Annotated in this window: 104 protein-coding genes and 3 pseudogenes (2 of these 107 cut by a window edge); 47 read left to right on the top strand and 60 right to left on the bottom strand. The window is 63.5% G+C overall.

Features of this window, described 5'->3' with window-relative positions:
• Positions 1–349, bottom strand: the 5' portion of a protein-coding gene (gene hrpB, locus ABE093_RS06435) for an ATP-dependent helicase HrpB (protein ID WP_430760000.1). It extends 2,141 nt beyond the left edge of the window; 349 of the gene's 2,490 nt are visible here — the first part of the coding sequence; the start codon lies at positions 347–349; the stop codon falls past the left edge of the window.
• Positions 350–396: 47 nt separating this feature from the next.
• On the opposite strand from hrpB, the gene ABE093_RS06430 reads away from it, so the two are divergent.
• From ABE093_RS06430 to ABE093_RS06420, 3 genes are read left to right on the top strand one after another with little or no spacing between them, the layout of a single operon-like run.
• Positions 397–1,200 (top strand): TatD family hydrolase, encoded by an 804-nt coding sequence (locus tag ABE093_RS06430; RefSeq protein ID WP_430759999.1) that lies wholly within the window; start codon positions 397–399, stop codon positions 1,198–1,200.
• A gap of 47 nt (positions 1,201–1,247) precedes the next feature.
• The gene (locus ABE093_RS06425) at positions 1,248–2,372 is read left to right on the top strand and encodes an efflux RND transporter periplasmic adaptor subunit (RefSeq protein ID WP_430759998.1); all 1,125 of its coding nucleotides are present in this window, start codon (positions 1,248–1,250) and stop codon (positions 2,370–2,372) included.
• Positions 2,369–5,464, top strand: coding sequence for an efflux RND transporter permease subunit (locus ABE093_RS06420; protein WP_430759997.1), 3,096 nt, complete (start codon positions 2,369–2,371; stop codon positions 5,462–5,464). Before ABE093_RS06425 ends, ABE093_RS06420 begins: the two co-directional genes overlap by 4 nt.
• A gap of 64 nt (positions 5,465–5,528) precedes the next feature.
• Here ABE093_RS06420 and ABE093_RS06415 read toward each other — a convergent pair whose 3' ends face one another.
• The 4 genes from ABE093_RS06415 to glyQ all read right to left on the bottom strand — a co-directional run bounded on the left by ABE093_RS06415 (position 5,529) and on the right by glyQ (position 9,634).
• Complete coding sequence (locus ABE093_RS06415) at positions 5,529–5,924, bottom strand: hypothetical protein (RefSeq protein ID WP_430759996.1); 396 nt, start codon at positions 5,922–5,924, stop codon at positions 5,529–5,531.
• Between the two features lie 65 nt (positions 5,925–5,989).
• Positions 5,990–8,056: a glycine--tRNA ligase subunit beta gene (gene glyS, locus ABE093_RS06410; protein WP_430759995.1), complete on the bottom strand. Its 2,067-nt coding sequence runs from the start codon at positions 8,054–8,056 to the stop codon at positions 5,990–5,992.
• A 25-nt stretch (positions 8,057–8,081) separates the two neighbouring features.
• The gene (locus ABE093_RS06405) at positions 8,082–8,717 is read right to left on the bottom strand and encodes a glutathione S-transferase family protein (RefSeq protein ID WP_430759994.1); all 636 of its coding nucleotides are present in this window, start codon (positions 8,715–8,717) and stop codon (positions 8,082–8,084) included.
• On the bottom strand, positions 8,714–9,634 hold the full coding sequence (gene glyQ / locus ABE093_RS06400) for a glycine--tRNA ligase subunit alpha (RefSeq protein ID WP_430759993.1): 921 nt from the start codon (positions 9,632–9,634) through the stop codon (positions 8,714–8,716). The genes ABE093_RS06405 and glyQ overlap by 4 nt, the downstream gene beginning before the upstream one ends.
• 68 nt (positions 9,635–9,702) lie before the next feature.
• Here glyQ and ABE093_RS06395 point away from each other — a divergent pair, with 68 nt between their 5' ends.
• A complete protein-coding gene (locus ABE093_RS06395; RefSeq protein ID WP_430759992.1) occupies positions 9,703–10,425 on the top strand; it encodes a glutamine amidotransferase in 723 nt (240 codons plus the stop codon).
• A gap of 2 nt (positions 10,426–10,427) precedes the next feature.
• The gene (locus ABE093_RS06390; protein WP_430759991.1) at positions 10,428–11,309 is read left to right on the top strand and encodes a BPSS1780 family membrane protein; all 882 of its coding nucleotides are present in this window, start codon (positions 10,428–10,430) and stop codon (positions 11,307–11,309) included.
• Positions 11,310–11,330: 21 nt separating this feature from the next.
• On the opposite strand, the gene ABE093_RS06385 is transcribed toward ABE093_RS06390, so the two are convergent.
• Positions 11,331–13,076, bottom strand: coding sequence for a potassium/proton antiporter (locus tag ABE093_RS06385; RefSeq protein WP_430759990.1), 1,746 nt, complete (start codon positions 13,074–13,076; stop codon positions 11,331–11,333).
• A gap of 64 nt (positions 13,077–13,140) precedes the next feature.
• Positions 13,141–13,731, bottom strand: a pseudogene (locus ABE093_RS06380) (ATP-binding protein); the annotation flags it as partial.
• Between the two features lie 342 nt (positions 13,732–14,073).
• Here ABE093_RS06380 and ABE093_RS06375 point away from each other — a divergent pair.
• Both ABE093_RS06375 and ABE093_RS06370 read left to right on the top strand, forming a co-directional pair.
• Positions 14,074–18,873 carry an RHS repeat-associated core domain-containing protein gene (locus ABE093_RS06375; protein WP_430759989.1) on the top strand — a complete coding sequence of 1,600 codons (4,800 nt, stop codon included), beginning with the start codon at positions 14,074–14,076 and terminating at the stop codon, positions 18,871–18,873.
• Complete coding sequence (locus ABE093_RS06370; protein WP_430759988.1) at positions 18,867–19,214, top strand: hypothetical protein; 348 nt, start codon at positions 18,867–18,869, stop codon at positions 19,212–19,214. Before ABE093_RS06375 ends, ABE093_RS06370 begins: the two co-directional genes overlap by 7 nt.
• A gap of 60 nt (positions 19,215–19,274) precedes the next feature.
• Here the strand turns inward: ABE093_RS06370 and ABE093_RS06365 are convergent, their stop codons facing one another.
• From ABE093_RS06365 to ABE093_RS06355, 3 genes are all read right to left on the bottom strand, one after another.
• A complete protein-coding gene (locus ABE093_RS06365; RefSeq protein ID WP_430759987.1) occupies positions 19,275–21,296 on the bottom strand; it encodes a BbrUII/HgiDII family restriction enzyme in 2,022 nt (673 codons plus the stop codon).
• A gap of 132 nt (positions 21,297–21,428) precedes the next feature.
• The gene (locus tag ABE093_RS06360; RefSeq protein ID WP_430759986.1) at positions 21,429–23,522 is read right to left on the bottom strand and encodes a BbrUII/HgiDII family restriction enzyme; all 2,094 of its coding nucleotides are present in this window, start codon (positions 23,520–23,522) and stop codon (positions 21,429–21,431) included.
• On the bottom strand, positions 23,519–24,565 hold the full coding sequence (locus ABE093_RS06355; RefSeq protein ID WP_430759985.1) for a DNA cytosine methyltransferase: 1,047 nt from the start codon (positions 24,563–24,565) through the stop codon (positions 23,519–23,521). Before ABE093_RS06355 ends, ABE093_RS06360 begins: the two co-directional genes overlap by 4 nt.
• Positions 24,566–24,800: 235 nt before the next feature.
• Between ABE093_RS06355 and ABE093_RS06350 the strand changes: the two genes are divergently transcribed.
• Together ABE093_RS06350 and ABE093_RS06345 are read left to right on the top strand one after the other, a co-directional pair.
• Positions 24,801–25,271, top strand: a complete 471-nt coding sequence (locus tag ABE093_RS06350) for a hypothetical protein (protein WP_430759984.1) — start codon at positions 24,801–24,803, stop codon at positions 25,269–25,271.
• Between the two features lie 295 nt (positions 25,272–25,566).
• Complete coding sequence (locus ABE093_RS06345) at positions 25,567–25,848, top strand: BPSL0761 family protein (RefSeq protein ID WP_430759983.1); 282 nt, start codon at positions 25,567–25,569, stop codon at positions 25,846–25,848.
• Between the two features lie 62 nt (positions 25,849–25,910).
• Here ABE093_RS06345 and ABE093_RS06340 read toward each other — a convergent pair whose 3' ends face one another.
• The 7 genes and pseudogenes from ABE093_RS06340 to ubiK all read right to left on the bottom strand — a co-directional run bounded on the left by ABE093_RS06340 (position 25,911) and on the right by ubiK (position 32,097).
• Positions 25,911–26,342 carry a hypothetical protein gene (locus tag ABE093_RS06340; protein ID WP_430759982.1) on the bottom strand — a complete coding sequence of 144 codons (432 nt, stop codon included), beginning with the start codon at positions 26,340–26,342 and terminating at the stop codon, positions 25,911–25,913.
• Between the two features lie 31 nt (positions 26,343–26,373).
• Complete coding sequence (locus ABE093_RS06335) at positions 26,374–26,916, bottom strand: GIY-YIG nuclease family protein (protein WP_430759981.1); 543 nt, start codon at positions 26,914–26,916, stop codon at positions 26,374–26,376.
• Entirely contained in the window at positions 26,903–28,726 is a 1,824-nt protein-coding gene (locus ABE093_RS06330; protein ID WP_430759980.1) for a hypothetical protein, read from the bottom strand. Before ABE093_RS06330 ends, ABE093_RS06335 begins: the two co-directional genes overlap by 14 nt.
• A complete protein-coding gene (locus ABE093_RS06325) occupies positions 28,723–29,175 on the bottom strand; it encodes a helix-turn-helix domain-containing protein (protein WP_430759979.1) in 453 nt (150 codons plus the stop codon). Before ABE093_RS06325 ends, ABE093_RS06330 begins: the two co-directional genes overlap by 4 nt.
• A gap of 235 nt (positions 29,176–29,410) precedes the next feature.
• Positions 29,411–30,622: a tyrosine-type recombinase/integrase gene (locus ABE093_RS06320; RefSeq protein ID WP_430759978.1), complete on the bottom strand. Its 1,212-nt coding sequence runs from the start codon at positions 30,620–30,622 to the stop codon at positions 29,411–29,413.
• A gap of 267 nt (positions 30,623–30,889) precedes the next feature.
• A pseudogene (locus ABE093_RS06315) lies at positions 30,890–31,813 on the bottom strand (YifB family Mg chelatase-like AAA ATPase); the annotation flags it as partial.
• A gap of 17 nt (positions 31,814–31,830) precedes the next feature.
• A complete protein-coding gene (gene ubiK / locus ABE093_RS06310) occupies positions 31,831–32,097 on the bottom strand; it encodes a ubiquinone biosynthesis accessory factor UbiK (protein ID WP_430759977.1) in 267 nt (88 codons plus the stop codon).
• Positions 32,098–32,232: 135 nt separating this feature from the next.
• Between ubiK and ABE093_RS06305 the strand changes: the two genes are divergently transcribed.
• Positions 32,233–32,571 (top strand): P-II family nitrogen regulator, encoded by a 339-nt coding sequence (locus ABE093_RS06305; RefSeq protein WP_430759976.1) that lies wholly within the window; start codon positions 32,233–32,235, stop codon positions 32,569–32,571.
• A gap of 18 nt (positions 32,572–32,589) precedes the next feature.
• Here the strand turns inward: ABE093_RS06305 and ABE093_RS06300 are convergent, their stop codons facing one another.
• The 3 genes from ABE093_RS06300 to ABE093_RS06290 all read right to left on the bottom strand — a co-directional run bounded on the left by ABE093_RS06300 (position 32,590) and on the right by ABE093_RS06290 (position 34,837).
• Positions 32,590–32,838 carry a putative hemolysin gene (locus ABE093_RS06300; protein WP_430759975.1) on the bottom strand — a complete coding sequence of 83 codons (249 nt, stop codon included), beginning with the start codon at positions 32,836–32,838 and terminating at the stop codon, positions 32,590–32,592.
• Positions 32,839–32,858: 20 nt separating this feature from the next.
• Entirely contained in the window at positions 32,859–33,707 is an 849-nt protein-coding gene (speE, locus tag ABE093_RS06295) for a polyamine aminopropyltransferase (protein WP_430759974.1), read from the bottom strand.
• A gap of 83 nt (positions 33,708–33,790) precedes the next feature.
• Positions 33,791–34,837: an MBL fold metallo-hydrolase gene (locus ABE093_RS06290; RefSeq protein ID WP_430759973.1), complete on the bottom strand. Its 1,047-nt coding sequence runs from the start codon at positions 34,835–34,837 to the stop codon at positions 33,791–33,793.
• A 129-nt stretch (positions 34,838–34,966) separates the two neighbouring features.
• On the opposite strand from ABE093_RS06290, the gene speA reads away from it, so the two are divergent.
• The 6 genes from speA (at position 34,967) to ABE093_RS06260 (ending at position 42,773) form a co-directional block, all read left to right on the top strand.
• A complete protein-coding gene (gene speA / locus ABE093_RS06285) occupies positions 34,967–36,853 on the top strand; it encodes an arginine decarboxylase (protein ID WP_430759972.1) in 1,887 nt (628 codons plus the stop codon).
• A gap of 111 nt (positions 36,854–36,964) precedes the next feature.
• Positions 36,965–37,492 (top strand): nuclear transport factor 2 family protein, encoded by a 528-nt coding sequence (locus tag ABE093_RS06280; protein WP_430759971.1) that lies wholly within the window; start codon positions 36,965–36,967, stop codon positions 37,490–37,492.
• The gene (locus ABE093_RS06275) at positions 37,492–38,571 is read left to right on the top strand and encodes a sensor histidine kinase (RefSeq protein ID WP_430759970.1); all 1,080 of its coding nucleotides are present in this window, start codon (positions 37,492–37,494) and stop codon (positions 38,569–38,571) included. Before ABE093_RS06280 ends, ABE093_RS06275 begins: the two co-directional genes overlap by 1 nt.
• The gene (locus ABE093_RS06270; protein ID WP_430760102.1) at positions 38,571–39,308 is read left to right on the top strand and encodes a LytR/AlgR family response regulator transcription factor; all 738 of its coding nucleotides are present in this window, start codon (positions 38,571–38,573) and stop codon (positions 39,306–39,308) included. The genes ABE093_RS06275 and ABE093_RS06270 overlap by 1 nt, the downstream gene beginning before the upstream one ends.
• Positions 39,309–39,314: 6 nt before the next feature.
• Complete coding sequence (locus ABE093_RS06265; RefSeq protein ID WP_430759969.1) at positions 39,315–40,472, top strand: acyltransferase family protein; 1,158 nt, start codon at positions 39,315–39,317, stop codon at positions 40,470–40,472.
• A gap of 360 nt (positions 40,473–40,832) precedes the next feature.
• A complete protein-coding gene (locus ABE093_RS06260; RefSeq protein WP_430759968.1) occupies positions 40,833–42,773 on the top strand; it encodes a hypothetical protein in 1,941 nt (646 codons plus the stop codon).
• Here ABE093_RS06260 and ABE093_RS06255 read toward each other — a convergent pair whose 3' ends face one another.
• The 7 genes from ABE093_RS06255 to radC form a co-directional block, all read right to left on the bottom strand.
• Positions 42,774–43,232, bottom strand: coding sequence for a DMT family transporter (locus ABE093_RS06255; RefSeq protein ID WP_430759967.1), 459 nt, complete (start codon positions 43,230–43,232; stop codon positions 42,774–42,776).
• The gene (locus ABE093_RS06250) at positions 43,229–43,987 is read right to left on the bottom strand and encodes an SDR family NAD(P)-dependent oxidoreductase (protein ID WP_430759966.1); all 759 of its coding nucleotides are present in this window, start codon (positions 43,985–43,987) and stop codon (positions 43,229–43,231) included. Before ABE093_RS06250 ends, ABE093_RS06255 begins: the two co-directional genes overlap by 4 nt.
• 51 nt (positions 43,988–44,038) lie before the next feature.
• Positions 44,039–44,623 carry a methyltransferase family protein gene (locus ABE093_RS06245; protein ID WP_430759965.1) on the bottom strand — a complete coding sequence of 195 codons (585 nt, stop codon included), beginning with the start codon at positions 44,621–44,623 and terminating at the stop codon, positions 44,039–44,041.
• Complete coding sequence (locus ABE093_RS06240) at positions 44,620–44,994, bottom strand: hypothetical protein (RefSeq protein WP_430759964.1); 375 nt, start codon at positions 44,992–44,994, stop codon at positions 44,620–44,622. The genes ABE093_RS06245 and ABE093_RS06240 overlap by 4 nt, the downstream gene beginning before the upstream one ends.
• Before the next feature lie 75 nt (positions 44,995–45,069).
• Entirely contained in the window at positions 45,070–45,963 is an 894-nt protein-coding gene (locus ABE093_RS06235; protein WP_430759963.1) for an SPOR domain-containing protein, read from the bottom strand.
• A complete protein-coding gene (gene argS / locus ABE093_RS06230; RefSeq protein ID WP_430759962.1) occupies positions 45,964–47,652 on the bottom strand; it encodes an arginine--tRNA ligase in 1,689 nt (562 codons plus the stop codon).
• Between the two features lie 63 nt (positions 47,653–47,715).
• Positions 47,716–48,390 (bottom strand): RadC family protein, encoded by a 675-nt coding sequence (gene radC, locus ABE093_RS06225; protein ID WP_430759961.1) that lies wholly within the window; start codon positions 48,388–48,390, stop codon positions 47,716–47,718.
• Positions 48,391–48,506: 116 nt separating this feature from the next.
• Between radC and coaBC the strand changes: the two are divergent.
• The 3 genes and pseudogenes from coaBC (at position 48,507) to ABE093_RS06210 (ending at position 52,501) form a co-directional block, all read left to right on the top strand.
• Positions 48,507–49,708, top strand: a pseudogene (gene coaBC / locus ABE093_RS06220) (bifunctional phosphopantothenoylcysteine decarboxylase/phosphopantothenate--cysteine ligase CoaBC).
• Complete coding sequence (gene dut, locus ABE093_RS06215) at positions 49,705–50,163, top strand: dUTP diphosphatase (protein WP_430759960.1); 459 nt, start codon at positions 49,705–49,707, stop codon at positions 50,161–50,163. Before coaBC ends, dut begins: the two are co-directional and overlap by 4 nt.
• Positions 50,164–50,191: 28 nt before the next feature.
• Positions 50,192–52,501 (top strand): phosphomannomutase/phosphoglucomutase, encoded by a 2,310-nt coding sequence (locus ABE093_RS06210; RefSeq protein ID WP_430759959.1) that lies wholly within the window; start codon positions 50,192–50,194, stop codon positions 52,499–52,501.
• A gap of 7 nt (positions 52,502–52,508) precedes the next feature.
• Here ABE093_RS06210 and ABE093_RS06205 read toward each other — a convergent pair whose 3' ends face one another.
• On the bottom strand, positions 52,509–53,201 hold the full coding sequence (locus ABE093_RS06205; protein WP_430759958.1) for a hypothetical protein: 693 nt from the start codon (positions 53,199–53,201) through the stop codon (positions 52,509–52,511).
• Positions 53,176–53,829: an orotate phosphoribosyltransferase gene (pyrE, locus tag ABE093_RS06200; protein WP_430759957.1), complete on the bottom strand. Its 654-nt coding sequence runs from the start codon at positions 53,827–53,829 to the stop codon at positions 53,176–53,178. Before pyrE ends, ABE093_RS06205 begins: the two co-directional genes overlap by 26 nt.
• 110 nt (positions 53,830–53,939) lie before the next feature.
• Between pyrE and ABE093_RS06195 the strand changes: the two genes are divergently transcribed.
• Both ABE093_RS06195 and ABE093_RS06190 read left to right on the top strand, forming a co-directional pair.
• Positions 53,940–54,758: an exodeoxyribonuclease III gene (locus ABE093_RS06195; protein ID WP_430759956.1), complete on the top strand. Its 819-nt coding sequence runs from the start codon at positions 53,940–53,942 to the stop codon at positions 54,756–54,758.
• An 8-nt stretch (positions 54,759–54,766) separates the two neighbouring features.
• Complete coding sequence (locus ABE093_RS06190) at positions 54,767–56,134, top strand: AmpG family muropeptide MFS transporter (RefSeq protein ID WP_430759955.1); 1,368 nt, start codon at positions 54,767–54,769, stop codon at positions 56,132–56,134.
• Positions 56,135–56,137: 3 nt separating this feature from the next.
• Here the strand turns inward: ABE093_RS06190 and ABE093_RS06185 are convergent, their stop codons facing one another.
• From ABE093_RS06185 to ABE093_RS06175, 3 genes are read right to left on the bottom strand one after another with little or no spacing between them, the layout of a single operon-like run.
• The gene (locus tag ABE093_RS06185) at positions 56,138–57,298 is read right to left on the bottom strand and encodes an acyltransferase family protein (RefSeq protein ID WP_430759954.1); all 1,161 of its coding nucleotides are present in this window, start codon (positions 57,296–57,298) and stop codon (positions 56,138–56,140) included.
• On the bottom strand, positions 57,295–58,419 hold the full coding sequence (locus ABE093_RS06180) for an anhydro-N-acetylmuramic acid kinase (protein ID WP_430759953.1): 1,125 nt from the start codon (positions 58,417–58,419) through the stop codon (positions 57,295–57,297). The genes ABE093_RS06185 and ABE093_RS06180 overlap by 4 nt, the downstream gene beginning before the upstream one ends.
• Before the next feature lie 2 nt (positions 58,420–58,421).
• Entirely contained in the window at positions 58,422–59,849 is a 1,428-nt protein-coding gene (locus ABE093_RS06175) for a peptidoglycan DD-metalloendopeptidase family protein (RefSeq protein WP_430759952.1), read from the bottom strand.
• Positions 59,850–60,011: 162 nt separating this feature from the next.
• Between ABE093_RS06175 and tyrS the strand changes: the two genes are divergently transcribed.
• Complete coding sequence (gene tyrS / locus ABE093_RS06170) at positions 60,012–61,223, top strand: tyrosine--tRNA ligase (RefSeq protein ID WP_430759951.1); 1,212 nt, start codon at positions 60,012–60,014, stop codon at positions 61,221–61,223.
• Between the two features lie 24 nt (positions 61,224–61,247).
• Positions 61,248–61,922: a toprim domain-containing protein gene (locus tag ABE093_RS06165; RefSeq protein ID WP_430759950.1), complete on the top strand. Its 675-nt coding sequence runs from the start codon at positions 61,248–61,250 to the stop codon at positions 61,920–61,922.
• On the opposite strand, the gene ABE093_RS06160 is transcribed toward ABE093_RS06165, so the two are convergent.
• A complete protein-coding gene (locus tag ABE093_RS06160; protein WP_430759949.1) occupies positions 61,919–62,308 on the bottom strand; it encodes an MAPEG family protein in 390 nt (129 codons plus the stop codon). The two genes, ABE093_RS06165 and ABE093_RS06160, sit on opposite strands and share 4 nt — an antisense overlap.
• Before the next feature lie 58 nt (positions 62,309–62,366).
• The gene (locus tag ABE093_RS06155; protein ID WP_430759948.1) at positions 62,367–63,041 is read right to left on the bottom strand and encodes a hypothetical protein; all 675 of its coding nucleotides are present in this window, start codon (positions 63,039–63,041) and stop codon (positions 62,367–62,369) included.
• Between the two features lie 89 nt (positions 63,042–63,130).
• Here ABE093_RS06155 and gpmI point away from each other — a divergent pair, with 89 nt between their 5' ends.
• Genes gpmI through ABE093_RS06140 form a run of 3 tightly spaced genes read left to right on the top strand, consistent with a single transcriptional unit; the run spans position 63,131 to position 67,388 of the window.
• The gene (gpmI, locus tag ABE093_RS06150) at positions 63,131–64,699 is read left to right on the top strand and encodes a 2,3-bisphosphoglycerate-independent phosphoglycerate mutase (RefSeq protein WP_430759947.1); all 1,569 of its coding nucleotides are present in this window, start codon (positions 63,131–63,133) and stop codon (positions 64,697–64,699) included.
• Complete coding sequence (locus tag ABE093_RS06145) at positions 64,696–65,979, top strand: murein hydrolase activator EnvC family protein (protein ID WP_430759946.1); 1,284 nt, start codon at positions 64,696–64,698, stop codon at positions 65,977–65,979. The genes gpmI and ABE093_RS06145 overlap by 4 nt, the downstream gene beginning before the upstream one ends.
• Before the next feature lie 47 nt (positions 65,980–66,026).
• Entirely contained in the window at positions 66,027–67,388 is a 1,362-nt protein-coding gene (locus tag ABE093_RS06140) for a S41 family peptidase (protein ID WP_430759945.1), read from the top strand.
• Here the strand turns inward: ABE093_RS06140 and ABE093_RS06135 are convergent.
• A complete protein-coding gene (locus ABE093_RS06135; protein WP_430759944.1) occupies positions 67,382–68,074 on the bottom strand; it encodes a rhomboid family intramembrane serine protease in 693 nt (230 codons plus the stop codon). The genes ABE093_RS06140 and ABE093_RS06135 overlap by 7 nt on opposite strands.
• A gap of 161 nt (positions 68,075–68,235) precedes the next feature.
• Between ABE093_RS06135 and ABE093_RS06130 the strand changes: the two genes are divergently transcribed.
• Positions 68,236–69,630 (top strand): OmpP1/FadL family transporter, encoded by a 1,395-nt coding sequence (locus tag ABE093_RS06130; protein WP_430759943.1) that lies wholly within the window; start codon positions 68,236–68,238, stop codon positions 69,628–69,630.
• Positions 69,631–69,705: 75 nt separating this feature from the next.
• Here ABE093_RS06130 and putA read toward each other — a convergent pair whose 3' ends face one another.
• Positions 69,706–72,864 (bottom strand): bifunctional proline dehydrogenase/L-glutamate gamma-semialdehyde dehydrogenase PutA, encoded by a 3,159-nt coding sequence (gene putA / locus ABE093_RS06125; protein WP_430759942.1) that lies wholly within the window; start codon positions 72,862–72,864, stop codon positions 69,706–69,708.
• 162 nt (positions 72,865–73,026) lie between these two features.
• Between putA and coxB the strand changes: the two genes are divergently transcribed.
• The 5 genes from coxB to ABE093_RS06100 are packed head-to-tail and all read left to right on the top strand — an operon-like array spanning position 73,027 to position 77,194.
• Positions 73,027–73,884 (top strand): cytochrome c oxidase subunit II, encoded by an 858-nt coding sequence (coxB, locus tag ABE093_RS06120; protein WP_430759941.1) that lies wholly within the window; start codon positions 73,027–73,029, stop codon positions 73,882–73,884.
• Positions 73,885–73,931: 47 nt separating this feature from the next.
• Positions 73,932–75,566 (top strand): cytochrome c oxidase subunit I, encoded by a 1,635-nt coding sequence (gene ctaD / locus ABE093_RS06115; protein ID WP_430759940.1) that lies wholly within the window; start codon positions 73,932–73,934, stop codon positions 75,564–75,566.
• On the top strand, positions 75,566–75,709 hold the full coding sequence (locus tag ABE093_RS06110) for a hypothetical protein (RefSeq protein WP_430759939.1): 144 nt from the start codon (positions 75,566–75,568) through the stop codon (positions 75,707–75,709). The genes ctaD and ABE093_RS06110 overlap by 1 nt, the downstream gene beginning before the upstream one ends.
• On the top strand, positions 75,699–76,298 hold the full coding sequence (locus tag ABE093_RS06105) for a cytochrome c oxidase assembly protein (RefSeq protein ID WP_430759938.1): 600 nt from the start codon (positions 75,699–75,701) through the stop codon (positions 76,296–76,298). The genes ABE093_RS06110 and ABE093_RS06105 overlap by 11 nt, the downstream gene beginning before the upstream one ends.
• A 14-nt stretch (positions 76,299–76,312) precedes the next feature.
• Complete coding sequence (locus tag ABE093_RS06100; RefSeq protein ID WP_430759937.1) at positions 76,313–77,194, top strand: cytochrome c oxidase subunit 3; 882 nt, start codon at positions 76,313–76,315, stop codon at positions 77,192–77,194.
• 73 nt (positions 77,195–77,267) lie between these two features.
• Here the strand turns inward: ABE093_RS06100 and ABE093_RS06095 are convergent, their stop codons facing one another.
• The gene (locus ABE093_RS06095; protein ID WP_430759936.1) at positions 77,268–77,495 is read right to left on the bottom strand and encodes a twin transmembrane helix small protein; all 228 of its coding nucleotides are present in this window, start codon (positions 77,493–77,495) and stop codon (positions 77,268–77,270) included.
• 57 nt (positions 77,496–77,552) lie between these two features.
• Here ABE093_RS06095 and ABE093_RS06090 point away from each other — a divergent pair, with 57 nt between their 5' ends.
• Genes ABE093_RS06090 through ABE093_RS06075 form a run of 4 tightly spaced genes read left to right on the top strand, consistent with a single transcriptional unit; the run spans position 77,553 to position 80,929 of the window.
• Positions 77,553–78,269 (top strand): SURF1 family protein, encoded by a 717-nt coding sequence (locus ABE093_RS06090; RefSeq protein ID WP_430759935.1) that lies wholly within the window; start codon positions 77,553–77,555, stop codon positions 78,267–78,269.
• Positions 78,256–78,831, top strand: a complete 576-nt coding sequence (locus ABE093_RS06085; protein WP_430759934.1) for a hypothetical protein — start codon at positions 78,256–78,258, stop codon at positions 78,829–78,831. The genes ABE093_RS06090 and ABE093_RS06085 overlap by 14 nt, the downstream gene beginning before the upstream one ends.
• The gene (locus ABE093_RS06080; protein WP_430759933.1) at positions 78,828–80,009 is read left to right on the top strand and encodes a COX15/CtaA family protein; all 1,182 of its coding nucleotides are present in this window, start codon (positions 78,828–78,830) and stop codon (positions 80,007–80,009) included. Before ABE093_RS06085 ends, ABE093_RS06080 begins: the two co-directional genes overlap by 4 nt.
• A complete protein-coding gene (locus tag ABE093_RS06075) occupies positions 80,006–80,929 on the top strand; it encodes a heme o synthase (protein ID WP_430759932.1) in 924 nt (307 codons plus the stop codon). The genes ABE093_RS06080 and ABE093_RS06075 overlap by 4 nt, the downstream gene beginning before the upstream one ends.
• Before the next feature lie 15 nt (positions 80,930–80,944).
• Here ABE093_RS06075 and ABE093_RS06070 read toward each other — a convergent pair whose 3' ends face one another.
• From ABE093_RS06070 to rpsU, 5 genes are all read right to left on the bottom strand, one after another.
• Entirely contained in the window at positions 80,945–81,982 is a 1,038-nt protein-coding gene (locus ABE093_RS06070) for a YeiH family protein (protein WP_430759931.1), read from the bottom strand.
• Positions 81,983–82,019: 37 nt separating this feature from the next.
• Positions 82,020–83,732, bottom strand: a complete 1,713-nt coding sequence (gene dnaG / locus ABE093_RS06065) for a DNA primase (RefSeq protein ID WP_430759930.1) — start codon at positions 83,730–83,732, stop codon at positions 82,020–82,022.
• Between the two features lie 13 nt (positions 83,733–83,745).
• The gene (locus ABE093_RS06060) at positions 83,746–84,243 is read right to left on the bottom strand and encodes a GNAT family N-acetyltransferase (protein ID WP_430759929.1); all 498 of its coding nucleotides are present in this window, start codon (positions 84,241–84,243) and stop codon (positions 83,746–83,748) included.
• 5 nt (positions 84,244–84,248) lie between these two features.
• Complete coding sequence (locus ABE093_RS06055; RefSeq protein ID WP_430759928.1) at positions 84,249–84,695, bottom strand: GatB/YqeY domain-containing protein; 447 nt, start codon at positions 84,693–84,695, stop codon at positions 84,249–84,251.
• A gap of 107 nt (positions 84,696–84,802) precedes the next feature.
• Positions 84,803–85,018 (bottom strand): 30S ribosomal protein S21, encoded by a 216-nt coding sequence (gene rpsU / locus ABE093_RS06050; RefSeq protein ID WP_166294057.1) that lies wholly within the window; start codon positions 85,016–85,018, stop codon positions 84,803–84,805.
• A gap of 94 nt (positions 85,019–85,112) precedes the next feature.
• Here rpsU and tsaD point away from each other — a divergent pair, with 94 nt between their 5' ends.
• Genes tsaD through folK form a run of 3 tightly spaced genes read left to right on the top strand, consistent with a single transcriptional unit; the run spans position 85,113 to position 87,001 of the window.
• Positions 85,113–86,141, top strand: a complete 1,029-nt coding sequence (gene tsaD / locus ABE093_RS06045) for a tRNA (adenosine(37)-N6)-threonylcarbamoyltransferase complex transferase subunit TsaD (protein WP_430759927.1) — start codon at positions 85,113–85,115, stop codon at positions 86,139–86,141.
• Between the two features lie 13 nt (positions 86,142–86,154).
• On the top strand, positions 86,155–86,511 hold the full coding sequence (gene folB / locus ABE093_RS06040; protein WP_430759926.1) for a dihydroneopterin aldolase: 357 nt from the start codon (positions 86,155–86,157) through the stop codon (positions 86,509–86,511).
• A gap of 1 nt (position 86,512) precedes the next feature.
• Positions 86,513–87,001 (top strand): 2-amino-4-hydroxy-6-hydroxymethyldihydropteridine diphosphokinase, encoded by a 489-nt coding sequence (gene folK / locus ABE093_RS06035; protein ID WP_430759925.1) that lies wholly within the window; start codon positions 86,513–86,515, stop codon positions 86,999–87,001.
• A 5-nt stretch (positions 87,002–87,006) separates the two neighbouring features.
• Here folK and ABE093_RS06030 read toward each other — a convergent pair whose 3' ends face one another.
• Positions 87,007–87,762 (bottom strand): pteridine reductase, encoded by a 756-nt coding sequence (locus ABE093_RS06030; RefSeq protein WP_430759924.1) that lies wholly within the window; start codon positions 87,760–87,762, stop codon positions 87,007–87,009.
• 76 nt (positions 87,763–87,838) lie between these two features.
• Between ABE093_RS06030 and ABE093_RS06025 the strand changes: the two genes are divergently transcribed.
• A complete protein-coding gene (locus ABE093_RS06025) occupies positions 87,839–89,020 on the top strand; it encodes a class I SAM-dependent methyltransferase (protein WP_430759923.1) in 1,182 nt (393 codons plus the stop codon).
• Between the two features lies 1 nt (position 89,021).
• Here ABE093_RS06025 and ABE093_RS06020 read toward each other — a convergent pair whose 3' ends face one another.
• The 7 genes from ABE093_RS06020 to ABE093_RS05990 all read right to left on the bottom strand — a co-directional run bounded on the left by ABE093_RS06020 (position 89,022) and on the right by ABE093_RS05990 (position 96,240).
• Complete coding sequence (locus ABE093_RS06020) at positions 89,022–90,239, bottom strand: multifunctional CCA addition/repair protein (RefSeq protein ID WP_430759922.1); 1,218 nt, start codon at positions 90,237–90,239, stop codon at positions 89,022–89,024.
• Between the two features lie 5 nt (positions 90,240–90,244).
• Entirely contained in the window at positions 90,245–92,203 is a 1,959-nt protein-coding gene (locus ABE093_RS06015; protein WP_430759921.1) for a transglycosylase SLT domain-containing protein, read from the bottom strand.
• Positions 92,204–92,282: 79 nt separating this feature from the next.
• Positions 92,283–93,053 (bottom strand): endonuclease/exonuclease/phosphatase family protein, encoded by a 771-nt coding sequence (locus ABE093_RS06010; protein ID WP_430759920.1) that lies wholly within the window; start codon positions 93,051–93,053, stop codon positions 92,283–92,285.
• Positions 93,054–93,057: 4 nt separating this feature from the next.
• The gene (locus ABE093_RS06005; protein WP_430759919.1) at positions 93,058–93,837 is read right to left on the bottom strand and encodes a thiol:disulfide interchange protein DsbA/DsbL; all 780 of its coding nucleotides are present in this window, start codon (positions 93,835–93,837) and stop codon (positions 93,058–93,060) included.
• On the bottom strand, positions 93,834–94,634 hold the full coding sequence (locus ABE093_RS06000) for a thiol:disulfide interchange protein DsbA/DsbL (protein ID WP_430760101.1): 801 nt from the start codon (positions 94,632–94,634) through the stop codon (positions 93,834–93,836). The genes ABE093_RS06005 and ABE093_RS06000 overlap by 4 nt, the downstream gene beginning before the upstream one ends.
• A complete protein-coding gene (locus tag ABE093_RS05995) occupies positions 94,634–95,275 on the bottom strand; it encodes a thiol:disulfide interchange protein DsbA/DsbL (protein ID WP_430759918.1) in 642 nt (213 codons plus the stop codon). The genes ABE093_RS06000 and ABE093_RS05995 overlap by 1 nt, the downstream gene beginning before the upstream one ends.
• Positions 95,276–95,370: 95 nt before the next feature.
• Positions 95,371–96,240 carry a c-type cytochrome gene (locus tag ABE093_RS05990; RefSeq protein WP_430759917.1) on the bottom strand — a complete coding sequence of 290 codons (870 nt, stop codon included), beginning with the start codon at positions 96,238–96,240 and terminating at the stop codon, positions 95,371–95,373.
• A gap of 108 nt (positions 96,241–96,348) precedes the next feature.
• Between ABE093_RS05990 and yihA the strand changes: the two genes are divergently transcribed.
• Positions 96,349–96,981, top strand: coding sequence for a ribosome biogenesis GTP-binding protein YihA/YsxC (gene yihA, locus ABE093_RS05985; protein WP_430759916.1), 633 nt, complete (start codon positions 96,349–96,351; stop codon positions 96,979–96,981).
• Positions 96,982–96,991: 10 nt separating this feature from the next.
• Here the strand turns inward: yihA and ABE093_RS05980 are convergent, their stop codons facing one another.
• From ABE093_RS05980 to ABE093_RS05970, 3 genes are all read right to left on the bottom strand, one after another.
• Positions 96,992–97,978 (bottom strand): MBL fold metallo-hydrolase, encoded by a 987-nt coding sequence (locus tag ABE093_RS05980; RefSeq protein WP_430759915.1) that lies wholly within the window; start codon positions 97,976–97,978, stop codon positions 96,992–96,994.
• A 96-nt stretch (positions 97,979–98,074) separates the two neighbouring features.
• Entirely contained in the window at positions 98,075–98,920 is an 846-nt protein-coding gene (locus ABE093_RS05975) for a helix-turn-helix domain-containing protein (RefSeq protein ID WP_430759914.1), read from the bottom strand.
• 36 nt (positions 98,921–98,956) lie between these two features.
• Entirely contained in the window at positions 98,957–100,834 is a 1,878-nt protein-coding gene (locus ABE093_RS05970) for a glycoside hydrolase family 13 protein (RefSeq protein WP_430759913.1), read from the bottom strand.
• A 133-nt stretch (positions 100,835–100,967) separates the two neighbouring features.
• On the opposite strand from ABE093_RS05970, the gene ABE093_RS05965 reads away from it, so the two are divergent.
• Positions 100,968–102,347: a glutamate--cysteine ligase gene (locus tag ABE093_RS05965; protein WP_430759912.1), complete on the top strand. Its 1,380-nt coding sequence runs from the start codon at positions 100,968–100,970 to the stop codon at positions 102,345–102,347.
• Between the two features lie 24 nt (positions 102,348–102,371).
• On the opposite strand, the gene ABE093_RS05960 is transcribed toward ABE093_RS05965, so the two are convergent.
• Positions 102,372–103,331 (bottom strand): hypothetical protein, encoded by a 960-nt coding sequence (locus ABE093_RS05960; protein WP_430759911.1) that lies wholly within the window; start codon positions 103,329–103,331, stop codon positions 102,372–102,374.
• A gap of 100 nt (positions 103,332–103,431) precedes the next feature.
• Between ABE093_RS05960 and frmR the strand changes: the two genes are divergently transcribed.
• The 3 genes from frmR to fghA are packed head-to-tail and all read left to right on the top strand — an operon-like array spanning position 103,432 to position 105,682.
• Complete coding sequence (frmR, locus tag ABE093_RS05955; protein ID WP_430759910.1) at positions 103,432–103,707, top strand: formaldehyde-responsive transcriptional repressor FrmR; 276 nt, start codon at positions 103,432–103,434, stop codon at positions 103,705–103,707.
• 14 nt (positions 103,708–103,721) lie between these two features.
• On the top strand, positions 103,722–104,840 hold the full coding sequence (locus ABE093_RS05950; protein ID WP_430759909.1) for an S-(hydroxymethyl)glutathione dehydrogenase/class III alcohol dehydrogenase: 1,119 nt from the start codon (positions 103,722–103,724) through the stop codon (positions 104,838–104,840).
• Positions 104,837–105,682, top strand: coding sequence for an S-formylglutathione hydrolase (gene fghA, locus ABE093_RS05945; RefSeq protein WP_430759908.1), 846 nt, complete (start codon positions 104,837–104,839; stop codon positions 105,680–105,682). Before ABE093_RS05950 ends, fghA begins: the two co-directional genes overlap by 4 nt.
• Before the next feature lie 14 nt (positions 105,683–105,696).
• On the opposite strand, the gene ABE093_RS05940 is transcribed toward fghA, so the two are convergent.
• The gene (locus ABE093_RS05940; RefSeq protein ID WP_430759907.1) at positions 105,697–105,942 is read right to left on the bottom strand and encodes a DUF6582 domain-containing protein; all 246 of its coding nucleotides are present in this window, start codon (positions 105,940–105,942) and stop codon (positions 105,697–105,699) included.
• A 127-nt stretch (positions 105,943–106,069) separates the two neighbouring features.
• Between ABE093_RS05940 and ABE093_RS05935 the strand changes: the two genes are divergently transcribed.
• Positions 106,070–108,703 (top strand): phosphoenolpyruvate carboxylase, encoded by a 2,634-nt coding sequence (locus tag ABE093_RS05935; protein WP_430759906.1) that lies wholly within the window; start codon positions 106,070–106,072, stop codon positions 108,701–108,703.
• A gap of 3 nt (positions 108,704–108,706) precedes the next feature.
• On the opposite strand, the gene ABE093_RS05930 is transcribed toward ABE093_RS05935, so the two are convergent.
• The 5 genes from ABE093_RS05930 to ABE093_RS05910 form a co-directional block, all read right to left on the bottom strand.
• Positions 108,707–109,369, bottom strand: coding sequence for an ATP-binding protein (locus ABE093_RS05930; RefSeq protein ID WP_430759905.1), 663 nt, complete (start codon positions 109,367–109,369; stop codon positions 108,707–108,709).
• Between the two features lie 29 nt (positions 109,370–109,398).
• On the bottom strand, positions 109,399–109,740 hold the full coding sequence (locus ABE093_RS05925; protein ID WP_430759904.1) for a hypothetical protein: 342 nt from the start codon (positions 109,738–109,740) through the stop codon (positions 109,399–109,401).
• Positions 109,741–109,803: 63 nt separating this feature from the next.
• Entirely contained in the window at positions 109,804–110,748 is a 945-nt protein-coding gene (locus tag ABE093_RS05920) for a DegV family protein (protein WP_430759903.1), read from the bottom strand.
• 125 nt (positions 110,749–110,873) lie between these two features.
• Positions 110,874–112,142, bottom strand: a complete 1,269-nt coding sequence (locus tag ABE093_RS05915; RefSeq protein ID WP_430759902.1) for an amidohydrolase family protein — start codon at positions 112,140–112,142, stop codon at positions 110,874–110,876.
• Entirely contained in the window at positions 112,139–113,548 is a 1,410-nt protein-coding gene (locus ABE093_RS05910) for an amidohydrolase (RefSeq protein WP_430759901.1), read from the bottom strand. Before ABE093_RS05910 ends, ABE093_RS05915 begins: the two co-directional genes overlap by 4 nt.
• A gap of 109 nt (positions 113,549–113,657) precedes the next feature.
• On the opposite strand from ABE093_RS05910, the gene ABE093_RS05905 reads away from it, so the two are divergent.
• Positions 113,658–113,981, top strand: partial view of an AMP nucleosidase gene (locus tag ABE093_RS05905; protein ID WP_430759900.1) — the beginning only. The gene runs 453 nt beyond the window's last position; 324 of the gene's 777 nt are visible here — the first part of the coding sequence; its start codon is at positions 113,658–113,660; its stop codon lies beyond the right edge, outside the window.

The raw sequence follows: 113,981 nt of genomic DNA, 5'->3' as shown, positions 1-113,981 counted from the left end.
CGCCGTCGAGCAGCGGATCGTCCTGGAGCATGCGGGTGAGGATGCCTTCGGTGACGACTTCGATCCGCGTGCGCGCGGAGACCTTGTTCTCGAAGCGAATCCGATAGCCGACCGTCTCGCCGACGCGCTCGCCCAATTGCGCGGCCATGAAGCCGGCGGCCGCGCGCGCGGCGACGCGGCGTGGTTCCAGCATCAGGAGTTTGCTGCCGGCGAGCCATGCTTCATCCAGCAACGCCAGAGGCAGCTGGGTGGTCTTGCCGGCGCCGGGCGGCGCTTCCAGCACCAGGCGCGTCTGCGTCGCGAGGGTGGCGCGCAGTTCGGGCAGGATGGCGGCGATCGGGAATTGCATCGGCACATTGTAGAAGCGCGCGACCGCTGTCCCGGTAAAATCGCCACATGCAGCTCATCGATATCGGCGCCAACCTCACCCACGACAGCTTCGATCGCGACCGCGATGCCGTGCTCGCGCGCGCTCGCGCCGCGGGCGTGGGGCAACTGGTCGTCACCGGTGCCAGCCGTGAACATTCGCCCAAGGCGCTGCAACTAGCACAGGCACATCCGGGCTTCCTGTTCGCGACCGCCGGCGTCCATCCGCACCATGCAACCGAGTACACCGACGAATGCGATGCCGAGATGCGCGCGCTGCATGCGCATCGCGAAGTGGTCGCGGTCGGCGAATGCGGCCTCGACTACTTCCGTGATTTCTCGCCGCGACCGTCGCAGCGCAACGCGTTCGAGCGCCAGTTGCAGATCGCCGTCGATACCGGAAAGCCCTTGTTCCTGCACCAGCGCGATGCCCACGACGACTTCATGGCGATGATGAAGAACTTCGACGGCAAGCTCGGGCCGGCGGTGGTGCATTGCTTCACCGGCACCCGCGAGGAGTTGTTCGACTATCTGGATCGCGACTGGTACATCGGCATCACCGGCTGGCTGTGCGACGAACGCCGTGGCGCCCATCTGCGCGAACTGGTGAAGCACATCCCGGCCAATCGCCTGATGATCGAAACCGACGCGCCCTATCTGTTGCCGCGCACGCTGCAGCCGATGCCCAAGGATCGTCGCAACGAACCGGCCTTTCTCGCCCATATCGTCGAGGAACTGGCGCGCGATCGCGGCGTCACGGTGCAGGAAGCGGCGAGCGCGAGCACTGAAGCGGCACGCGCGTTTTTCCGTCTGCCGGACGCCATGCAGGGTTAATGTTAACAGGTTAAACTTTGCGGAAGATCCTATTCCGGAAGCGTTCCATGTCATCGTCGATCCGCGGGCTCGCATGTGCAGCCTGCCTGCTCGTCCTCGTGTTGCCCGGTTGCAAGAAGAAGGACGATGCCGCGGCGAAAGCTGCGGCCGAACCCGCACTCACCGTCAGCGTCGTGCCGGTGCTGCAGAAGCAGGTCGCCAACGGACTCACGGTGTCCGGGCCGGTGTCGCCGGTGGAGGAAATGCAGCTGGGCGTGGAAGTCAGCGGACAACGCGTCACCGCGCTCAAGGTCGATGTCGGCCAATGGGTGAAGGCGGGGCAGGTGCTGCTCACGCTCGATCACCGCACGCTCGATGCCGGACTCGCGCAGGCGAATGCCAATCTCAAGCAGGCGCGGGCCGGCGCCGATCTCGCCAGGGCGAACCTGGTGCGCGGCGAAGGCCTGGCCAAGGACCACTACATCAGCGCGTCGCAGCTCGACCAGTTGCGTGCGGCGAAGCAGCAGGCTGACGCCCAGCTCGCCACCGCGCAGGCCGCGCATGACACTTCGGCCCTGCAACGCAGCTTCGCCGAATTGCGCGCACCGGCGAACGGACAGATTTCCAAGCGCCTGGTGCAGCCGGGCCAGATCGTCGCTGGCGGCACCGAACTGATGCGCCTGATCCGCGACGGGAAGCTGGAATGGCGCGCGGAACTGCCGTCGTCGCAGTTGTCGCTGGTCAAGCCCGGGGACCGCATCGCCCTGCATGGCCGTGACGGCGAAACGGTGAAAGGCCGCGTGCGCGCGGTGAGCCCGGGCGTCGATGCCAGCACGCGCACCGGCACCATCTACGCCGACCTGCCGAATCCCGAGGGCCTGCATCCGGGCAGCTACCTCGAAGGCCGCATCGATACCGGCCTCGCCGACTCGCCGGTGGTGCCGGCGGCCGCCATCGTGTTGCGCGACGGCTTCCAGACCGTGTTCGTGGTCGACGCGCAGAACAAGGTGCATGCAACGCGCATCGAAACCGGCAACAAGGACGCTGGCCAGGTCCAGGTGCTGCGCGGCCTCAAGACCGGCGATCGCGTGGTGGTCGAAGGCACCGGCTTCCTCGCCGATGGCGACGTGGTAAAGGTCGTTGCTGCGAGCACGAGCAAAGCCGCCAATGCGAATGCGGGCACCGCTCCATGAGTGGCGGCGGCAGCGTTTCGTCGTGGGCGATCAAGCGGCCGTTGCCGGCGCTGATGGTGTTCTTCGTGCTGTGCGTCGCCGGTTTGTGGGGTTACCACAAGCTGCCGGTGGCGCGCTTCCCCGACATCGCCTTCCCGATGACGGTGGTGACGGTGATCCAGCCGGGCGCGTCGCCATCGCAGCTTGAAACCGAAGTCACCCGCAAGATCGAGGACTCGGTCGCCACCATCAACGGCATCAAGCGCGTCACATCGACGGTGGTCGAGGGCACGTCGACCACCGCGATCGAGTTCAACCTCGATACCGACCTGCTGGTGGCGTTGAATGACACCAAGGATGCGGTGACGCGCGTCCGCACCAACCTGCCGCAGGACATCCAGGAGCCGATCGTCTCCAAGGTGAACATCGGCGGATCGCTGCTGACGTTCTCGGTGTCGGCACCGAACATGACCGCCGACGAGTTGTCGTGGTTCGTCGATCGCGATGTCGCCCGCGCCGTCTACGGCGTCGAAGGCGTGGCCGCGGTCAATCGCATCGGCGGCATCGATCGCCAGGTGCGCGTCGATCTCGATCCGCAGGCGCTGGAAGCCTTCGGCGTCACTGCCGGTGAAGTGAGCCAGCAATTGCTGGCGATGCAGGTCGAGCGTCCGGGCGGCAAGGCCGAGCTCGGCGGCTCCGAACAGACCATCCGCACCATCGGCACGGTGAAGGATGCGCAGCAGTTGCGCGACTACAGCATCACCCTGGCCGACGGCCGCGCAGTGCGGTTGTCATCGATCGCGACGATCACCGACGCCGCAGCAGATCCGACCCAGGCCGCCTTCCTCGACGGCAAGCCGGTGGTCGGTTTCTCGATGTCGCGCACCCGCGGTTCCGACGAACTCAAGGTGAAGGCGGGCGTCGAGGCGGCGTTGGCGGATTTGCACAAGGTGCATCCGGAGGTCGCTTTCAACCTCGTCACCGACAATACCGTCGAAACCAAGACCAGCTACACGTCCTCGATGGAAATGTTGTTCGAGGGCGCGCTGCTTGCGTTGCTGGTGGTGTGGCTGTTCCTGCGCGATTGGCGCGCGACCTGGGTGTCGGCGGTGGCGCTGCCGTTGTCGATCATTCCGACGTTCGCGGTGATCTACTGGCTCGGCTTCACCCTCAACATCATTACGCTGCTGGCGATGTCGGTGGTGGTCGGCATCCTGGTCGACGACGCCATCGTCGAGATCGAGAACATCGTGCGCCATCTCGGCAGCGGCAAGTCGCCACTCGAAGCCGCGCGCGAAGCCGCCGACGAAATCGGCACCGCGGTGATCGCCACCTCGATGACACTGGCCGCGGTGTTCGTGCCGGTCGCGTTCATGCCCGGCATCGCCGGCAAGTTCTTCCGCGAATTCGGCTGGACGGCGGCGACCGCGGTGCTGTTCTCGCTGCTGGTGGCGCGCCTGCTGACGCCGATGATGGCGGCCTACACGCTCAAGGGCGCGCACGGTCACGAACAGCCCGACGGCAAGCTGATGACGCGCTATCTCAAGCTGGTCGACTGGGTGTTGAACAATCGCTGGAAAACGCTGGCGATGGCGACCGTGCTGTTCTTTGCGTCTCTCGCGATCATTCCGCTCATACCGGCAACCTTCATTCCGCCGGGCGACAAGGGCCTGAGCAATCTCAGTGTCGAACTCGCGCCGGGCACCCGCATCGAGGACACCTCGCGCATCGCCGAGATCGCGCGCAACAAGTTGAAGGCAGCGATCCCCGAACTCAATCAGGTGTTCACGATGGTCGGCAGCGTGCCCGACGTCGGCGATCCCGCGAAGTCCGGCGTTGCCGATGTGCGCCGCGCGACGCTGGTGCTCGACTGGGGCACCAAGGACGATCGCAAGCGTTCACAGGAGCAGTTGGAGCAGGCCGCGCGCGTCGCCTTGGCCGATCTGCCCGGTGTGAAGATCAGCTACATCAGCAGCGAGCCGGGCCAGCAAATGATGCTGGTGCTGGCCGGCGACGATCCCGAGAAACTGGAAAGCGCCGCCGCTGCGGTCGAACGCGACCTGCATACCATCCAGGGCATCGGCAGCATTTCCTCGTCGGCGTCGCTGCTGCGTCCGGAATTGCAGATCGTGCCGAATTCCGCGCGCGCCGCCGATCTCGGGGTGTCGACCGCGACGATCGCAGAAGCCGCACGCATCGCCACCGCCGGCGACTACGTGCAGCGCCTGCCCAAGCTCAACCTCGCCGATCGCCAGATCCCGATTCGCGTCGGTTTCGCGCTCGACCAGTTGCAGGATCCCGCGACCATCAGCCGCATGAAGGTGCGCGGCAAGGCCGGCGCGGTGCCGCTGGATGCGGTTGCCGACATCCGCCCGGGCAGCGGGCCGTCGGTGATCTCGCGCTACAAGCGCCAGCGCAACGTCACCCTCACCGCCGAGCTCAACGGTCGTCCGCTGGGCGACGTGATGAAGGAAGTGCAGGCGTTGCCGTCGGTGAAGCGCCTGCCGGCAGGCGTGCAATTCCAGAACACCGGTGACGCCGAAATCTTCGTCGAACTGTTCACCGGGTTCCTGATGGCGATGATCGCCGGCATCGTCTGCATCTACATGGTGCTGTTGCTGCTGTTCAACCACGCCACACAACCGGTGACCATCCTCGCGGCGATCCCGTTGTGTGCGGGCGGTGCCTTCGGCGCGCTACTGATCACCCAGAACATGCTGTCGTTGCCGGCGCTGATCGGCTTGCTGATGTTGATCGGCATCGCCACCAAGAATTCGATCCTGCTGGTCGACTACGCGGTGATGGCCGAGGACGAACATGGCATGAGTCAGCACGAGGCGGTGATCGATGCCTGCCACAAGCGCGCGCGCCCGGTGCTGATGACGACGATCGCGATGGGCGCCGGCATGCTGCCGCTGGCACTCGGTTTCTCTGGCGACTCCAGCTTCCGCGCGCCAATGGCGGTGGCGGTGATCGGTGGCCTGATCACCTCGACCCTGCTCAGCTTGATCGTGATTCCGGCGACCTACACGGTGCTGGACGATTTCGGCAGCTGGATGGCACGCAAGTTCCATCGCAGGCCGCCGCACGCATCCAAGACGATTCAGGGCTGATCATCGCCCTGCATGAAAAAGCCCGGCGTTGCCGGGCTTTTTTCGTATCGATGCTGGTGATTGCTCAATGGCTGTTGTAGCCCTTCGAATCGGTGTTTTCCGCTGCGCCCTGGCCACGGCGCGACGTCCACGATCCGCTGTTGCGTGCTTGCGGGCACACCGTCATGTATTGGCTAAGCGAGTCGTAATCGGCCTGCTGCCAGTTGCGCACGCCGTAGTAGTTCTCGGGCCGGCACAGGAAGGTCGGCGTCCACGCGCCGGTATACGGCGGCAGCGGCACCCAGCACTTCGGCGACTGGATTTCGTTGTGTTCGATGGATGGCCCCTGTGTGCAGAACACGAAGGGATCGTTCTGGCGGTAGCGCAGCTGCTCGTAGAAGCCCGGGCCCTGGGCCACGGCGATGCCTGAAGCGACCAGGGCGATGCCGCCCGCGGCCAAAAGAATCCGACGCTTGTTCACGTTGCCACTCCCCCAAGTCCCGTTCGGGCGGATCGTAACATAATGTGATTGCAGTCAAGAAATCGTCAAGCGAGTGCCTCCAGCTGGACGATCCCGCCCAGCAGGCGGTCGAGCCGGCCCAGCAGGGCCAGGCGATTGCGGCGGATGGCCGGGTCGTCGGCGTTGACCATCACCTGGTCGAAGAAGCGGTCCACATGCGGGCGCAGGTGGGCCAACCGGGTCAGGGCGGCGACGTAGTCGTGGCCGCTGGCGTGGACTTCGGCTTCGGTCGCGGCCAGCGCCTCGCCCAGTTCGAGCTCGGCCGGTTCCACCAGCAGGGCGTGGTCGATGTCGGCGGGGATTTCGCCTTCGGCCTTGCGCAGGATGTTGCGGATGCGCTTGCTGGCGGCGGCCAGCGCTTCGGCTTCCGGCAGCTGGGCGAATTCCCCGATGGCGTCGATGCGGCGATCGAAGTCGTACAGCGAATGCGGGCGCTTGCCGGCCACGGCGTTGAAGTGCGTCGCCGGGACGTTCTTGTCGCCGTAATAGCCCTTCAGGCGGTCGAGGATGAAGTCGTAGAGATCGGAGGTCTCGGCCTGCACGTTCTTCGCTGCAAGACCGGCGTTGGCGGTGGCAAGCAAATGGACGAGATCGAGATCGAATCCGCTCTCGATGATCGTGCGCGCCAGGCCCAGTGCATTGCGGCGCAACGCGAACGGGTCTTTGTTGCCGGTCGGCTTGAGTCCTGCGGCGAATCCGCCGGTCAGCGTGTCGAGGCGTTCGGCGATCGCCAGCACCTTGCCCAGCGGCGACAGCGCGATGTCGTCGCCGGCGAAGCGCGGGTGGTAGGCCTCGTCGATCGCCAGCGCGATTTCGCTGGGCTCATTCGCGGCGGCTGCGTAATGACGGCCGGCGATGCCCTGCAGTTCCGGGAATTCGTTGACCATGCGCGATTGCAGGTCGTTCTTCGACAGTTCCGCGGCGCGGCGCGCCTGCGCCGGATCGGCGCCGACCTGCCTGGCGATCGTTTCCGCGAGTGCGGCGACGCGCGCCACCTTGTCGGCGACGCTGCCGAGCTTGGCCTGGTAGGTCACGGTCTTGAGGCCATCGCCCATCGCGGGGAGGCCTTGCTTCAGGTCTTCGTCGAAGAAGAACTTGGCGTCGGCGAAGCGCGGGCGGATCACACGCTCGTAGCCCTTGCGGACTTCCGCGGCGTCCTTGGAATCGATGTTGGCGATGCCGATGAAGTGCTCGCTCAATTGCTGCGCGCCATCCAGCACCGCGAAGAATTTCTGGTTGGTCTCCATCGTGGAGACCAGCGCCTCGTGCGGCACGGCGAGGAATTCGCGCTCGAACTTGCAGGCGACCGCGACCGGCCATTCCACCAGTCCGTTCACTTCTTCCAGCAGGTCGTCGGAGATGCGTGCGTGGCCACCAACAGTCTTCGCGGCCTGCTGCGCTTCGTTGCGGATGCGCGCGCGACGTTCGTCGGCATCGACCAGCACGTGGGCGTCGCGCAGTGCGGTGACGTAATCATGGGCGGCGTTGATCCACACCGGCTTGTCGTGCATGAAGCGATGGCCGCGCGACATGCGGCCTGACTTCGTGCCCATCAATTCGCAATCGACCACCTCGTTGCCGAACAGCAGCACCAGCCAGTGCGCCGGACGCGCGAAGGCGTAATCGTGATCGCCCCAGCGCATCGGCTTGGGAATCGGCATCGCCGCGATCGCCTCGCGCACGATGTCCGGCAACAGGTCGGCGGTACGTGCACCAGCGCGGCGCGAACGATGGACGAAGCGCTCACCCTTGTTGTCGGAGGTGCGTTCGAGCTGCGTCCACTCGATGCCGGCCTTCGCCGCGAAACCTTCCAGCGCCTTGGTCGGCTGGCCATTCGCATCGAGCGCGATGTTGAGATACGGTCCCAACACTTCGCTGGCCTGTTCCGGCTGTTCGTCGGCGACGGCGGACAGTAGAACGCCGAGCCGGCGCGGCGTGTACAGCGGCTTGGCATCGCCGCGATCGAAGGCAATCCCGCGCGATTCCAATCCGGACACGATGCCGTCGAAGAAGGCTTGGGCGAGACCCGGAAGCGCCTTGACCGGCAACTCGTCGGTGCCGAGTTCGATCAGGAGCGGAAGCTGTTGACTCATGGTGTGGACCTTGTTTCCTGCGCGCTCAATTGGTTTTCGGCGCGTCGAATGGAGCGTAGAACTGCTTGAATGTTGGCAGGGCTTCGTAGCCGTCGACACGCGACTGCAATGCCGGGAATGCGGCGAGATCGATTGGCACGGCATCGCGCAGATAGGTCGCGGCACAGGCGAGCATGATGTCGGCCTGCGAGATCGCGTCGCCGACCAGCCAATCGCGGTCGGCGCGTTCGCGGCAGATGCGGTCGAGTTCTCCCAGCGACGCTTCGCTCTGGGCGCGGCAGCGCTTGAGCCACGGCGCGTGATGCATCTCGACCGGGCGGAAGATGCGTTCGTAGACCAGCAGGATGCCCTTGTCGAGTGCACCGACCGCCAGTGCGGTGATCCTCAAGGCATCGCGGCGCTGCGGATCGGTCGCGGGCAGCAGCTGGTGTTCGTGGCCGGGCAGGCGATCGAGCCAGTCGACGATCAGCGCCGATTCGGTCAATGCCTCGCCATCGTCCAGGACCAGGACCGGCACGCGCCCCTGCGGGTGGAATTCGCGGATCTTCGCCGCGTCCTTGCCTACCGACCAGTTGTAGTGTTCGAACGATTGCCCGAGCAGCGACAGGCTGATGGCGACGCGCCGCACGAATGGCGAGTCGTACATTCCGATCAGGATCATGCAGCGTCCTTCTTGTGCTTGAGCCCGGGGAATCCGAGCTTCTCGCGCTGGGCGAAGTAGGCTTCGGCCACGGCCTGCGCCAGCTTGCGCACGCGCAGGATGTAGCGCTGGCGCTCAGTCACGCTGATGGCGCGGCGGGCATCGAGCAGGTTGAAGCTGTGGCTGGCCTTCATCACCTGTTCGTAGGCGGGCAACGGCAGGCCAGCTTCGACCAGCTTCATCGCTTCGGTTTCGCAGGCATCGAAACGATGGAACAGTTCGGCGACGTCGGCATATTCGAAGTTGTAGGTGCTCTGCTCGACTTCGTTCTGGTGGTAGACGTCGCGATAGGTCACGGCAGTGCCATCGGGACCGTAAGTCCAGACGAGGTCGAACACGTTGTCGACGTTCTGCAGGTACATGCACAGGCGCTCGAGGCCGTAGGTGATCTCGCCCAGCACCGGCTTGCATTCGATGCCGCCGGCCTGCTGGAACCAGGTGAACTGGGTCACCTCCATGCCGTTCAGCCACACTTCCCAGCCGAGACCCCAGGCGCCAAGCGTCGGCGATTCCCAGTTGTCCTCGACCAGCCGCAGGTCGTGCACCAGCGGATCGACGCCGAGCGCCTTCAACGATTCGAAATACAGTTCGACGATGTTGTCCGGCGACGGCTTCATCACCACCTGGTACTGGTAGTAGCGTTGCAGGCGGTTGGGATTCTCGCCGTAGCGGCCGTCGGTGGGACGACGGCAGGGCTGCACGTAGGCGGCGTTCCACGGCTCCGGGCCCAGCGCGCGCAGGAAGGTGGCGGGGTGGAAGGTGCCGGCGCCGACTTCCAGGTCGAGCGGCTGGATCAGCACGCAGCCCTGTTCGCCCCAGTAGGCATTGAGGCGCTGGATGAGTTCCTGGAAGGTGATGGAAACGCGCGCGGCAGGCATTCGGAACGGCCGGAAATTTAACTATCGTTAGTATAAATGGCATCTACTTTCGTCTCAGTATCCGATTTATGTCTCGCTTCCTCATCCTCCAGACCGGACAACCGGTGACCAGCCAGCGCCGCCACGGCGGATTCGCCCATTGGATCCGCGTCGCCGCGGGGCTGGGCCACGACCAGGCCGAAGTGGTCGATGTCGAAGCAGGCGAGGCCTTGCCGACCCATCGCGATTACGCCGGCGTGCTGGTTTCGGGGTCGCCGGCGATGGTGACCGAGCGCCACGACTGGAGCGAGCGCAGTGCCGAATGGCTGCGCGATGCCGCCCATGCCGACATGCCGATCCTCGGCATTTGCTACGGCCACCAGTTGCTGGCGCATGCGTTGGGTGGCGAAGCCGGCGACAACCCGCGCGGCCGCGAGATGGGCACGGTCGACGTGCGGCTGGAAACCGCCGCCAACACGGATCCGCTGTTCGCCGGATTGCCGCAGACATTCCGCGCGCAGGTCACCCATCGCCAGAGCGCGCTGCGCATGCCGGAAGGTGGCGTGTTGCTTGCGACCTCCGACCTCGATGCCTGCCAGGCCTTCCGCTGGGGCCGGGCGACCTGGGGCCTGCAGTTCCATCCCGAATTCAGCGCCGCGCGCATGCATGGCTACGTGCGCGCCCGCGCCGACACCTTGCGCGCGGAAGGACATGATCCCGACGCGATGTCGCGTACGATTGCGCCTGCGCCGGTGGCCCGCAAGGTGCTCCGCCGCTTCATCCAGCACGCACGCAATCACGGAACCAAATGACGATGGACGAAACGACGCCCGACAACATCCGCAAGGTCCCGGCATCCGCCGGCGCGCAATGGCTGATCGACGGCTTCGCATTGCTGAAGGCATCGCCGGGCGGATTCGGCGTGATGGGCGTGCTGTACGGCGTGTTCGCGGCGGTCATGGCCGGCATTGTGTTGTTGTTGCCGCCGGCCGGATTCGTGGTGCAGACAGTGTGGTATCTCGTCGCCCCGATCCTGACGGCGGGACTGGTCTGGGCCGCGCATGAAGTGGCTGCAGGGCGTCATGTCGGTGTGGCGACCTACTTCGAACCGTTCAGGCAGGAGAAAGTGCCTTCCTTGCTGGCCACGTTGCTGCCGCAGCTCGCCGGAGCGGTATTGATCGTCGCGCTCGCGTTCGTGCTGATCGGCGCCGACAACATGCGCACGATGGTCGCGATGTTCGAAAAGATGCGTGAACCGGGTGCGCAACCGGATCCTGCATTGCTGGCGTCGTTGCCTGCAGGCGGCGTTCTGCTGTGGATGCTGTGTTCGGTGGTGATCGGGATCGCGGTGTTTTTCATCACGTTCGTCGCCATTCCCGCGATCATGCTTGGCGGCAAGAATGTGGCTGCGGCCTTGCGCGACAGTTGGCGTGCATGCCTGAACAACCTGCTGGCGATCGTGGTTCTGATCGTACTGATCGCCATCATGTTTGTCGGCATCGCCATGCTGGCCGGCATCCTCGGCGTGATCATCGGACTGGTTGCCGGCCAGCTGGCGCAGGCATTGGTGGTCCAGTTCACGATGATGGCGGTGTTTGCGCCGGTGATGGCCGCTGCCGCAGTCAGCGCCTGGCGATCGATGCTGGGACAGGAAGCCGTTCCTCCCGCGCTGCCGACGGGGCAGTTGCAGGCTTGAGCCGGGCAGGATCGCTTTCGATCATTGCGATCCTCCCAGCAGGCGTTCGCTGAGCGGCACCAGTCGCAACCCGACCTGCGCGACGCGATCGTCGTGCAGGCGATGCACGGTGAGGATGGCATTGCCAATCGAAAGCTGGTCGCCGGGTTGCGGTTGTTCGTCGAAGCGTTCGTCGAACAATCGCGCGGCGGTGTGCTTGGCGAAGCGCTTGGGCAGGTGCAGGCCGTAGAACTCGGCGATGTCACCGAGCGGCGCATCGCCGCCGAACTGGAATTCGCCGAAGCCCGGTTGCAATGCGCTTCCCGATTCGGCGCCACGTCCGGCGAAATACCAGTCGAGTCGGCGTGCGGAGGTGGTCGGGGCCAGCATGTAGGCGTAATCGCTCGCGCGCAGTCCGTCGATTTCCTCGCCCTGCAGGATGCGGCCTTCGCGCACCACCATGGCGACGCGGACGTCGAGTGGCCAGCTCGTGGTGTCCAGCGCGCGCGCGCCGGGCGCCACGCGATAGCCGAGCAGTTCGTAATCGAGCTGGCCCGGGAGATCGAGATGGACGCGGCGGGTGTCGGGATCGTTGCGCGGCACCGCGACGCCGAAGGCATGCGCGGCGCGCTCCAGCGTCCAGCCCTGGATCACCAGCGAGGCCAGCACGACGACGAAGGCGACGTTGAAGTACAGCCATGCGTTCGGCAATTGCGCCAGCAAGGGAATCGACGCCAGGAAGATGCTGACCGCACCACGCAAACCGACCCAGGAGATGAAGCCGATCTCTCCCCAGCGATAGCGGAACGGCAGCAGGCACAACAAGGTCGCGGCGGGACGCGCAATGAACATCAGGAACGCGGCGACGCCCAGCGCCGGCCACATCACGTTCAACAGCGCATGTGGGGTGGCCAGCAGGCCGAGCAGCAGGAACATCACCAGTTGCGCGAACCAAGTCGCGGCGTCCTGCACCGATGACACTTCGCTGCGCGCGCGCACGGGGCGGTTGGCGACGATCACGCCGGCTGCGTAGACCGCGAGATAGCCGCTGCCGCCGATCAGGTTGGTGAGCGCAAACAACGTGACCGCGCCGGCCATCGCCAGCCAGGGATGGAGGCCGGACGGGAAGTCGTAGCGATTGAGCGCGGCGACGATTAGGCGACCGCCGCCGTAGCCCATCACCGCGCCGCAACCCATCGCCCATACCACCTGCAACGCGATCGCCGCGACGCTGCCGTGTCCGCTGCCGGCGATCCAGCCGCTGAGTGCGACGGTCAGGAACACCGCCATCGGGTCGTTCGCACCCGATTCGATTTCAAGCGTGCTGGCGGTGCGCCGCTCCAGGTGCAGGCCGCGTGCGCGGATCAGGAAGAACACCGCGGCGGCATCGGTCGAGGCAAGCACCGTGCCGAGCAATAACGATTGCAGCACGGGCAGTTCGAGCAACACGTGTGCAGCGACTGCGGTCAGCGATGCGGTGACCAGCACGCCGATGGTCGAGAGCACGAGTGCCGGCCGGATCGCGCCACGCACCTGCGATGCACGCGTCTGCAAACCGCCGTCGAACAGGATCAGGCAGAGCGCGAGTGCCCCGATCTGATAGGTGAAGCCGGCATCGTCGTAGCGGATGCCGCCGGGGCCATCGACGCCCAGCAACAGGCCAAGGATGAGGAAGACCAGCAACAACGGTGCACCGAAACGGCGGGCAAGCAGCGACGAGCCGATCCCGGCCAGGACCAGGACGGCATAGCCGAGCAGGCGGTTGTCGATGTGGTGCAATTGCTCCAAGCGCGCATCCGTCGACCAGGGGATGAGGCCATGCTAGCAATACCGCATTGCATGGCGCCGACAGTCAGGCGTAGGGCGTTGCCGGTCGGTAACTCAGAGCTTCCGCGAGATGCGGAGTGGCGATCCCGGCGCTGCCGTCGAGGTCGGCAATGGTGCGGGCGACACGGAGGATGCGATGCATCGCGCGCGCCGACAGTTGCAGGCGTTCGACCGCGGTTTCGAGCAGGCGCTGGTCGTCCGCCGCGAGCCGGCAATCGCGCATCACCTCGCGTGGCTGCAGGCGGCTGTTGATCGTGTCGGCGCGACGCATTTGGCGATTGCGCGCGGCAAGGACGCGTTCACGGACGACGGCGCTGGATTCTCCCGGTGGCGCATCGGGGCGCAATTCCGCGGGCGGCAGGCGCTGGACGTGGACATGCAGGTCGATGCGATCGAGGATCGGTCCGGAGATGCGCGCGCGATAGCGCTGGATCGACTCCGCGCTGCAGTTGCAGCGTCCGCTGGTATCTCCCGCCCAACCGCAGGGGCAGGGATTCATGGCCGCGACGAGCTGGAAACGAGCCGGAAATTCCGTGCGCCGTGCCGAGCGGGCGATATGCACCACGCCGGTTTCCAGCGGCTCGCGCAGCATTTCCAGCGCGCGGCGATCCCATTCGGACTGGAAGATTCCAAGGATCCCTTCGAAGAGGGTCTCTTGCGCTGCATGTTCAGTACATGCAAACAAAAGATAGCGACGCGAGTGCAAGTCTCCATAAGAGGGCGTTAGCTCATAGCTACTCCCACTTCCCAGATTGGGCAAGAGGACTTGCGCCGATTAACGAAAATCAAAGCTGCCCCATTACCTTGAAGTTACTGGCAGCTTGGGCATCGCTAGGCAAATTCGCGTTCAATAAATGAATGGGGCGACGAAATAAATACGAGCGCAGACGCAAATATTATGACTATGCAGTCACATATTTGTGCTAGGGTCGGTGGAGGGGCAATTTAGGGGAGAGCAATGAAAATCAGGCCTAGCCTTGTCTTGGGCATCGCGGCGTTGTGCGCCGTAATCGGAAGCGGCGCTGTACCCGAAAGTGCCGCGCAGCAGACACAGGGGCTGCCGCCGAGTGCGCCGCCGGTCGAGAATTACTGCTATCAATCATCTTGCTATCCCACCCTAGATCAGGCCGTTCAAGCGATCAGCAATTCCTTGCCAGATCACCCGCAGATGAAAAAGGTTGCGGAGCGTATGGAGGGAGTGAACAACGCGTATGTATACAAGACTGACGATAAAGCCCCGATAGCGTTCTATCAGACAGGCTATACGACTGGTACGCGAAGTAGTCCTGTGACAACTTGTCAGCAAGTCCCGCGGCCTGCTGGATTTCCCGCAGACTATCCGATGCGAGCTTGTGTGGATGAAAATGAAGCTGTTGCAGGAGTCACATCACTTTTGATTGATGAGCAAAGCTCTTCAGACACGCAATGTGTTGATGCTGGTGGATACTTCGAATACAACTATATTTTGCCATACGAAGAGTCGTATCCGGTGGAGGAAGGCAGTGTCTTTGGAATCGTCCGTAGTGGCATAGGATCATGGGCCAACACCGATCCGCCTCCTTACCGTAGATATCACTACAAATTGCAATGCGGTAATTCAATTTATGAAGATGCGCTACCGATAGAAAGAGACACGGTTTACCAATGTCCAACGGACTACAAGCCCATAAATGTAATCAGCCCTCAGGCATATAACTACGTGTATTACCCAGGGGTCCGCACTATTGTGTGGCCCAATTTGTGCGAATCAAAAGATTACGTCATTCTGAAAGCCATCAAGCAAGTTGCGTCCGACAAAAATAATTGCAATCCCTGTCATGCGGCGACAGGTGATAAATCTCGAGAGGAGGAGGACTTCGAATTTGCTGGCCGGAAATATACGCGTTATTACCACTCAGTAAGCGCATCGGCAGGCGCTCCTAGTTGGACGCATACTTTTGGTGATATCGCATTCGGTGGGAGTGCGGCGGACAAGTTGTTCAGAGATGATGGTTATATTTATGATCTGTCACACGATAGTTCCGCAAACACGATACTTGTGCCAAATACCGGTGGTGGGATTTTCAATTTTCAAGCCGGAAATGGCGAAAGCGAGTATTTGGAGCCGGATGGGGACATCAAGCATTTCAATTGGATCGGGTTTCTAACCTCAATTCGAAATCCTGCGGATCCATCGCGCGATGTCACGATCAATTATGTGAATCCATATTCACCACAAATACAGAGTGTGGTGGATGGCTCAGGAAGGGCTCTGACTTTCAGTTATGCCGGCCAGCAATTAAGCGGGATCTCGCTGCCAGATGGCCGCACTATTCAATACGGATACGATCAGAATTCAAATTTGGTGTCCGTTGATTACGGCAATGGGCAAATCAAAAGATATGTCTATGGAGAAGCAGGTCTTGCACCAAGTGGCGGGGTGGGCCTGCTCACCGGCATCATTTCTGAAGACGGGCAGCGTTACGGCACCTTTGGATATGACCAGTATGGCCGCGTAATTTCCAGCGTCCTTTTGGACAACGGCAATCCAGTCGACACCACGCAAATATCGTATCCGGACGGAACTCATGCGGCAGTGCAAACCGCCAACGGTCAAATTCGCACCTACCAATACAAAAACGACGCGTATCGTAAGCCGCTGTCCATTGTCGATAATTCTGGTGCTGCAGCATATGAATATGATGCCGGCTCACGTGTCACAAAGGGCACTGATCCGCGCGGGGTGGTAACGACTTACTCCTATACGCCAACTTATGAGAGCAGCCGGACTGAGGCAGTCGGTACCGTCCAACAGCGGCGTATTGAAACAGATCGCGAGCCCAGTCTAAATCTCATTACTGCCAGAAGAGTCTTTGACGTCAATAATGTTTTGAAGTCGAAAGAAACTTGGACGTATAACGCCCGCGGACAGGCGTTAACACATTCGTATATTGATCCAACAACCAACGCAGCACGGACTACGACAACAACTTATTGTGAAAATGCCACTGCGTGCGGTCGGATTGGGTTGGTGCTGTCAATCAATGGCCCGCGTACTGATGTCAATGACGTCAGTACCTATAGCTATTACCTGAGCGATGATCCTGCTTGCACTTCGGCGCCAACCACATGTGCGCATCGCAAGGGGGATCTTTGGAAAACCACTAATGCGCTTGGGCGGGTTATAGAGATATTGGCATATGACGGCGCGGGCCATGTCTTGTCGGTAAAAGATACGAATGGCGTGATTACTGACTTTGCCTATACCTCACGAGGCTGGCTATCGAGCAAAACCGTGCGAGGTGGCGGCATAGGACCCGATCGTCAAACCCGAATCGAATATTGGCCTACTGGTCTCGTCAGCTTTATATATCAGCCGGATAACAGCTTTTCCGCGTTTACATACGACAACGCGCACCGATTAACGGATGTATTCGATAGTGCCGGAAACAAAATTCATTACACGCTAGACAATGCGGGAAACAGGACAAAGGAAGACACTAGTGATCCGAATGGAGCGCTGACCCGCACCCTGTCGCGAGTCTATAACCAGATAGGCCAGTTGCAGCAATATTTAACTGCGAACAATCACGCTACGACGTATGTCTATGATCCGAATGGCAATGTCACTGAGATGAGTGACGCGCTAGGTCACAGTACGGACAAAAGCTACGATCCCTTAGGGCGTCTGGCGCAGACTCTGCAAGATACCAGTGGCGTCAATGCCGCTACACAGTATGGCTATGACGCCAATGATCATCTGACACAGGTGATTGACCCAAAAGGACTGGCTACCAGCTATAGCTACAACGGCTTCGGGGACCTTGTTCAACTCGTAAGTCCAGACACTGGAACGACTAGCTATACCTACGATTTAGTCGGAAATCGTGTAAGCCAGACCGATGCTCGTGGCATCAATGCCAACTACACTTACGACGCAATAAATCGTGTTATCGCTGTGGCATATTCGGACAGCAGTTATAACCAGAGCTACACTTATGACGCCGTTCAAAGTGTTTGTCTCGCGGGAGAGCAAACAGCAATTGGAAAACTGACCGGCATGCAGACTAGGGGGGTGACTACCCAGTATTGCTACGATCGTTGGGGTCAGATGGTGCGCAAAGTCCAGGCCGTGGCGGGTCTATCGCAAGTGACTCGATATACCTACGACGTCTATGGTCGCGTGCAAACCTTGATCTATCCCGATGGCGGCATCGTGGATTACGTGCGTAATTCACTTGGACAGATCAGTGAGGTTGGCTATACACCAGCTAGTGGTAGCCGTGCAGTAGTCGTCTCAAGTGTTGTCTATGCGCCATTCGGCCCAGCAATTGGCTGGAACTACGGAAATGGCCGCCACCTCGATAAAACGCTGACGCTCGACTATCGGCCCAACAGCATCTATGACAGCCAGTCGGGTGGGCTGAGCTATTCCTATGGCTATGATGCTGCGGGCAATCTTGGCGCGCTCAAAGACGGCACGCAGACTACCGACCTCAATAAGTTCGTGTACGACGGCCTGAACAGATTAACGCAACAGCAGAACGGGCTGGGTTCACCTTTGTACACCTGGAGCTATGACGCAACAGGAAACCGTACGCAAACGCAGAGCATAGTCAGTGGAACTCAGGCGTACACATATGATACGAGCAGCCATCATCTTTCTCAGCTCGCCGCGCTAACACGCAGCTACGACGCGGTAGGTAATACCACGGATGCTGGGGCTGGAAAAACATATGTCTATGGCCCCGATAATCGAATGGGGAGCGTGCAGCTAGGTACAACATCTGTGCAGTACGCCTACGACGGTCATGGGCAGCAGGTGTTGCGGCAGGGGGTAAGCACCAGCATCTATGCCTACGACGAAAGCGGCCACTGGATGGGAGAGTATTCATCAACTGGAGATCCAAAGCAGCAAATAATCTGGTTGGATGACCTTCCGGTGGGTATTGTTACGACCGCAAATGCGGTATCCGCGCTGGCCTATATCGAGCCTGATCATCTGGGTACACCACGAGCAGTAATTGATGCCACACGCAATGTCGCGATCTGGAGCTGGCCACTAACTGGAGAGGCATTCGGCAGCGTGCAACCGGATCAAGATCCGGACGGCGATGGCATACTGTTCTCACTCGATATGCGCTTCTCCGGACAGCGCTACGACAGCGTTTCTGGGCTTAATCAGAACTGGAATCGCGACTACGAAGCTATTACTGGTCGTTACGTGCAGAGCGATCCATTGGGGCTTCAAACGAGCAATGCGACATATAGCTACGTTGACGGCAATCCTTTCAGTGAAGCTGACCCTCAGGGTTTGGAAGGGCATGGAAGCTGGTCGACCCCCCCTGGCTCTTGTAGGTGCAAAGATATTGTGAGTCGGGCAATGGCTATGAATAACGATAGGGAATATAGTGCCGCGGGAAATAAGGGGCCTGGTCCCGGAACCAATAAGTGCAACATATTTGTCGGCGATGTACTTGAGCCCACAGGTGTTCAACCTAGGCGATGGGCTGGGTTTGGGGGGGCAATATCAGCGGGAACTTGGGGCGATCCCTCCGCAGAAATACCGAATTTTCCAGTTGTCCATGACCCACAGCCAGGAGATGTGGTGGCAATTGCGCACCAATACACTGATGCATCTGGACACGTTGCAATCGTACTCGTCCCCGGCAAAACTTCAATTGGCGCAGGCACCAGTTCGGGGTCGCATGTCACGGGATGGCCGTGGAACGGCGATAAGCCTCGGGGTGTTCCGGTTTATAGGAGATGCACATGTTAATTCGAAACAAAGTACTAGTCGTCGCGTTGGCTATCTTGGGCCTGTTGGTCGCAATAGTACGCATACAAATTGGCAACCTCCCTCAAGAGTGGGAAGGATTGACTGGAAAATCTAACTCGCAGATATATGCGCGACTTGGCCCGCCTACTGAAGATGCAACGGCGAAAGAATTTGTGGCTTGGACAAAACAGTATTGGTGGGGGACCAGAGAGTTGAAATTAATTTCAGCCGATTGCTGCCAAGCGAATAAGGTTCCAGATAATTTATTTTATAGCGTACATTTGCGTGGCTTTTATCGGCCAGTAGTGAATCAATCAATTGAAAATACACATACAAATTGAAGTGCGAATAAGAAATGGCCAGGAGCTCATGGTTAGGCTCCTAGCCATCAACTGTAGTATTTAGTTGATATTACGAATGATGTCCTCGATTTTTGTAACGTCTGGCGTCTTATCAAGATATTCCTGGTAAGCGCGACGAGCATTTGTGATCATCCCCTTGTACGTGAACGCTTGCATATCCTGCTTGCGAAGATCATCAAGTGCATCGCCAAAGGTTGTCCTAGGTAATTCCTCAGTAACGAAATAAACGTCAACTGGGGGATGGCGCCCATTAAATCCTGCAACATCTGGGTGCGTCCTCAAGTATTCGGTAACAGCAGCCTTGTACTTCTTTCCCTGCTTAATTAGGTCTTGAACATCTATAGCGCGTAATCCTGGCTTTTTCAATTCCACGATTACATGTCTGCCAGTGGAGGTACGGTAAGCAATATCTAAACGCGCTCCCGTCTCGTTGTCGGGTGAAACTGCCTTAAGTTCTTTTGTTAATGTTTGCTCCATGATCTTGCTTTCGCCGACTGGGCCCCAAGTTGGATCAAGTAACCATAGGTGTTCGAATAGATATTCTTGCGCCACCTTTTCCAAGGCGCGAGTGTCCACGATCTCTTTTTCGAACTTCTCAATGACTTGTAGACGCGAACGAGTTATTTCGTGGTAATGAGTAGCCTCAATGTCGTCGAGATGGTGGAATATTTTCTGGAATTCGACGGACATAACATCTTGTATTTGATCTAAGCGATCAAGTTCTTTTCGAATCCTGAGCTTTTCAAATCCAATGATCGCGCTGCGAATCAAATCTCGTTTGATTTGTTGGTTTTTTTGCTCGTCGTTAGAATGCTCGGCGGTCAAAATCGGCGTAACAAGCCGTTTGGCAAGTTTGACGTCACGCGGATCCTCAAGAGAGGCGTACCAAGCCTCCAAGGCTACCTTGGTTTGCTCATCGTCACTGTCAACGTTCTGCTGGCGTCGCCATGTGTCCCATTGATCGGCAATCGTACCCAATGTGGTTTTCAGCCATTCTCGGACAGCCGTGACTAGGGGATCACCTGTCTTCACTGCCTCTCTATTGGCCGTGGCCCTATCAGTTTCATCAGCGTCCAGAAAATCGGCGTGAATTTCGCCGACGAGATAGCTATTGAAGATTTTCGCGTTCCCAATGTCCTTGAGCATGTCCTCTTGAAAGACACGACCATTCGCGAATAGGGATATCTGATTAATGTTGTCGTCTGTTTTCTTCAACTGCTTCGGAAGAAAAACTGTGCCAATGAAGCCGCGAAGTTCATAGAGATGATGATCATGAACAATGATATTGTTCAACCGTTCTACGCATTGCTTTCCATCTTCGTCACTTGCTAATGCGGTCGCTAACTTCAGTTGGTCTTCACGAGTTTTGTCATCAAGATCCCACCAAAATTGTAGGTCGCCATAATACCCGCGGTCCCGGGTTGTTACTTCGGCTCCGTTGATGAACACCTTGAAGTTATAAACGTTTCCTATAACGCTAAATCTTCTTGCAATGCGAGGTCGCAGGAATGCTTCGGTCTTGTCCGTTCCGGCATTCAGTTGAGACAAAAGTATCCTCGTCCCTGTTTGGTTCCCCCAAGCATAGGTCTCGATTGCGGGCTCTAAGGCATATTTGATGTTTTTCTTGATATCTTCACGCAGCTTATTAACAAGGACAGCTCCGGAGACTTCTGGGTCGTTTTCCATTTTTGACCAAACATCAATTCTGTTTGCCAAAGAAAACATGGCCAGCTTTCCGATACCCTTTCTTCCCATAACAGGGCGATGGAACTTGGGGCTTGTGCCTCCGCCAGGCTGTTCGCGCCGCGCATAGCCAACTTTCAGGAATCGGCCTTGAAGCTCTTTGGTGCCCATGCCGTGTCCATCATCCGCGACCAATATTTCGCCGTCTTTGATAGTGATATCAACACGAGTTGCATCTGCGTCCCAAGCATTAGCGACGATTTCTGTGACTACTGCTGGCGTGCTGCTATAAAGCCCGATTCCGAGATGGTTGAGAACATTGAGATCAACCTCTAGGCTAAATTGAGTGCCTTGCTGTTCTTCTATAACTGTTGCCATTACTGTCGCCTCCCCTGAACGAGCAGTGCAAATAAATAAGATTCTCTGCCGCTGGTAGATTAACCGATTGAATTTCCTCTGCGCGACACATGAAGTTTTCGCGTGCCAGCCCCCCCCCACATTAGTTATGTTTCAAGCCATAGCGGCAGCCATGTCAATATCATCCTCCGGCTGCTTCGTTTGATTTTTTGTTGATGCCTGATCATCGAGTCGCGACAAGAAGGTCTCAATCCGGCCATGCGCTTGGGACTGACGCTCAAAATATGCTTTGTAAGCATTTCGAGCTGAGATAATTAGAGTGTTATACGTCAAGACAGTAACGCCTATTACCTCAAGCGACTTAATCTCGTCAGAATCCAGGTGCGATTTGTCAGAAACTACAAAATAAATAGCAATCTTGGACGGTGCTCCGCCACCATCCATCCAGCTTCCATGTTGAGCGACGTATTCGGTCACCGCTTTACGATATTTATTGCACTGATGTTGAATTTTGTCGTAAGCCACCTTTACGCCTGGGCGCTTTAGTTCAATTACAACATGCCTTCCGGACTGATTTCGATAGGCAATATCCAGTCGCGCACCGTTATCATCATCCTTTGGAAATTTATCCTTTAAATACTTTGTGAGCGTGATTTCGTCTTGAGCTGTCCCTGGAATTCTCTCCCAAGTAGGATCGAGTAACCACAGGTGGTCCAGTAAATATTTTTGGATGACCTTTTCCAGTTCCTTGTCCGCTACTTTCTGTTGGAATGCTTGAATAACTTCAAGCCGCTGACGGCTTATATCAAAGAAATAGCTTTCTTCAACATCATCCATTGTGGCGAATATCTGTTGAAATTCAGGGCTGAACACATCAGAAATTTCATCCAACTTATGCAGCGCACTCCGAATCCTTAATTTTTCGAAAGCGACCATGGTGCTGCGATAAAGCATCCGGCGAGCAGATCGGTTTTTTTGATCATCATTTGCAAGTTCAACTTTCCCTATTGAATTGACAAGCTTTCTCGCCAATTTCTTATCTCTCTCTTCACCTAGGGAATCAATCCATTCATCCATGACCAGGATGGCCGGATCTTCAGGGTTTGGATTGACTTCAGCTCGCCATAAATCCCATTGATCTCTTATGGTTCGGAGGCAATCCTTCAGATGTTTCTGAATTGCGATAAAGAAGGGGTCATGATGAATAATAGATTCGCGAGCAGAAGTTGCGCGATCTATGCCGTCAGCATCCAGGAAATCCGCATGGATTTCACCGACAATGTAGCTATTAAAGTAACGAGTATCTCCAATCTCGGCCAACAGGTCTTCTTGCCACATGCGCCCATTAACGAATAGAGATATTTGATTGATGCTTTCGTCTTTCTCTCCAAGCCTGCTTGGCTGGTCCGCTGTGGCAATAAATCCTCGCACTGTGACTGCCGTACCCTCAACATTGAAAGTTGAAGGCAGCTTCTGAAACGCACGCTCTTTTCCTAGTGATGGCAGGCTGACAACAGGCGCTTCGAGGGTGATTGCTTCAATGCGAGATTCATCGTCGAAGTACCAGAAAAACTGAAGGTGATCGTAGATGCCGGCGGACTTCCGGGTAACAGCCTCATTGTTAACTTCAACCACGAAGTCGTTTGCGGGGCCAATAATTCCGAAGCGACGAGCGAGGCGGGGTATCAGGAATGTTTGAGTGCGATTGATCGAACGATTTAAACCACTGAGTGTGATTTTTGTCCCCTGCCCCCCTGGAAGTTCGGGCGCGTCAATATCCTCAACGGGGAAATACTCGGCTTCGCTTAGCGAAACTTTTTCTAGCTCAGTAACGTCAATTGTGAACCGGACCGGCTTATTACCTGCAGCTTGGGTATGAATTTCAATCTTGTTCGCTATCGAAAACATTGAAAGTTTGCCAATACCCTTACGCCCCATAACTTTCCGTTTTCCGGATTGCGAGGTATTTGAATGCGTAAAGTCTCGGCGGTTGTAGCCAACATTAAGAAAACGTGCTTGGACTTCAGCACGAGTCATCCCATGGCCGTTGTCTGAAATAGTTAGCTGCGCACCATTTGGTTTGTCTATGACCTCAATCTTGACTGTTTTTGCATCAGCGTCCCATGCGTTCGCAACGAGCTCCGCCAAAATAGAGGGGCTGCTGGCGTACAGCTTCATCCCAAGGTGATGCAAGACGTTAATATGCAGCGTGAAACGCAGAGGCCCTTGAGCGGGAGGCGTATTCACCTGTGCTCCTTGACATGAGCTACAAATGTACGCCCTACGACTTCGGCCAACCTCGGGGGTACAGCATTTCCAATCAAGCGACCGATATGAGACATCTTCGGTAATTGGCGTGGTTGAGTAAAACGATATTTAGCAGGGAAGCTTTGTAGTATTGCTCCCTCCCTCAGTGTGATCGCTCGATTTTGAACGGGGTGACCAAAGCGGCCAGTGCCAAAGTTGAAGAACTGCGTTGTAATCGTTGGAGCAGGGTGGTCCCACTCCATTCGTGAATAAACGTTTTTGAATGAGCGTCCCGAAGACTTGATGTGACAAGGGCTACGGAGGCTCTTGGGCCAATCCAGCCATGTCCCCCCCGGTTTAGAGTTCTTCAGGCGCTCGAGGTTGATGTCAGAAACTTCTCTGGCAAGATGCAGTGGGTCATCTTGCAAATACTCACCCGATCTAACCTTTGGTAGGCGACCGATCGCACTGCGCACGGATGGGTATTTGCCGGCTGGGTGCGTGGGCTTCGGGGTTGTAATTGGCCCCAGCAAAGATGCCATCAATACAAGCCTGCGTCGTTCTTGAGGGATGCCAAATTTCGGGCAATACAAACTCTCCCAAGCGACGTGATATCCGAGATTTTCTAGGCTCGTTACAAATCGTTGAAAGATAGAATGGCTCTGAATGCGTGACACATTTTCCATGGTCACGAGTTCGGGCTTTATCTCGCGAACTAGACGAGAAAACTCGTCCAAAAGGGGCCATTTCGGATCTTGCGAAGTATCTTTGCCTTTTGTATGCGCACTGAATGGTTGGCAAGGCGCGCAACCAGCGAGCAACCGAATTGTGCCCGGTACGAACCAGCCGGATAGTTCCTCGGCAGTGATTTCCGCAACGTCCTTTTTTATGAACTTCGCATTGTTATTTTGTTCGTATGGATATTCGCAGTGCTTGTCAACATCAACTCCCGCAGCGACACGAATACCCGACTTCGCCAAGCCGTAGGTCAAGCCACCAGCGCCGCAAAATAGATCAACTGCGGAAATCTCATGTTTGGCCATATCATACCCCTTACGTTAGCAGGCCTAAATAATATGCTGCTAATAGGCTGCCGTCGACGGTCTTATCCCCATTCATGTTTGTGGATTTCGAACTTTCGCAAGGGCGCAACGTGCTGTCAAGCTAGGGCCATAATTGCATGTCCATCTCAAGTGTTTGACATGAAATCCAAAGGGCACAAGGCTAATAAATGAGGAAGCTCCTGGCCATCAGGCCACTTGGGATATTGACGACATAATGTCTGTCAGCGCCGCTATCGCCTATGAGCTCCTGAAGACCTGCGGTCTGTTGGAGTTTGAGCTCAAGAAGCGGTCCAGCTATTTGTCAGCAGGTCATGAGCGACGTGCTGAAATTAATTGGTCGGCAGCCTATGCTGCCATTCGGCAGTTGCCGCCTGCCGTGTTCTTCGACAAGATTTCGGCTGAATCGCGGGACAAGTTCCTCGGCGGCAGCCGAGACCGCCCCATGATTCAGTTCATTGTGAGCGATGGGGGCATCCATCAAGCTCGCTATCTGCCTAAGCCTTTGCCTGCTAATGCCTCAGAAGCATTAGTGAACGGGATGCGCCGAGTACGGAACAATCTTTTCCACGGCGGAAAAGCCGATCCCCTGGAGGAGGCGAGCCCTGGCGATGATGAAGCATGGGCTAATGCCGCGTTGGACGTAGCTAATTGCCTGCTCTTGCTGATACGCGACAACGGCCTGTAACGTTAGTAGCCAATCTTCCTAGACCGCACAAGAATTCGTGGTACTAGCATGCCAACACCAGTGGGGTTGATCATCTAAACAAATTGATCACGATCAGTGCGTCGTTGTCTTATTAATATTGCGACGTAGATCGGAATCGACCATAGCGGACGTTTAATGACTGCCGAATCCTGGCCGGTCCTATTGGTTATCAGAGAAATAATTAAAATCAGCTAGATATATAAACAGGGCAATTCGCAGCCTGTGCGACAGAAATCAGTAATGCTGTTCTCACTAGCTTTCGTGAGGATCAGTGATGACTATGCCAGACGAAAGGACCAGATCGCTTCTATGGGCCGGGGGCTTCCTGATCGAGGTGGCGCGAGACAAACGCCTTCCACTCGATGTCAGACGCAGTGCCGTCGTCATTGCACGACACTTCCCGACCATCGAGGATATGTCGCACATGGCCATGTTTGGGAACTCGCCCGGACTCGACTTCGGGCTGATCGCTCCCGGCGAGATATCTTTGTCGGCGGCGAACTGCAAATTCGGCCCTCTCCGTTACTCCACTCGACTAACGTGGCCTGAGAAATAGCGCCGGCATCCGCTTCTCGTTGATCCCAGCCACTACCCTCATTGCTGGCACTGGCAGTTCGGTCACCACAGCGTTTCAGGATCTTCCCAAAGATCAAGTCCTGCGATTTCTAGTACAACGCTTGGGTTCGATTGAATGACATCCATTGGGCGACGCCTGTCCAAGAGGGAATGGGCTGCAAGAAACCATTCTAGGATCGACCATGTATTTTCCCAGCAATGACTGTAATAGAGATCAAACGTTTCCAATATCTCCGGCATCTCTTTGATTAGGCCAGCAGGGTCAAATTGAAAGTCTGGATACAGCCATGCTTCCACTGGCGCATGCCATACGGCCAATATGTTTCTTCGTTCTCGAAGGTCCGTCAGGTGATCTCTATCAATGCCTAGACGGGCCAAAACGTCAGGTTCCGTCAGGTAAGGTTTAACCACTTCGGCTCGTCGGTTTGCGCTGGCTTCCTCGATGGTTTGTCGATTTTTAGATTCTTTTTCCATGGGGTGATTCCATTTGATGACGATGGAAGATCTAGCTGAAATCACATTTCCTGAGAAAATTTCTACTCCTCGAGTAAAACGTATCTAGGCGAAATGCTACTTGGATAAGTTCGGCAAGTCGTAAGCTCGAAATCGTCAATTTTTCGAATGAGGTAGGGTCGATTCTCAATGCTTCATAGGCATTGCTAAGGGGGATGTTTGCGTACGTGCTTATAAGGGCTATGAGACGGCAATCAATGATGATCATGTTGGTTTGCACGCTCACGATAGGGTTGACGCATATCTTTTTGATGTTGTCACGATGAAGATCAATTAGTCCGAACTGCTCAAACAACCGGAGCTTTCGTTGCGTCTTCCATGTTTTGACTTGTTTTTCAAAACGCTGCGCGTGGGTGCGTGATCCGACGGGGATAGCTCCGATGAATTCGTTGGGATGGAAGAGGCGAGTAAAGAGAGCTCCATGGCCGCTCAGGTGTTGTTTGAATCTCGCAATAACGTCACGCGAGATCCCTGTGTAAAGGCGATTCGCTTCGCACCGGAGTAAATAGGCGTACCAAAGATCACTGGTGTCCATAACGCCTCATGACGTGACCGGCAACGCGCTGTTGAGAAGCGCCGAACTGCTCGATGTACATGTTTCCGCGACTCTGACTGATCCCAAACAAGTCTTGGAGCATGCGTGGGTTCGCGATTCCGCCCATCACAAGGTTGGCCATGGCCGTCACTCGGCCACGTCGAGCGTCGTAGCCATGGAGATTGCGGTAATTTTGGAAGGCGGTGGACTGAATATGGGTCCCCGAGCGCGTGCCTGGGAACAAATAGCGGCTGGTATTTTGTTCGTCGAACGCCCCGCGTTCCCGACGTTGTGTTATCCAACGCCGCATCGATGGGACAACGGAGTCGTCGAGAGGGATGAATACTTTCGAAAACCGAATTTCAAACCCGTCCTCCGTTTCAAGGACATTGGATTTTTCGATTTGAACGAGATCGAAAATCGTCTGCGCGTAGATCAGATTGAGCTGGGAAATCAATGCCCAATGGTTCTTTCTCGGATCATCCGTGGCCCGGAATGCGGAAAGAAACAGGTTGCGCTCCTCTTCAGAGTAGACAAGATGCGAAGGAATGGGGGGTGCCGGAACCTTGACGCGACGGATCTGGTGAAACGACAGCTTCCGCTTCCGGAGAAAGCGCAGGAAGGAGCCGATTGCGAAAGCGTGCAGCTTATTGGCAAGGGCCAGTTCAAACATTTCCTGCGTAATCTCCTGAACGCTCTCGACGCCGTGATGATTCGCGCAATAGCGAAGCAGTGATATCGCAGTGCGCACCGCTGATTCCACGCTTTTCGCCATGCGGACCAGGTGCTGGGTACGGCGCTGCACATTGGCCTTCTTTCTGGTTTCCAGCAGGTATCCAATGAAGTCCTGCGTCGTGGCCTGAATCCAAGGTGCGTCGTCAGCGGACAGCGCCCGGATTCTGCTCATCGCGAGCTCCAGGCCAAAGTCGGGGTCATCGTCCAGCACGATGTAGCCCATGTAGGAGAGAAACGACATCACCCGGCGGTACTTTTTCGAGAACTGATGTCCGAGGCGCCGAATGATCAAGACGCCTGAGAGCTCATCCGCGGACGCAAAGACGGATTCGAGCGCCTGAAATGCCGCGATGTCCCTTTTCAGTGAGTTACGCCAGGGGCCCCGCAAGGTCTTGATGCGAGCCTCATAGTGATAGGACTCAAACAGGGCACGGGCCCAGTCCGATTGAAGTGCAGGCCTGAGGGTGTCAAGCAGCTTGAGATGGCTTGCTTCCCAAGCGCAATCCTCGCATTGCGTCTTGCTGAAACCGTATTTCGTTTTTCCGCATGTGATGCAGACGATGATGGGCGGATGCCCTGTCGGCAGGCAGTCTTTGCAATAGGGATTTCCATCCCGAAGCCCTGCAGTATTTCGTGGGCGCCTGCACCCGGTGCAAAGTGGCGTAGTGTTGCGCGTACTCCGACATTGTGGGCATGCGGGTTCTGTGAAACCCAGCTTGAAGTCACGGTGAACGCGATTACTTACATTCGAGCAGTAGTGGCACTGCTTGGGTGGGCAAAGTTCGTTGGCGCACGAGTGACATGCAATGGTGCCATCAGGATAATTGGTCCGCTTGCGCGGCACTGTTGCTCGGCCGCAGCGTTTGCACGTCTTTCCTTCATAGAGGGCGTCATTGATGCAGCGGCCGCACAGTTTCGGATTGGCAGTCGGCAAGATCATCGTCAATCGACCACACCTGTCGCATTCCAGATGCTCGGCCCGCTTGTAGTAACACTTGCGACACAGTTGATATCCCTTGCGGGCGCGATAAGCCCCCATCTCCTTGGCGCAGGCCGTGCATGGGAAGTGCGTCATTTCTCCCCTCCCTTGGCGGGGTCTCGACCTGCTTGATGTGGCGCCATAGCGCGCATGGAGGGGCCAACCACTTTCGCCTTCTCCTTGGGATCCAGGGGTTCGATCCCATCGGGCAAATCGCCAAGTTCCGGAACACCGCCTGCAACTGCGCGCTTGCGCGCCTCAGCGGTGAACGCCGTCATTCCCGGGTTGAGATCGACAACGTTGTCGGGCAGCGTCCATCCAAAGAGATCGTTTGGCGTGCATTTGAAAATCCTGCACAGCGAGCCGACCAGTGCGATGGGGACAGTTTCCGGCGACTGGCCGAGGAGGCGCGTCACTTGTTTACGGGTCTGAGGGCAGTCTCCATCGATTTCGATTTGCCGGACCAACTCGGCGATCGTGAACTGTGTGTTCTGCTCGAGGAGGTTGCGGAGTGACCACTGAACACTGGCGCGCGTCGGACTCATTCGTCGTCCTTCGGGTGCAGAGTTTTTCGATTCACGTCGATAGTGATCTTTCGCAGGACCTCATCTGAAAGTTGGGTGTAGTGCGCAGTCGTGGATACGTATTTGTACTCAACGGCCTGAGAGTGGAGCAGGTCATTCGTTTCAGCCTCGCTAGGTGTGGATGTCTGCCGAAGTTTGTGCTTCGGAAGAGCGGACCCGACGATTTCACCGCGATGAGTAGTTTTGCGTGCTCGAGTCATGTCTCGTCTTCCTTGTACAGATCACGGCGAATCACGTTGACAGCGACGTTCCGCAGGAATTTGTCCGAGAGATGGGTGTAGCGCGCGGTGGTGGCGCCGTGCACGTGGCCCATGCTCTTGGAGGTGAACTGCATGGGGACGTCGGCTTCAGCCTGATGGGATGCGAACATGTGTCGCAAGCCATGCGTTGAAAACAGCCGTTCGTCGAGTCCGCAGCTACGAATCACAAACTTATAGCGATTCCAGATCGAGGCGCGACACAGGCGTTTGCCAACCTCTGACAGCCACAGAGCGGATTCATGGCCAGGCAAGACCGCGAACTTCGGTCGAACCTCTTCCAGATACCAATTCAGGATGAAGGGGATCCCAGGAATGATCGGTGGGGCCATCCGAAACTTGGGTCCGCTGCCCTGACTCCCTTTGCCATACACCCCGACAAATCCATATCGTCCAAGTTCGGGGAGATCGGGATTCTTCCTGAAGCTTGTCGTGTCGAGCTTGTGTCCTTCGCTCAATCGCAGACCATAGGCGTAATACGTGCAGAACATCGCCTTGTCGCGCTGCAGGGTCTTCAGAAGCCGTTTCCGTTCGCCACATGCAATCTCGATGAGCATGTCGATCATCCGGAAGAAGGCATCCAACTCCTGGGCGTCCATGTGATACCGCTCCGTCGTCTCACCGTCGTCGGTGACATGGACGATGCGGTTTTCGACGGTTACCACCTGCTCGATGCGCGCTCCACAAAGGGCATGCACCTGGTTTTGCCAATTCCGGTTGGTGACCAGGTAGTCGTACAGCGTCGAGACGGCTGTCTGCATGCCACGCTGGGTCTTCGACTTCAACTTGCGCTCGGCGTTCAGGTGCGAGCACCACGCTTCGAAATCGTCCGACGTACAGGCCCAGATGGGTTGGCCGACATAGGCGAGGAATTCTTCCGCATGCCGGCGATCGCGCTGGATCGTTTTTGGGGTGTGCCGCCGGGCCCCGCGGTGGCCGACGAAGTAGCCATCCAGCATTTGGGTCTGGAGCTTCAATTCGGGCTCGGTCAGGTTTCGGGGCGACCGTTGGAGGGGCAGGACTGTGGGCTGCTTGGTCTGCCGGGCCCGTTTGCGACGCGCCTCGCGCTCTTCTTCTGGCGTCGCGGCCGGGACCTCGTTGGCCACCTGGGCCGGCGGGGTTTGTCCAAAGGGCAGGATGGTGGCGGTCATGGCGAACGCCTCCAAGGGGATGGAGTGGGTCTAGAAGCGACCCCGGGATGGGTTTGGGTGTGCATGACAAATGCGATAGCACACAGTCGCGATTTCCAAAGTTGGCAATGCAAACCGCCTTTAGTCCCCCAGGCGGGTGCAAGTCAACTATGTCCCCTCAAGGCGCATTCCCTAAGCCCGGAAACGAGTCCAAAAACCGCCCTAATTCCCTTTTACAACAAAGAGTTAGTGCAGGAATTGGGAGCTGAATGGGTGGGAACGGGATCCTTCGAATCTTGTGAATTCGTCGAGGAACAGCACGCCGTTGTGCGCCAGCGAAATCTCGCCGGGCCGCACGTCTGCACCACCGCCGCCGATCAGCGCGACGGCGCTTGACGAATGATGCGGTGAACGAAATGGGCGCTGGCGCCAGCGCGAGGCATCGAAGAAGCCGCGTCCGCTGATCGATGCCAGTGCCGCTGATTCCAGCGCTTCCTGTTCGCTGGCTTCGGGAAGAATGCCGGGCAGGCGTGCGGCGAGGAGGCTTTTGCCGCAACCGGGCGATCCGGTAAGCAGCAAATGATGACCCCCAGCGGCTGCAATCTCCAACGCGCGACGTGCATGTTGCTGGCCGCGGACATCGGCGAGATCGGGATGGAAAGGCGCGCTGTCGGCATCGGCGGATGCACGTGGAAGCGGCTGGTCGCCCCGCAGCATGGCGCAGACTTCCGACAACGTGCGCGCGACCTGGATATCGGCATCGCGGGCGAGCGCGGCTTCGGCGGCGTTGCCCGGCGCGACGATCAACCGTCGCCCCTGTGCCTGAGCGGCGAGCGCTGCCGGCAATACGCCATCGACCGGGCGCAGTTCGCCGGTGAGCCCGAGTTCGGCGATGCATTCGACACCGTTCAATGCTTCCTGCGGAATCTCGCCCGCTGCAGCAAGAATGCCGAGCGCAATCGGCAGATCGAAGCGACCGCCGTGCTTGGGCAGGTCGGCGGGCGCGAGATTGACCGTGATCGAACGCGAGGGGAATTCCATCTGTGCGCAGGAGATCGCCGCACGCACCCGATCCTTGGCTTCACGGACGGCAGCTTCCGGCAGACCGACCACCGACATGCGCGGCAGTCCGCCGGCGAGATGCACTTCCACGGTGACGGCGGGCGCGGACACGCCGACACGCGCACGGCTGTGCGCGAGCGCGAGTTGCATGGCTTTGCTCCGGACGCTTAGTGCTGGGTGCTGCCGGCACCGCGATGTGCGGCTTCCAGCTCGGCAACCTGGCGTTCCAGCGCTTCGAGTTTTTCGCGGGTGCGCAGCAACACCGCGCGCTGGACGTCGAATTCCTCGCGGGTCACCAGATCGAGCCGACCGAGACCGGCCTGCAGCACCGACTTGAAGTTCTGCTGCAGTTCCTCGCGGCTGTCGCGCAGGCTCTGCGGCACCAGGTTGCTGAGGCGGCGGGCGAGGTCGTCGAGTTGGCTGAGGTCGATCATGGCGTGCTCCGTGGTGTCGTGTCGCCAGCGTCGCGCGGCCTGGATGCCGCGCCCATCGGCGACCGCCGCGCCGGCACCTCGGAAAATTCCGGGGCCACGCGCTAAGCTGGCGACAAGGATACCCGGAGGCCCCGCATGAAAATGGTGATGGCGATCATCAAGCCGTTCAAACTCGACGATGTGCGCGAGGCGTTGGCCGACATCGGCGTAGCCGGCATCACCGTGACCGAGGTCAAGGGCTTCGGCCGCCAGAAAGGCCATACCGAGCTTTATCGCGGCGCCGAATACGTGGTCGATTTCCTGCCCAAGCTCAAGTTGGAAATCGCCGTGCCCGGCGACCAGGCCGAGGCCGCGATCGAGGCGATCATGAAGGCGGCCGGCACCGGCAAGATCGGCGACGGCAAGATCTTCGTCTGGGATCTCGATCGCGTGGTGCGCATCCGCACCGGCGAGCTGGACGCCGACGCGCTGTAATCCGCGTCGACGCTCGTCTTACTGCTTGTGGTCGCGGCGGAACAACTGCCATTCCTCGATCGTGGTTCCGTCGGGGAGGTGGCACATGCCAATTTCGCCGCCATCGGCCTGCTTGACGATTTCCAGCTTGCCGCCGAGTTTGACGCAGTATTGCGAGGCCGGATTGGCCATCCCGATCGATTTCGTTTCCGGTGCCGGCGATGGCGCGGCGCAGGCCGACAGCAATACCAGCGCGGACAACGGAATCATGGCGTGAAGCAGGTTCATCTTCGACTCCCGGTGACGGATCAGTCCTTCAGCGCGGCCTTCACGAACGGCGGCAGCGATGCCGCGCCGCGGTGGATGTCGGCCGTGTAGTACTTCGTCGCGAACGACTTCGCCGCCGCATCGGCTTCGCGGAAGTCGAACCCACCCGACTTGCGGGCCATCGTCACGCTCCACCAGCCGGTGGGATAGCACGGCTGCGGGAACGGCAGCGTCTGGAAGGTGGTGAAGCCGGCCTTGCGCATTTCGTCGCGCATCTGGTTGATCAAGCCGAGCAGCTTGAGCGGCGATTCCGATTGCTGCACCAGCAGGCCGTCGTCCTTCAGCGCGCGCATGCAGTCGGCGAAGAATTCGGCGTTGAACAGGCCTTCCGCCGGGCCGATCGGATCGGTGGAATCGACGATGATGATATCGACGCTGTTCTCCGCCAGGTTCTTGACGTAGGCGAGGCCGTCATCGAACAGCAGCTCGGCGCGCGGATCGTTGTTGGATTCGCACAGTTCCGGGAAATACTTCTCGGCCATGCGGGTGACCTGCTCGTCGATGTCGCACTGGGTCGCCTTCTCGACGCCGGTGTGCTTCAGTACTTCGCGCAGCGTGCCGCAATCGCCGCCACCGATGATCACCACGCGCTTGGGATCGCGATGGGTGAACAGCACCGGATGGGCGATCATCTCGTGGTAGAAGAAGTTGTCGTCGGTGGTGAGCATCATCGCGCCGTCGATCAGCATCAGGTTGCCCCAATCGGTCGACTCGAAGATCTCGATCTTCTGGAACGGCGACTGCACCTCGTCGAGCTTGCGGGTGATGCGAAAACCGATGGCCGAACCGGTGGGTTCGAAGGGTTCGTAATGCCAGTTGGTGTCGGTCATCGCTGCGGGCTCCGCCAAATCAGGTGTGTCAGGCCGGCGATTTTACCGGGCCGGCGCGGTCGGCGTGATGACAGCGGGGAGAATCACGCCGGATCGACTCCGCGCCACCATGCCTCGGCGGGCGGCGGATCGCCGATATCGATGCGCTGGCCGATCCGCGGCGTCGCCAGGCGCACGCCCTGTTGCCGCGCCAGCGCGGTGACCCGCTCGAACGGATCGAACCAGGCGTGCATCGACAGATCGAACGTGCCGTTGTGGATCGGCAGCATCACCTTGGCGCCGAGATCGACATGCGCCTGCACGCTCTGTTCCGGTGCCATGTGCACGTAAGGCCAGGCGGCGTTGTAGGCGCCGTCTTCCATCAGACTGAGGTCGAACGGCCCGTGGCGCTGGCCGATCTCGCGGAAGCCGTCGAAATAGCCGCCGTCGCCGCTGAAGAAGATCTTGCGGTCGCCATGCGCGATGACCCACGAGCACCACAGCGTCGAATTGCCGTCGCGCAGTCCGCGCCCGGAAAAATGCTGCGCCGGGGTGCAGACGAGGCGGACATCATCGACGCGCGCTTCCTGCCACCAGTCGAATTCGTGCACTTTGGCCGCCGGCACGCCCCAGCGGATCAGACGCTGGCCGACGCCGAGGGTGGTGACGAAATCCTGCACCTTCGGCGCGAGCTTGCGGATCGCGGTCTTGTCGAGGTGGTCGTAGTGATCGTGCGAGAGGATCACCGCGCGGATCGGCGGCAGGTCCTCGATCGAGATCGGCGGTGCATGGAAGCGGCGCGGACCGAACCATTGCACCGGTGAGGCGCGCTTGCTGAACACCGGATCGGTGAGGAAAAACGCGCCGCCCAGCTTCATCAATACGGTCGAGTGGCCGAGCCGCCACAGGCTGTGGTCGGGCGCGGCGTCGAGATCGGCGCGGGTGATCGCCTGCACCGGGATCGTGCCGTGCGGCACGGTGTCCTTGGGCTTGTTGAAGAAGAAGTCCCACAGGGTGGTGCGATTCTCGCGGCTCACCGTCGGCGGCGCGGCCACCTTGTTGCGGAAACGGCCGTGCACCCACTGCGGCGAGGTCAGTCGGGCATCGGTATCGGTGGGTGACGGGGGAAAACCACGGGTTGGCTGGTCCATGGGCTCAATATGGGCCCTGTCGGCGTCCATGCAATGGCGACGGAAATCCCGTTGTGGCGGCGTTTTGCCCGGGAGTCGACGGTGCACCTTTACACTATCCGCCCGTTTTCCCCGCCCGGCCCGCCTGAAATGACCTGGTCCCTCGACCTCGCCCGCAAGACCTACTCGATTCCGCACTGGTCGGACGGCTATTTCGACGTCGACGGACAGGGGCGGGTCGTGGTCCGGCCCAAGGGCGCCGGTGGTCCGGAAGTCGCGCTCTCCGACGTGGTCGATCGCGCGCTCCACAACGGCGCGCACCTCCCGCTGCTGGTCCGTTTCCCCGACGTCCTCGGTGATCGCCTCGGCAAGCTGCAGGCGGCGTTCGCGCAGGCGCAGAAGGACTGGGATTACAGCGGCGGTTACACCGCGGTCTATCCGATCAAGGTGAACCAGCATGCCGGCGTCGCCGGCACGTTGGCCTCGCACGCGGGCGAGGGCTTTGGCCTGGAAGCCGGCAGCAAGCCGGAACTGATGGCGGTGCTGGCGCTGTCGCGTCCGGGTGGCGTGATCGTCTGCAATGGTTACAAGGATCGCGAGTACATCCGTCTCGCCCTGATCGGCCGCAAGCTCGGCCTGCAGACCTTCATCGTCATCGAGAAGCCCTCCGAGCTGAAGCTCGTGCTGGAGGAGTCGCAGGCGCTGGGCGTGACGCCGGGCCTCGGCGTGCGCATGCGGCTGGCATCGCTGGGCGCTGGCAAGTGGCAGAACTCGGGTGGCGACAAGGCCAAGTTCGGACTGAATCCGCGCCAGGTGCTCGATCTGTGGAAGCACTTGCGCGATGCCGGCATCGGCGACTGCCTGAAGCTGCTGCATTTCCACATGGGGTCGCAGATTTCCAACGTCCGCGACATCGCCAACGGCATGCGCGAGGCGACCCGTTACTTCATCGAGCTGTCGAAGCTTGGCGCCAAGATCGATTACGTCGACGTCGGTGGCGGCCTCGGCATCGACTACGAAGGTACGCGTTCGCGCAGCTACAACTCGGTGAACTACGGACTGCATCACTACGCATCGAGCATCGTCCAGCCGCTGGCCCAGGCCTGCGAGCAGAACGACTTGCCGCAGCCGCGCATCATCACCGAGTGCGGTCGCGCGATGACCGCGCACCACGCGGTACTGGTGGCCAACGTGTCGGAGGTGGAGCAGGCGCCGGAAGGCCGCGTTCCGCCGCAGAACGACGACGAATCCCAGCCGGTGCGCGACCTGCGCGAATTGCATGCGGAACTGGCGACGCGCCCGGCGGTGGAAGTGTTCCACGAAGCCGCGCAGTCGCATGCGGATGGCTTGAGCCTGTACGCGCTTGGCCAGATCGACCTGGTCCAGCGCGCGCGCATCGACGACCTGTTCTACGCGATTGCGCATGAAGTGAAATCGCGCCTGACCTACGACGAGAAGAGCCATCGCGATCTCCTCGATGAGCTCAACGAGCGTCTCGTCGACAAGTATTTCGTCAACTTCAGCGTGTTCGAGTCGATGCCGGACGTGTGGGCGATCGACCAGGTGTTCCCGATCGTGCCGATCGAACGCCTGAACGAAGCGCCGGTGCGCCGCGGCGTGATCTGCGACCTCACCTGCGATTCCGACGGCAAGATCGACACCTATGTCGAGAACGAAGATCTCGACACCTCGCTGCCGCTGCACGAGCTGGTGCCGGGACAGTCGTACCGGATCGGCTTCTTCCTGATCGGCGCTTACCAGGAAATCCTCGGCGACATCCACAATCTGTTCGGCGATACCGATGCGGTGGAAGTGCGTGTCAACGGCGACGATTGCGTGATCAGCCAGCAGCGTCGCGGCGACACCACCGACGTGATGCTCGATTACGTCGGCTACAAGCTCGACGACCTGCGTCGCATCTATCGCGCTCGCGTCGAATCGGCCGACCTGTCGCCGGGCGAAAGCGAACGATTGCAGCACGCGCTGGAAGCCGGGCTCACCGCCTATACCTATCTCGACGACGCGCCGCTGGAGTAATCGCGCGGCGATTCGTCGCAGCGGCGGCACGGTTCGGCGCAAAGCAGCTGCAAAGGCGTGGTGTCGCTGCATTGGTCGTGGGCTAATGCAGGCTCCCAACGGAGAAGCCGCATGACATCGATCAAGAAGACCGTCCTGGCAACGCTGGTCATCCTTGCGTCCGGGCTGCAGCCGGCATTGGCGAAGCAGAACGACCCCGCCGACGTCGCCGCGATCCACAAGGTCGTCGAGCAGTTCCGCACATCCATCATCAACAGGGACAAGCCGACCTTCACCAGCCTGTTCTTTTCCGACAAGCCGGAAGAGGTGACCTGGCAATGGGTGGTCGATGACGTCGGCATCGCCCTTCTCCGCAAGCGCAAGCCTGAGGTGCACAAGGCCATCCGCGTTCCGGGCGAGAATTACCTGAGCTTCATCGATTCGCTGGTCAAGCCCGATGCCAGGCCGGCCGAGGAGAAGTTCTCGGACGTGAAAGTCGATACCGATGGCGAAGTCGCATCGGTGAACTTCGATTATTCCTATCTTGATGGTGGCAAGGAAACCAACTGGGGGCGCGAGATGTGGCAACTGGTGCGTACCGACGCCGGATGGAAGATCATTTCCGTCATCTACTCGGTGCGTCCACCCAAATCGATGTGATGGATTCGAATTCCCCGGCAATTCCGATGGTGCCGCCGTCATGGCGGGTAGCGTGGCTGGCCGCCGTGCCGGTCGCGCTATGCCTGCTGGTGATGGCGTTGCCGACGCTCGGCCACAGCCAGGCATTGGCTTATCGCGCGTTGTATCTCGTGGCCAATGCCTTGTGGGTGCCGGCATTGGTAGTGATGCAGCGCTGGTTGTGGCGCAATTCCGTCGCGCTATGGCCATCGATCCTGGCGTTGCTTGCGGCGACGTATGCGATGTCGCTGGCGAACAGCGCACTGGGCGTGGCGCTGGCCCTGGTCATGGGCTTGCCGATTCCGATGCCGTTCCCGTGGTGGCAGTTGTTGAGCGGACTCGATGGCTGTTGGCTGGCGTTGATCGCGTTCTGCGCCGCCCACGCGATGATCGGGCATTACGCTGCGTTGAAGGAAGAGCAGCGGCGTCTCGGCCAGGCGGAACTGGCGGCGCGCGAGGCGGAGTTGCGTGCGTTGCGTTACCAGTTGCATCCGCATTTCCTGTTCAACGCCCTCAACGGCGTGTCGGCACTAGTGGCCGAGAAACGCGACGACGACGCCCGGACGATGATCGCCCAGCTCGGCACCTTCCTGCGCGCGACGCTGGATGGGCACTCGCATGAAGTGCCGCTGGCCGAGGAACTGGCGCTGACCGAAACCTATCTGTCGATCGAAAAGGCGCGCCTGGGCGAGCGCCTGCAACTGCAATGGAATGTCGGTGCCGGCGTGCTCGATGCCATCGTGCCTGCCTTGTTGTTGCAGCCGCTGGTGGAGAATGCGATTCGCCATGGCATCGCCAGGCGCAGCACTCCGGGCCGCATCGGGATCGATATCGCGGCGCGCGGCGATCGTCTGTCGCTGCAAGTCCGCAACGACGGTGCGGATGTGGTGATGGAGGATTCCCGGGAAGGTGACGCGTTGGGCCAGTCCAATGTGCGCGAACGGTTGGCGCGCTTGTATCCGGAGCGACATCATTTTTCCGCGATGGAAACGGCATCCGGTTACAAAGTGACGATCGAAATTCCCCTGCTGCGTCCCGTTGTGGCCCCGGTGGCCGCGTGATGCGCGTGCTGGTGATCGACGATGAGCCGTTGGCGCGCGGCGGCGTCCTCGTGCAACTGTCGAAGTTCGATGACGTCGAAATGGTCGGTGAATGTGGCGACGGCATTTCCGCGGCCGCGGGAATCCGCGAGCATCGCCCCGATGTGGTCGTGCTCGACGTGCAGATGCCTGGCATGGATGGCATCGATGTACTGCGCAACCTGCCGCCCGAAGAACGCCCACTGGCGATCCTGCTGACGGCGCATGAATCGTTCGCGATCTCGGCGTTCGAACTCGACGCCATCGACTACCTGCTCAAACCGCTGGATGACGAACGTTTCGCCGAAGCGATCGCGCGGGCGCGTCGGCGCCTGGGGAAATCGTCGCAGACGGCGGAACGCACGCCACCGCCTGCGCAAGAGCCACAACGCTTCGAAGTGCGCGTCGGTCGCCGCAGTGTCTTCGTGCCGGTGGGGGACGTCGAATACCTGCAGGCCGACGGCGATTACGTCGCCCTGTACGTCGCTGGCCAGCGCCACCTGATCCGCGAGTCGTTGCAGCGATTGCAGGAGCGGCTGGATGGGGAACGCTTCCTGCGCGTCCATCGCTCCGTCATCGTGCGCATCGACCGGGTGGCGGAAATGCGGTCGCTGTCCAATCGCGATGCCCTGTTGCGCCTGCATGATGGCATCCTGCTGCGCGCGAGCCGTACCTATGTCGATACCTTGCGCGCACGCCTGCGCCTGTTTGGAAACTGAAGCCGCATGAGCACCACGCAACGCCAACCCGGCCTCGACCTCCTGCGCGCCATCGCCATCGTGTGGGTGATGCTTTTCCATAGCTTCATCGTCGGTGGGCTCGGTGACCACTGGGGCTGGCTGTCGAAATATGGCTGGATGGGCGTCGACATCTTTTTCGTGCTCAGTGGCTATCTGATCGGCGGACAGGTGTTGCAGCAGTTGCGCGATCACGCACGGATCGATTTCGGCGATTTTTACCTTCGCCGCGCGCTGCGCATCCTGCCGGCATTCTGGGCGGTGCTGGCGATCTACCTGGTGTTCCCATCGTGGCGCGAAGTCGATGGCATGGAGCCATGGTGGAAGTTCGCAGCCTTCATCTACAACCTTGACGTCGACTACAACGCGCACGCGGCGTTCTCGCACGCATGGTCGCTGTGCGTGGAAGAGCATTTCTACCTGGTGTTCCCGTTGCTGGCAGCCTGGGGGTTCCGCCGCAATTCGCTGTTGTTGACGATCTCGCTGATCGCTTTCGTACTGCTTGGCGGTATCGCGTTGCGCAGCACGATCTGGCTGCACGACAACGCACTGGACCCGGATCGCAACTGGTTCATCGAGGATCTCTATTACCCGACCTGGTGCCGCCTCGATGGGCTGCTGGTGGGTGCCGCGCTTGCGGCCATGCGGGTGTTCCGCGCGCGCTGGTGGCAGCGAATGCGTGGATACGCGAATGTCGCGATCATGATCGGGGTGCTCGGCGTGATCGCCTCGTTCTCCCTGCACGCGCAGCGCGGTGGGTTGCTCGCCAACAGCATTGGCTGGCCGGTGCTGTCGCTGTCATTCGGACTGCTGGTGTTCGCCGCCGCCGAGCGGGACAGCTGGATCGGACGCTGGCGCATTCCCGGCGCCGGCTGGATCGCCGCGATTTCCTACAGCCTCTATCTCAGCCACAAGCTGGTGATGCATGCGGTGAATGTCGCGATCGATGGCCGCGTGCATGGCGTCTTGGCTTTTTCGCTGTATGCGGTGGCGATCATTGCGGTGGGCGCACTGTTGCACTACGCGGTCGAGCGACCCGGCTTGCGTTTGCGAGGGCGCATGCGGCGGGGCCAATCGGCGCAAGCGAGCCGTGGACAGCAGCGTGGCAGCACCGTATTCATGGACGGAAGCAACGACCCCCTATAATCCGATTCACACTTGGAATGTGAATTCGAACGGCACTGGGGGAGTGCAATGGAGTTCAGGAACATGGCGCGGGAACGGCTGCGCTATAGGGCACGACAGGTTGCGTTGCTGTTGTTGGCAGTCATGGCGACAGGCCCCATTGGCGCGCAAGTGCAGCGCAGCATGATCAATCCCGGGTTCGAATCGCCGGCATTGACGCCAGGGAATGTGGCGACGGGGTGTTACGTCCAAGTCACCAGCTCATCCGTGCCCGGTTGGGATACCACCCACCCGTCAATGACGGGGTCGGGAAATTGCACGTCCCCGGCGGCATCCACCGGACCTCTCATCGAGCTTTGGCGCACAAATTTCCTGGGTGTCGTGGCACGATCGGGCAACAATTTCGCAGAGCTGAATGCGGAAGCGGCGTCGCGCATCTACCAGAATGTCTGTTTGATCAATGGCGAGAGTTTCAACTGGACGTTCAGCCATCGCGGACGCAATAGCTCGACGACGCGGGATGTCGCGGCGTTCAAGGTCGGCGCATCGCAAGAGATCGTCCGGGTGGGAACGACGAACACGGGTGCGACGGATACCCCGATCCCGTCCGCCGGTGTCACGGTGGCGAGCGGCGGCAATGGCTGGGTCGATTACAGCGGGAACTACACCTATAGCGGTGCCACCGGCATCAACAGTCTTGGCTTTGAAGCGATCAGTTCGTCCGGCGGAGTCACGCAGGGCAATCTTCTCGACAACATCCAGATCCAGATCGCACCATTCGTGGAATTCGTGCAGTCATCGAGCTCCGGACTTGAAGCGGCAGGCAACAACCTGCCGCAGATCCGCGTGAACGGCACCGTGTTCTCGGCGATGACGGTCACGGTGACGATCACCGGCGGGACTGCCACGCGCGGCGCAACCGGGGCGACCGGTGTCGATTACACCACGGCCGGCGGCAGCGCCACGCTGACCATCAATGTGCCCGCAGGCATCTATGACGGCACGGCGGCGACCAGCAGCCTGTTCACGGTGCCGGTGACCATCGTCGACAACACTACCGTCCAGTCGAATCGCACCATCCAGTTCCAGGTGCAAGCCTCGGGCGCTACCCCGAAGGCCTACCTGCTCAATTCCAGCAGCACCTGCGGTGCAGCCGCCCAGGCCACCAGCACCTACACCATCATCGACGACGACGCGAAGCTGACGATGGCCAAGAACGTCACCAGCTACGCGCAAGTGGCCGGCAGCCCCGATACGTTCGACATCGGCTACACCATCACCGTGGCCAATACCGGCAACGGAAACGCCATCTACGGATTGACGGATACGCCCGGGTTCGATCCTGACGTGAGCATCGTCAGCGCGTCCTATACGCTCAATGGCGGGAGTGCGAATGCCCTGGCAGGCGCCGGGCCATGGACGTTGCAGCCAGCGGGAGGGCGAACGCTGGCCAGCGGCAGCACCGACACCTATGTCCTGACGGTGCGCGGCAAGGTCAGTTCCGGCGGCAGCACGGCGAACGATGCCTGTACCGGAGCCAGCGGGCATGGCTTGTACAACCAGGCAACCGCCACGTTGCAGAATCCGCTGACGACGATCAATGCCAATGCCTGCCGGGACACGATGACGCCGGGCCGGGTGGCGCTGGCGAAGACCTTGAACGGACGCACGACCGCCGGCGACCAGGCGCAGGTCCGCATCTATGCCGGCGGTATCCAGACCAATACCGCCAGCACCAGCGGCGCGACCGCACCGGCAACGGCAATCACCGGAGCAGTGCTCTTCGCCGCCGGCACCGCGATCGAATTGCGCGAAACCATCCTGCAGGGTGGCACCACGGCGACGGCGCCATCTACCGGTTATGCGACGTCGATCAGTTGCAGCAATGCAGCGACGGGATCTGGAACCGTATTGCCAACGGGCAGCGGAGCCGCGAGCGGCACGGAACAGGCCTGGAGCGGCATCGCGCTGGCCGCGGGCGATGACATCAGCTGCACCATCACGAACACGCCGAAAGTCGACCTGTCGATCACCAAGAGCAATGGAACGACGACGGTGACTTCGGGCGGATCGACCGTCTATACCATCGTTGCGAGCAATGCCGGACCGGCAGCAGCCAATGGTGCAACGCTCAAGGATGCGTTGCCGACGGGCCTGAGTTCATGCCCCACATTGACTTGCGACGGCAGCGCCGCGACCGGTGGCGCAGTCTGTCCGGCAGTTGCCGCAGTGACGCCGGCGGCTTTGCAGGCCGGAACGCTCTCGGTGAACCTGCCGGCGGGCAGTTCGCTGACGTTCAAGCTGAGCTGCAACGTGCAGTGATCACCGCCGCCACGGCGCCGCAACCAGGATCACGCCGGCCATCACCAGCACGGCGCCGGCAATCCGCACGGCGTCGACCGTGCGCGGCGTGCTCTGCAACACGCCGAACTTGTCGAGCAGCAATGCGGCGGTGACCTGGCCGAAGATCACCAGGCACATCATCGTCGCGGGGCCCAGGCGCGGAATCAGCAGGGTGACGACGGCGACATAGAACGCGCCGAGCAGCCCGCCCATCCATACCCACATCGGCATGCCGCTTGCCGCGCCCAATCCAATCTGATGGCGCGCGATGACGAGATACGCGCCAAGCACGATCGAACCGACCAGGAACGACACGAACGCGCCGACGATGGGTCCGCCGATCTGCGCGCCGAGGCGTGCATTGATCAGCCCCTGCAGCGGCAGCATCGCGCCGACCAGGATGGCGAGTCCCATCATCCACCACGCGTTGCCGCTCATGCCTTGTCTCCGCGATGGATCTGGAAGCCGGCGAAACTCTGGCTCGTCGGCATCACTTCCAGTCGGTTGATGTTGAGGTGCGGTGGCAGGTTGGCGATCCACCACGTTGCATCGGCGATGTCGTCACCGGTGATCGGATTCGCGCCGCGATAGAGGTCGTCCGACGCCTGCTGGTTGCCGCCGGTGCGCACCAGGGTGAATTCGGTTTCGGCGAGACCCGGTTCGATGCTGGTCACGCGCACGCCGGTGCCGTGCAGATCGCTGCGCAAGCCGAGCGAGAACTGGGTGACGAAGGCCTTGGTGCCGCCATAGGCATTGCCGCCGGTATAGGGATAGGTCGCGGCGATCGAACTGATGTTGACGATGGCGCCGCGCGTTGCGATCAATCGTGGCAACAACACATGGGTGAGGTTGACCAGCCCGAGCACGTTGGTTTCGATCATTTGCCTCCACTGTGCGGGATCGGCGTTCTGCGCGGGTGCGGTGCCGAGCGCGAGGCCGGCGTTGTTCACCAGCAGATCGATGTCGCGCAACGATTCCGGCAATGCAGCGATCGCGGCTTCAATCGCCGTGCCGTCGCGAATGTCGAAGCTGACGGGATGGATCGCATCCCCCAGTTCGGCACGCAATGAGTCGAGGCGATCCATGCGTCGGCCACTGGCGATGACCTGCCAGCCTTCCTTGACGAAGCGCGTGGCGATGGCGCGACCGAAGCCCGAGGTGGCGCCGGTGACGAAAGCGATCTTGTTCGACATGGGAGGTGATGCGGATGGGGAACCGCGATTGTGCCGCAGTGCGGCGCCGGATCACCACACGAAAGGAATCAGGCGCTTGGTGGCGCGGGTGTATTCCGGATATTCCTTCGGAAAGGCCAGCGACAGCACCGATTCCTCGATGCGGATGCGGTAGAGGAAAGCGAGCGTCGGCGGTACCGTCAGCAGGAACAGCGATGCCCAGCTGCCGAGCGCCAGTCCGGCACCGTAGAAGCACATCAGTGCGCCGGTATAGGACGGATGGCGCAGCAGTGCATAAGGGCCGCTGCGTACCAGCTTGTGATCGTCGCGGATGGCGACATCGACGGTGAAAAAACGTGCGAGCACGCGGATCGACCATGCGCGCAAGAGCAGTCCCGCGACCAGTAGGCACAGGCCAAGCCATGCGGTGGGGGCAACGATGGCCGAAGGGAACGGTATCCAGTGGATGACGCCGGCATAGACCGCCATCACCATCGAACTCCACAGCACCAGGCTGAGCAATCGCAGCGAGCCCTGGTCGCGCGATTGCCCGATGGTCGCGCGGCGGGTCACTGCCAGCACGAATTCGCCGAGTCCCCACAGGATCATCGCGTCGCGGATCAGCCAGAACGGCGGCGTGGAGAATGTCATCGTCATTTCGCCTTCTTCTTCGCGCGCGGTTTCGGCGCTGCAGGTTTCGCAGCCGGGGGTTCCGGTGCAGGAGCAGCCGCAGGCTTGCGCTTGCGGTGCGCCGATGCCGATTTGCCTGCGGTACGCGATTTGGTCGCGCGATGCTTGCGCAGCATGTCCTCGGCCAGCACCACGTCTTCGCTGAGGATACCCGCCGCCTTGGCGATCGCGATGCGCGCCGCCGCCTTGTTCTCGTCGGGGTTGGCCAGCAGCAGTTCGCGGATGGCCTCGCGCAGCGCCTTCTCGGCGTTGTTCTGCAGGTGCACGTTCTCGCCACGACGCAGCAGCGCCATCAGCGCGTCGACGACGGGTTTGATCAGTGCGGATTCTATGGCCATGGCGACGCCCGTTCGAGGGAGTCGCCAGTGTGCCGTACCGGCATCTCAGGGGTCGAGAATGCCGCGGATGCTTGCCTAGCGGGCCTTGACCGCGACCGCGGCGACGCCGCCGCCGGACAGCTTCGACTTGGCGCCGGCCAGTTCGCCGGCGCTGGCGTACGGCCCCATGCGCACGCGATAGACCGTCTTGCCGCCGACATCCGCCGATTCCACCCGGGCATTCAGCCCGAGCATGGCGATCTTCGCCTTCACCGCCTCGGCCTGGCCGGCATCGCCGAAGGCTCCGGCCTGCAGGATGTACGGCGTCGCGTTGGTGGCTTCGACCGGCTTGGAGATCGGCACGCTGGCGCCATCGGCGGCCTTGGCGTGGGCGACGGTCACCGGCGCCGGGACATCATCGTCATCGTCTTTCGATTTGCTCGCCGGCGCCGTGGCGGCGGGGTGCGGAGTCGCCTGCGCCTTTGCCGGTTCGGCCTTGGCGACCTTCTGCGCGGAATCGATCGGCTGCGGCAATCCAGTGCTGCTGCCCTGGTCGGCGTCGGTCTTCGGCTTGGCCTTGGCGGCGTCGGCCTTGCGCTTGGCTTCCGCCTGCGCCATCGCCGCGAGTTGCGCGTCGGACAGGCGCACCTCGTTCTTGGGCAGCACGTCGTAGAAGGAGTAATCGTCGCCGGCAACGGGTTTGGCATCGGCCGGCTTGGCCGCGGCATCGGCGGTCGGCGTCGCGGCGGCCGTTGGCGCCGGTGCAACTTCTTCCGCCGGCGCGGCGGTTTCCGCCTTGGCATCCGGATTCGGGGTCGGCTTGAAGAAGCCGCCATCGCCCTTGGCCTTCATCAGGCGCGGCGCGCCGATCACCACCACCAGCGTCAGCAGCACGCCCATCACCAGCCAGGCCCAGCCCGGCATGCCCGATCCACCACTACCGCCACCGCCACTGCGTCGGGCCTGCGAGCGTCCGCGTTGTTGCGCCATTTACATCGTCTCCGGGGCAGTCATGCCCAGCAAATCCAAACCATTCTTCAGCACCTGCGCGGTCGCGGTGCACAGTGCCAGACGCGCATTGCGTTCGGCTTCAGCTTGCACAAGTACCGGCTGCGCGTGATACGCGGTGTGAAAAGCCGTCGCCAGTTCGCGCAGGTACTGGGCGATGGCATGCGGCTCGAGGTCGATGCCTGCTTGTTCCACCACTTCCGGGAAGCGCGAGAGTTCGCGCATGAGCTCGCGGCTGGCGTCGTCGCCGACGGCCTGGAGGTTCGCCAGTCCGGAAGCGATGTCGACCACGAAGCCTTTTTCCCCGGCCTGGCGCAGCAGGCTGCAGACGCGCGCGTGGGCGTACTGCACGTAATAGACCGGGTTGTCGTTCGACTGCGAACGCGCCAGGTCGATGTCGAAGGTGAGTTGCGAATCGGGCTTGCGCGCGACCAGGAACCAGCGCACCGCGTCCTTGCCGACTTCCTCGATCAGGTCGCGCAGGGTGAGGTAGCTACCGGCGCGCTTGGAAAGCTTCACTTCCTCGCCGCCGCGCATCACGGTGACCATCTGGTGCAGCACGTAGTCGGGATAGCCCTTGGGGATGCCGAGATCGAGCGCCTGCAGGCCGGCCTTCACCCGCATCAGCGAACCGTGGTGGTCGGCGCCGAGTTCGGTCACCGCGCGCAGCCAGCCGCGTTGCCACTTGCCGAGGTGGTAGGCGACGTCGGGCAGGAAGTAGGTGTAGGTGCCGTCGGACTTGCGCATCACGCGGTCCTTGTCGTCACCGAAATCGGTGGTGCGCAGCCACAGCGCGCCGCCTTCCTCGTAGGTGTGGCCGGCGGCGGCGAGGCGCTGCACGGTTTCTTCCACCTTGCCGTCGGCGTACAGCGACGATTCGAGGAAATAGTTGTCGAAGCCGACGCCGTAGGCATCGAGGTCGGCGTTCTGTTCGCGACGCAAGGCGGCGACGGCGAACTTGCGGATGGCATCGAGGTCGCCGGCATCGTTCTTGCCGGTGACGACATTGCCTTCGATCTCGACGCTGTCGCCGCGCAGGTAGCTTTGCGCGACGTCGGCGATGTAGTCGCCGTTGTAGGCGTCGGCCGGCCATTCGGCGTCGCCGGGCTTGAGGCCCTGCGCGCGCGCCTGCACCGAACGCGCGAGATTCTCGATCTGCACGCCGGCATCGTTGTAGTAGAACTCGCGGATCACCTTCCAGCCGTTGGCGGCGAGCACGCGCGCGATCGAATCGCCGATCGCCGCGGCGCGGCCGTGGCCGACGTGGAGCGGGCCGGTCGGATTGGCCGAAACGTATTCCACGCCCACCATCTGCCCGGCGTGGCCGGTGTTGCGGCCGTAATCGGCGCCCCGGGCGTGGACGTCGCGCACCACCTGCTGCCAGGCCTCGGGCGCGAGATGGAAGTTGATGAAGCCGGGTCCGGCGATCTCGACGCGGGCGACGGCGTCGTTCTTCGGCAGCGCCTCGACCAGTTGCTGGGCCAGCGCGCGCGGATTGCTGCGTGCGGCCTTGGCCAGCAGCATCGCGGCATTGCTGGAGAAATCGCCGTGGGCGCGCTCCTTGGGACGTTCGATCACGAAGTCGGGAGCGGCGGTGTCGGCGGGCAGGATGCCGGCGGCGACCAGGGCGTCGATGCCCTGCGAAACGAGGGCGCGGAGCTGGGATTTCACGGGATTTCTGGGGACGGCTTGATAGCCGTGCATTGTACGGCTTCGGGGCCGTGGCCCCGGTGTTCACACCATCCCGCGTGCCGCCATCGACACCGCCGGGCCGTCGCCGACGATGAAATGATCGAGCAGGCGGATGTCCATCAGCGCCAGCGACTGCTTCAGGCGCTGGGTGACCGTGCGATCGGCGGCGCTGGGCTCGGGATTGCCGCTGGGGTGGTTGTGGCCGACGATCACCGCCGCCGCGTTATGGGCAAGCGCGCGCCGTACCACTTCGCGCGGATGGACTTCCGAGCCGTCGATGCTGCCCTGGAACAGCTCCTCGAAGGCGAGGCTGCGATGGCGGGTGTCGAGGAAGAGGGCCGCGAACACCTCGCGGCGTTGCGCGCGCAGGCGTTGGCTGAAGTAGCGGGCGGCGACGTCGGGATTGGCCATCGCCTCGCCGCGTTGCAGCTGCCCGGCCAGGTGGCGACTGCCCAATTCCAGCGCGGCGGCCAGCCGGCAGGCGCGGGCCGGGCCGAGGCCGTGGAGTTCGGTCAATCCGGTGGCGTCGCGATCGAGCAATCCGCGGACGCCACCGGTATCGGCCAGCAGGCTGCGCGCGGTCGTCACCGCATCCTGTCCGCGCAGGCCGGAGCCAAGGAACAGGGCCAGCAATTCGGCGTCGGAAAGCGTGCCGGCACCGCGGCGCAGCAGCTTTTCCCGGGGGCGTTCGTGTTCGGGCCAGTCGTGGATGTGCATGGTCGTTCGAAGCTTGATCTGCCACCCACTCTGGCGTTTGCCGGCGCGGGGCGGCATCGGATTTCGAGGGGCATCGGGTAAGCTGGCAACCTGTGAGTGCGTCGGAAAATGCCGTCATGGCCGCCCCTGCCAACATCCTGCTGTGCGTGTGCGGAGGGATCGCCGCCTACAAGTCCGCCGAACTGGTGCGCCGTCTGCGCGAGTCCGGCGCCGAGGTGCAGGTGGCGATGACGGAGAATGCGCAGCGCTTCGTGACTGCGCAAACCTTCCAGGCGCTCAGCCACCGCCCGGTGCGCACTTCATTGTGGGACGCACATGCGGAAGCCGCGATGGGCCATCTCGAACTGGCGCGTTGGGCCGACCGGATCGTCGTCGCACCGGCAACCGCCAACACGCTGGCGAAGCTCGCACACGGTTTTGCCGACGACCTGGTGAGCACGTTGTGCCTTGCCTCGACCGCGGCGCTGACGGTGTGTCCGGCGATGAACCACGTGATGTGGAAGCATCCGGCGACCCAGGCCAATATCGCGACGCTGCGCGCGCGCGGCGTGCAGATCGTCGGACCGAACGACGGTCCGCTGGCCGAGGGCGAAAGCGGTCCGGGACGGATGAGCGAGCCGGCCGAGATCGTTGCGGCCCTGGCAGGGAAAGCGTCGTCGTGAGCGTGCTGGACGGCAAACGCATCCTGGTGAGCGCGGGCCCGACTTTCGAGGATATCGATCCGGTGCGCTTCATCGGCAATCGCAGCAGTGGCCGCATGGGCTTCGCCATCGCCGAAGCGGCGATCGCACGCGGCGCGCGGGTGGTGCTGGTCGCCGGGCCGGTGCACCTGGCGACGCCGACAGGCGCGCAGCGCATCGACGTGCGTTCGGCCGCGCAAATGCACGATGCCGTGCTTTCGGCATTGCCGGCCGACGTCTACATCGGGACCGCAGCGGTCGCCGATTTCACCCCGCGCGCCGTTGCCGGCCACAAGCTCAAGAAAGTGCCGGGCCAGGACACGCTGGTGCTGGAACTGGTGAAGACCGCCGACATCCTCGCCGATGTCGCCACCGCCGCGCAGCGCCCGCGCCTTGTCGTCGGCTTTGCCGCCGAAACCAACGATGTCGAAACCTACGCGCGCGGCAAGCTGGCGGCCAAACGCATCGACATGATCGCGGCCAACCGCGTCGGCATCGCCGGCTGCGGCTTCGAATCCGACGACAACACGCTCGACGTGATCTGGGCGGACGGCCAACGCCGCCTCGGACCCGAGAGCAAGCGCGTGGTCGCCGAAGGCCTGCTCGACCTCATCGAAGAGAGAATTTCGAACGCATGAACCACGTTTTGCAGATCAAGCTGCTCGACCCGCGCTTCGGCGGCGAGTGGTCGTTGCCGGAATACGCCACGGCGTCCAGCGCCGCGCTCGATCTTCGCGCCGCCCTCGATGCGCCGCTGACGATCGAGCCGGGGCAGGCCGAACTGGTGCCGTCGGGCATCGCCATCCACCTCGCCGATCCGACGCTGTGCGCGCTGGTGCTGCCGCGTTCCGGGCTTGGCCACAAGCACGGACTGGTGCTCGGCAACGGCACCGGCCTGATCGACGCCGACTACCAGGGACCGCTGATGATCAGCGTGTGGAATCGCGGGCGCGAGGCTTTTACGATGGCGCCGGGGGATCGCATCGCGCAGCTGGTGGTCATGCCGATCGTGCGCGTGGCACTGGATGTGGTCGACGCATTCGAAGACAGCGCTCGCGGTGCGGGCGGATTTGGCCACACGGGCTTGCGATAAGCCTGCCTGCGACAAGGAACGAATGACGATGAAGACGCTGAGCCTGGGCGATGCCGGATCGATGAAGCGCATGCTGCCGCTGCTGGCCATTGTGCTGGTGCTGCTGGGGGCATGGGCCGGATGGTCCGCCGTGCGCCAATGGCGCGAATCCGGGCAAACGGCGCAACTTGCCGCCAGTCGCGATGGCGTCGCCAACGCCGTGTCTTCCGCGTTGGGGAAACAACTGGCAGTGGCACAGAAGGCCGCGCAGGCGCCGGCGGTGATCGCCGCGGCGCAGACCAACGATTATGCAAGCGCGTCGCAAGCATTGGCGACGGCATGGCCGGGCAGCGAGCATGCCGAAGTCATGGCCGCCGACCTGCAAACCATGATGGTCGCATTGCCCGCCAGCGGTTATGGCCGGGCCGGCGTGGCGCAGACGGCGCTCGCCAACGGCAAACCCGCGGTGGTGATCGCGCGCGATGGAGGACAGCCGAAATTGCTGATCGCGCTTCCCGTTGCCGGTGGCGCCGCGGTCGCCGTGGCCGCGCAGCCGGCAAAGGCGTTGACCGATGCAGTGGCGAAGGCGGATGCCGGCGGCGGCTATCTCGCGCTCAAACAGGCGGACGCGACGCTGGCGCAAACCGGGGACAAGGGACTGGAATCCGAAGGCGAAAAATCCTCGGCGCCGATCAAGGGCAGCGACTGGACGCTGTTCGCGTATGCCACGCAGGTCGAGCCCGGTCCGCTCGGTTTCGGCCGGGTGATGACGGCGATTCTCGCGTTGCTGCTGGTCGGCGCCGGCATCGCGCTGCTGTGGTTGCGCCAGCGCGCGGCGAAGCCGGAAACGGCGGTGGAAGACGAAGCGGCTGCGACCGCGGTGGACAGCGATGAACCGACCGTCGGCGACCTCACGGCCCAGAACCAGGCCGCCGCCGCGGAAGCTGCCGCGACCAAGGCGGAGGCGGCAAAGACCGATGGCCCCGCATTGCCCGATCCCGGTATCTTCCGCGCGTACGACATTCGCGGAATCGTCGGCAAGACATTGAGCATCGATGTCGCGCGCCAGATCGGCCAGTCGATCGGCACGCTGATGCACGAGAACGGCCTCTACGACATCGTGATCGGTCGCGATGGCCGGCTTTCAGGTCCGGATCTCGTCAGTGGCCTGACCGAAGGCCTGCGCCGCGCCGGCCGCAACGTGATTTCGATCGGCCTCGCGCCGACGCCGCTGGTGTATTTCGGCGCCTATCACCTGCGCACCGGCTGCTGCGTGGCGGTGACCGGCAGCCACAACCCGCCCGACTACAACGGCTTCAAGATCGTGGTCGGCGGCGAGACGCTGTCCGGCGCCACCATCACCGCGCTCTATACGCGGATTGCCGAAGGCACGCTGTACGAAGCCGAACAGCTCGGCCGCGTCGAGGAGCGCGACATCTCCGACGACTACGTCAACCGCATCGCGTCCGACATCCGCCTCGAGCGTCCGCTCGACGTGGTGGTCGATGCCGGCAACGGCGTCGCCGGCGAACTCGGCCCGCGCGTGCTGGAAGCGATCGGCGCCAACGTGTTCCCGCTGTTCTGCGAGATCGACGGCAACTTCCCCAACCACCACCCCGATCCCAGCGAACCGCACAACCTCGAGGACCTGCGCCACATCGTGCAGACCCGCAAGGCCGATCTCGGCGTCGCCTTCGACGGCGATGGCGATCGCCTCGGCGTGATCACGCCCGAGGGCCACAACATCTTCCCCGACCGTATGCTGATGCTGTTCGCGGCCGACGTGCTGGAACGCAACCCCGGTGCGATCATCGTCTACGACGTGAAGTGCACCGGCGCGCTGGCGCCCTACATCATGGGCCGCGGCGGCAGCCCGCTGATGTGGAAGACCGGTCATTCGCTGATCAAGTCGAAGATGCGCGAAGAGGAAGCCGAGCTCGCCGGCGAGATGAGTGGCCACTTCTTCTTCATGGAGCGCTGGTACGGCTTCGACGACGGCATCTATTCGGCGGCGCGCCTGCTCGAAATCCTCGCGCGTCGCAGCGAGGACGCCGATGTGGTGTTCGCCGAGATTCCGGAATCGATCTCCACCCCCGAGATCAAGGTGCCGGTCGCCGATCCGCACGCCTTCGTCGAGAAGCTGGTGGCGAATGGCGGCTTCGATGGCGCGCGCGTGACCACGCTCGACGGCGTGCGCGCGGACTGGAGCGATGGCTGGGGATTGGTGCGTGCGTCCAACACCACGCCGGTGCTGGTGCTGCGCTTCGAAGCGAATACCCAGGAGCGCCTGGAGGAAGTGCAGGCGTTGTTCCGCAGCCGCCTGCGCGCGGTCGATCCTGCGCTGGAACTGACGTTCTAACCGTCGATCAAGGTTGCGGTGTCGCCGCCGCCGGAGCGATGCCGCCGTTCTGCTTGTAGTCGCGATATTGCTGCAGCGCCTGCTGCAGCTCGCCGTCCATCGACGCGTATTCGTCGCGTTTGTGTTGCAGGTCGGTGTAGGCGGTATTCACTGCGCTCGCTTGTTGGGCGATGGTGTCGTTCAGTGCCTTGGCGACCGGTCTGCCCTGCAATTCGTTGTTGGCGGCGCGCAGCAGCGAGCGCGACAGCTCCAGGCGGTGGCTGGCCAGGCTCGCTTGCGCGGCCACCAGCGAGGCATGGACGTTTTGCGAACGTTCGCCATATGCCTTGCGCAACGCGTCTTCGCTGGGATAGGTCGTCGCCAGTGCCATCTGCTGGCGGGCCTGGCTGGCCTGCGCGGCAGCGCGCGCGGCTTCGGTCTTGTCGGCGGCGTCCTTGGCCGATTGCTCGCTCGGCGTCAGCGGACGCGGAAAGGTCTGGACCGTCACCCCGCTGGCATTGATCTCGCGTCGCGCGCTGTTGGCGGCGCTGGTCGGGATGGCGTCGCCGCACACCGTTTGCCCGTGCTCGGTCCAGCAGCTGACGGTCTTGCCCCCTGGCTTGGTCTGCGCCTGCGCGGACAATGCAACGCCCAATGCCGCGGCCAGGCTGGCCGCGGTGGCGAGGCGTCGCAGGTCAGGGTTCGGTCGACGTGCTTCCATAGCGCGCACGATACGCCAGCAGGGCGGGTTGGTCAGCACCCGAGGCGCCATCGCGGGCGCTCCACTCGAGGAGATCGTCGAGTGTTGAGACAGCGATCACGGGGACGCCGGCACTGTCGCGGACGCGCTGCACCGCCGAGCGGCGGTCGCCATCGTCCAGCACTTCCTGGCGATCGAGCGCGACGACAATGCCGGAGACGATGCCGCCACCGCCCGCGACCAGGTCGAGCGCCTCGCGGATCGCGGTGCCGGCGGTGATGACGTCATCGATGATCAGCACGCGCTTGCCCTGCATCGACGCCCCGACCAGGGTGCCGCCTTCGCCATGGTCCTTGGCTTCCTTGCGATTGAAGGCGAGGCCAACGTCGCGGCCGCGCCGCGACAGTTCGCAGGCGACCGCGGTGGCCAGCGGAATGCCCTTGTAGGCCGGTCCGAACAACACGTCGGCCTTGATGCCGGCATGTTCGATGGCATCGGCGTAGCACGACGCGAGGCCAGCCAAGCGCGCGCCGGTGTCGAAGCGCCCGGCGTTGAAGAAATACGGGCTGATGCGCCCCGACTTCAGGGTGAATTCGCCGAAGCGCAGGGCGTCGGCGGCGAGGGCGAGCTCGAGGAAACGTTCGCGCATGGATAGGGCCGGGAGCGAGGCAGATGGGTGAAATGATAAGCCCGCAGGGTGAATGGGGAACGCCGTCGCCGATCGGCTACTCTTCGCTGTCCCTCCCATTCCGGCACTCCATGCGCATCCTCAGTTTCAACGCCAACGGCCTGCGATCCGCGACCACGAAAGGCTTCTTCGACTGGTTCGGCAAGCAGGACATCGACGTCCTGTGCGTGCAGGAAACCAAGGCGCAGGAACACCAGTTGCGCGTGCCGGCGCTGCAGCCGGCCGGCTACAAGTCGTGGTTCCGCGATGCCACCACCAAGAAGGGCTACAGCGGCGTGGCGATCTACAGTCGCCATGAACCCGATGAGGTCCGCACCGGCCTCGGCCGCAGCGACTTCGACGAGGAAGGGCGTTACATCGAAGCGCGCTTCGGCAACATCTCGGTGGTGAGCTTCTACATTCCGTCAGGGACTTCGGGCGAAGTGCGCCAGGCCTGGAAGGAAGACGTGATGGCATGGTTGCGGCCGATCTTCGACGAATGGCTGGCCAGCGGCCGCGAATACGTGTTGTGCGGCGACTGGAACATCGTCCGCGCGAAGAACGACATCAAGAACTGGACCGGGAACCAGAAGAATTCCGGCTGCCTGCCCCACGAGCGCGCGTGGATGAATTCGATGATCGCCGACGCTTGCGGCGACGGATTGGTGGAGTCGCCGCAACACGGGTGGAAGGACAGCTTCCGCGTCGCCAAGCCCGATGTCGTCGAATACAGCTGGTGGAGCCAGCGTGGTGCGGCGCGCGCCAACAACGTCGGCTGGCGCATCGACTATCAGCTGGTGACGCCCAAGCTTGCCGAATCGATCCGGCATGCCGAGATCTTCGCCGAACCGAAATTCTCCGACCACGCGCCCTACTTGGTCGACTACGCCACCCGGGAGTTTCCGCGTTGAATACATCGATGAGCGGGCGCTGGGCCCAGTCGCTGGGCGTGTACGCTAATCCGCGCGTGCGCGCGATGCTGTTCCTCGGGTTTTCCTCGGGCCTGCCGTTCGCACTGGTGCTGACGACGCTGTCGGCGTGGTTGCGCCAGTCCGGGATCAACCGCGCCACCATCGGCACCTTCAGCCTGGTGGGGTTGGCGTATTCGCTGAAATATTTCTGGGCGCCCATCGTCGATCGCCTGCCCATCCCGATCCTGCAACGCATGGGGCGTCGCCGCAGTTGGATGCTGCTGGCGCAGTCGTGCATCGTGATCGGGCTGGTGATGATGGCCACCACCGATCCCGTTGTCGATGTCGCGCGCATGGCGATGCTTGCGGTGTTCACAGCGTTCGCTTCGTCGACGCAGGACATCGCCGTCGATGCCTACCGCATCGAGGCCGCCGAGGAAAAAGACCAGGGTGGCATGGCCGCGGCCTACCAGATCGGCTACCAGGTCGCGCTGATCTGCGCTGGCGCCGGTGCGTTGACGGCCGCCGCGGGCTACGGCTGGATGACGTCGTACCTGATCATGGCGGCCTGCGCCTTCGTCGGCATCATCACCACCTTCGTGATCGCCGAACCGAGCGCGCGCGTTGATCGCGCGGCCTTGCCGCCGGAGCCGCTGGTGGAACGGTTCGAGCAATACGCAGCGCAGTGGCCGGAAGCACCGCGCAAGTTGGTGGCATGGCTGGTGGGCGCGGTGGTCTGCCCGTTCGCCGATTTCTTCCAGCGCAAGGGTTTGAAGATCGGCCTGCCGATCCTGCTTTTGATCATCACTTTCCGCTTCAACTACACCACGATGGGCGTGGCGGCGAATCCGTTCTACATCGACATGGGATTCACGCTGAAGGAAATCGCGCTGGTGTCGAAGGTGTACGGCGTGATCATGACGATGGTCGGTGCGGTGTTGGCCGGAATCCTGGTGCGTCGCATCGGCCTGCTGCGGACCATGCTGTTCGGCCTGGTGATGCTGAGCGTCGCCAACCTGCTGTACGCGCACATGGCGGCGACCAAGCCGACGCTGGCGTGGCTGGCGACGATCGTCAGCGCCGACAACCTCGCCAACGGGATCGCCGGCACGTCGTTCATCGCCTACATGTCGTCGCTGACCAGCGCGCGTTACACGGCGACGCAATACGCGCTGTTCGGCACGCTGTGGAGCCTGCCGGCGAAGTCGCTGGCCAGCCAGTGGGGCAAGATCGTCAATGCCTGGGGCTATCCGGTGTTCTTCACCTACACGGCTGCGATCGCGATCCCGGCGATGTGCCTGCTGCTGTGGATGCTGTGGCGCGAGCGTCGCGGCGAAACCACGGGCGTGGATGCCGCGGAGCCAGGCGCGCGCTGAGGCTCAGCGCCGCCGCGGCAGCAGCCGGTCGCGGAACTTGTTCGAGAACGTGATCGCTGGTGAATCGACGAAGCGATGGAACACCGTCGCGACGAGATAGATCACCGGCAGCACGATCGCGCAGGCGATGATCGCCGAGACGTCGTAGTCCCAGTCACGTGCCTGAAGTGCATTGAAGATCATCGCGGCGAGGCTGGCGACGATGCACAGGTGGATCAGGTAGACCGAGAACGACACCTTGCCGAGGAACATCAGCAGGCGCGTCGCGGCCAGCTTCGCGAATAGCGCGTTGTGCAACAGCGCCGCGACGATCAGCGCGCCGGCGATGAAGTTGCCGACCATGTAGGCGTGTTCGCCGAGCAGCGGTTGCATCCATGCATACGAGGCCGAGGTGTTGTGGACGCCGGCGAAATACAGCCCGGCGGCCAGCATCAGCAGCGATGCGATGCCGGACAGGTCGCGCAGGTACAGGCGCACCATGCTGCCGATCACGAAGGCGAGCAGGCCATAGGTCATTTCCTCGTCGAGCACCTTGGTCGCGCCCAGCCATGCCAACACGCCGGCACACGCGAGCAATAGCAACATGCGCAACCGCGACCAGCGATTGAGCGCGTAGCACAGCGCGAAGATCATCCAGGACCCCCACAGCTCGATCCGCATCGTCCACAGGATCGGGTTGTAGCGGCTCTGCCCAGTGATGAAGACCTCCCAGGCGCCGTTGCGCAGGGCGCCGAAGAACGATGCCGGGAAATCGCCGTAGCCCTGGATCCACACCGAGAGATCGCTGTAATCGACGTTCATCCACTCGATCACCGCCCATGCGAACACGCAGGCGGCGATGCACGGCAAGGCCAGGCGCGGATAACGCTTCAACACCAGGCCGAAGACATCGCGCCCGCTGCGGCCGAAGGCGACATGGGTGAGGATGTAGCCGCTCAGCACGAAGAAGATGAAGACTGCCGCGCTGCCGGAATAGAGGAAGGCGAACGGCGAATCGTGGACGAAGCGCTGGACCGGATGATCGTCGGGATCGGCGACGCCCCAGAACGCGTGCAGCCACGGCCAGAACACCAGCGCGAAGTGCGAGCACACCACCTGCAGGCAGGCGAGCCCGCGGATGGCTTCGACCGGGGCGAGTTTTGCGGCGGCTGGCTGGGCGTTCAAGCCGGGTAGATTGCACCAAGCACGCGCGGTCCGCGAGCGCCGGTCACCGACGGAAGGTTGCCGGGCAGGCCGAGCATGGTCTGGCGCGCCAGCCACGCGAAGCCGATCGCCTCGACGTGGTCGGGATCGATGCCGTGCCGCGCGACCGATTCCACCGCCGCCTGCGGCAGGTGTTGCGCGAGCTTGGCCATCAGCACCGGGTTGTGCGCGCCGCCACCGCAGACCAGCACGCGACGCACGCCCGGCAGGGTCGAATTCAACGCGTCGGCGACCGTGCGCGTGCTCAGTTCCGCCAGCGTCGCCTGCACGTCGGCGGGCGATTCACCGCCGCGCAGGCGCGCTTCCAGCCAGCGCATGTGGAAATGTTCGCGTCCGGTGCTCTTCGGCGGCGGCGTGGCGAACCACGGATCGTCGAGCAGGCGATCGAGCAGCAACGGATCGATCTGTCCCGATGCCGCCATCGCGCCGTCGCGGTCGTAGCGTTCACCGGTGTGGCGTTCGCACCAGATGTCCATCAACGCATTCGCCGGGCCGGTGTCCCAGCCGCGCACACCGTCGCCATGCGCGGGCAACAGCGTGACGTTGGCGATGCCGCCCAGGTTCAACACGGCGCGATCTTCACCAGGGTCGTGCAGCAAGGCGGCGTGCAGCGCGGGAAGCAGCGGCGCGCCGTGTCCGCCCGCGGCCATGTCGCGACGGCGGATGTCACCGATGGTGGTGATGCCGGTGCGTTCGGCGACAAGATTGGGATCGCCGATCTGCAATGTGAAAGGCGACTTGGAATAGGGGCGATGGCGCAGCGTCTGGCCATGCGACCCGATCGCATTGACCTGCGCGCGATCGATGTTCGCTTCGGCGATCAAGCGATTCGCGGTCGCGGCGAAGGCGGCGCCGACTTCATGGTCGAGTTCGCCGAGCTCGTCGATCGAATAGACGTCGACGCCCTGCCCGAGCGTGAGCAGGCGCTGGCGCAGCGCGTCGTCCCACGGTTGCGCGAGGGCGTGCAGGCATTCGGCATGGAGGCGGCCGGCGCGGTTGTCGAAGCGCACCAGCGCGGCATCGATGGCATCGACGCTGGTGCCCGACATCAAGCCGATGTAGAGGCCGTCGGCGGCGGCCATGCTCAGTTGCGGGCCGACTTGGTTGGCGCCAGGGCAGCGCTGGCGACGACGGTGTCGTGGTCCATGTCGGGATAGATGATCTTCTCGACCGTGCGGATCTTGGCCATCGCGCGCTGGGTCTGTTGGCGATAGGCCGCCAGCATCGCGCCGGACAGCGGCGCCGGCGGCGCCATCGTCACCGTCAGCGGATTGCGATAGACGCCGTTGACGCGGAATTCGTAGTGCAGGTGCGGACCGGTGGACAGGCCGGTGCTGCCGACGTAGCCGATCACCGTGCCCTGCGAAATGCGTTCGCCGGGACGGATGTGGGCGAAGCGCGACATGTGCGCGTAGAAGGTGCTCTGGCCGCTGCCGTGATCAAGTTCGACCACGTTGCCGTAGCCATGTTGCTGGCCGACGAACTTCACCCGGGCGTCGCCTGCGGCCATGATCGGCGTGCCGACGCTGGCGGCGTAATCGACGCCCTTGTGCATCTTCATGCGACCGAGGATCGGATGCATGCGGTTGCCGAAGGTCGAGGACAGGCGCGCATACGGAATCGGCATGCGGATGAAGGGACGCTTCAGCGAGCGGCCATCGGCGGAGAAATATTCAAGTTTGCCGTCGCGCATGTAGCGGAAGCCGGTGTGCAACTCGCCATCGACGGTGAAGGCCGCGGCGAGCACGCCGCTGGTCGTCACCAGTTCACCGTTCTTCCACGCCTGGTCGACGACCACGCTGAAGCGATCGTTTGGCGAGAGGTCGGAATCGAAGTCGATGTCGTACTTGAAGATCTCGTCGGTCATTTCCTCGACGTTGGCATGGGTCAGGCCGACCTTGCGCGCCGATTCCCACAGGTTGTCGCCGACCGTGCCCGACAGCACCACCGTGCGGATTTCGGTTTCCTGCGGCAGTACCTTGGCGTCGACGGCGCCGCCATCCTTCATGCTCAGTTCGACCTTGTCGCCGCCGCGCTGGAAGCGGATCGCGCGCAGCAGGCCATTGCCCGGCGCGTCGATCGACAGCTCGGAGCCGGGACGCAGCTTCGCCAGCGAGGCGCGCGCATCCGGCGACTTCATCATCTGCGCGATCTGCGCCTTGCTCACGCCCAGCGAACCCAGCAACGCGTTTACCGACTCGCCCTTGCGCAGGTTGACCACGGCCCACTGGCCAGCGGCCTTGGGCACCGGCTGGCTCACTTGCGGCAGCGGCAATGCCAGCGACGCCAGCGGCGTGTTGATCGGGCGCGCGAAAGCGTGGTCCATGCCCGGCACCAGGACTGCGCACAGCACGGCGATGCTGGCCAGCAGGCTGGCATGCGCCCAGTGGCGATGCGTCCAGCGGCCATGGAAGCCCGGCGGCAGGCGCGAGATGACGTGGCGAGTGAGAGCGGCTTCGCGGAGTTGGCGCAGATGGGAGCGGCGCGCTGCGTCAGCAATCGGGTCTTTCATTCAGCAGAGTCCACACGGCGTGAAAACCGCCGGAAGCGGGCACCTTAGGACAGCCGTCGGCCCGGGTCAAATCCATGATTCCATTGGATTTTCAGGGGGCAGACGGTTTAACGTAATGTTGACGTTTCGCCCTCTCCATTTCTCCCCATTCAGGAATTTGCCGTGTCTGCTGCTGCCTCCGACCTCGATCTGATTGCCCGTGGGGCCGATGAGCTGCTCAAGCGGGAGGAGCTGGAGGCGCGGCTGAAGCTCGGACGCTCGCTGCGGATCAAGGCCGGCTTCGATCCCACCGCCCCCGACCTGCACCTCGGCCATACCGTGCTGCTCAACAAGATGCGGCAGTTCCAGGACCTCGGCCACCAGGTGATCTTCCTGATCGGCGACTTCACCGGGATGATCGGTGACCCCACCGGCAAGAACATCACCCGCAAGCCGCTGACCCGCGAGGACGTGGCGCGCAATGCCGAGACCTACGCGACCCAGGTGTTCAAGGTGCTCGACAAGGACCGCACCGAGGTGCGCTTCAACAGCGAGTGGTTCGACAAGATGAATTCCGCCGACATGATCAAGCTGGCGGCGCAGCACACCGTGGCGCGCATGCTCGAGCGCGACGATTTCGCCAAGCGTTATGCCGCGCAGCAGTCGATCGCCATCCACGAATTCCTCTATCCGCTGGTGCAGGGCTACGACTCGGTGGCGCTCAAGGCCGACGTCGAGCTCGGCGGCACCGACCAGAAATTCAACCTATTGATGGGTCGCGGCCTGCAGGAGCACCACGGCCAGCCCGCGCAAATCGTGTTGACGATGCCGTTGCTGGAGGGTCTCGATGGCGTCCACAAGATGTCGAAGTCGCTGGGCAACTACATCGGCATCGACGAGCCGGCGATCGACATCGTGACCAAGACGATGAAGATCGGCGACGAGCTGATGTGGAAGTGGATCGACCTGCTCAGCTTCGAGATCCCCATCGATGAGGCGAAGCAGTTGCGCACGGCGATTGAAGGCGGACAGCTCAATCCGCGCGACGTGAAGCTGCGCCTGGCGCGCGAACTGGCGGCACGTTTCCAGGGTGGCGCCGAAGCCGATACCGCGATCGCCGGTTGGCATGCCGCGGTGCGCGGGGAAGGCGATGTCACCAACCTGCCGCTGCACGAGATCGCGATTCCGGCAGAAGGGCTGCGCATCAGCGCGCTGCTCACCGCTGCCGGCATCACGCCAAGCAATTCCGAGGCCAACCGCAAGCTCAAGGAGCGTTCGGTGCGCATCAACGGCGAGGTGTTCGAGGATGGTGCGCACGTCTTCCAGCCCGGCTTCGAAGGCGTGCTGGCGGTCGGCAAGCGCAACTTCGCGCGGGTGAAACTGGTCGCGCAGTAAGTCGTCTCAACCCCTGCAACCGACATGGCGCACACTGAGTCGATGGGTGCCGGACGTTATTCGCAATCGCAGGCCAAATTCTCCGACAGCCAGGCGCATGGCGCCGGCTGCGAACTGATCCTGGTCGAAGGTGATTCCGCCGCGCGTTCCGTGCTTGCCCTGCGCGATGCCCGCACGCAGGCGGTGCTGCCGCTGCAGGGAAAGCCGCTGAACGCCTGGCGCGCCGACGCCGCGAAAGTGCGCGACAACATCCTCTATCGCCAGATCGCGCAGGCGCTGGGCTTGCCCGATGCAATCATGGACGAGCCCGCCAACGGCCCGCAGGAGATGCGCTTCGAGCGCGTGATGCTGCTGTTCGATCCCGATGCCGACGGCATCCACATTACTGCACTGATGTTGCTGTACTTCGCGCGCTGGCTGCCGACGCTGCTGGAATGCGAGCAGGTGTGGATCGTGCGGCCGCCGATGTTCACGCTCACCAACCCCGTCACCGGCGAAGTGGTGCAGGCGTATTCGCCTGCGCATCGCGATGCGTTGAAAAGGGCGATGGGCGGACACGCGGACTGCCATCGCCATCTCGGGCTGGGCAGCTTGCCGCCGGAGTTGCTGCGACGCACCTGCGTCGATCCGCGCACGCGCCAGTGTCGCCGCGCCAATTACGAGGATGTCGAGGCGGTATTGGCGGGCCTGAATCTTTAGGCAACCCGTGCGATCGCCATTCCCATCAGCGCGAGCACGCAGAAGAACCCCAGGAACCACGACAGGCTGCGCATCTGGTGGCGATTGCCGACATAGAACACGCCATGCAGCACGCGGAACACCACGAAGCCGATCGCCAGCCAGGTGATCCGCGCGTGATCGACGCCGGCGAACTGCGCCATCAGCACCGCCGCGGCGAAGGCCGGGAAGGTCTCGAACCCGTTCAACTGCGCCGCATTGGCGCGATGCGCGCGGGCATTGTCCTGCTGGGCCAGCCAGCCGCGCGGATCGCGATTGTCGTACTTGTCGCCGGCCGCCTTGGCGATCGTCACCCAGATGTAGGGCAACAGCGCAGCGATCAGGATGCAGAGATAGGGGATGGTCATCGCGCAGTCGTCGGCAAGGGCTGGGCCCGGTGCCGACGATGCTAGCGTGCCGCCCGGCTTATTTCACCGGGGCGGTCGGCGTCGAGAATGCGATCGCCGTGGCGCCTTCGATCGGACCGGTCTTGGCGCTGGTGTGGACGTAGAGCTTCACCTGGTGCTCGAACACCATGCCGCCCTGCACCACCGCGTTCGGTCCGATGATGATGGTGGGAATGCGGCTGATCTGCAGCGGCAGGCCGTTCCAGCCGCCCTTGGATTTCTTGACCCACAACTTGCCGGCGACGTGCGAGCCGATGCCGACGGTGATGTCGCCATTGACGGTGGTGACGTCCTTGCCGACCTGCGCGCGCACCAGGCCGATGCCGCCGTTGACGGTGGTGATGTCGCCCTTCACCTTGCCGCCATCGGGCAGGAAGATGTCGCCGTTGACGGTGGTGATATCGCCATTGACCATCGCCTTGGTGCCGAAATGGATGCCGCCGTTCACCGTGGTCGCGTCGTCGTCGACGGTGACCGAATTGCCGGCCTTGATGCCGCCGTTGACCGTGGTCGCTTCCTTGACGCTGGCGCCGTCGCCGATGTTCACGCTGCCATTGACGGTGCTGGTCGTTCCGGCGTGTTCGCCGGCGGCAACCTCGACGGAGCCATTGACCTTGGAGACGTCTTTCTGGGCGTATGCGGTCGAGCACGCGGCCAGCAGGGAGAGAACGATCAGGGCGCGATGCGGGATCATCGGGGGCTCCGGAAATGCGGGATTGGCAGGAAGGATAGGGCGGCTCCGCTACAATCGCATGCGCCGAAAGTCATCAGGTCCAAAGGCCAGTGCCCGCATCCCCATCACAGGCTCATCTCGCCCGTCCCAAGCCCGTCGTCCTGCTCATCCTCGATGGCTGGGGCCATCGCGAAGACCCCGCCGACAACGCATTGGCGCAGGCCGACCTGCCGAACTGGCGCCGCCTGCTGGCAACCTGCCCGCATACCCTGATCCATACCGAAGGTCGTCATGTCGGCCTGCCGGATGGCCAGATGGGCAATTCCGAGGTCGGTCACATGAACCTCGGCGCGGGCCGCATCGTCTACCAGGACCTGACGCGCGTCGATGCCGCGATCGAGGATGGTTCGTTCTTCACCAACGTTGCTTTGGTTGATGCCTGCGCTGCGGTGAAGCGCGACGGCGGCACCTTGCACGTGATGGGCCTGCTCTCGCCGGGCGGTGTCCACAGCCACGAATCGCACATCTTCGCGATGCTGGAACTGGCGCATCGCCAGGGCGTGGCGAAAGTCGCGGTGCATGCCTTCCTCGATGGCCGCGATACGCCGCCGCGATCCGCGGCCGCCAGCATCGAAGCGCTGCAGGTGGTTTGCGACCGCCTCGGCAATGCGCACATCGCCAGCGTCGGCGGCCGCTATTTCGCCATGGATCGCGACAAGCGCTGGGATCGCGTCGAGCGCGCCTGGGACGCGATCGTCGAGGCGCGCGCCGAATTCACTGCGCCCACGGCAATGCAGGCCTTGGACGATGCCTATGCCCGCGGCGAGAACGATGAATTCGTGCAGCCGACGGTGATCGCTGGCGCCACGTCAATGCAGGACGGCGACGCCGTGGTGTTCATGAACTTCCGCGCCGATCGTGCGCGCCAGATCACGGCGGCCTTCGTCGATCCCGGATTCGACGGTTTCGTCGCACGCAGGCCGAAGCTGGCCGATTTTGTCTGCCTCACCGAATACGACGCCAAATTGCCGGCGACGCTCGCCTATCCGCCGGACGCCCTGCACAACACGCTGGCGGAAGTGCTGGCGGCGCATCATCTCAGCCAATTGCGCATTGCCGAGACCGAAAAGTATGCGCACGTGACGTTCTTCTTCAGCGGCGGTCGCGAAGACCTGTGGCAGGGCGAGGATCGCGTGCTGGTGCCGAGCCCGAAGGTCGCGACCTACGACCTGCAGCCGGAAATGAGTTGCCCGGAAGTAACGGCCAAGCTGGTCGAGGACATTCGCGCGCAGCGCCATGACGTGGTGATCTGCAACATCGCCAATCCCGACATGGTCGGCCATACCGGCTTGCTCGCCGCCGCGGTGAAGGCAGCGGAGGCGGTGGATATCGCGATCGGCGCGGTGGCCGAGGCCGTGCGTTCGGTGCATGGCGCACTGCTGATCACCGCCGACCACGGCAATCTCGAACAGATGAGCGATCCCGCGACCGGTCAGCCGCATACCGCGCACACCGTCGGTCCGGTGCCGTTCGTCTATGTCGGCGAGCGTGATGCCCATCTGCGCGTCGGTGGCGCCTTGCGCGATGTCGCGCCGACGATCCTCGACCTGCTCGGCATCGCCAAGCCGGCGGAAATGACCGGTTCGAGTTTGATCGAGGCAGGCCCGATCGAACCATGAGTCGAACGCGCCTCGCCATCGCGGCAATGCTGCTGGTCACGGCAGCCCTCGCGTCGGCGCAGCAATCGCAGAAGGCCACCGAGCGCAAGCTCAAGGAAGTGCGCAAGGAGATCCGCGAGGTCAGCACGGAACGCAAGGAGATCGGTGGCGAGCGCATCGATGCCAATGCCGATCTCAAGGCGGCGCAGCAGAAGGTCGGCGATACCTCGCGCGCGGTGGCCAAGACCGATGCCGACATCCGCTCGCAACAGGGTGTGCTCGATGCGCTTGAAACAAAGCGGGTCGAACTCGAAACGCATCTGCAGACGCAGCAGAAGGCGCTGGCGGCCCTGGTGCGCCAGGCCTATCTCGCCGGCGACAATGCGCCGCTCAAGGTCTTCCTGTCGCAGGATCGCGTCGCCGAAGGCCAGCGCGCGCTGACCTATTACGCCTACCTGCAGCGCGACCGCAGCGCGCGCATCCATTCGATCAATGCCGATCTCGCCGCGTTGAAGCAGACCCGCGAAGACATCGTGCACAAGCAGGGCGAGTTGCAGGCCTCGCGACAGAAGCAGCAGGCGCAGTTGCTGCAACTGGAGCAGGATCGCAAGTCGCGCAGCGCATTGCTCGCGCAACTCGACGTGCAGTACCAGCAGCATGTCGAACGCGAACAGACGCTTGGCCAGAACGCCAAGCAACTGGAAGGACTGCTTGCCAGCCTGCGCGCGGAAGCGGCGCGCGCCGCCCGTGAACGCCAGCTCGCTGCCGAACGTGCGCGCAAGGCCGCGGCCGAGGAAGCGGCACGGATCGCCAAGGAACAGGCAAAGGCCGAGGACGCCGCGCGCGCCAAGGGCTTGCCACCGCCACCGCCGCCCAAGCGCGAACCGCCGAAGCAGGTCGTGCATGGTCCGATGATCCAGGTCGGCGGACTCGGCTGGCCGGTGTCGGGCACGCTGCTGGCGGGGTTTGGCGGTGAACTTCCCGATGGTGGTTCGAGTTCGGGCCTGTTGATCGCGGCCGCCGCAGGGACGCCGGTGCGCGCGGTCGCCGATGGTCGCGTGGTGTTCGCGGAATGGATGAACGGCTACGGCCTGATCAGCATCGTCGACCACGGCAACGGCTACATGAGCCTGTACGCCCACAACGACGCGCTGTTGCGCGATGTCGGTGCGACCGTGCATCGCGGCGATGCGGTGGGCAGCGTCGGCACCTCGGGCGGCCTGTCGCGGCCCGCGGTGTATTTTGAATTGCGCCGGAATGGCAGTCCGGTGAATCCTTCGGTGTGGCTGCAGAAACGCTAGCCTTAGGCCGCTGTTCCATCATCGTCAGGTCTGCACGGAGTTCGCGCATGCGTCGTTTCTTCATCGCCATCCTCTTCGCCTTCGTGGCGTTGCCGCTCGGCGCGCAAACCACGCCGGCGGCGCAGGACTCCGCACAGGACAAAAAGGCGGGCAAGGAGATCAGCGCCAGCGACGATCCCACCGCCGCGACCAGCGAGAGCAAGGCGGTGCCGCTGGGCGAGATCCGTCGTTTCGTCACCACCTACGAGGCGGTGAAGAACGCCTATGTCGAACCGAAGACCGATGCGCAGTTGATGCATTCGGCGGTCCGCGGATTGCTGCTCGATCTCGATCCGCACAGCGTCTACTTCGACCACGACGATGCCGAACGCTTCGACGAGGACGCCGAGGGCCAGTACGAAGGGCTCGGCATCCAGGTCCAGCAGCAGCCCAATGCGACGCTGCGCATCGTTGCGCCGATGGATGGTTCGCCGGCGCAAAAGTCCGGGTTGAAGTCGGGCGACATCATCACTGCCATCGACGGCAAACCGGTCGATCGCGACAACGGCAATCGCCAGTTGCGCGGCAAGGCAGGCACACCGGTGCGCCTGACCATCCGGCGCAAGGGCGTTGCCAAGGCCTTCGACGTCAAGGTCGTGCGCGCCAAGATCGTCGTGCCCAGCGTCGAGGCGAAGATGCTCGAGCCCGGCTTCGGCACGGTGCGCGTCAGCGGATTCCAGGCCAACACCGCGGTCGAGTTCGAACAGGCGATCACCAGGCTCAAGCAGCAGTCGGGCGGGAAGTTGCGTGGACTGATCATCGACCTGCGCAGCAATCCCGGCGGCCTGCTCAACGCCGCGGTGCAGATGGCCGATGACGTCGTCAATTCCGGGACGATCGTGTCCACCCGCGGACGCCAGAAGGAGGGCGACACGGTCTACACCGCCGCGCCCGGCGACCTGCTTGATGGCGCGCCGATCGTGGTGCTGGTCGATGCCGGTTCCGCCAGTGCGTCGGAAGTGCTGGCCGGTGCGCTCAAGGACCTCAAGCGCGCGCGCATCGTCGGCAGCCGCACCTTCGGCAAGGGATCGGTGCAGAGCTTGCTGCCGCTCGACAACGGCGATGCGGTCAAGTTGACCACCGCGCGTTATTACACGCCCAGCGGCAAATCGATCCAGGGCGTCGGCATCAAGCCCGACGTGATCGTGCGCGCCGACGGCAAGCAGGCTTCGGCGGGCGACTATCGCGAATCGGCATTGCCCGGCCACCTGCGCGGCGATGACGAAACCGACGGCGGTGACGACACCGGTGGCGAGGTGCTGGACGGGCAGGCGCCATTGAATGCGGCGCTGGTCGAGCTCAAGCGCATGGCCGGCGTGACGACGGCAGCGGCTGTGGCCGCGCCTGCCCTGAAGCGCAAGGCTCAGTAACCGCTCTGGCGGCGCAGGCGGCGCGCCACCGCGCCGCGTTGCAGGAAGGCGAAGGCAAGGCCGAACACGAAGCCGGCGAGGTGCGCGACCCAGGCGATTTCGCCGAAGGCCGGTCCGATGTAGGCGAAGCCGACCTGCAACAGCGCCCAGATGCCGATCAGCAGCGAGGCCGGCGCGCGCACGAATTCCAGGAACAGGCCCAGCGGAATCACCACGCCCAGCCGCGCGCGCGGGAACAGCGCCAGATAGGTGCCGATCACTGCCGAGACCGAGCCGCTGGCGCCGATGATCAGCCGGGTCGGGTTGTCGATGGTGGCCGCGGTTGCCAGGTTCGCCACCACGCCGCCGAGCAGGAACAGGGCGAGCAGGCGCAGGCTGCCCAGCTTGCGCTCCGCCGGCATGCCGAAGATCAGCAGGAACACCAGGTTGCCGAGCAGGTGGGCCCAGTTGGCGTGGAGGAATTGCGAGGTCACCAGTCGCAATGCCGGGTGGATCAGCGCCGCCGGTCCTTGCCGCACTGCGGAATAAAGATTGGCCGGCAGGGTTGCCCATTCGTTCAGCAAACGGCCGGTCACGGCATCCGACGGCGCCCATATCGCGATGAAGCCCACGACCATGGCCAAGGCCAGGACTGGCGTGGCCCAGGGGCGGCTTGGGTGGGCGTGGTCGGGGACGGAGATGAACATCGGGCAGGCGCCTCGCGGGGGAAACGGGGGGCTCGTCCGGCATGTTACCAATCGGTTAAAAGCACGCTATAGTCCGGCCGCATACCCTGCCGTACCGAACCGCCCTTTACGGGGAATGACCGCCACGGTGGCGAGATTCCCGAATGCTTCCGGAGATTTGCATGCACAAGAACACCCAGCGTCTTTCGATTCTCGCGATTGCCGTGATCGGCGCGGTCGCTGCCGGCCAGGCTGGCGCATCCGGCTTCCAGCTGCGCGAAAACAGCGTCAAGAATATCGGCAAGGCCTATGCCGGCTCGACCGTTGCCACCGATGGTTCGTCGGTCTACAACAACCCGGCCGCGATGGTGAATGCCGGCGGCAACTTGTTCCAGGCTGACGTGGCCGGAATCGACCTGACCGCCAAGTTCAGTGGTTCGGGCAAGTACGCGACCGGTCTGCCGATCTCCGGCGGCAACGGCGGCGACCCGGGCACCCTGACCGCGGTGCCGGCGATGTCGGCGATCTTCAAGATGAAGGGCGCGCTCGAAGGCCTGACCCTGGGTGTTGGCCTCGATGCGCCTTACGGTCTCAAGACCGAGTACGAAAAGGGCTGGATCGGTCGCTATCAGGCCACCACCTCCAGCGTGAAGACGGTCGACCTGACGGTGTCGGCAGCCGTGCAGATCACTCCGATGCTGAGCGCTGGCGTCGGTGTGGTGTATGAGCGCATCGACGTGACCCTGGGCAAGGACATTCCGTTCGGCACCATCCTGGCCAGCGTCAACCCGGCCCTGATCAACACGCCGGATGGCAACAGCACCCTCAAGGGCAAGAACAATGCGGTCGGCTTCATCGCCGGCGTGCAGATCAAGCCGAGCGACAACTTCACCGTCGGCTATGCCCACCGTTCGGCCATCCGCCACCACATCGATGGCAATGCCGACTTCACCACGCCGGCGGCCTTCCAGGGCCTGCAGCCGGGCTTCCGTGCGCTGGCCGCCAACCCGGCTTTGCCGGCCGCGCAGCGCGCGCAACTGGCAGTGCTCGGCAATGGTTTCGTCGACGCCAAGGGCCGCGCTTCCGTGTATACGCCGTCGACCGATACCCTGAGCGTCGACTGGAAGGTGGCTGATCGCGTCAATCTCTACGGTGAAATCCAGCAGACCGGCTGGAGCTCGCTGAAGAGCGTCGACATCACCTTCTCGAACCCGTACCAGCCGACCAGCAGCGAAGCCTTCAACTGGAAGGACTCGACCTTCGTCTCCGTGGGCGCCGACTTCAAGCTGAGCGACAGCTTCACCCTGCGTGGCGGCGTCGGTTTCGACAAGACCCCGACCAACAACACCGACCGCACTCCGCGCCTGCCCGACAACGATCGCACCCTGATCTCGATCGGTGGCACCTGGAACGCGACCAAGGCGCTGTCGGTCGATGCCGGCTTCACCCGCGTCGAGATCAAGAGCCCGACGGTCAACCTGCCGGTGGACGTTGCGAACGGACGCTACAACTCCTTGCAAGGCAGCTACAAGGGCCATGCCAACGTGTTCGGCATCGCCGCTTCGTACAAGTTCTGATCGCTGCATCAAGCCGTACAAAAAAGCCCCGCTTCGGCGGGGCTTTTCTTTGTGCTCAGATAATCGTTGAAACGATCAGTCGCCCAGCGTCAGCAGGCTGGCATTGCCACCCGATGCGGTGGTGTTGACGGTCACCGTCTTCTCGGTGGCGAAACGCGGCAGGTAGTGCGGGCCGCCCGCCTTGGGGCCGGTGCCCGACAGGCCCTGACCGCCGAACGGCTGCACGCCGACCACCGCGCCGATCTGGTTGCGGTTGACGTAGATGTTGCCGACCTTGGCGCGATTGACGATGCGGTCGATCGTCGCGTCGATGCGCGAATGCACACCGAGGGTCAGGCCGAAGCCCGTGGCGTTGATCGCGTCGACCACCTTGTCGAGGTCTTCGGCCTTCCAGCGCACCACGTGCAGCGCCGGACCGAAGTTCTCGCGGGTGAGCTGGTCGATCGACTGCAATTCCCACGCGGTCGGCGCGAAGAAAGTGCCGTGTTCGGTGCCCGGATCGAGCTTGGCCTGCGCGATCGGCTTGGCGACCTGCTGCATCTTCGCCGCGTGGGCATCGAGCAGTGCTTTCGCATCGGCATCGATCACCGGGCCGACGTCGGTGGATAGCAGTCCCGGATCACCGACCTTCAGCTCCGCCATCGCACCGGCGAGCATCGTGATCACCTTGTCGGCGATGTCGTCCTGCACCAGCAGGATGCGCGCGGCCGAGCAGCGCTGGCCCGCGGAAGTGAATGCCGACGCCAGCGCATCCTTCACCACCTGTTCCGGCAGTGACGACGAGTCGGCGATCAGTGCGTTCTGGCCACCGGTCTCGGCGATCAGCACGGCCAGCGGGCCGGCATCGCGGGTGGCGAGCGCGCGATTGATCAGGCGCGCGGTATCGGTCGAACCGGTGAAGGCGACGCCGGCCACGCGCGGATCGCGGGTCAGCGCGGCGCCGACGGTGGCACCGTCGCCCGGCAGGTATTGCAGCACCGCGGCGGGGACGCCGGCTTCGTGCAGGATCTTCACTGCGGCATCGCCGATCAGGTTGGTCTGTTCGGCCGGCTTGGCGATCACCGAGTTGCCGGCGGCGAGCGCAGCCGCGACCTGGCCCGTGAAGATCGCCAGCGGGAAGTTCCACGGGCTGATGCAGACGAACACGCCGCGACCGGACAACTGCAACGTGTTGCTTTCGCCGGTCGGGCCGGGCAGCGCCTCGACGGTGAATTGTTCGCGCGCCTGCAGGGCGTAGTAGCGCAGGAAGTCGACGGCCTCGCGTACTTCGGCGACGCCATCGGCCAACGACTTGCCGGCTTCCTTGGTGCACATCGCCATCAGCTGCGGCATCCGCGCTTCCATCAGGTCGGCGGCTTTCTCGAGGATTGCGGCGCGGGTGTCGACCGGCGTTGCATCCCACGCCGCTTGGGCGTCGACCGCATTCTTCAGCGCCTGGGCGACGATCGCCTCGTCGGCGGCGCGCCAGTGGCCGACCACTTCACGACGATCCGCCGGATTGGTGACTTCCTGGGCCGGACCGCCCGTGCCCGCGCCCGGGACCTGCGGGCCTGCGGTCCAGCTGCCGGCACCGGCGCTGTCGAGTTGCGCGGCGAGCTGGCGCAGCTGGTCGTCGTTGGCGAGGTTGATGCCCATGGAGTTGTCTCGTGCCTGGTGTTGCGCGCGATAGAGCTGCCGCGGCAGCGGGATGCGCGGATGGGGAATGGAATCGAAGCCGGCGACCACTTCGAGCGGATCGCGGATCAGGTCCTCGACCGGAATCGATTCGTCGGTGATGCGGTTGACGAAGCTGGAGTTGGCGCCGTTCTCGAGCAGGCGACGCACGAGGTAGGGCAGCAGGTCTTCATGCGAACCGATCGGTGCATAGACGCGGCAGGGCACGTTGAGGCGATCGGTCGGGATCACCTCGGCGTAGAGATCGTCGCCCATGCCGTGCAGCTTCTGGAACTCGAAGGTGCGGCCGTTCGCCATCCGGTGCACGGCGGCGATGGTCTGCGCATTGTGCGTCGCGAACATCGGGTAGATGGCATCGCTCGCGTCCAGCAACCGGCGCGCATTGGCCTGGTAGCTGACGTCGGTGTTCTGCTTGCGGGTGAACAGCGGATAGCCAGCCTGGCCTTCCATCTGCGCGCGCTTGATCTCGCCGTCCCAGTACGCACCCTTGACCAGGCGCACCGGAATGCGGCGACCGAGTTCGCGGGCCTTGGCGGCGATGTAGTCGATCACGAACGGCGCGCGCTTCTGGTAGGCCTGGACCACGATGCCGAAGCCGTTCCAGCCGGCCAGCGAGGCATCCGCCAGCACCTGGAAGATCAGGTCCAGCGAAATCTCGAGGCGATCGGTTTCCTCGGCGTCGATGGTCATGCCGATGTTGTAGCGCTTGGCCTGCTGCGCCAGCGACAGCAGGCGCGGACCGAGTTCGGCCAGTACGCGCTCGCGCTTGGCATGTTCGTAGCGCGGGTGCAGCGCCGAGACCTTGACCGAAATCGACGGCGCGGAGATTTCGTCGCTGAACGGGCCGGTGGCGCCGATGGCATCGATCGCCTTGCGATAGGCCTCGAGATAGCGGTCGGCATCGGCTTGCGTCAGCGCGGCCTCGCCCAGCATGTCGAAGGAATAGCGGTAGTTGGCGAAATCGCCCTTGCGCGAACGCTCCAGGCCTTCCTGGATGGTGCGGCCGAGCACGAACTGGTGGCCCATGATCTTCATGGCCTGGCGCACCGCGCTGCGGATCACCGGCTCGCCGAACTTGCCGATCATGCGGCTGAGCGCGCCGTAGGCATCGCGCTGGGTGTCGTCAGCGAGATTGACCAGCTTGCCGGTCAGCATCAGGCCCCAGGTCGAGGCGTTGACCAGCAACGAATCGGATTGGCCGAGATGGCGCTTCCAGTCGGCATCGCCCAGCTTGTCGCGGATCAGCGCGTCGGCGGTGGCCTGGTCCGGAATACGCAGCAGGGCTTCGGCCACGCACATCATCAGCACGCCTTCCTCGCTGCCGAGGTCGTATTGGCGCATGAAGGCTTCGACCACGCCCTGGTCGGCGGCGCGGGCACGGACGCGGCGGACCAGATCGGCGGCGGTGGCCTGGATGGCGGCGCGGTCGGCGTCGGGCTGGCGCGCCTGCGCCATCAGGTCGCGGACGTGGCTGGCCTCGTCGAGAATCCAGGCGTGGGTGATGGCGTCGCGCAGTGCCGTCGGCACGGGCGGGAGTTCCGGGGAAAGCAGCTCGGACATGCTGGGAATGGGCCAATCAGTGGGCCTGGGGAGGCCGACATTCTAATGGCGGGGAGGCGCTGCATGCCATGTGCAGAGCCGCGCGTACGGCCCGCGCGGTTGCCGGTCAAGGGTTTGGGCCGCTAACATGGATGGGTTACGCCTGTTCCCTGGGGTTCAAGAATGATGCAAACGCGTTTGTTGCGATTGGGGGCTGCACTGGCAGCGTGCGTGCCGATGTCGGCGTGGGCGCAGTCGGCTGACCCGCACCGCTGGCAGCTCAACATGGGCAAGGGCGTGACCCCGATGGCGCACAACGCCTACAACACCCATATGTGGGGGTTGTGGATGTGCGTGGTGATCGGCGTCATCGTCTTCGGCGCGATGTTCTACGCGCTGTTCGCGTTCCGCAAATCCAAGGGCGCGGTGGCCGCGAAGTTCAGCCACAACACCAAGGCCGAGATCATCTGGACGGTCATCCCGATCCTCATCCTGGTCGTGCTGACGATTCCGACCATCCGCAACCTGATCTACGTCTACGACACCGGCGAATCCGCGCTGACCGTCCGCATCACCGGCTACCAGTGGATGTGGAAGTACGACTATCTGGCCGAGAACATCGACGTCACCAGCCGCCTGTCGAAGCAGAGCAACGACATCCGCCAGAGCGGCAAGGACGCGCGCAGCTTCAACGATTCCACCTACCTGCTCGACGTCGACCACCCGCTGGTGCTGCCAGTCAACACCAAGATCCGCTTCGTGGTCACCGCCGACGACGTGATCCATTCATGGTGGGTCCCGGCCTTCGGCCTCAAGCAGGACGCCATCCCCGGCATCGTCAACGAAGCCTGGGTGAACATCGAGCAGCCGGGCATCTATCGCGGCCAGTGCGCCGAACTTTGCGGCAAGGACCATGGCTTCATGCCGATCGTGGTCAAGGCGGTGACGATGGAGGAATACAAGGCGTGGGTTGCCGAACAGAAGGCCGCGAAGGCTGCCGCCACCACGCCGCCGGCAACCGCGCCGGCAGCCGCGGACTGAGCGCGCATCGCGCGCCGCCCTGACACAGATACAGCGAGGTTTCCCCAATGTCCGCGACCCATCCCGCCGTCGACCATCACCACGACGACGCCCACCACGGGCACAAACAGTCGTTCGTCGAGCGCTGGTTCTTCTCCACCAACCACAAGGACATCGGCACGTTGTACCTGCTGTTCGCCTTCGTGATGGCGATCATCGGCGCCGCGCTCTCGGTCGGCATCCGCGCCGAACTGATGCAGCCGGGCCTGCAGTACTTCAAGCCGGAAACCTTCAACCAGCTCACCACCATGCACGCGCTGGTGATGATCTTCGGCGCGATCATGCCGGCCTTCGTCGGCCTCGCCAACTGGATGATCCCGCTGCAGGTGGGCGCGCCCGACATGGCGATGCCGCGCATGAACAACTGGTCGTTCTGGATCATGCCGTTCGCCTTCACCCTGCTGCTGTCGACCTTCTTCATGAAGGGCGGCGCGCCGGCCGGTGGCTGGACGATGTATCCGCCGCTGATGCTGCAGGGCGGCGCCAACGTGGCGTTCACCGTGTTCGCGGTGCACATGATGGGCATCAGCTCGATCATGGGCGCGATCAACATCATCGCCACCGTGCTCAACATGCGCGCGCCGGGCGTCGACCTGCTGAAGATGCCGATCTTCTGCTGGACCTGGCTGATCACCGCCTTCCTGCTGATCGCCGTGATGCCGGTGCTCGCCGGCGCGGTGACCATGCTGCTGACCGACAAGTTCTTCGGCACCAGCTTCTTCAACGCCGCCGGCGGCGGCGACCCGGTGATGTACCAGCACATCTTCTGGTTCTTCGGCCATCCCGAGGTCTACATCATGATCCTGCCGGCGTTCGGCGTGGTCAGCGAAGTGATCCCGACCTTCAGCCGCAAGCCGCTGTTCGGCTACCAGGCGATGGTGTACGCGACCGCCTCGATCGCCTTCCTCTCGTTCATCGTGTGGGCCCACCACATGTTCACCGTCGGCATGCCGTTGGGTGGCGAGATCTACTTCATGATGGCGACGATGCTGATCGCCATTCCCACCGGCGTGAAGGTGTTCAACTGGGTCAGCACGATGTGGAGGGGCTCGCTGAGCTTCGAAACCCCGATGCTGTGGGCGGTGGCCTTCGTCTTCCTGTTCACCATCGGCGGCTTCTCGGGCCTGATGCTGGCGCTGGTGCCGGCCGACTTCCAGTACCAGGACACCTACTTCGTGGTGGCGCACTTCCACTACGTGCTGGTGACCGGCGCGCTGTTCTCGATCATCTGCGCGGTCTACTACTGGTGGCCGAAGTGGACCGGCCGCATGTACAGCCAGAAGGCCGCGAACTTCCACTTCTGGTGGACGGTGGTCTTCGTCAACCTGCTGTTCTTCCCGCAGCACTTCCTCGGCCTGGCCGGCATGCCGCGCCGCATCCCCGACTACAACGTGGTCTTCGCCGACTGGAACATGGTGAGCTCGATCGGCGCGTTCGGCATGTTCCTGACGCCCTTCATGATGTTCGCCATCCTCTACCACTCGAAGAAGCACGGCGCCCTCGCTCCGGCGCGTCCGTGGGAAGGCGCCAAGGGCCTGGAGTGGACGCTGCCGTCGCCGGCGCCGCACCACAGCTTCACCCATCCGCCGGTGATCAACGCGGGTGACCTCGCGCACGGCGATCCGGAACACATGGATCATTGATGGCCGAACCGCTCGCCAGCTCCGATCCGCAAGTCGTCGTGGCGCGCCAGCGCGCCCGGCGCACCGCGTGGATGGTCGCCGGCGTCGCGCTGGCGGTCTATCTGGCGTTCCTCGCGCTGGGAATGGGCGGCTATGTCCGCTGAGATGACGCCCGATTCCACCCGCAGCACGACCCGCGGGATGGGCAAGCTGGTGCTGGTGATCGCCGTCGCCTTCCTGGTGACGTTCTCGCTGGTGCCGTTCTATCGCATCGCCTGCGAGAAAGTGCTGGGCGTGCGCCTGACGAAAGGTCCGAACCAGGTTGCGGCCGTCGCGGCGTCGCCAGTGGCTTCTCGCTGGATCACCGTGCAGTTCGATGGCCGCGTCAATTCCAAGCTGTCGTGGGATTTCGCGCCGAACCAGCTGCAGATGCGCGTCGAGACCGGCAAGCCGTACTCCGCAACCTATCGCGCCCACAACAACAGCAGCCACGTGGTGGTCGGCAACGCGGTGCCGTCGATCGCGCCGGCGCAGGGTTCGAAGTATTTCGCCAAGACCGAATGCTTCTGCTTCACCGAGCAGAAGATGCAGCCGGGCGAGACGCGCGACATGCCGGTGCGCTTCGTGGTCGATCCCGCGCTGCCGTCCGACATCGACGTGCTGACGCTGTCGTACACGTTCTACCAGAATGACACCCTGACCGAGCGCGCACTCGCCGCCGGCGCAACAACGGCGGCTCCGGCCGCGCCCTGACGAGAGAAGCAAACATGGCCCACGACGCCCACGCTCCCGATCGCAACGTGTACTACGTGCCGCACAGCAGCCCGTGGCCGGTGATCGCCTCGGTCGCGCTGTTCATCACCATGTTCGGTTTCGGCGGCCTGCTGAACCACGAGAGCTGGGGCAAGACGACTTTCCTCGTCGGTCTCGCTTTCCTGGCCGTGATCCTGTTCAAGTGGTTCGCCGACGTCATCACCGAATCGGTGCGCGGCTACTACAACAAGCAGGTCGACACCTCGTTCCGCATGGGCATGGTGTGGTTCATCTTCTCGGAAGTGATGTTCTTCGCCGCGTTCTTCGGCGCGCTGTTCTACACCCGCCAGTTCGCCTTGCCGTGGCTGTCGGGCGAAGGCCACGGCGGAAGCACCAACGCGATCCTTTGGGAGGGGTTCACCGGCGGCTGGCCGACCAACGGCCCGGCCACCATCGGCGGCGCCTTCAGCACCGTACCGGCCTGGGGCCTGCCGTTGCTCAACACCCTCATCCTGCTGTCGTCGGGCGTCACCATCACCATCGCCCACCATGCATTGAAGGCCAACAAGCGCGGAACGCTGCTGTTCTTCCTCGGCTTCACCATCCTGCTGGGCTGCCTGTTCCTGTTCTGCCAGGCCAGCGAGTACCGCGAGGCCTACCACGAACTCAACCTGACGCTGGCTTCCGGCATCTACGGTTCCACCTTCTTCATGCTCACCGGCTTCCACGGCCTGCACGTCACCCTCGGCACCTTCATGCTGATCGTGATCTGGCTGCGTTGCCTGCGGGGCCATTTCACTCCGCAGGACCACTTCGGTTTCGAAGCGGTGGCGTGGTACTGGCACTTCGTGGACGTGGTGTGGCTGATGCTGTTCCTGTTCGTGTACGTGCTGTAAGGACGCATCGAACGCGCATTGAACAAAAAGGCCGGCTTTGCGCCGGCCTTTGCGTCACGAAACCAGGCTGGGATCAGCCCGGGTTGCTGCCCACGCCGTGCGGCGTGATCCAGCCCATGTAGATGGCAAGGATGATGAAGAGGATCAGCCCGACGGACAGCGCAATGCGGCGCGTGAGCGCATTCACGGTGCGCTTCGACTGGCCACGATCCGTCAGCATGTAATACAGGCCTTGGCCGAGGTTCCAGACGATCAGGATGAGCACGCCCACTATCAGCACGAGTTTCAGCGACGGATTCATGGCAGTGACCTGTGCAGGGACGATGCCGGGATTATCGCAGCTTGCGGGTAGAGTCCGATGAAGCGCCTGCGCTGGTGGTTGCTGGCGATCGTCGTGGCCGGCGTGTTCGGCATGCTGGGCGCGTGGCAGCTGGGTCGCGCGCAACAGAAGCGCGCGATGCTGGTGCAGGCCGAGGCGACCATCGCGCAGCGCCATGAAATCGCGCTGGCGACAGCTTACGATCCGTCGCGCGCTGCCGGTTATGACTGGGCGGTCGGCACGGGCCGTTTCCTGCCGTCCCCGATGGTGTTGCTCGACAGCCAGGTCCACAACGGACAGGTTGGCGCGCGCGCGTATCGTGTCTTCATGCCGGATGGCGGAACGCAGCCGTTGCTGGTCGATCTCGGCTGGTTGCCGGTACTCGATCGCCACCGCATGCCGACGCTGCCATTGCCGGAATTGCACGACGTGCGTGGCTTGTTGATGCCGCCGCCCTCGCATGGATTGATGTCGCCGGTCGCCACGCGCCTGCCCGATGGCGATGTGCTGGTGACGGCGTTGTCGGCGCCGGAATTGCCGGCGCTGCTCGGCCAGCGCGCATTGGCGCCACGCATCCTGCGCCTCGATCCCGAAATGCGCATCGGCGGCGAACGCGATCTCGACGTCTTGCCCAACACCATGCCGCCGGAACGCCATATCGCCTATGCGGTGCAGTGGTTCGCGATGGCGGCCACCGTGCTTGTCCTTGCCTTCCTGTTGAATCGCCGTTCGCGGCGACGTGATGCCCATGCCTGATCCGAATTCCCTCGATACCCGCAACCGCAATCGCCGGATGTTGCTGGCGATCGCCCTGCTGTTCCTCGGCAGCTTCGTGCTGGCCGGCGCGCTGCGTTTTTCCGGCTGGCGTCCGCAGGGCCTGAAGAACAAGGGCGAGTTGCTGCAACCGCCGACCGATCTGCGTGGTGTCGCCTTGCAGCTCGCCGATGGCACCGCCTACCCGTGGTCGCCGACGGAACGCCGCTGGCGCATCCTCGCGGTGCCATCCGCCGATTGCCGCGAACGCTGCGACAAGCTCGCGCGCGATCTCGACATCGTCTGGCAGGCGCTGGGGCACACACGCGACCATGCCGACGTGCTGTGGGCCGGAACGGTGCCGGCCTCCGCGCCGAAAACCAGCACGCCGCGCGCCGTCGGTCCCGTGGATGTGCTGAAGGTCCGTTTGCCGCGTGCCGATGTGCCCAATGACGCGGTGGTGTACGTGATCGATCCCAATGGCTTCGTGGTCTTGCGGTACGCTCCCGGGTTCGATCCGGCGGATCTGCGCATGGATCTCTCACGCCTGTTGAAGCTGCAATGAGCCGACCCCTCGTTCCCGTGCTGTCCCGTCATTTCCATCGCCTGGCCTGGCTGGCGGTGGCGCTGGCGTTCACCGTGATCGTGTTCGGCGCATTCGTGCGCCTGTCGAATGCGGGCCTGAGCTGCCCCGACTGGCCGACCTGCTACGGCCGCGCGGCGTGGCCGCAGGCGACGGCCGACATCACCAACCACGCTGCGATCGCGATCCGCGAACTCGATCCGACCAAGGCCTGGCGCGAACAGATGCATCGCCATCTCGCGGCGACACTCGGCTTCCTGGTCTTCGTGCTGGCGGTGATCGCCGCGCGCCGGCGTCGTCTCGGGATCCTGCAGGTCATCACCTCGGCGATCCTCGTCGCGCTGGCCATTCCGCTTTACATGCGCGGCATGCACGAAGCATCGGCGGCATTGGCGATTTCCGCGGAAGCGATCCTGATCGCGGCGGCATGGCGCTGGAACAACGAAGACCTGTCGCGCGTGGCGATGCTGACCTTCGCGGTGATCATCGTGCAGGCCTTGCTCGGCATGTGGACGGTGACCTGGCTGCTCAAGCCGATCGTGGTGATGGGCCATCTGCTTGGCGGTTTCACTACCTTCGCGTTGCTGGCATGGATGGCCTGGCGTGCGACCAACGTGCCGATCCGCCTTGCCGACACCCGCCTGCTGCGACGCCTGCTGATCGCCGGCGTGGTCCTGCTGACGATCCAGATCGCGCTGGGCGGCTGGACGAGTTCGAATTACGCCGCGTTGTCCTGCGGCGCCGGCAGCATGTCGATCGACAATTTCCCGAAGTGCGCCGGCCACTGGTGGCCGAATGCCGACTGGTACAACGGTTTCGTGTTGTGGCGTGGCATCGGTGTCGACTATGAAGGCGGCATCCTCGATGGCCAGTCGCGCATCGCGATCCAGATGGCGCACCGGATCATGGCCTGCGTGGTCTTCCTCTACATCTGGTGGCTGGGCATTCGCCTGATCCGCCTGCCGGGCATGCGTACCTGGGGCGTACTGCTGGTGTTGCTGGTGACGGCGCAATTCGCGCTCGGCGTCAGCAACGTCAAGCTGGCATTGCCATTGCTGGTGGCCGTGCTGCACAACGCCGGCGCGGCGATCCTGCTGTTCCTGCTGGTGTCGCTGCTGGCGCGCATCCAGCGACCGCTGCGCATGGTGCCGGCGGCATGACGCGCTGGGGGCATTACTGGCCGTTGACCAAGCCGCGCGTGGTGGCGCTGATCGTGTTCACCGCGCTGGTCGGCATCTGTCTCGCGATTCCCGGCTTGCCGACCGCCGAAGACCTGCGCCATGGCGCGCTGGGATTGCTCGGCATCTGGCTGGCGGCGGCATCGGCGGCGGCGATCAACCACCTGATCGATCGGCGCATCGACATGCTGATGGCACGCACGCAGCATCGTCCGCTGCCATCGCACGCGCTGATGCCACGTCAGGTGCTGGTATTCGCGTTGCTGCTCGGCGCCGTGTCGATGGCGATCCTCGTCATCGGCGTCAACTGGATTTGTGCGCTGCTGACCTTCGCATCGTTGATCGGTTATGCCGTGGTCTATACCGCCTGGCTGAAACACGCGACCCCGCAGAACATCGTGATCGGCGGCATCGCCGGCGCCGCGCCGCCGCTGCTCGGCTGGGCTGCGGTCACCGGCATGCAGCGACCGTGGGACTGGGCGCATGCATTGCTGCTGGTGCTGATCATCTTCGTCTGGACGCCGCCGCATTTCTGGGCGCTGGCGATCTTCCGTCGTGCCGATTACGCCAAGGCGCTGGTACCGATGCTGCCGGTGACGCATGGCGTCGAATACACCCGCAAACAGATCCTGCTCTACACCATCCTGCTCGTCGCGGTGAGCGTGCTGCCGTGGGTGGCGGGCATGAGCGGCGTGTTCTACCTCGGCGGGGCGTTGTTCCTCGGCGCGGTGTTCGTCTGGTATGCGTGGAAGTTGCAGAATCCGCCCGACGAACTGTTCGCCATGCAGGTGTTCAAGTATTCGATCATCTACCTGATGGCGTTGTTCGGCTTCCTGCTGGTCGACCACTGGTTGTTGCCTTGGTTGCGGCCGGTGCCGCCATTCGTGCTCAACCAGGTTTGACGTTCTTGATCGGGGTTAGTGCCCGAACAACCGCGCCACCCCGATATTCACCAACAGCCCGCCAACAATCAGCCACGCAAACAGCGTGGTTGCCAGCAGCAATGGCTTGAGGCCGGCCTGGCGGATCGCGCCAGCATGGGTGCGTACGCCGAGTGCGCCCATCGCCATCGCCAGCAGGAAGGTGTCGATCATCAGCAATGCATCGACCAGCGCCTTCGGCAACAGGTGGAAGGAATTGAACGCGCCGACCACCAGGAACAGGATCGCGAACCACGGAATGACGATCGGTGCGCGCTTGCCGCTGGCGTCGTTCTTGTCGCGCAGCCAGGCTGAGAGCAACAACAGGAATGGCGCCAGCAAAATGACGCGGATCATCTTTTCGATCACCGCGATGTTGGCGGCGTCGTCGCCCACCGACTTGCCGGCGACCACCACCTGTGCGACTTCGTGCACGCTCGATCCGACATAGAGGCCATAGGCGTGCTGGTCGAAGCCGTGGTGTGATTGCAGGATCGGCCAGAACAGCGGGTAGAGGAACATCGCGATGGTGCCGAACACCACCACCGTCGCCACCGCGACGGAGACCTTGTGCGCCTGCGCCTTGACCACCGGTTCGGCGGCCATCACCGCGGCGGCGCCACAGATCGCGGCGCCGGAGCCGATCAGGATCGAGCTGTCGCGATCGAGCTTGAACACGCGGCGACCGAGGAACAGCGCGAGCAGGAAGGTGCAGGCCACCATGATGATGTCAATGACTATCCCTGTTGCGCCGACGCCGAGGATGTCCTGGAAGGTGAGGCGGAATCCGAACAGCACGATGCCGACGCGCAGCAGGCGCGAACGCGCGTAATCGACGCCCGCGCCCGCATGCCCGGAAATCCGCGGGAACACCGTGTTGCCAAGGAGGATGCCGAGCACGATGGCGGTCGGCAGCGCGCTCATTCCGAAATGCTTGGTCCACGGTTCCAGCAACATCGCGGCGAGGGCGAGGGCGGCGGCAAGCAACAGGCCGGGCAGGCGCGCGCGCCAGGGATTCGATGTCGTGGCAGTCATGTGGTCGGGGCGGGTGGGAGTGGGAGGGTGTTCGTGGTCAGGACGCGAGTCGCGTTCGCAGCAGTTCGCGCAGTTCGGTTTTTTCGTCGTCGCTCAGATCGCGGATGCGCGATTGCAGCTGGTCGATGCGTTGCTGGGTCGATTGCTTCGACAGCTGCGCCAGCACGCCGTCGAAATCGACCGTCCATTCCTGCGGTCCACCGGGTTCGCTGAAGGTGGCGAGTTTTTGCAGCGCGCCGACATCGGGGTGGTCGGAGAAGGAGTCGAGGATGCCGGCGACGGTCAGTCCGGGACGCGATTTCAACACGTCGAGCAATTCGACCAGCAGCGGGATGCCCGCCAGTTGCAAGGACTCGAATTCGTAGGGGACCGGCGCGCGATCGGCCAGCTGCGGATGCTGCAACAGCAGGGTGATGGCGTGGCGGACGAGGCTGCGCTTGGCATGCGCGTTGGCGCTTGAAGGCGTCGGTGCGCGCGCAATCGCATTGGCATCGGTGACATCGACATTGGTGAGTTCGCGGATGCGCGCGACCATCGCGTCGCGGAAACCGCCATCGGGAATCTTGGCGATATCGGCGCGGCAGCGATCGACGAGCGTCGCCTTGCCGGTCACCGAAGTCAGCGACACGCCCTGCATGCGTTCGGCGAAATAGACCTCGGACAGCGGCGTCGCGTTGCGCAAGCGTTCCTCGAATTTCGCGTGGCCTTCCTGGCGGATGAGCGTATCGGGATCCTCGCCGTCGGGCAGGAACAGGAAGAACGCCTGGCGGCCGTCCTTCATGCGCGGCAGCACCGATTCCAATGCCTTCCACGCGGCGCGACGACCAGCGGCATCGCCATCGAAACAGAACACCACTTCCGGCGCGTTGCGGAACAGCAGCTCGGCGTGTTCGGGCGTGGTCGCGGTGCCGAGCGTGGCGACGGCGTAACGAATGCCGTGCTGCGCCAGCGACACCACGTCCATGTAGCCTTCGACCACCAGCAGGCGTTCCAGCTTCGGATTGGCCTGGCGCGCCTGCCACAGGCCGTACAACTCGCGGCCCTTGTGGAACAGCGCGGTTTCCGGCGAGTTGAGGTATTTCGGGGTGTCGTCCTTGTCGAGCACGCGGCCACCGAAGGCGATCACGCGGCCGCGGCGATCGTGGATCGGGAACATCACGCGATCGCGGAACTTGTCGTAGACGTGGCCCTTGTCGTTGCGCGAGAACAGGCCCGAACGCTCCAGCAACTGCATGCGCCGCGCGTCCGTGCCGAGTTCGTTGCGCAAGCCGTCATAGCCCTGCGGCGCATAACCGATGGCGAAATGCTCGCGGGTCGCGGCATCCACGCCGCGCTGGTCGAGGTAGCTTTGCGCGCGACTGCTGGACGCAAGTTGTCGCTTGAAGAATGCCGCGGCCGCATCCATCGCGCCGAACAGCGGCTGAGTTTCCGGATTGGCGTTGCGCTGGGCGGTGTCGCGCGGTACTTCCATGCCGGCGCGTTTCGCCAGCTCGTCGATGGCGTCGAGGAATTCGAGGCGATCGAATTGCATCAGGAAGCTGATGGCGCTGCCGTGCGCGCCACAACCGAAGCAGTGATAGAACTGCTTCGCGGGAGAGACGAAGAAGGAAGGTGAGCGTTCGTCGTGGAAGGGGCAGCAGGCGGTGTATTCGTTGCCCTTCTTCTTCAGCGGTACCCGCGCATTGACGATCTCGACCACATCGGTGCGGTTGAGGAGGTCGTCGATGAAGGCGTCGGGGATGCGTGCCACGATGCGCCTCAGGTTATTCCGGTTTTGCGGCTGAAGCGAGACGCTGCAGTGCTTCGCCGCTGACGCGCTGGACCGTCCATTCGTCCATGCCGACTGCGCCCAGCGAGCGGTAGAAATCGATGGACGGCTGGTTCCAGTCCAGCACCGACCACTCGAAGCGGCCGCACCCGCGTTCGACTGCGATCCGCGCCAGTTCCACCATCAGCGCCTTGCCGAGCCCCGCGCCGCGATGTTCCGGGCGCACGAACACGTCTTCCAGATAGAGGCCGGGCTTGGCCAGGAAGGTCGAGAAGTTGTGGAAGAACAGCGCGAAGCCGGCGGGCTGGCCATCGATCTCGCCGATCAGCACTTCCGCGGCAGGCCTGGCGCCGAACAGCTGCGCGTGGAGATCGGCCTCGGTCGCGGTCACTTCATGCGCGAGGCGTTCGTATTCGCCGAGTGCGCGGATCAGTTCGAGGATCAGCGGCACGTCGGCGGCGACCGCCGGGCGGATGGCGATGCGCGCGCTCATCGCGGTCAGCCGGCGAGCTTCTGCTTCACCAGCTTCGACACATCCGACATGTCGGCCTTGCCGGCCAGCTGCGGCTTGAGCACGCCCATCAGCTTGCCCATGTCGGCGGCGCCGGTCGCACCGGTCTGGGCGATGGCGGCATCGATCGCGGCGGCGATTTCGGCTTCGCCCATCTTGGCCGGCAGGTAGTGCTCGATGATGGCCATCTCGTCACGCTCGATCGCGGACAGGTCGTCGCGGCCGGCGGCATCGTACTGGCTGATCGAATCGCGGCGCTGCTTGACCATCTTCTCAAGCACGGCCAGCACCGCGGCATCGTCCAGTTCGACGCGCTCGTCGACTTCCTTCTGCTTGATCGCCGCGTTGATCAGGCGAATCACGCCCAGGCGGGCTTTCTCGCCGGCCTTCATCGCGGCCTTCATGTCGTCGGTGAGCTGGGTCTTCAGGGACATCGTGATTTCCTCTGGTTCGGATGGGCGCGAAAATCGCCGCGTCCAGAAATGCGAAAAGCCGGTCACGCTCGCGCGTGCCGGCTTTGTCGACCGGAACCGCTAACGGCTCAGTACAGGCGCTGGCGCTTGGTGACGTCGCGCGACATGCGGCGCGCCTGACGCTTCACGGCAGCAGCAGCCTTGCGCTTGCGTTCCTGGGTCGGCTTTTCGTAGAACTCGCGCTTGCGCACTTCGGCCAGCACGCCTGCCTTTTCGCAGGTGCGCTTGAAGCGACGCAGGGCAAATTCAAAGGGTTCGTTTTCGCGGACTTTGACGGCAGGCATGTGATGTTCCGAGTGAAAACCGGCCAGACGACCGGAGTGAGCCGGGGATGATAGCCCATTCACCGGGAGCCGTGCAAGCCGGTATCCTGAGCGGATGAAAGTGCTGGGCATCGAAACTTCCTGCGACGAAACCGGCGTGGCCGTCTACGACACCGCCCTGGGCGGCGCGCGCGGGCTGGTGGCGCAGGCTGTTTATAGCCAGATCGAGCTGCATGCCCAGTACGGCGGGGTAGTGCCGGAGCTGGCCAGCCGCGATCACGTCCGCAAGACCCTGCCGCTGGTCCACCAGACCCTGGACGAGGCCGGGATCGCCCCCGGTGAGATCGGCGGAGTGGCCTATACCGCCGGTCCCGGGCTGGTCGGGGCGCTGCTGGTCGGAGCCGGGGTGGCGCGTTCGCTGGCCTGGGCCCTGGACGTTCCCGCGATCGGCGTCCATCACATGGAAGGCCACCTGCTGGCGCCGCTGATGCAGGACGAGGCTCCGCCCGAGCCGCCGTTCGTGGCCCTGCTGGTTTCTGGCGGCCATACCCAGCTGGTCCATGTCGAGGCGATCGGTCGCTACCGCCTGCTGGGCGAAACCCTGGACGATGCCGCCGGCGAGGCCTTCGACAAGACCGCCAAGTTGATGGGGCTGCCCTATCCGGGCGGTCCGCAGCTCGCGGCGCTGGCGCAACAGGGCACGCCGGGACGATTCCATTTCGCGCGGCCGATGACCGATCGCCCCGGTCTCGATTTCAGTTTCAGCGGCCTGAAGACCCAGGTGCTGCTGGCGTGGCGCGACAGCGACCAGTCCGATGCCACCCGCACCGATATCGCCCGCGGCTTCGAGGATGCGGTGGTCGACACCCTGGCGATCAAGTGCGAACGCGCGCTGGAAGCCGCCAGCTGCGACACCTTGATCGTCGCAGGTGGCGTCGGCGCCAACCGCCGGTTGCGCGAGAAGCTGCACGTCATGACGACGGCGCGTGGTGGTCGCGTCGCGTTTCCGCCGCCGGCCTTGTGCACCGACAATGGCGCGATGATCGCCTTCGCCGGCGCCTTGCGCCTGGAGGCGGGACAACGGCAGGGGCTGGAGATCGGCGTGGTGCCGCGTTGGGACATGGCGACGCTGCCCGCGGTTTGAATCTGGAGAGCATGTGAGCGACATCGTCTTCATCGAAGGCCTGGAAATCGACGCCCTGATCGGCATCTACGACTGGGAGCGGCGCATCCGCCAGACGTTGGTGTTCGATGTCGAGATGGCCTTCGACAACCGCATTCCGGCGGCCAGCGACGACATCGAGGACACGCTCAACTACAAGGCGGTCAGCAAGGCGCTGATGGCTTACGTCGAAAGCACCGGCTTCGGACTGGTGGAGACGTTGGCGGAGCGTTGCGTCGAACTGATCCTGCGCGACTTCAAGGTGTCGCGGGTGCGCCTGAAGCTGAGCAAGCCGGGCGCGGTGCGTGGCGCGCGCGCGGTCGGCGTGGTGATCGAGCGGACACGCGACTGACATGGGCCATGCACTGCTGAGCCTCGGCAGCAATGTCGATCCCTTGCGTCATCTACAGGCGGCGGCCGATGCGCTGCGCGCGCGTTTCGGCGAGGTGCGGCTGTCGTCGATCCATCGCTATCCGGCGGTGGGGTTCGCGGGTGGAGACTTCCTCAACGCGGCGGCGGTGATCGACAGCGATCTCGATCCGCAAGCGCTCAACGACTGGCTGCACGCGTTGGAAGATGCGCATGGACGCGATCGCAGTGGCCCGCGCTTCGGCGATCGCACGCTCGATATCGACATCGTCTATTACGACGACCGGGTGATGGAAGGCGAGGGCCACCTGCAATTGCCGCGCCCGGAAATCCGCCACGCCTTCGTGCTGAAACCGCTGGCGGAAATCGCGCCCTGCTTCATCGATCCGGTGCAGCGCGAATCGTTGGCGGCATTGTGGGCGCTGCATCCGGACCACGACACGCAGTTCGAACGGGTCGACTGGAACGCTTGATCGCGTCAGCCGTCGAGCAGGCGGCCGCCGTCGACGTGGACGACTTCGCCGGTGGTGAAACGCGCGGAAGCCAGCAGCCAGTGCACCGCTTCGGCGATGTCGTCCGGCGTGCCGGTGCGTGCCAACGGCGTGCGCGCGACGATCGCGGCCTGGCGCGCGGCTTCGTTTTCGCCGGTGTCGGCTTCCGGCCACAGGATGGCGCCCGGCGCAACGGCATTCACGCGCACGTCGGGCGCGAGTTCCAGCGCCAGCGATTTCGTCATCATGACCAGTGCAGCCTTGCTCATGCAGTAGGCGGCATGCGCGCGCAGCGGCCGTTCGCCGTAGATGTCGGTGATGTTGACGATCGCGCCGTGGCTGGCACGCAGATGCGGCGCGGCCGCCTGCGCAAGGAAGAACGGTGCGCGGGCGTTGGCGTCGAACAATGACTGCCACTGCATTGGCGTGGTTTCACCGACGGGGGTCGGGAAGAAGGTCGAGGCATTGTTGACCAGTCCGTCCAGCCGTTCGAAGCGTTCGATGGTGCGGGCGACCAGTGTTTCGGGTGCATCGGATCGGGTGAGATCGGTTTGCAGCAACAGCGTGCTGTTCGGGCGCGCGGCCTCCAGCGCGTCGCGCAATGCGGTCGCTTCCGCTTCCGAGTCGCGGTAGTGCAGCGTGATGGCGTAGCCCCGGGCATGCAGATGACGCGCGATCGCCGCGCCGATGCGCTTGGCCGCACCGGTGACGAGGACGACGGGGGAGGACGATTGGGCTTCCATCCCGTCATGCTCGCATGGGCGACGTGACCGTGCAGACGAGGCGAGTATTCTGTCCGCCTGCCGCGACGAGACCGCCATGACTGCTTTGCCGCCCCCCGATGCCGACGCCCAGGCGCACAGCGCCGAACTCGCCGCCGCGATCCGCCAGGAAATTCGTGCGTCCGGCAACAGCATCCCGTTTTCGCGTTTCATGGAACTGTGCCTGTACGCGCCGGGACTGGGTTATTACAGCGCGGGCGCGACCAAGTTCGGCGGTGCCGGCGACTTCGTGACCGCACCGGAACTGGGGCACCTGTTCGCCGAATGCATCGGCGAGGCGATCGCGCCGGTACTCGAAGAGTTGGGTGAAGGGCGCATCCTCGAAATCGGTGGCGGCAGCGGCGTCTTCGCCGCCGACCTGCTGCACCACCTGCAAGCGCTGGGACGCCTGCCGGAGCGCTACTGCGTGCTCGAGCCGAGCGCGCAGCTGCGCCAGCGCCAGCGCGAACACTTGCAGAAGGTGTTGCCGGCCGAGGTCTTCGCGCGCGTTGAATGGCTGGATCGCCCGTTCGAACATGCGTGGAACGGCATCGTCTTCGCCAATGAAGTGCTGGACGCATTGCCCACCACGCGCTTCGCCATCGCCGAAGAAGAAGTCTGGGAAGACCACGTCGCACTCGACAAGAGCGACGCCTTCGTGGTGATCGGGCGTCCCGCCGATGCGCTGGTGACCGCGGGCGTGCGCCATGTCGAGCGTTCGCTGGAGCAGCCTTTTGCCGAGGACTACCGCTCGGAACTGCTGCCGCAACTGCCGTACTGGGTGCAGGCGGTGATCGGCCCGATGCAGCGCGGTGCGCTGCTGTTCGTCGATTACGGCTATGCGCGCAGCGAGTACTACCAGCCGCAGCGCAGCGATGGCACCTTGCGCGCGTTCCGTCGCCATCATGTCGTCGATGACGTGCTGGCGTGGCCGGGCCTGCAGGACATCACCGCGTCGGTCGATTTCACCGCGCTGGCGGAAGCCGGGACTGGAGCCGGTTTCGATCTTGCCGGCTACTGCAGCCAGGCGAGTTTCCTGATGGGCAACGGCATCGATCGCCGGCTGGCGGCCGCGGAAGCGCATGTCGCCGATGAAGTGGCGCACTTGCGCCTGCGCCAGCAGGTGAAGCGCCTGACGATGCCGGAAGAGATGGGCGAGCGCTTCCAGGTGATGGGCTTCTCGCGCGACGTCGAGTTCGGACACGCGTTCCTGATCGGCGACCTGACCTACCGGTTGTGATTCAGCGTCGCGCTTGCGCAATCGCCACGATGCGCGCCTTGCGGATCGCTTCGCCCAGCGCGGGTCCGGGCGGTGTATCCGCGAATGCACCGGCATTGACCGCGCGCGCAACGGCGAACAACCGCTGCAATTCCGCCGCCTGCGGATAGGGTTGATCCTCGAGTCCGGCGCGCCCGCGCTTGTCGGCTTCGCAGACCAGCGCGAGTTGTCGCGCGCGATCCGGCTTGCGGAAGGCGTCCATGCGTTCGAACAGCTTCAGCACGGTCTCGTCGCGCAACTCGTCGAGGCGATGCACGTTGAGATGCTCGCGACAGGCGATCTCCGCGAGTTGGCGATGCTCGTTCGGCACCTTCAGTCGCGCAGCGAGTGCCTGCAACGGGGGTATACCGCGCTGTTCGTGCATCACGTGTTTCGGCAGTTCGTCGGCTGGCGTCAACGCCTTGCCGAGATCGTGGGTGAGCGCGGCAAAGCCGATCAGGTCGTCGCTTGGCGCCAGCTTCACCGCCATATCGCAGACCAGCTCGATGTGCGCTCCGGTGTCGATCTCCGGATGGTATTCCGCGCGTTGCGGGACGCCATAGAGCCCGTCAACCTCGGGCAGGACGACGTTCAACGCATCGCAATCGCGCAAGGTGCGCAGGAAGGCGGACGGCTGCACGCTGCGCAACGCACGCGACAGTTCCTGCCAGACGCGTTCCGGCACCAGGGCCTCGAGTTCGCCCGACGCCACCATGTCGCGCATCAACGCCCGCGTTTCCGGTGCGACCGTGAAACCCAGAGATGCGAATCGCGCCATGAAGCGCGCCGCACGCAGCACCCGCAGCGGATCTTCGGCGAAGGCGGCGCTGACGTGGCGCAGCGTGCGTGCCTGCAGGTCGGCGACGCCACCGAAAGGATCGATCAGCGTGCCGTCTTCGGCCTGTGCGATCGCGTTGATGGTGAAGTCGCGACGGCGCAGGTCGTCTTCCAGCGTGACGTCGGGCGAGGCATGGACGACGAAACCGGTGTAACCGCGCCCGGACTTGCGCTCGGTGCGTGCCAGCGCGTACTCCTCGCCGGTCTGCGGATGCAGGAAGACCGGGAAATCGCGCCCGACCTGGCGATAACCACGTTCGATCATCTGTTCCGGCGTCGCGCCGACGACCACGAAGTCGCGATCGCCAGGCGGCAAGCCCAGCAATGCATCGCGCACCGCGCCGCCGACGAGGTAGACCTGCATCGCGCTCAGTTCCCGAGTTCGCAGGTCGGGGCGATGCGTTCGCCATCGAGACGGCCGGCGATGCGATCGGAGAGGCGCAGCATCTTGCCGTGCATGCGCCAGTCGTACATCACGCTGAAGCCGAGCACGCGCGGGACGTATTCGCGGGTTTCCTTGTACGGAATCGCCTCGATCCAGGCGTCGATGTCGAGCTGCGGGCGCTGCGACTTCCAGTGCGCGGCGGCATTCGGCCCGGCGTTGTAGCCGGCGATCACCACCGGCAGCGATCCGCCGGCCTTGTCCAGCCCTTCGCGCAGGTAGGCGCTGCCGATCGCGATGTTGCTGGGGCCGTCGTACAGGCTGTTGCCATCGACATAGGCGATGCCGCTGCGACGTGCAACGCGCTGTCCGGTTTCCGGAATGAGCTGCATCAGCCCGCGAGCATCGGCGTTGGAGCGCGCGCGCGGATCGAACAGGCTTTCGGCGCGGATTTCGGCGGCGATCCACGCCGGATCGAGACGGCTGGCGGTGGCGGCGCGCTCGATGTTGTCCTGGTAGTGCAGCGGGAAGCGCAGTTCGAGCAGGCGCATTTCCTGGGGCTGGTCGCGATCCATGCCGAAGGCGGCGCGATCGAACCATTGCTGCGAAAGGGCATCGCGCACCGCGGCCAATCGTTGTGCCGACGGCGATGTTTTCGCGGCAGCAGTCCATTCGCGGTTGGCCCAATCGTTGCGACCGATGCGATGCAGCGCCAGCGCGCGCTGGAACCCGACGGATTGCAGGGGCGTCTGCGGCGTCGGCAACGGGCACAGGCGATAGGGCTGGTGCAGGCGATCGGCGGCCATGAAACCGTAGAACTCGCTGTTGCGCGCGGCATCGACATAGGCGGCATGCGCCTGTTCGCGCTGTCCGCCCTGTTCCAGTGCGCGCGCGAGGAAATAAATCCAGCGGGTATCGCCGCGCAGCTTGTCGGGCATCGCGCGGATCGCCGCCAGTGTCGCTGGCCAATCCCCGCGCCACAGCGCATCGCGGGTGCGCAATTCGTGCAGGGCATCGTCGAATGACGACGCCGGCACGGCGGTGAAACGTTGCGGCGTGCGCGGATCGTGGTCGATCGCCGAGGCGCGTGCGATCGCCGCCAGCACGCGACCGCGCTGGGCATCGTCGAGGGTGAACGCGCTGTTCCACTTCGGCAGCGCCGCTTCGGCGTTGTCGGGATAGTTCTTGGCGTCCTGCTCCAGTCCGGCGGCGATGACCGCGCGACTGCGTGGGGTCTTCGGCCATGCCATCGCCGAATCGCGCGGTGCGCCAAGGAAGTCGGCGTATTCGCCGGCGAGCTTCGCCTGGTCGGGCGGCAGGCCCTTGCCGGCTTCGCGCATCACCGAAGGCAGGCGCTGCTCCAGCGCGGCATCGAAACGATCCCAGCGCAGTGCGTCATCGACGCCACCACGCTGTTCGAGGATCGCCATCGGTTCGCGGCAGGCGCTGGTCCACGGTCGCCCGGACCGCCACACCTTGCGCGCGTCCTGCGTCCACCCGGCATCGAAACGGCCGAGCTTGGCTTCGGCCAGCAGGTCGAGGCAGCGGTTGGCCTGCGAATCGCTGCCGTCGATGTCGAGCGACGACAGTGCGTTCCAATCCTGTCGCCGCGCGAGTTCCGCCCGCCACATGTCGGCGAGCGCATTGCCCGCCGGTTGTCCGGCATCGCGGCGCAGGGCGGCATTGACGTCGCCGGCCGATGCCGTCGACAGCATCTGGCGGATGCGCGCATAGTCGAGCCATGCATGCAGCGGATGATTGGCCAGCGCGCGATCCTGCGTTGGCGTCAGGCGTCCCTGTTCGGCGGCCACGAGCGCCGACTGCATCGCGGCATCGGAGGGCGACAGTGGTGGAGGCGTTTGTGCTTCCGCCGCGCCATGCGGCGTGCAGGCAACGAGCATGCACAACACGGGGAGGAGGATGGCGCGCGGCGGACGGTTGTTCATTCCCCGACTATAGCCGTGCTGCTTGAACGGACGGTGGATGCGTGCGCACGCACCAGTCAGCGCGTGCCTCCGGGCACGCTCAGCGCGCCAGTGCGTGCCCGGGAATCTCGAGGTCGGCCGACAGCGCGAGATGGTCGGATGCCGCCGCCTGCATCACCTGCAAGCTTGCCAGCGCAATGCCGTCGGTCGTCAGCAGGTGATCGATCGCGCGTTGCGGTCGCCAGCTGGGGAAGGTCGGAACATGATGCTGCGGGGGCTGCAGGCGGGTGGTGCGGAACAGTCGCGCCATCTCCGGCTGTTCGATGCTGCAGTTGAAGTCGCCCATCAACACCGCGTTGGGCGCATCGGCGAGCAATTCGGCGATGAAGCCCAGTTGCACGTGCCGCGACATCGCGCCCAGCGAAAGATGCGCGATGGCGACGCGCAAACCCTCGGTGCCGGAACCGAAGCGTGCGAGCAGCACCCCGCGTCCCTTCACCCGCCCAGGCAGCGGGTGATGCTCGACCTCGACCGGTTCGATCCGGCTCAGCAATCCGTTCGCGCTGGAGGCGACGCCGCCGACGCTGCGGTTGGGCTGGTGCGTCCAGTAGGCGAAACCGCCACGGGTGGCGAGGTAGTGCGTCTGGTTGGTGAAGCCGGAACGGAAACTGCCGGGATCGGCTTCCTGCAGGCCGACGATATCGTGCTGGCCGGCGATCCGCGCGATGGCGTCGAGCGCACCGCGCTTGCCGCCCAGCGGCAGCACGTGCGACCAGCTGCGAGTGGCGTAATCGCTGTAGCGACGCGTGCTGGAGCCTGCCTGGATGTTGGCGCTCAGCAGACGCAGGCGGTGCATGGAAGGATCCGGCATCGGTTTATTTCCCGGTGCCGCTCTCCCGGGCGATCAGCGCGCTGGCGATGCGCAGGTCGTCGAGTTGGGACGGACCCTTGATGCGGTACTTGCCGTTGACGATCAGCGTCGGCGTGCCTTCGATGCCGCTGCGCACTTCGAAATCGTGCGCCTTCTGCATCTGCTGCTGCACTTCCGGACTGGCCATCGTCGCGCGGAACGTCTTGGCATCGAAGCCCTGTCCGCCCAGCCACGCCGCGATGCCGTCGCCATTGGACGCCGGCGGCAACGATTTGTCGCCGTGGATGCCGTAGAACATGCGGGTATGGATCGCGGCCAGCTGGCCGGTCTTCAGCGCGGCGAAATAGGTGCGACCGAGATCCGAGGCGGCGCCGCCGGCAAGCGGCAGCGGGGTGACGCGCACGTTCCCCGGCTGCTGCTTGGTCCACGCTTCCAGCAGCGGTTCGAAATCGGCGCAATGCGGGCAGCTGTAGGCAAACACTTCGACCACTTCGACCTTGCCGTCGAGCGGTTGGAAGGGCTGGCCGTTGGCGATCTCGTCATAGTCCTTGCCGGCGACCGCAGGCTTGGACTTGGCTTCGGCGATGGCCTGGGTGGCCGCATTCGTCGCCATCTGCACCAGCCTGGCGTCGAACGGCAGCGGCTGCGTCGGCGTCGCCACCGGCTTGGTGGCCGACGTCGCCGCGCCCGGCGATTTCTGCTGGCAACCGGCGATCGCCAGCAGGGACATCGCGATCAGCGCGGGAAGACGCATGCGCCTGGGCAGCGCGGCGTTCGTGCTCAATGGCCACCTCGTGCGGCGCGTTCCTGGGCGATCAGCTTGTCGGCGATCTTGAGCTGGTCTTCGCGGGTGCTGCCTTCGGGGCCGGTGATGCGGTACTTGCCGTCGATGATCATCGTCGGCGTGCCTTCGACGCCTTCGGCCTGGATGTACTGCTTGGCCTTGGCCAGCTTGCCTTCCACCGCGAAGCTCGACGCCGCCGACTTGAACTGCGCGACATCGACGCCCTGGCGACCGTAGAACGCGGCGATCGCATCCATGCCGTCATTGCCACGCTCGCCCTTCAGCGCCTGCTTGATGTGGATTTCGTCGTACAGCGGCTGATGGGTGCGCTCGGTCACGCCCAGCACGTCGGCGGCGTAGTAGGCGCGCGCATAGTCGTCCCACATGCGGCCGAACAGCGCCGGGACGTGGACCACGCGGACATCGGACGGCAGCGACTTCGCCCACGGCGCGAATTGCGGTTCGAACGCGGCGCAGGCCGGGCAGACGTAGTTGAAGACTTCGACCACTTCGATCTTGCCGTCGGCAGGTTCGAACGGCTGGCCGTTGGCGATCACGACGTAATCCTTGCCCTCGACCGGCGCAGGTCCGGTCGGCTGGTGCGAGACCGGCGGCGCCGGCGGCTGGTTCGATGCGGTGCTGGCCGGCGCGCTGCCGTTCGCAGCGGTGTCGCTGGCGGCAGGCGTGGACGCTGCCGGAGTGCTCGCGGCCGGAGCGGTGGTGTCGGAGCCCGGCTTGCAGGCGGACAGCGTGGCGACGATCGCCAGCGTGGCGACGGAAACGAGGGTACGGGCGATCACAGTTTGCCTCCGTGGATCTGGGCGGTGAGACGGTCGAGGATATCGAGTTGATCTTCGTAGCTGCGGCCAAGCACCTTGTACTTGCCGTTGACGATCAATGTCGGGGTGGTGTCGGCCTGTGCGGCGACCACGAAGGCGCGGTCGCGCGCGAGGTCGGCCTTGACCTGCGGGGACTGCATCAGCGCCAGCAGCTTGGCCGGCGTGCTGCCGAACGGCGCCATGAAAGCCGCGTATTCCTCTGCGCTGGGACGGGCCGGCATGGTCTGGTCGTCGTGGATGGCGCGGAACATCGCCGGATGCACGCGCGGCAGCAGGCCGGCATGCTGCGCGGCGAAGGCGGCCGCGGCGCCGGGCGAATCGGGATCGGAGGGCAGGTAGACCATGCGCACCCAGGCCGGCTGGCGCGAGGCCCAGGCCGAGATCATCGGCGCGAAGTGGGCGCAGTGCGGGCACCACCAGGCATAGACCTCGACGACTTCGACTTCGCCCTTCTTCAACGCCTGCCAGGGGTGCGCGCCGGCTACAACGTCGTAGTCGGTGCCTTGCACCAGGGGCGCGGTCGAAGTGGCGGCGGAAGCCGGAAGGGCGGCGCCGATGGCGATCAGTCCGGCGATCAACAGGGAGGAGAGCAGGCGCATGGCGACCTCTGGCAAAAAAAAGCCGGCCCGATCATGGGCCGGCGTGATGATCCGGAACGTGAACGGTATGACTGCCCACGCGAGGGAAAGTTCCCTCAATTCTTCGACGGCTGCGGAGAGGCTGCCGCAGCGGCCTTGGCGGCAGCCACGTCGGCGGGGCTGGCCTGGTCGGCGCGGTTGTGCAGGCCCTGCAGATAGGTCGCCAGGCCCTTGATCTCCTCGTCGGAGAGGTTCTTGGTCTCCAGCGCCATCAGGCCGAACAGCTTGTCGTCCTTCAGCGTGCTCTGGCCGCCGCGATACTCGGTCAGGCGCATTTCGACGTACCAGGACTGCTGGCCACCGACGTGCGGATAGGCCGGACCCGGATTGCCGTCGCCGGCGGGGCCATGGCAGGCGGTGCAGGCGACGATGCCGCGGCCGGCATCACCCTGGCGATAGAGCTTCTCGCCGACCTGGTAGAGCTTCTTGCCTTCGTACGGACCGCTGGTGATCGCGGTGTCGTCGGCGATGCCGGCGCCCGAATGCTGCGTCTGGAAGTAGGCGCCGAGATCGCGCATGTCCTGCGGCGACAGGGCCTGGGCGTAGGGAATCATCAGCGAGGCGTTGCCGTCGGTGCGCAGGCCGGCCTTGAACAGGGCCAGCTGCTTGGCGACGAACAGTTCGCTCTGGCCGGCGATGCGCGGGTACAGCGCAGGATTGGCGGTGGCGTTGCCATCGAGGCCGTGGCAGGCGGCGCAGGCGCCGGCCTTGGCGGCACCGGCCTTGGCATCGCCCCAATGGGTCTTGGCCAGTTCGGCATATGCGTTGGGATCCTGCCCGGCCTTGCTCGCGGGCGCAGCCGGTGCGGCAGCGGCGGGCTTGCTGTCCTTCGCCGGTGCGGCGGGGACCGTGGACTGGGCGTAGGCGACGGCAGCGATGGCGAGACCAGCCAGACCGACGAGGCCGTAAGCGCGGATGTGACGCATGTGAACTCCCATGAGACCCGGGACCGGCATCGGCCGGCCGCAACTGATCGATTATCCGTGCCGACCCGGAGGCGGTCAACGCGAGCCAATGCCCACTATCCTGTCGACATGAGTCTGCCCTTCCAGCGCGCCCGTTATCTCCTGTCCGCCCACACCGCCCGCCAGCTGCCCGCTGACGAAGGCCATGAAGTCGCGTTCGCCGGACGTTCCAACGCCGGCAAATCGAGCGCGCTGAACGCGATCTGCCAGCAGAATGCGCTGGCCCGCGTCTCCAAGACGCCGGGCCGCACGCAGCAGCTGGTCTATTTCGACATGCCGCCGCTGGCCGATACCTACCTGGTCGACCTGCCCGGTTACGGCTATGCCAAGGTGCCGAAGGAGATGCAGGAACACTGGCAGGCCTTCATCGCCAGCTATTTCGAAACGCGGCGCGCGCTGTCGGGACTGGTGGTGGTGATGGACATCCGCCATCCGTTGAAGGAATACGACCTGCAGATGCTCGGCTACGCGGTGCGCCGCGGTTTGCCCGCCCACGCCTTGCTGACCAAGGCCGACAAGCTGTCGCGCGGCGCGGCGATGAACACCTTGCACGCGGTGCGCAAGGAACTGGCGTCGGCGTTCGGCGACAGCGTGAGCGCACAAGTGTTTTCCGGGGAATCGAAGCAGGGCGTCGACGAGGTGCGCACGGTGCTCGCGCGCTGGCTGGAGTTGCCTGCAGGCAAGACGCCCGGCCACGTTTGAAACGTTGCGATTACGGCTGCGTTGGCGGGATCGGCAAGAATTCCGCCGGCACCCACGCATAGCGTTTGCCATCGTGGCGGATGTGGCCGAGTCCGGGGAAGGACACATGTGCGGCGCCGACCCACCAGCCATTGGCCACGGCTTGTTTCAGCAGATTCTGGCGTGCGGCAACGGCGCGCTTGATGTCGGCATCGCCGGCATAGGCGATCTCGGGATGCGAGAACTGGATGGCGCGGAAATGCAGGCTGTCGCCCCAGACGAGCAGCTTCTGATTGGCGCCGCCATCGAACAGATATGCGCTGTGCCCGGGCGTATGCCCGTGGCTGGCGATCAACGTCGCGCCGCCGGGTAGCGCATCAGTGGTCTTGAACAGACGCAGTTTGCCGGCGGCCTGGTATGGCGCCACCGCCTTGCGTGCCATCGCGAACAAGGGACGGAACATCGCGGGCACCGCCGGATCGCTATCCCGCTTGGGGTCGAGCCAGTAATCGCCATCCTCGCGTGCCAGCCACACGGTCGCATTCGGATAGGCCGGCTGGTCGTTCGCATCGAGGATGCCGCACAAATGATCGGGGTGCGCATGCGTGATCAGGATGTCATTGACTTGCTCGGGCGCGTAGCCCGCAGCTTTGAGATTGGGCAGCACTTGTGCCAATCCCGGCCCGAAGCAGCTTTGGGCACCGGTATCGACCAGGGTCAAATGGCCACCTTCCTGGACAAGGAAGGCATTCACCGATGTATGCAGGCCATGGGGGCCTTCTGGCACATACTGATCGCGCAGCAATGCGCGCGCACGCGATGGAGTCATGCCGCGCAGATCCGTCAGTGGCAGGTCGACGGTGCCGTCGAACAGGGCGGTCACCGTCAATCGTCCCAACGGCAGGCGGTAGTAGCCCGGCACTTGTGTCGTCGTTGCAGGTGCTTGCGCCTGCATCGGCAGTGCAACGGCCAACAGCAACGCGACGGCGGCGGAGCGCACGAACTTGGATACGGACATGAACATGGGAGTCTTCGGCATGCGGCGTGGACCGCGACTTCCGCCATCTTGTCTTGCGTCGCCGATGCGAAGCGTTCAATCGCGTGCGTCAAACGCTCACGGTGGAGTGGACGCGTTGCCGATCCGGCTCGGCTCCAGGCCATAGCGCTCGATGAATCGCTGCACGAAGCTGGAGACGGAGCGGTAACCGACGCTGGCGGCAACCGTCTTCACCGGCCAGCGCGTGGTGTAGAGCAGATTCATGGCGCAGGCCAGCCGCGCCGAGGCGATGACATCGCGCAACGAGGTGTTTTCCGAGGCCAGCCGGCGACGCAGCGTTGCGCCGCTGAGCCCCAGCGATTCCTCGAAGTGATGCGATTGCCACTCGCGACCGGGTTGCGCCGAGATCATCTCGCGCAACTGCGCCGCCAGGCTTGGCGGTGGTGGCGCCAACAACGCGGTGTAGCCACGACGGCACAGGGTCAACAACAGGCCCGTCATTGCCAGTCGTGCTTCGGTCAGCCCGGCGGCTTGCGCAGCATGGATCCAGTGCCGGAGTTCGCTGTCCAGATCGGTGACATCCACCTTGGCGATGTCGTCGCTGTCGTTGCAAACGTGTTGATCCCACAAGAGCCGTGCCGCTTGCAAGGCTTCCTTGCAGAATGCTCCGGCCAGGGTCAGGTACAGGCCCGTATCGGGATCCGGAATGTTGACCACGTCCAGGCGACAGGGGCGCAGCATCAGAAAGACGTCACCTGGACCGAACTCAAGCGTCTGGCCGACGCTATGCACGCGCTTGCGACCCTGCAGCACGATGGCCATCGCCGGTTCTTCGATGTCCACCGATTTGACGCCGTGCTCATGGCGCGCGGTGATGCAGGCATAATCGAATGCGCGCGGGCAGTCGGTCAGCGTGGCCAGTTGCGCCAACAGTGCCTGTTTCGGGGTCAGCGCTGGATTCATCGGCGCAGATGCTACACCTGCGGGCGTGCATGCCGCCTATTCGATCTGCAGGATCGTTGCCGACTTCGCTGGCAGCGTGAGCGACGCGCCGAATTGCATGTCGCGATCGTTCAACACGTCGTACGCGCGTTCGCCCGGCTTGATGAAATCGCCGAAACGATCGAGCGCCACGGTTTTCGCGGCATCGCCCTTGTTGAGCGCGACCATCACCGCCTTGTGCCTGTCGTCGTGGCGGAAGTAGACGTAGACCGATCCATCCGGCGCGAAATGGGTGAGTCGACCGCTCTGCACTACTGGCGTGCGCTTGCGCCACTCGAACAGCTTGCGTACGTAGTCCTGCGCATCGCGTTGCGCCGCCGACAGTCCCTTGCCGGTGAAGGCATCGGCAGCGTCGCCATTCCAGCCGCCCGGCATGTCGGCGCGCAATTCGCCGTCGTGGCGATCCTTCGGTCCGCGCACCAGCACTTCCGATCCGTAATAGAACTGCGGGGTGCCGCGTGTCGTTGCGATGTAGGCCATCGCGATCTTCCACAAGCCGACGTCGCCATCGAGATGCGCGAGCAGGCGCGTGGTGTCGTGGTTTTCGGCGAAGACCACCAGTCGCCCGGGATCGGGATAGAGGAAGTCGTTGGCGAGCATTTCGTACAACGGAATCCAGCTGCTGTCCGGACCGTGTTCGGCCAGCGGCAACACGTCGCGCAGCGTGGTGTGGATCGGGAAATCCATCATGCTCGGCATGTGGGGCACGTGCCCGTCGGGGTTGATCTTTCCGCGTTGCCAGTGGGCGACGATCGCCGGATTGACGCTCCATTCTTCGCCGACCATCGCGAAGTCCGGGTATTCCTCGAGGATTTCCTTCGCCCACTGCGAAACGAAGGCGGTATCGGCGTAACCGAACGTATCCTCGCGGATGCCGGAGAGATCGGCGTATTCGATCCACCACAGGCTGTTCTGGATGAGATAGCGCGCGAGATGCGGATTACGCTGGTTGAGGTCGGGCATGTCCTTGACGAACCAGCCATCGAGGAAGGTCCTGCGGTCCTGCGGCGCGGCATGCGGGTCCTGCAGGGTGGTGCGGCGATGGTTGGTCTGGAAGAACTTGCCGCCGTTGTTGATCCAGTCGCTGCTCGGCAGGTCCCGCATCCACCAGTGCCCGGAACCGATGTGGTTGAGCACCACGTCCATGATCAGGCCGATGCCGCGCGCCTTCGCTTCGCGCGACAGTGCACGGTAATCCGCGTTGCTGCCGAAACGCGGATCGACGCGGTAGAGGTCGGTGATCGCATAGCCGTGGTAGGAGAATTTCGGCTGGTTGTTCTCCAGTACCGGCGTCGACCACAGCTGGGTGAAGCCAAGCCCGGCGATGTAGTCGAGATGCTGGCGGATGCCGGCGATGTCGCCGCCATGGCGACCATTCGGGTTGCCGCGGTCCAAACCCTCCATGCCGGCGACATTGTCGTTGCGCACGTCGCCATTGGCGAAGCGGTCGGGCGTGACCAGATAGATCGCATCGCGGGCATCGAAGCCGCGACGTTGCGCGGAACCGGCCGTGCGCGCGTCGAGTCGCCATGGATGCGTGGCGACGACTTTGCCGTTCTCGACGAATTCGATGACGAACTCGCCGGGCCTGGCGTCCCGCGCGACCGCCACTGTCACGAACAGGTAATTGGGATTGGCGACCTTGGCGACATCGACGATGCGCACGCCCGCGTAAGCGACGCGCGGCGTGGTGGTGGCGATCCCGTCGCCATGCACCATCAACTCCACGCGGTCGTGCTTCATCCCCACCCACCAGCTGGCGGGCTCCAGATGGTCGATGACCAGATGATCGATGGCATGCCGGTCGGCGGCCAGCGCGCGCGTCGGCAGGGTCGCCGCGATCAACAGCAGGCAGGACGCGAGCGCGATGCGCATGGGGCTTCCTTCGACGGGGATTTCCGCAGGCTACGCCGCGCATCCGCGCGCGCCAACATGGGCGTCGCGGAATACGTATGCAGCGCGCGATCCGCCCCCGTATAGTGATCACCCCGCGAAGTGCGAGCCACCCATGTCCGGTCCTTCCGCCAGCAACGACACGCTGATCACCGACTATCGCCAACTGGTCGATGTCATGGCTTCCGGCGAGAAGCCGCGCGAGGCGTGGCGCATCGGCACCGAGCATGAGAAGTTCGGCTTCCGCCTCGACGACCTGCGTCCGCCGGAATTCGACGGTGAGCGCGGCATCGAGGCGCTGTTGAAGGGATTGGCGCGTTTCGGGTGGACGCCGTTCGAGGAACACGGTCGTGTCATCGCGCTGACACAGGGCATGGCCTCGGTGACGCTGGAGCCGGCGGGACAGCTGGAACTCTCCGGCGCGCCGCTGGAAACCATCCACGACACCTGTCGCGAAGTCGGCACGCATCTCAACGAAGTGCGCCAGGTCGCCGACGAACTTGGCCTCGGATTCCTCGGCATGGGCTTCCAGCCGAAGTGGCGTCGCGACCAGATGCCGTGGATGCCGAAGGGTCGCTACAAGATCATGCGCGAATACATGCCCAAGGTCGGCAAGCTCGGCCTCGACATGATGACGCGCACCTGCACGGTGCAGGTCAATCTCGACTACGCCAGCGAAGCCGACATGGTGAAGAAGTTCCGGGTGTCGCTGGCGCTGCAGCCGATCGCCACCGCCTTGTTCGCCGACTCGCCGTTCACCGATGGCCAGCCCAACGGCTACCAGAGCTATCGCTCGCACATCTGGACCGATACCGACGGCGATCGCACCGGCATGCTCGACTTCGTGTTCGAGGACGGCTTCGGTTACGAACGTTATGTCGATTACCTGATCGACGTGCCGATGTACTTCAGCTATCGCGGCGGCGAATATCTCGACCTGTCCGGCAGGTCGTTCCGCAAGTTCCTCGCCGGCGAGCTCGACGAATTGCGCGGCGAGCTTCCGACGATCCGCGACTGGAACGACCACATGACCACCGCCTTCCCGGAAGTGCGGCTGAAGAAGTACCTGGAAATGCGCGGCGCCGACGGCGGCCCGTGGGGGCGGTTGTGCGCCTTGCCGGCGTTCTGGGTCGGATTGCTCTACGACGATGCCGCGCTCGATGCCGCCTGGGACCTGGTCAAGGATTTCACCATGGAAGAACGCCACGCCCTGCGCGATGGCGTGCCCAAGCATGCATTGAAGCTGCCGTTCCGCGGGGCGACCGTGCGTGAACTGGCGATCGAGGCATTGAAGATTTCGTTGGCCGGACTGCAGCGTCGTGGTCGCACGAGCAACGGCAGCTGCACCCGCGACGGCGCCGACGAGTCCGGCTTCCTGCAACCGTTGCTGGAAATCGCCGAAGCCGGGCAGACGCCGGCGGAGCGCAAGCTCGAACTCTTCCATGGTCCGTGGAAGGGTTCGGTCGATCCGGTGTTCAGCGAATACGCGTACTGATCGTTCGTCGATCCGTTGGCAGGATCAGCGCCGACGCCCGTTGAGTTGACGCGATTCGGTGTTGCCGACGACCACCGAGACGCGCACGGTCTTCGAGAGTTGTCCGTCCAGTGGCGCGAATTTGTAACGCGCCAGGACAGACTTCATCTGTCGGGTGACGGCTTCGTTCGGCACGAAATTCTCCAGCACGACGCGTCCGATCTGTCCGGAAGGCATCACTTCGACAATCCATGAAGCGGATGCCGCGCTCAGGTCGTCGAGCAGGTTGTGGTACCAGGAACTCGATCCGGAGACCGTGTACGGCAGCAGGGAATCCTGCGCCGATGCACGCAGATGCAAACCATTCTGGCGTTCGCGCATGCGTTGCTCCACGTCGTCGCCGTGATCATGCAGGTAGGCGTTGAGATCCTCGTTGACCAGGCGGCGCGGCAGGGATGGCGGAACGTGGTTCCAAAGGAATTCGACGCGCCCAAGCAGGTTGGCGTTGTAGGCCGAACGCTCGTACTGCGCCGCGTCGGCGTCCTTGGCGCCGGCGACAAGGACGTGATCGACGAAATACAGATAGACCTGCGTCCATTTCATCGCCTCGCGGGTATTGGCATGGCGCATTTCCATTTCGGCCAGATCGGCATACGCAGGCAGGTAGCCGCTTTCGGCCATCGGCAGGATCAGCTCCCGCGCCTTCGCCACGTCCTGGGGGAGCGGGTTGCCGGGCAGGTATTCGCCATGCCGATAGAGCTGGCCCAGCGTATAGCCGAATTCCGGGCATTCCTTCATTTGCGCCAGGCGTTGATAGGCGGCCAGTGCCGCCGCACGACGGTCGGCGGGAGCCTGCGGATCAAGCAGGTCGAGAATCGTGCCGTGGGGCAATGCGGCGTAAGCGGCATCGCAAGTGTTGCCGGCTTCGATCTGGTCCAGCGCATGCGCGCGCGGCGCGACCGCCATCAGGATCGCGGCCACCAGGCCGATTGTCGTCGTCTTCATCGGAACTCCCCTTCCGACCATTGGTCGATCAAGTGTCGCATGCATGCGTGAGCTTGGGGTTGTGGATATACTCCCCTCTAGTATCTGCCCCGATCGCTGCATGCCGCATTCCCCCGCCGACAAGAAGAAAGCGCTCACGCGCGTGCGACGCATCCGCGGCCAGGTGGATGCGCTCGAACGTTCGCTGGAAGCCGGTGCCGATTGCGCGCCGGTATTGCAGCAGCTTGCGGCCGTGCGTGGCGCGGTGAACGGGTTGATGTCCGAAGTGCTGGAAAGCCACCTGCGCGAGGAATTCGGGCAGGCAACGAAATCACGTGGACGACGCGAGCACGGCATTGATGCCGCGGTCGCGCTGGTCCGCTCCTATCTCAAGTAATCGCAGGAGAGCCCATGAAATCCCGAGCCGCCGTTGCCTTCGCCGCAGGCGAACCGTTGCAGATCGTCGAGATCGACGTCGCCCCGCCGAAGAAGGGCGAAGTGCTGGTGAAGATCACCCACACCGGTGTCTGCCACACCGATGCCTTCACCCTCAGTGGCGATGATCCGGAAGGCCTGTTTCCGTGCGTGCTCGGGCATGAAGGCGCGGGCGTCGTCGTCGAAGTCGGCGAAGGCGTGACCAGCGTGAAGCCGGGCGACCACGTGATTCCGCTCTACACGGCCGAGTGCGGCGAATGCCTGTTCTGCAAGTCGGGCAAGACCAATCTCTGCACTTCGGTGCGCGCTACGCAAGGCAAGGGCGTGATGCCCGATGGCACCTCGCGCTTCAGCTACAACGGCCAGCCGCTGTATCACTACATGGGGTGTTCGACGTTCAGCGAGTACACGGTGGTCGCGGAAGTGTCGCTGGCGAAGATCAACCCGGAAGCGAACCACGAGCACGTCTGCCTGCTCGGTTGCGGCGTCACCACCGGCATCGGCGCCGTCCACAACACGGCCAAGGTGCAGCCCGGCGACAGCGTCGCGGTGTTCGGTCTCGGCGGCATCGGGCTTGCAGTGGTGCAGGGTGCGCGCCAGGCCAAGGCAGGGCGCATCATCGCGATCGACACCAATCCGTCGAAGTTCGACCTCGCGCGTTCGATGGGCGCGACCGACTGCGTGAATCCGAAGGAGCACGACAAGCCGATCCAGCAGGTGATCGTCGAGATGACCGGCTGGGGCGTCGATCATTCCTTCGAATGCATCGGCAACGTCAATGTGATGCGCGCGGCTTTGGAATGCGCGCATCGCGGCTGGGGCCAGTCGGTGATCATCGGCGTCGCCGGTTCCGGGCAGGAAATCAGCACGCGTCCGTTCCAGCTGGTGACGGGACGCAAGTGGATGGGCACGGCATTCGGTGGCGTGAAGGGCCGTTCGCAATTGCCGGGCATGGTCGAGGACGCGATGAAGGGCGAGATCGAACTCGCGCCGTTCGTGACGCACACCATGGGGCTGGAAGGCATCAACGAAGCCTTCGACCTGATGCACGAAGGCAAGTCGATCCGTTCGGTCGTCCATTTCCAGCCGTCATGAGTGCGCTCGAACGCATCGAGCATCGTGCCTGCTTCGGCGGCTGGCAGGACGTCTGGCGCCATCATTCGGACGTGTTGGGTTGCGACATGAACGTCGCGGTCTACCTGCCGCCGCAGGCCGCGCATGAACGTTGCCCGGTGCTGTACTGGTTGTCCGGCCTGACCTGCACCGAGCAGAACTTCATCACCAAGGCCGGTGCGCAACGGTATGCGGCGGAACACGGCGTCATCATCGTTGCGCCGGACACCAGTCCGCGTGGCGATGATGTCGCCGATGCCGATGGCTACGATCTCGGCAAGGGCGCGGGCTTCTACGTCAATGCCACGCAGGCGCCGTGGTCGACGCATTACCGCATGTACGACTACGTGGCGAACGAATTGCCGGCGCTGGTCGAGGCGAATTTTCCGGCCGCCACGGCGCGCGCGATCAGCGGCCATTCGATGGGTGGGCATGGCGCATTGACCATCGCACTCAAGAATCCCGGTCGCTACCGCAGCGTCTCGGCGTTCTCACCCATCGTCGCGCCGTCGCAGGTGCCGTGGGGCGAGAAAGCGTTCACGGCCTATCTTGGCGAGGATCGCGCGGCGTGGAAACAATCCGATGCGGTCGAACTGGTGAAGTCGAATTCAACGGGCGAAAAACTGCCCCTGCTGGTCGACCAGGGCGCCGCCGACGAATTCCTCGCCCCCCAGCTGAAGCCGGAATTGCTGCGCGAAGCCTGCGCCGTCGCCAATCATCCGCTGACGCTGCGGATGCAGCCCGGCTACGACCACAGCTATTACTTCATCGCCAGCTTCATCGGCGACCACATCGCGCATCACGCCCGGGCGTTGCGCGATTGAGGTCGGCAAACTCGCTAATGGGGTTTGCCAAGCTCGCGCCAACCACTCTCGTGCAGCTCGACATCGAATTTGCGCGCGGCGGTTTCGATCCGCTTCCAGGCGGCATCGCGCTCGCTGTCGCTGACGTCTTCCACCTGGTCGAAGCGCGCGACCGCATTGCGGACGTGCTTCGCATCGTGGATCGGCAGCTTGCGTTCCTTGGGGAAGGCGAATTCGCCCGCCGGCATGGCGTTGCGATCGCGGGTCTCGAGTTCGGACATGACGGGTCTCCTCACTGACGAGGGGCCAGCCTGTGCCCCGTGGGCGAAAGCGCCCGTCAAGGAATCGTTTGCCGTCCCGAAAACGGTGAATTGCTGCGGTGCCGCAATAAAGGCATAGTCTGGGGGGATGAGCCAGATCTCCGCTGCCGAGGCACCCCTGCGCGAATCTTTGCGCTTCGCCGAGACCGACACCTTGCTCCGCGATGACGTCCGCCGCCTCGGCGTGCTGGTCGGCGCGATGCTGGGCGAACAGACCTCTCCCGCCTTCCTGGAAACCGTCGAGGCATTGCGGCGCGAAGCGATCGCGCGCCGCGAGAAGCAGTTGCCGATCGCGGCGTTGACCGCACGCCTGGAACAGGTCTCGATCGCCGATGCCGAAGCGCTGGCGCGGGCATTCGCCGCCTACTTCCGCGCGATCAACCTGGCCGAACGCGTGCACCGCATCCGCCGTCGCCGCGACTACCAGCGCACCGGCGCCGGCGCGCAGCCGGGCAGCCTCGACGCGGTGTGCGCGCAGCTACAACGCGATGGCGTGATGCTGGCCGATGTCGAGGCGTTGCTGCCGTCGTTGCGGATCGAGCCGGTGCTGACCGCGCATCCGACCGAGAGCGTGCGACGCGCACTGCTCGACAAGGAGCACGACATCGTCCGCAGGCTGGTCGCCGACATCGACCGCACCCGCACGCCCGACGAGCGCGAGGGCGACACCGCACGCATCCGCCAGGCGCTGACGACCGCCTGGCAGACCGCGGAAGCGTCGCCGCTGCGCCCGACCGTCGCCGACGAAACCGCGCACGTCGGCTTCTATCTCGGCGAAGTGCTGTATCGCGTGTTGCCGGCGCTGCATCGCGAATTCGCGCGCGCGGTCGAGGGCGCGTGGGGCGAGTCGGTCGATCCCGGCGAATTCCTGCGCTTCGCGACCTGGGTCGGCGGCGACATGGACGGCAATCCCAATGTCGGCGCGGCAACGGTGCGGGCGACATTGGCATCGCAGCGCAAGCGTGTGCTGACGCTGTACCGGCGCGACCTGCGCACGCTCGACAAGGTGCTGACCCAGACGCTGGATCGCGCGACGGTGTCCGCGGAACTGCGCGAACGCGTGATCGCATACAAGACCTTGTTGCCGGATGCCGCGCCGACCCTGGGCGTGCGTTACGACGACATGCCCTATCGCCAGTTGTTGCACCTGATCGACGCGCGGCTCGCGGCGACGATGGAGGATGCGCCCGGCGCCTACGCCAATGCCGCCGGATTCATCGCCGATCTCGACCTGATCGACGCCAGCCTGCGCAGTGGGCGTGGCGAGCATGCAGGCATCGAAGCGTTGTGGCGGGTGCGCATCCGTGCCCGCAGTTTCGGTTTCCATCTCGCCGCGCTCGACCTGCGCCAGGATTCGGCGGTCCACGAAGCGGCGTTGGCGCAGCCGGCGTCCGATGTCGCCAAGGCGACGCTGGACGTGTTCGCGGCGATCCGCGAGGCGCGCGAACATTACGGCGAACGCGCGCTCGGGCCCTACATCATCAGCATGAGCCGCAATGCCGCCGACGTGCTCGCGGTGCTGACGCTGGCGAGGATGGCAGGGTGCATCGAAAACGATACGGTGCCGCTCGATGTTGCGCCGCTGTTCGAAACCATTGGCGACCTGCGCGCGGCGCCCGAGGTGATGCGCGGCCTGTTCGCCGATCCGGTCTATCGACGCCATCTGGAGGCGCGTGGTGGTCGCCAGATGGTGATGCTCGGCTATTCCGACAGCGCCAAGGATGGCGGCATGCTGTCGTCGCGCTGGACGTTGCAGCGCACCCAGCGCGTGCTGACCGAACTGGCGCGTGAAACCGGCGTGCGCATCGTGTTCTTTCACGGTCGCGGCGGCACGGTGAGTCGTGGTGGCGGCAATTCGGTGCGCGCGGTGATCGCGGCGCCGCGCGGTTCGGTCGATGGCGTGCTGCGGTTGACCGAGCAGGGCGAAGTGATCCATCGCAAGTACGGCATTCGCGCGCTGGCGCTGCGCAATCTCGAACAACTCACCGGCGCGGTGCTGCAGGCCAGCCTGCGACCGCGCGCCGCGGATGCGCGCGAAGAGGCCTGGCTCGAGACGATGGGGGCGCTGGCCGATGCCGCGCGCACGCACTATCGCGCGCTGGTCCACGAGGATCCCGGTTTCGTCGATTACTTCCGCAAGGCGACCCCGATCGACGTGATCGAACGCCTGCAATTCGGTTCGCGTCCGTCGCGTCGCCGCGATGGTGGCATCGATCAACTGCGCGCGATTCCCTGGGTGTTCGCGTGGTCGCAGAATCGTTCGCAACTCACCGGCTGGTACGGCACCGGCACCGCGCTGGAGCGTGGCATCGCCGAACACGGGCTGGAGGCGATGACGACCATGGCGCGCGAATGGCCATTCTTCGCGGCGACGCTGGGCGATCTCGAGGTCGCGCTGGCGACCGCCGACATGGACATCTTCGAGCGCTATTCGCAGCTCGCCGGTGCCGAAGGCGAGCGCTACTGCACGCTGATCCGCGACGAACATGCGCGCGCCTGCGCGGCGGTGCAAAGTCTGCGCGGCAGCGATCGCCTGCTGGCCAACGAGTACCGCCTGCGTCTGGCGATCCGCCTGCGCAATCCCTATGTCGATCCGATCAGCCTGCTCCAGGTCGACCTGCTGCGGCGCTGGCGTGATGGCGATCGCGAGGACGAGGCGGTGTTCACCGCGTTGAAGGAAACGGTGAACGGCATTGCCGCGGGAATCCAGCACACGGGTTGAGGTTCAGCCCGCGCGCAGGAAGTCCGTGTAGTTGAAACGTTCGTCGCGCTGCACGCTGTCGCCGCGTTCCAATGCGATCGGATGATCGAACATCGGTCCCGCCGACACCACGGTGTGGAACTCGCCGCGTTCGCCACAGGGATCGCAGGCCGCCGGAAGATCGTCCAGCAATGCCGTGTCAAAGGCGCGGCCGGAAAACTCGCCGTCGAGCTGGGTGGTGTCGACGCAGCACAGGTGCGCGCGCAATCCGCCGGCGATCATTTCGTGGCCGAGCCGCGTGGTGTCGCTGTCGAAGATCGGGAAATGCGGGTTCCAGTCCAGCTGCGCGCACAGCGATTCACGCCAACTGCGGATATCGACAAGGAACAGGTCGCCGAAGGCGATGTCGCGGATGCCGGGCCAGCGCGACTGCGCTTCGCTCAATGCGTTGGCGAAACTGGTTTCGTAACTGCTGTTGTCGGCCTGCTGCGGGATCCATGCTTCGATCAGCGGCAATCCTGTCGCCTGCGCCTGTGCATGCAGCACGTCGCGGCGAATGCCCTGCATCGACACGCGATCGTAGCCCTGCGTCAGCGTGGTCAGCAGGGCGACGACTTCAATGTCGCCGCGTTGCCGCAGGACATGCAACGCCCATGCCGAATCCTTGCCGCCACTCCAGGACAGCAAGGCTTGCGGTGGTGATGGCGAGGCCGTGCTCAGGCCGCGGTGACGTCGCGCAGCTGCCAGTGCGATCCGGCCAGCAGCGCCATGCGGTGCTTGACGATGTCGCCCTTCAGCGACGTGGTCGCGACCAGGTCGATGTGGAGGTCGCGCTGTTCACCGGTGACGATGGCATCGGGATCGGTCGCGCCGAGCATGGGATCGACGTTGTCGGGATCGTCCTGCTTGTCGAGCCATTTGCGGAACAGTGCAGTGGTGCGCAATGCGTCCTGCAGTTCCTGCGCGAAGCCGGCGGCGCCGTGGGAATGGAAGCCGAAGCCGTTCTTGCCGCGGGCGAGTTCGGGGTCGGGCAGGGTCAGGTAGAAACGAGTAGCCATCGGGGTCCTTCGCGGCGAATGCGCGGACAAGGATACCGCCGGGTTGTTCGCCCGTCGTGAGGCTCAGGACAGCGCCGGCTTGCGATCGCTGGCGAAGCCGAGCGAAACCGCGCCGGGACCGAGGTTGATGATGCCGGTCAGGCTCATCAGCGATTCCAGCAACTCCACGCCATTGTTGCGGCAGGCCAGCATCAGGTTGTCGTAGCCGGGGAAGGCGTGCAGCTTTTCCAGCGGCCCGCCATAGCTCAGGGTGAGATAGGGCGCGGCCAGTCCGCGATCCACTTCGTTCGCGGTTTCGGTGAACAGCTTCTCGATCGCCGGCTCGAAACCGCGGACTTTGGCCACCGGCTTGGTCACGCCCTGGTTGCAATGCAGGATCGGCTTGATGTCGAGGGCGCTGCCGAGCATGGCGCTGACCAGGCCGACGCTGCGATCGCCCTTGGCGCGGGCGCGGCTGCGCAGGTAGTAGAGATCGGGTGCGATGGCGTAGGCGTGGGTCGAACGCGCGATCTGCTCCATCTTGGCGCGGATCATCGGCGCGTTGTCGCTGGAAGCGTTCATCGCCACGCCGGCGGCAACCGGCACGCCCTGGCCGGCGAACAGGCTGCCGGTATCGAGCACGCGCAACGAGAACGGCGAATTCTTGCCCGCCGCTTCGCGCACCGGTCGGTATTCGTTGAGGATGCTGAAACTCGCCTGCGTCGCGTGCTCGTAGATCGGGCTGCGTTCGCGGGTGACGGTGAGGCAGAACACATAGTCGTAATCGACGACGAGGCGCTTGAGGAACAAGTCGTGGATCTGGTCGACGGTGAGCGGGCGGGTTTCGGCGGCGCTAGCCTCGGCGGCGATCTGGCTGTCGAGGAAGTTCAGCGTCACCTCGTCGTTGCGCTGGTCGGTGGTGATGTGTTCGCCGATGCGAACCGTAATCGGCATCACCATGACGTCGCCGGACGAGAAATAGCGATCGGGAAGATCGCAGGTGGCATCGACGAGAAAACCGGTTCGCATGTCCCGTCCTCCTTGGGGGATGGCGGCGATGGCCGCCAGGCAGGGAGGTCACCTTATCACCGCGCTGCGACCGCCAACTGGCGGTCGCGTCACAGTTTTTGGCTGAAATCCCCGGAGATTTCCCCTCAGTGCGAGTACGCCGGCGGCAAGGTCGAGCCGTCGCGGCGGAGGTAGCGATCGCGCAGTTCGGTCTGGCGCGACACCATCGGGATGGCGCGGCCATCCAGCCACAACTGGCTGGCTGTGTTGGCGACGTCGAGCGGATCGCCGGTCCACAGCACGAGGTCGGCGCGCTGGCCGACGGCAATGCTGCCCATGTCCTTGTCGAGACCGAACGCCTGCGCCGGCACGCGGGTCAGCCCGGCCAGGGCATCGTCCCAGCGCATGCCGTTGGCGACGGCATTGCCGGCGAGCTGTCGCAGCTTGCGCGCGTAATGCGAGGCATCGCCGCTCAGGTAGAAGCCGACGTCGACGCCGGCGGCGCGCAGCTTCGCGGCGTTCTCCATCGTCGCGCCGATCTGGTCGAAGTCGGCAGGGAGGTCGACCAGCGCATCGACGAATACCGGTACTTTTGCCGCGGCGATTTCGTTCGCGACCTTCCAGCCTTCGCTGGCGCCAACCAGCGCGATGCGCACGTTGCGTTGTTTCGCCCAGCGCAACAGGCGACGGATGTCGGATGCGCGCTGGATGGTGACGGCGACGCGACCACCGCCGCCGAAATACTTCGCCATCGTGGCCCGGCCCGCCGGCGTCAGCAGGGCGAACTTTGAATCGGCGGCAATGCGTCCGCGCGCTTCGTCGATCAATTGGTCGAGGATCATCCATTGGCCGGCGCGCGATCCCCCCGTGAGGTTGGCCGAATCGCCGCCGAGCGTCAGGAAGAGGACGCGACCACCGACCGGATCGAGGCTGCCGTCGAGCCGGAACGCGCCGCCCTGGCCGCCGATCAGCGAGCCGCCATTGGTCGGGTTCGCTGCGACCATCGTCCAGCCGAAACCTTCGACGCGCGCCACCGGGATCAGGACCGATTCCGGGTTGTAGGCGCTGGTGACGTCGAACTCGGGACGCACCGCCATGTCCTTGCCGCTGGCCAATGATTCGGTGCTGTCGACGGTGGCTTGTTCGCCGCTCACTTCCTCGACGCCGATGTCGTTGATACCGGCGAACAGTGCCGGCGTCAGCGGCTTGCCGGCGGCGTCGACCACTTGTGCGTCGCCTGCCTTCAAGCCGTGGCCGACGGCGGCGATGCGACCGTGGCGCACCAGCACGTCGGCGTTCTGCAAGGTGCCCTGCGTGGTTGCGGTATGGACCGTGGCATTGCGGATCAGCACATCCTGCGCAGGGGCCGTGCCCGCGAACGCAAAAAGCACCGCGGTGAGGACGAAGCGGTTCATCGTGCACCTCCCCGGCTCTTGTCAAGCATGATCACGTCCTGGCCGAGCATGAAGTCGGACTTCGGTTGTCGCCTGGGGTCGCGACGATCGTAGAGGCGTGCGCCGTCGATGTAGACCTGCTCGGCCTGCGCATAGCTGCTGAAGGGGTTGCCGTTCCACAGCACGACGTCGGCCATCTTGCCGGGTTCGAGCGTGCCGGTCATGCCGTCGATGCCCATCGCTTTCGCGGGATTCGCGGTGATCCAGCGGATCGCGTGCTCGGGCGCGATGTCGATGCCGATGCGCCTGCCGTTCGCCATCGCCTTCGCCGCTTCCTGGTTGAGTCGCTGGATGCCTTCCTCGGAATCGCTGTGAACGATGGCGCAGCCGTTCTTGGCGCGATCGACCATCACGATGTCTTCCTGGATGCCGTCGAAGCTTTCCATCTTGAAGCCCCACCAGTCGGCCCACAGCGCGCCGCAGATGCCTTCGGCCGCGAGGCGGTCGGCGATCTTGTAGGCTTCGACGCCGTGGTGGAAGGCGCTGATCTTGAAGCCGAACTCCTTGGCGAGATCGATCATGGTCGCCATCTCGTCGGCGCGATAGCAGTGGATGTGGACGCGGATGTCGCCATTGATCGCGCCCGCCAGCGTGTCTTCCTTGAGATCGCGCTTGCCGGTATCGCCACCCTTGCGTTTCTTCATGTATTCGGCGGCTTCGGCGAACGCCGCGCGATAACCGGCGACGTTGCCCATGCGCGTCGACGGGCCGCCTTTCTGCCCGTACACGCGTTTCGGATTCTCGCCGCAGGCCATCTTCAGTCCCCAGGGCGCGCCGGGGAATTTCATGCCCTGGTAGGTCGTCGACGGCACGTTCTTGAGGGTGACGCCGCGACCGCCGATCAGGTTGGCCGAACCCGGCAGGATCTGCAGCGAGGTGATGCCGCCGGCCAGCGCGGTGAGGAAGCCCGGGTCCTGCGGCCAGATCGAATGTTCCGCCCACACCTGCGCGGTGACGGGTGACGTCGCTTCGTTGCCGTCGCTGTTCGCCGACACGCCTGGGCTTGCATACACGCCGAGGTGCGAATGGATGTCGATGATGCCGGGGGTGATCCACTTGCCGCTGCCATCGACGCGGATCGCATCGGCGGGCACTGCAATGTCGGTGCCGACGGCGACGATCTTGCCGTCCTGCATCAGCACGCCGGCGCCATCGAGGCGACGACCGGTGCCGTCGAGCACGGTGGCATTGGTGATCACCACCGGTGGCGAGGCGATCCGCTGGTAAGTGCTGGGATAGGGATCCGCGACGAAGGAATACGGCTTCGCCGGGGAGGTCGTGGCGGCAGTCGTCGATTTCGTCGGCTGGCTGGCGCAGGCGGCCAGCAGGGTCGCCGCCGCAGCGGTGATCAGGAGTCGGGCGTGCATGTGAACTCTCCCCGGGGAAGCTTGAACCGTAGCGCGCACCCGCGCGCGCGGCGCATGACGAAAGTCATGGCGGCATGTGAAAATCCACGAAACCATCGGGAGTGCCCGGATGAAGAGCAAAGAGGAAATCGTCGGCAACTGGTTGCCGCGCTATACCGGCGTCGCGCTGGATGGTTTCGGCGAACACATCCTGCTGACCAATTTTGGCGGCTATCTCGACCATTTCGCCGAGATGATCGGCGCGGAGGTCGTCGGTCGGGACCGGCCCATGCCCAGCGCCACCGCCGACGGCATCACCATGATCAACTTCGGCATGGGCAGTCCGAACGCCGCGACGGTGATGGATCTCCTGTCCGCCATCGAACCGAAGGCGGTACTGTTCCTTGGCAAATGCGGCGGGTTGAAACGCAAGAACCAGATCGGTGACCTGGTG

The sequence above is a fragment of the Solilutibacter silvestris genome (assembly GCF_050574925.1).
In the GTDB taxonomy this organism is placed as follows: domain Bacteria; phylum Pseudomonadota; class Gammaproteobacteria; order Xanthomonadales; family Xanthomonadaceae; genus Solilutibacter; species Solilutibacter silvestris_A.
The sequence above is the reverse complement of the archived record's forward strand: the minus strand, read 5'-3'. Positions and strand labels throughout refer to the sequence as shown.

Coding starts and splice junctions, on each gene's coding strand:
- ABE093_RS06280 (WP_430759971.1), top strand. CDS start 36,965: ATGACATCGATCAAGAAGACCGTCCTGGCAACGCTGGTCATCCTTGCG.
- ABE093_RS06025 (WP_430759923.1), top strand. CDS start 87,839: ATGACTGCTTTGCCGCCCCCCGATGCCGACGCCCAGGCGCACAGCGCC.
- ABE093_RS06135 (WP_430759944.1), bottom strand. CDS start 68,074: ATGTTCATCTCCGTCCCCGACCACGCCCACCCAAGCCGCCCCTGGGCC.
- ABE093_RS05925 (WP_430759904.1), bottom strand. CDS start 109,740: ATGGCTACTCGTTTCTACCTGACCCTGCCCGACCCCGAACTCGCCCGC.
- ABE093_RS06270 (WP_430760102.1), top strand. CDS start 38,571: ATGCGCGTGCTGGTGATCGACGATGAGCCGTTGGCGCGCGGCGGCGTC.
- rpsU (WP_166294057.1), bottom strand. CDS start 85,018: ATGCCTGCCGTCAAAGTCCGCGAAAACGAACCCTTTGAATTTGCCCTG.
- ABE093_RS06425 (WP_430759998.1), top strand. CDS start 1,248: ATGTCATCGTCGATCCGCGGGCTCGCATGTGCAGCCTGCCTGCTCGTC.
- pyrE (WP_430759957.1), bottom strand. CDS start 53,829: ATGCGCGAACGTTTCCTCGAGCTCGCCCTCGCCGCCGACGCCCTGCGC.
- glyQ (WP_430759993.1), bottom strand. CDS start 9,634: ATGCCTGCCGCGCGCGTTTCCATCACCTTCCAGGAACTCATCCAGCGC.
- ABE093_RS05920 (WP_430759903.1), bottom strand. CDS start 110,748: ATGCGAACCGGTTTTCTCGTCGATGCCACCTGCGATCTTCCCGATCGC.
- ABE093_RS06070 (WP_430759931.1), bottom strand. CDS start 81,982: ATGACTGCCACGACATCGAATCCCTGGCGCGCGCGCCTGCCCGGCCTG.
- ABE093_RS05980 (WP_430759915.1), bottom strand. CDS start 97,978: ATGTCCGTATCCAAGTTCGTGCGCTCCGCCGCCGTCGCGTTGCTGTTG.
- ABE093_RS06305 (WP_430759976.1), top strand. CDS start 32,233: ATGAAAATGGTGATGGCGATCATCAAGCCGTTCAAACTCGACGATGTG.
- ABE093_RS06405 (WP_430759994.1), bottom strand. CDS start 8,717: ATGATCCTGATCGGAATGTACGACTCGCCATTCGTGCGGCGCGTCGCC.
- ABE093_RS06330 (WP_430759980.1), bottom strand. CDS start 28,726: ATGACGCACTTCCCATGCACGGCCTGCGCCAAGGAGATGGGGGCTTAT.
- ABE093_RS06335 (WP_430759981.1), bottom strand. CDS start 26,916: ATGGACACCAGTGATCTTTGGTACGCCTATTTACTCCGGTGCGAAGCG.
- ABE093_RS06090 (WP_430759935.1), top strand. CDS start 77,553: ATGAAGCGCCTGCGCTGGTGGTTGCTGGCGATCGTCGTGGCCGGCGTG.
- ABE093_RS06340 (WP_430759982.1), bottom strand. CDS start 26,342: ATGGAAAAAGAATCTAAAAATCGACAAACCATCGAGGAAGCCAGCGCA.
- fghA (WP_430759908.1), top strand. CDS start 104,837: ATGAGTGCGCTCGAACGCATCGAGCATCGTGCCTGCTTCGGCGGCTGG.
- ABE093_RS06205 (WP_430759958.1), bottom strand. CDS start 53,201: ATGGAAGCACGTCGACCGAACCCTGACCTGCGACGCCTCGCCACCGCG.
- ABE093_RS06110 (WP_430759939.1), top strand. CDS start 75,566: ATGGCCGAACCGCTCGCCAGCTCCGATCCGCAAGTCGTCGTGGCGCGC.
- ABE093_RS05970 (WP_430759913.1), bottom strand. CDS start 100,834: ATGCGCATCGCGCTCGCGTCCTGCCTGCTGTTGATCGCGGCGACCCTG.
- ABE093_RS06145 (WP_430759946.1), top strand. CDS start 64,696: ATGAGTCGAACGCGCCTCGCCATCGCGGCAATGCTGCTGGTCACGGCA.
- ABE093_RS06300 (WP_430759975.1), bottom strand. CDS start 32,838: ATGAACCTGCTTCACGCCATGATTCCGTTGTCCGCGCTGGTATTGCTG.
- ABE093_RS06010 (WP_430759920.1), bottom strand. CDS start 93,053: ATGCCGGATCCTTCCATGCACCGCCTGCGTCTGCTGAGCGCCAACATC.
- frmR (WP_430759910.1), top strand. CDS start 103,432: ATGCCGCATTCCCCCGCCGACAAGAAGAAAGCGCTCACGCGCGTGCGA.
- speA (WP_430759972.1), top strand. CDS start 34,967: ATGACCTGGTCCCTCGACCTCGCCCGCAAGACCTACTCGATTCCGCAC.
- ABE093_RS05915 (WP_430759902.1), bottom strand. CDS start 112,142: ATGAACCGCTTCGTCCTCACCGCGGTGCTTTTTGCGTTCGCGGGCACG.
- ABE093_RS06085 (WP_430759934.1), top strand. CDS start 78,256: ATGCCCATGCCTGATCCGAATTCCCTCGATACCCGCAACCGCAATCGC.
- ABE093_RS06100 (WP_430759937.1), top strand. CDS start 76,313: ATGGCCCACGACGCCCACGCTCCCGATCGCAACGTGTACTACGTGCCG.
- ABE093_RS06290 (WP_430759973.1), bottom strand. CDS start 34,837: ATGGACCAGCCAACCCGTGGTTTTCCCCCGTCACCCACCGATACCGAT.
- ABE093_RS06130 (WP_430759943.1), top strand. CDS start 68,236: ATGCACAAGAACACCCAGCGTCTTTCGATTCTCGCGATTGCCGTGATC.
- ABE093_RS05990 (WP_430759917.1), bottom strand. CDS start 96,240: ATGCGTCACATCCGCGCTTACGGCCTCGTCGGTCTGGCTGGTCTCGCC.
- ABE093_RS06180 (WP_430759953.1), bottom strand. CDS start 58,419: ATGGCCGCCGCCGACGGCCTCTACATCGGCTTGATGTCGGGCACCAGC.
- ABE093_RS05965 (WP_430759912.1), top strand. CDS start 100,968: ATGTCCGGTCCTTCCGCCAGCAACGACACGCTGATCACCGACTATCGC.
- ABE093_RS06030 (WP_430759924.1), bottom strand. CDS start 87,762: ATGGAAGCCCAATCGTCCTCCCCCGTCGTCCTCGTCACCGGTGCGGCC.
- ABE093_RS06015 (WP_430759921.1), bottom strand. CDS start 92,203: ATGAACAACCGTCCGCCGCGCGCCATCCTCCTCCCCGTGTTGTGCATG.
- ABE093_RS06370 (WP_430759988.1), top strand. CDS start 18,867: ATGTTAATTCGAAACAAAGTACTAGTCGTCGCGTTGGCTATCTTGGGC.
- ABE093_RS06245 (WP_430759965.1), bottom strand. CDS start 44,623: ATGACGATGACATTCTCCACGCCGCCGTTCTGGCTGATCCGCGACGCG.
- ABE093_RS06420 (WP_430759997.1), top strand. CDS start 2,369: ATGAGTGGCGGCGGCAGCGTTTCGTCGTGGGCGATCAAGCGGCCGTTG.
- ABE093_RS06325 (WP_430759979.1), bottom strand. CDS start 29,175: ATGAGTCCGACGCGCGCCAGTGTTCAGTGGTCACTCCGCAACCTCCTC.
- putA (WP_430759942.1), bottom strand. CDS start 72,864: ATGTCCGAGCTGCTTTCCCCGGAACTCCCGCCCGTGCCGACGGCACTG.
- ABE093_RS05935 (WP_430759906.1), top strand. CDS start 106,070: ATGAGCCAGATCTCCGCTGCCGAGGCACCCCTGCGCGAATCTTTGCGC.
- ABE093_RS06350 (WP_430759984.1), top strand. CDS start 24,801: ATGTCTGTCAGCGCCGCTATCGCCTATGAGCTCCTGAAGACCTGCGGT.
- ABE093_RS06055 (WP_430759928.1), bottom strand. CDS start 84,695: ATGTCCCTGAAGACCCAGCTCACCGACGACATGAAGGCCGCGATGAAG.
- ABE093_RS06210 (WP_430759959.1), top strand. CDS start 50,192: ATGAAGACGCTGAGCCTGGGCGATGCCGGATCGATGAAGCGCATGCTG.
- ABE093_RS06160 (WP_430759949.1), bottom strand. CDS start 62,308: ATGACCATCCCCTATCTCTGCATCCTGATCGCTGCGCTGTTGCCCTAC.
- ctaD (WP_430759940.1), top strand. CDS start 73,932: ATGTCCGCGACCCATCCCGCCGTCGACCATCACCACGACGACGCCCAC.
- coxB (WP_430759941.1), top strand. CDS start 73,027: ATGATGCAAACGCGTTTGTTGCGATTGGGGGCTGCACTGGCAGCGTGC.
- ABE093_RS06080 (WP_430759933.1), top strand. CDS start 78,828: ATGAGCCGACCCCTCGTTCCCGTGCTGTCCCGTCATTTCCATCGCCTG.
- ABE093_RS06390 (WP_430759991.1), top strand. CDS start 10,428: ATGGACGAAACGACGCCCGACAACATCCGCAAGGTCCCGGCATCCGCC.
- ABE093_RS06075 (WP_430759932.1), top strand. CDS start 80,006: ATGACGCGCTGGGGGCATTACTGGCCGTTGACCAAGCCGCGCGTGGTG.
- ABE093_RS06235 (WP_430759963.1), bottom strand. CDS start 45,963: ATGGCGCAACAACGCGGACGCTCGCAGGCCCGACGCAGTGGCGGTGGC.
- ABE093_RS06240 (WP_430759964.1), bottom strand. CDS start 44,994: ATGGCCATAGAATCCGCACTGATCAAACCCGTCGTCGACGCGCTGATG.
- speE (WP_430759974.1), bottom strand. CDS start 33,707: ATGACCGACACCAACTGGCATTACGAACCCTTCGAACCCACCGGTTCG.
- glyS (WP_430759995.1), bottom strand. CDS start 8,056: ATGAGTCAACAGCTTCCGCTCCTGATCGAACTCGGCACCGACGAGTTG.
- dut (WP_430759960.1), top strand. CDS start 49,705: ATGAACCACGTTTTGCAGATCAAGCTGCTCGACCCGCGCTTCGGCGGC.
- ABE093_RS06175 (WP_430759952.1), bottom strand. CDS start 59,849: ATGAAAGACCCGATTGCTGACGCAGCGCGCCGCTCCCATCTGCGCCAA.
- ABE093_RS05960 (WP_430759911.1), bottom strand. CDS start 103,331: ATGAAGACGACGACAATCGGCCTGGTGGCCGCGATCCTGATGGCGGTC.
- ABE093_RS06195 (WP_430759956.1), top strand. CDS start 53,940: ATGCGCATCCTCAGTTTCAACGCCAACGGCCTGCGATCCGCGACCACG.
- ABE093_RS06060 (WP_430759929.1), bottom strand. CDS start 84,243: ATGAGCGCGCGCATCGCCATCCGCCCGGCGGTCGCCGCCGACGTGCCG.
- radC (WP_430759961.1), bottom strand. CDS start 48,390: ATGCACATCCACGACTGGCCCGAACACGAACGCCCCCGGGAAAAGCTG.
- ABE093_RS06190 (WP_430759955.1), top strand. CDS start 54,767: ATGAGCGGGCGCTGGGCCCAGTCGCTGGGCGTGTACGCTAATCCGCGC.
- ABE093_RS06355 (WP_430759985.1), bottom strand. CDS start 24,565: ATGGCCAAACATGAGATTTCCGCAGTTGATCTATTTTGCGGCGCTGGT.
- ABE093_RS06255 (WP_430759967.1), bottom strand. CDS start 43,232: ATGAGCGGCAACGCGTGGTGGATGATGGGACTCGCCATCCTGGTCGGC.
- ABE093_RS05995 (WP_430759918.1), bottom strand. CDS start 95,275: ATGCGCCTGCTCTCCTCCCTGTTGATCGCCGGACTGATCGCCATCGGC.
- ABE093_RS06020 (WP_430759922.1), bottom strand. CDS start 90,239: ATGCAGGTCTACCTCGTCGGCGGCGCGGTGCGCGATGCATTGCTGGGC.
- ABE093_RS06345 (WP_430759983.1), top strand. CDS start 25,567: ATGACTATGCCAGACGAAAGGACCAGATCGCTTCTATGGGCCGGGGGC.
- ABE093_RS06105 (WP_430759938.1), top strand. CDS start 75,699: ATGTCCGCTGAGATGACGCCCGATTCCACCCGCAGCACGACCCGCGGG.
- ABE093_RS06155 (WP_430759948.1), bottom strand. CDS start 63,041: ATGATCCCGCATCGCGCCCTGATCGTTCTCTCCCTGCTGGCCGCGTGC.
- yihA (WP_430759916.1), top strand. CDS start 96,349: ATGAGTCTGCCCTTCCAGCGCGCCCGTTATCTCCTGTCCGCCCACACC.
- ABE093_RS05910 (WP_430759901.1), bottom strand. CDS start 113,548: ATGCACGCCCGACTCCTGATCACCGCTGCGGCGGCGACCCTGCTGGCC.
- ABE093_RS06250 (WP_430759966.1), bottom strand. CDS start 43,987: ATGTCGAACAAGATCGCTTTCGTCACCGGCGCCACCTCGGGCTTCGGT.
- ABE093_RS06365 (WP_430759987.1), bottom strand. CDS start 21,296: ATGGCAACAGTTATAGAAGAACAGCAAGGCACTCAATTTAGCCTAGAG.
- tsaD (WP_430759927.1), top strand. CDS start 85,113: ATGAAAGTGCTGGGCATCGAAACTTCCTGCGACGAAACCGGCGTGGCC.
- ABE093_RS06375 (WP_430759989.1), top strand. CDS start 14,074: ATGAAAATCAGGCCTAGCCTTGTCTTGGGCATCGCGGCGTTGTGCGCC.
- ABE093_RS05940 (WP_430759907.1), bottom strand. CDS start 105,942: ATGTCCGAACTCGAGACCCGCGATCGCAACGCCATGCCGGCGGGCGAA.
- ABE093_RS05950 (WP_430759909.1), top strand. CDS start 103,722: ATGAAATCCCGAGCCGCCGTTGCCTTCGCCGCAGGCGAACCGTTGCAG.
- ABE093_RS06165 (WP_430759950.1), top strand. CDS start 61,248: ATGGCGCACACTGAGTCGATGGGTGCCGGACGTTATTCGCAATCGCAG.
- ABE093_RS06395 (WP_430759992.1), top strand. CDS start 9,703: ATGTCTCGCTTCCTCATCCTCCAGACCGGACAACCGGTGACCAGCCAG.
- ABE093_RS05975 (WP_430759914.1), bottom strand. CDS start 98,920: ATGAATCCAGCGCTGACCCCGAAACAGGCACTGTTGGCGCAACTGGCC.
- ABE093_RS06265 (WP_430759969.1), top strand. CDS start 39,315: ATGAGCACCACGCAACGCCAACCCGGCCTCGACCTCCTGCGCGCCATC.
- ABE093_RS06140 (WP_430759945.1), top strand. CDS start 66,027: ATGCGTCGTTTCTTCATCGCCATCCTCTTCGCCTTCGTGGCGTTGCCG.
- ABE093_RS06275 (WP_430759970.1), top strand. CDS start 37,492: ATGGATTCGAATTCCCCGGCAATTCCGATGGTGCCGCCGTCATGGCGG.
- folK (WP_430759925.1), top strand. CDS start 86,513: ATGGGCCATGCACTGCTGAGCCTCGGCAGCAATGTCGATCCCTTGCGT.
- ABE093_RS06430 (WP_430759999.1), top strand. CDS start 397: ATGCAGCTCATCGATATCGGCGCCAACCTCACCCACGACAGCTTCGAT.
- ubiK (WP_430759977.1), bottom strand. CDS start 32,097: ATGATCGACCTCAGCCAACTCGACGACCTCGCCCGCCGCCTCAGCAAC.
- ABE093_RS06320 (WP_430759978.1), bottom strand. CDS start 30,622: ATGACCGCCACCATCCTGCCCTTTGGACAAACCCCGCCGGCCCAGGTG.
- ABE093_RS06095 (WP_430759936.1), bottom strand. CDS start 77,495: ATGAATCCGTCGCTGAAACTCGTGCTGATAGTGGGCGTGCTCATCCTG.